Here is a 112352-nt window from a genome sequence, read left to right as displayed (position 1 = left end):
GGACGGCCAGCTGGTCGCCCATCGCCAGCAGGGGCGCGCGCCGGCACAGGGCCACGCTGGGCTCGCCGAGGAAATTGAGGGTGTGGTCGGCGAAGAAGTCGATCAGGTCGCGGCCGTCGATGCACACGTCATGGTCGGCCGGGAACGCCGTGGGCAGTTCATCGGGCAGCGGCATCCCGGCCTCGTCGACGAGCCGCCGGCGGGCGGTCGCCAGCGCCAGGCCGGGAACCTGCGCGAACGACTCCAGCAGGGTGGCGATGCAGTCCTCGTGCAGCACGTCGTCGTCGTGCAGGAACTTGATGTACTCACCCTCGGCCAGGCCGATCGCGCGCGCGGTGCTGCGCATTTCCCACAGCCGCTCGGGGTTGCGCGCGTAGCGCACCGGAAAGTCCGCGCGCGCGGCGAAGGCCTCCACCGCGGCCTGCACGTGGCCGGTTGCCGAATCGTCGCAGACCACGACCTCCAGCGGGCGATGGGTCTGCCGGCGCACGCTTTCCAGCGCCTGCGGCAGCCAGCGGGCCTTGTAGGCCGGTATCACCACGCTGACCAGCGGAGCAGTGGAAGGGGGTGGGTTCATGGGCATCAGGCGGGGTGGTTTGCGGCGACCGCGGCGTGGATCCGTTGCACCACGCGCCGCGAGTTGTCGGCGTCCAGGTGCTGGAAGAACAGGCGGCGGGCGGTGAGGTAGCGTTCGTCGGGGTGGTACTGCGGCTGCGCCAGCACGGCATCCAGCGCGGCCAGCAGCCCCGCGAAGGTCGTGGTCATCGGCCCGGGAAACGCCAGGTCAAGGTCATACAGCAGCCCATTCTGGCGGGTGCGGTAGTGCTCCAGGTCGTAGGCGAAGCCGAGTACCGGCAGGCCCAGGTAGAGCGCGTCGATGTAGACCGAGGAGTAGTCGGTGATGACCAGCGCGCTTTCGCGCAGCAGCGGCGCGATCTCCTGGAACTCCGCGTGGCCCAGGTCCAGCAGCACCTCGCCATCGAGGTGGCGCACCGGGTCCAGCGCCGCCGGGCCGTTGACCAGATAGTGGCTGCGCAGCCCCAACACCGCGCCATGGCGCTGCAGGACCTGGCGCAGCTGGACGACCTCGTCATCGCTGAAGCGGTAGCTGCGCTCGGCGGCGACGCTGGCATCGCGGTAGGTGGGGGCGTACAGCACCAGCCGGCGACGGCCGCGCAGCGCCCGCACGCGCGCGAGCTCGTCGCGCAGGCCGGCGGGGAGTGCGTCCTCGGCGATGCGCAGGAAATCGTTGCGCGGCAGCCCGGTAACCCAGACGTTGGTCGGGGGCAGCGGATGGAAGATCGCCGCCATCGCGTGCGCGTCGATGGTCGAGGACGCGACCAGCCCGGTGTAGAAGCGACGTTCGCGGCGCCGGTGCCGGTCGCGGTCGCCATGCTGGCGCTGGTCCGGGTTGGCCAGCGCGAACAGCCGCTTCAGCGGAATGCCATGCCAGAGGTTGACGGTGACGCGCCGCCGGAGCCACGGCCGTGGCGCGGCGTAGCCGCCGTTGCGCCAGGCCAGCGACATGTCCAGCGCGGTGGAATTGGTCAGCAGCAGCACGCCGCAGCGGGCGAGCGCCCACAGCCCCCGCGGCGAGTCCAGGCGGAGCACGCGCACGTGCGCGTGCTCGCTCACGTCCAGAGGCCGCTGGCCACCGCGCACGAACACCCGGCAGTGCACCCGCGGGTCGTCCTTTACCTGCTCGAAGACCGCGCGTGCGTTCTCGATGAACTGGCCCGGCTTGAGCGGATGGTCGAAGAACGCCCAATGGTCGCGGCGCTTGGGCACCAGCAGGTCCAGCAGCCGCCACGCCAGCAGCAGCGGCACCCCCAGCCACGCAGGCATCACGGCCGGCCTCGCATCACGCGGCGCGGACCCGTGCATGCGCGGTCAGCAGCTCGCAGATCCGGCCGACTTCGGCATCGGACAGGTCCGGGTGGATCGGCAGGCACAGCACCTGGCGGGCGGCGGCGTGCGCCACCGGCAGGTTGTCCGGCGCCGCGGACGCGAAGCCGCGGTACATCGGGAACTCGCTGATCAGCGGGTAGAAGTAGCGCCGCACCAGGATGTGTTCGGCGCGAAGCAGGTGGTAAAGCTCGTCGCGCTGCAACGGGTAGTCGTCGCCCACCAGCACCGGGAAGTAGGCGTGGTTGTGGCGCACGTCCGCGGGGCGTGCCAGGCACCGGATGCCGGCGATGCCCGCCAGGCGCTGGCGGTACAGCGCGTCGATCGCGGCGCGACGTTCCAGCGCACGGTCGATGTGCTTGAGCTGGAGCAGGCCGAACGCGGCGCTGACCTCGTTCATCTTGCCGTTGATGCCCGGCGCCACCACGGTGGTCTCGTTGACGAAGCCGAAGTTCTTCAGGTGGTCGATGCGCTGCTTGGTGCGCGCGTCCGGGCAGATGATGGCGCCGCCCTCGAAGGTGTTGAACACCTTGGTGGCATGGAAGCTGAGCACCGACAGGTCGCCGTGCCGCAGCACGCTGCCGCGGGTGTCGCCGACCGCGAAGGCATGCGCGGCGTCGTAGATCACCCGCAGGTTGTAGTTGTCGGCGATGCGGCCGATGGCGTCCACGTCGCAGGGCGTGCCATAGCAGTGCACCGGCATGATGGCCGTGGTCTGGGGCGTGATCGCGGCCTCGATCCGGGCCGGATCGAGGTTGAAGGTGACCGGGTCGACGTCCACGAACACCGGCTTGATGCCGTTCCACAGCAGCGAATGGGCGGTGGCCACGAACGAGTACGGCGTGGTGATCACCTCGCCGGTGATGCGCAGCGACTGCAGGGCGGTGACCAGCGCCAGCGTGCCATTGGCGAACAGCGCGATGTGCTCGACCCCGAGGTAGGCGCACAGCGCCTTCTCCAGCGCCTGGTGCATGCTGCCGCCGTTGGTCAGGATGCGGCTCTCCCAGATCCGCTCCAGATAGGGCACGAACTCTTCCAGCGGGGGCAGCAGCGGGCTGGTGACCGGGGTCGGCTTCTTGGGGATCATCGCGGGCGGGCCGGGGGCATGGCGTCGGCGGAATGCCGGCGTGCGGGAACATGCAACTCCCGTGCCGGGGCGCGGCGCCGGTCAGTTGACGGCCAGGCCCAGGCCGCCGGCCTCCGGCGAGAACATCAGGCTGCCCAGCGATGAGCGCAGCGGCAGCGAGGCGGGCCATCCGGGCGGGACCATCGCCGGACCGATGCGGTAGCGGCCGTGGATGCCGTCGCCGGTGCGATAGTGCAGGACCAGCCCGTACAGGCTGCCTGGCCTGCATTCGCGGCCCCGCAGGTCCAGCCGGTAGCGCCAGCGGTGCTCGCCGATCCGCCCTTCCGGCTGGAACTCCCAGCTGCCTTCGCCCTGGATCGAATGCAGCTCGAACCAGACCGCGCAGCCTTCCATGATGCGGTCATGAAGGTCCAGGGTCAGGTCCAGGCTGTCCTCGCCCAGGCAGATGTCGCGCAGGCGGAAGAAGCCGATGTTGGGGAACTCCAGGCGCATCGCGGCCCGCGGCAGCGGGACCTCCGGGTTGTCCAGGAACGGTTGCTTCCAGTAGCAGGCGCCGTCGATTTCCGCGATCCAGCCCCGTTCGCTGGTGATGCCGAGCAGGAAGCACAACCCTTCCACTTCGCCCCGCTTGATCAGTTCCAGGTAGAGGCAGCGACGCGCGCCGAGCGCTCGACAGTCCACGTCGCCGTACAAGGCGAGCAGTTCCTGCATGGACGTGATGAACACTTGCCTGAAGGCCGGGGAGGCAACGATTCCCGGTGCCGTGAACAGCGCACGCTGCAGATTGGCGACCGCAATCGCCCGGCGGTACTCATCGGCGTCGGGAAGGTCGCGGAACTGCTCCCACTCAATCGTGGCCGACCGCAGGCGGTCGCGGAAATTGTCCCCTTGTCTGGCACTCTGGGTTATGGACGGTTGGCCGCGCTCCTCGCGCACCCGCCATAGATAGACCAGGTCGGTAATGATCGCGGTGCACCTGCTGTGCCAATAGGCCGCATGCACGAAGGGGCGGTCGGCGTAGAGCAGGCCGGGCACCATTCCCAGTTGGTGCTCACGCAGGAATTCCGTGCGGAATACCTTGTTCCAGTAGAAGCCGTCGTGGTGGATGTCAATGAATTCGCGCACATCGGCGATGCAGCGGCGGCGATGCCAGACATGGGGCTCCTGGAGGAACAGGGTGCTCGATATGCCGCCGCTGGTGAGCCGCGCGGCGCGCCCGACCACGATGTCCGCATCACAGGCCAATGCCTCCGCCATGAGCGCACGGTAGCCGCCAGGTGTCACCACGTCGTCGGAGTCGACCAGTGCCACATAGCGCCCGCGCGCCAGTGATACGCCGAGGTTGCCTGAAACCGCGCCGCCTTCGTTCGGTTTGCTGATGCAGCGGAAGTTCGGGTGGCGCCGCTCGTAGTCGCGGCAGATCGCCAGGCTCTCGTCGGTGCTGGTATCATCGACGGCGATGATCTCGATGTTGCGGTAGTCCTGTTCCAGCAGCGAATCAAAGCACTCCGGCAGGAACGGGGCGGTGTTGTAGACCAGCACCACGATCGACAGCAGCGGTGCTTTGTCATCGCAGGACAATCGATCCGGAGTCATGCGCGTACGTCCCTGAGCTGTTCCACGGCATCCACATCGAACACCGGTATGCCGTGGACCGCGGCCACGTCGGCGCGCTCGCGGTAGGCGTCGTCAATGAAGATGGCCGCTTCGCCGGGCGGGATCACGGCGCTCTTGGGCGAACCGTCGCGCAGGTGCACGATCCGCTCGAACAGGTCCGCGCAGATGCGGTGCCGTGCGAGCGTCTGCTGCGGCTCGGTTGCATGTCGGGTCACCAGCACCACCGGGATTCCGTGCGTGTTCCATTGGTACAGCAGTGCCATCACCTGCGGCTCCGGGCTGCCGCGTACCAGCAGCGTGTCATCGAGGTCCAGGTAGACGCGCTCATAAGTCAGCTCCGCCCGCCAGCGGTTGCCCAGCGCCCGGTCCATGACCAGCGGATAGTGCTGGGGCATCACGGTGAAGGCCTTGCCCAGGTAGGCGTAGAGGCTCAGCAACGGATAATTGATGCCGCGCATGCGGTTCAGCGCCATGGAGCCGGCGATACGCGGGGCAACTTCCAGCAGCTTGGGCACACCATCGCGGTTACGCCGCGCCTGGAAGAACCATGCCCCTTTCAGGCATAGCTCGCCGGCGATGGCGTGCGCCATTGCTTCCAGCGCGGGGTCGCGGGGGGCCGGCTCGGTACGCACGCTGATTCCGGATTTGACTCGCCCGCGCACCCGCGCCGCCGCGTGCAGCAGGGTGCCGCTGCTGCTGGAAATGCAGTCCACGGTGTACTCGGTACCGGGCAGGTATTCGCTGAAAACGTACTCGATGCCACTGTCGAGCAACTGGCGATGGCGCTCGGGTGTATCCACCCGTTCGGCACCCTGGCTGCCCTGGCCGACGGCAGGCTTGGCGAAGATTGGGTAGAGCGCTACGCCGGGCGCAGGTGCGGTGTCCGGGGCGATGCCCAGGTGGCGCAGGCGGCCGTAAGTGAGATTCTTGTTGCGGCAGACCGCCGCGGTACCCGGGTCCGGCACCGCAGCGGGCGCATGCAGCCGCTCGCCGGCCTCGGCCAGCAGAGGAATCACGCTGTCATGCGCGGGTAGGACGATGTCGATCGCCCATTCGTCGATCAATGCGTCAAGCGTGTCGAGCAGGTTGCCCGACCCGGTGGAAGCATCGATCCGGCGGTAGCGCGCGTAGACGAACTCGCCGTGGTCGGACACCGACGAGGCACCATGCAGGCGCACGTCCTTGGCATGGTGCAGGGCGGCGTGGATTTCCAGGCCAATCTCCGAGCCGCAGGGGAAGACGAGGACGTTCATGACCATGCCAGGCTCCCGGTGCGTATTGCGGGCAGGAGCTTGCGCAGGAATATGCTCCCGTAGGCGGCATTCCCGTGGAAATCTCCAACCTGCCGGGTCTGGCCAAATTCGGCCTTGAGAAAGCCGCGCTCGGTGATGCCCGAAGGGGGCAGAACATGGCGGATGCCTTTGCGTTCAAGAATTCCGGCGAATGCATCGACATAGGCATCCCGTATTTCGAGGAGTTCCTCGTCCACGAACGGCGGGTGATTCGGCCCATCAAGATAGGTTCGTGGCAGCGGCGGCGCGGCCATGACGGAGAACTCCAGATCCAGCGCCATCATGGCGTCGTAGAAGGACAGAATGTGCCTGTTCATGTCGAGCACCATCTCGCGGAATGCCGCGCGACTGACATATTGCTTGCTCCGCACGGTGTCACCGACGGTCCAGTTGCGCCACATGTCCGAGTTGTAAAGCCTCACACCCTGGAAACCGAGCGAGACGATGTAGTGGCGGTCATCGCCGCGCCTGATTGCACCGCCCGAACCCGGCGAGAGCCGTTCGAGCGAGTCGCGCATGTCCTGCGAGGTGAAGTCGAGCTGGTTCCCGCTGACAGAATGGAATGGGCCGGCGAGGAATTGGTCACCGAACGCGAGCATGCCGATCGGCAGATGATCCGTGCCTGCCAGACCGAGCCGCTCTTCAGTGCCGAGCGCTTCCCATGCCTCCTTGAGCGCGACGACATGGGAGTCGCCGAGGATGATCGCGTTCATTCCCGCTGCTCCAGGAACATCTCTTCGCAGATCGCGTCCTCTGCATGGGGCACCAATCCGGCCTCTGGTCGTTCGTCCATGAAGGATTGGACGTCCTCTGCAAGATGCTCGGCGAAGAAGTGGGACATGACGTAGTCAACCCCGGACGGCTTCACCGAGCGCAGGTCCGCCTCGAAATGCCGGGTGCCGGACGGGAAGGCAGATGCAAGCTCGTACGAAGGGAAATAATCGATGCGTTCGCTCTCCTGGGACAACTGGCCGGCTACCGCACGAAGCACGGATTTCGAGTAAACCGTGGCAGACAGGACGTGCTGCCCGGATGCTGTGGCGACCAGCGGGACGGGAGAAACGGTCAACAGGAACCGGATGCCGGGGTTGACCTCGCGCAGCAGGTTCTCGAATTGGCGGAAGTCCGCGAGGATTTCCTGGTAGGTGAAGTTGTGGAAGGCATGCCTTTCCGGATTGAAGACTCCTCCCGCCTTCGTTCCCGGGCAGATCGGGAAAACGGCCCCGTCGCGGGCGTCGGTCCACGCCTCGGTAAGCCCCAGCGTGCAGATGAACAGGTCGGATTGTTCGAACACTTTCCGCACCGCTTCGAGGTGGGTTGTTCTCGACAGCTGGAAATCCGCTTCCGACGCGAACGGGACTGGCTCAACGGCTGGCCGGAATGGATCGTGGATGCCTGCTTTGCTCACCCACATGTCATCGACGGGCTTTCTCAACCCGTAGGCGCGCTCGAAGAGCTGAAGGAGCTGCCGGACGGTGTAGATGTTGCAATAGCGTGCCGAGTAGACCCCGTAGTTGAAGCTGCCGCGCAAGGCATCGGGGAACCACGTCGGTGCCGGTTCGTAGTCCATGAACGCGAAGCCCGAGGCAGCAAGGCGCCTGGCGATGTGCTGGGCAAAACAGCTTCCCGCCGTGACGATCCGGTCCTTTTTCGATATTTCGAACTTCTTCCGGTAGATGTCGGCGTACCGGTCAGGCGCGCGCTGCGCTACCGCGCGGCTCCAGCGTGAACGTTCCGACAGGTCATCATAGGGCGAGGTCATTGCATCGGCTCGATTGGACTTGCCAGCAGCACGGCCTCCCAGCCCTGTGGCAGCTGCACCCATTTGAAGTTGAAGCGGTAGGGGATGCCGAGCCCGGCGATGAAGCGGGGGATGGTCAGCACGTCGTCCCACTTGTGGTACAGGCACAGCGCCAGCTTGGGGCGGAAGCGGCGGATGGTCTGCACGGCCCCGTGCAGGGCCGGGATCTCCGACCCCTCGATGTCCATCTTGATCAGGTCCACCCGCTGCAGCCCGTGTCGGGCGACATAGTCGTCAAGGGTGATGGTTGGAATGCGCTCGCCCGGCCCGTCGCCGGGCTCGACCGACGTCGCGCCCTGCAGCCTGGCCTGCTTGATCACCAGCGAACCCTGGCTGTGGTCGGACAGGGCCAGCTTGTTGAGCACGACGCGGTCGCTGATACCGTTCAGCGCATTGTTGTAGCGGAACAGGGCGATGCTCTCGTCCAGCAGTTCGAATGCGTGCACCTGGCAGTCGCCGCCGGTCTTGGCGCAGAACAGTGCGGCGGTGTCGCCGATGAAGGCGCCGGCATCGATGATGACGTCGCCGGGCGCAACGCGGAAGCCCTCGGTCTGGTACTGGTCGAACAGCACGTCGTCGATGCTCAGCGCCCAGGCATAGGTGACCAGGCGGAAATCATGGCCCTGCGGGCGCATGTCCTGCAGCACGTAGTGGCCGCCGTCGATCTCGACCGGGGGCCGCTCCGCCTGCCGGATGCGCTCCACCTCGGCGTCGTAGAACGCCATCTCGGCCGGGTCGATGCGATCAATGCCGGCCCAGCGCTTGAGGAACCACACCAGGAAACGCTGTTGCTCGGCCGGTTGCAGGCGTTCGTAGAGCAGCGTTGAAATTGCATCCGAATCAGCCAGGTAGCGTTGGATCAGGCGTTGCAGGCGCGCGTCGTCGTCCGCCGCGCCACCGATGCCCAGCGCCACCAGGTCGGTCATGAAGCGGTTTGTCGCCGGGAACGGGCCGAAGAACGCATCGACCACGCGCGCGGCGGCCCTGCCGTCGTTGAGCGCGCAGAAACGCTGGCGGAACGCGGTATACCGTTCGGCGTGGGCGGCCTGGACCGCGGGCAGGTCGGCCAGCAGGGCGATCAGCGCGTCGGTGCTGCGCGCGATCGGGCCCGGCAGGTCCTGCTCCATGTCCAGGTAGAAGCCGCGGATCCGCTGCGCATACTGGTCGAGGTCGTAGCAGTAGAACAGGATCGGGCGGCCGCTGGTGGCGAAATCGAAGAAGATCGACGAATAGTCGGTCACCAGCACGTCGGCGATGACGCACAGGTCGGTCGCATCATCCACGTGCGACACATCGCGGACGTTGGCCGGCAGTGGCCGGTCCCCGAGGCCGCCGCTCACCAGGTGGTGCGCACGGACGAGCAGCATCTGGTCCGGCGCCAGTGCCGCGGCCACCCGGGCGACGTCCAGCCGCAGGTCGAGGTCGAACTGCCAGTGGCCGACCTGGCGGTCGTCGCGCCAGGTCGGGGCGTACAGCACGTAACGGCGATCGAGCGGGAGATCCAGGCGGCGGAGGACGTCCGTGCGTCCGCCGTCCGCGGCGGCCAGCGGGTCGGTCAGCGGATAGCCGGTTTCCAGCACGTCGCCCTCGTAGCGGAAGGCACGGCGCAGCACGGCGCTGGAGTAGTTGTTCGCGCTCAGCAGGTGGGTCCATGCGCGCGACTCGCGGTACAGGTTGTCGCGGGCGTCGACCTCGGGGCCGGCGACGTCGATGTCGTATCCCAGCCGCTTGAGCGGGGTGCCGTGCCAGGTCTGGAGGTAGCGGGTGTCCGGCTTGCGGCCATGCGCGGTGAACAGGATGTTGTTGACGCGGTACCTGGCCTGGGCAAGCAGCCGGTGGTAGGCGGCCGAGCCGCGGCGCACGCGCGCGGGATTGCCGGGGATGGGCGTGTCGCCGTTGTAGGCCCAGACGCAGCGCAGGTCCGGACGCATCCGCCGCAGCGCTTCATGGATATAGCGGGGATTGCCCGCGTATGCCTTGCCCAGGAAGCTCTCGAACAGGACCAGGTCCTCCTGCAGCGGCAGCTCCTCCAGCAGCATGGGGAACGCGGCACGCGTGTTCTCGGCGTCCACCGTGTAGGCGTGTTGCTGCGACGGCGCGGTGAACAGCGCCAGCGAACTGACGCTGTCGCTCAGGTAGGCCGATATCCCGTGCTCACCGATCGCCTGTTGAAAGAAGTGGCGGGGGATGGTCGTGCCGGTCGTGCCGATCAACGGCTCGAACACGCCGTTGCCGTCCAGCTCGACCTGGACATCCCAGCGCAGCGGGCGATCTTCCAGCAGCGGGGCGACCGGCAGCTCCGCCCGGACCGTGTCGCCCTCGCGGTGGAAATGCAGGGGCAGGATCCGAGCACCGTCACGCGAACGCAGGCGCAGCCCGCTCATCCGTGCCGGGCCGGGCTGCAGCGAAAGCAGGAGCCCATGCTCCGCGTCTCCGGCCGCGGGGCGGATGTCGAACACCGGGCGCATCAGCGCGCACCGCCCAGCAGCGGACTGCCGATCCGCGGCGCCCCGGCGACGGCCGCCTCAGCGGGGTCGCGGCGGATCCTGGCCTTCAGCGAGGAACTGGAGATGTCCTCGGTGCGGGGCAGGTAGCGGACCTCGCAGTGGCACGACAGGGCGTCGAAATGCCCGGTCCAGTCCGAGCCCATCACCAGGATCGCCGCGCCATGGCGGCGGATGTCGGCGGCCTTCTGTTCCCAGCTGTCCTCGGGAAACACGTCGTCGACGTAGCGGATGGCGCGAAGCACCGCCTCGCGGTCCGCATAGCATTGGGTGGCCGTCTTGTTCTTGATGGCGTTGAACCGGTCCGAGGACAGGCCGACCACGAGCCGGTCGCCCAACGCGCGGGCGCGACGCAGCAGATTGACGTGACCCACGTGCAGAAGGTCGAACGTGCCGTAGGTCAGAACAAGCGTCATGAGCGGGGAATCCAGGCAGCCATGGTCGGCCTGCATCAGGCAAGTTCCGTGCCGTTGCCGCTGCCGGCCCGCGCGGACGGCGGCCTCAGTCCGCCGCCTGATCGCGGTCGATCCCGTACTTGCGCAGTTTTTCCACCAGGGTGGTGCGGCGCAGGCCGAGCAGCTGCGCGGCGTGGGCGACCACGCCCTGGGTGCGCTCGAGGGCTTCGTTGATCAGCTTCAGCTCGATGCCGGCCATGTGGTCGCGCAGGTCCAGGCCATCGTCGGGCAGTTGCACCGGCACCGGGCTGCCCGCGGCGGCGGCCGGGGCGGGCGCCGCCGCGCTCGCCGACAGGCTGGCCAGCGGCCGCTCGTCATCCAGCGCCACCGGCGGCGGTGCCGCCTCGCTGCGGTAGCGCGCGGGCAGGTCCTGCACCCGCACCAGTCCGCCCGGGTGCAGCACCGCCAGGCGTTCGACCAGGTTGGTCAGTTCGCGCACGTTGCCCGGCCAGCGATAGGCGGCCAGCGCCTGCAGCGCTTCGGCGGCGAAGCGGACCTCGCCACGGCCGGTACGCGCCAGCTGCGCGGCGATGGTCTCCACCAGCGCCGGGATGTCGGCGATGCGTTCGCGCAGCGCCGGCACGTCGATCGGGAACACGTTGAGGCGGTAGAACAGGTCCTCGCGGAACTTGCCTTCGGCGATGCGCGTTTCCAGGTTGCGGTGGGTCGCGGCGATCACCCGCACGTTGCAGCGGATGGTCTGGTTGCCGCCGACGCGCTCGAAGCTGCGCTCCTGCAGCACGCGCAGCAGCTTGACCTGCATCGGCAGGCTCATGTCGCCGATCTCGTCCAGCAGCAGGGTGCCGCCCTCGGCCATCTCGAACCGGCCCTTGCGCGCGCTCAGCGCACCGGTGAAGGCGCCCTTTTCGTGGCCGAACAGCTCGCTTTCCAGCAGGTCCGGCGGAATCGCGCCGCAGTTGATGGCCACGAACGGGCCGTCGCGCCGCGGCGAGCGCTGGTGGATGGCGCGCGACACCACTTCCTTGCCGGTGCCCGATTCACCCAGCACCAGCACGGTGGTGTCGAACCCGGCCACCTGCTCGATCAGCTGGCGCAGCTCGGTCACCGCCGGGCTGGTGCCGGTGGGGCCGGTGTCCTCGCCGCCGCCGGCATGGTGCTCGGCGTCCAGCCGCCTGAGGCTGGCGCGGCGCAGCAGCGCCTCCATCTGCGCGTGGCGCATCGGCTGCTCCAGCGGCCAGACGTTGGCCTCGTGCAGGGCGTAGTGGCGCGCGAACGCCAGCGGGTCACCTTCGGCCAGCAGCACCGGCGGCATGCCGGTGCCGGCCAGCCAGTGGAAGAACGGCATGGCGCGCGCCGGGTCCTCGATGGTGCCCACCACCAGCGCCATCCAGTCGTTGACGCGGTGACGGCTGGTATCGATGTCGCCCACGTCGGTGACCCAGCGCGGGTTGAGGTCCATGAACTCCAGCAGCGCCACCGTGCGTTCGGCGCGGACGCCCTCGCTGTCGATCACGAGGATGCGCGATTCACTCATGGCCCTGTTCCTGCCTGACGTGCTCCAGGATCGGCATGACCTCCTGGATGTAGGACAGCTTGCTGACGAAGTTGTCGGCACCGGCACGCTGGGCGTGCTCGCGGTGCTCGGCGTCGTCGAAATGGCTGGCGATCACGATGTAGGGCGGCTCGTCCTGGGTCTTGATCAGGCGCGTGGCCTGCAGCCCGCCCATCTCCGGCATCGCCAGGTCCATCAGCACCACCCGCGGGCGCAGCGCCTCGGAGCGCTCGATCGCCTCCAGGCCATTGGCGGCGCTGCCGACCACCTGCAGCCAGTCGACCTTGCGGAAGTGGCGCATGGCCGCGTTGATGAAGCCTTCGTGGTCGTCGACCAGCAGAACGGTGAGCTTGCTCATGGAATTCCTCGGATCAGCCTGCGCGGGCCAGCAGCGGACGCGCATTGTGCCGCTTCCGCTCGCGCGCGGGGGCGATGTCGAGCTGTTCGCGGTATTTGGCCACGGTGCGGCGGGCGATGTTGACCCCCTGCCGCGCCAGCAGTTCGGCGATGGCCTCGTCGGCCAGCGGGCGCGCCGGCGGTTCGGATTCGATCAGCCGTCGCACCATTGCCTTGACCGCCTGCCCGGAGATGCTGGCGCCGTCCAGGCGCACGGCGAAGAAGTGTTTCAGCTCGAAGGTGCCGCGCGGGGTCTGCATGAACTTGCCCGAGGTGATGCGCGAAACGGTGGACTCGTGCATGCCGATGGCGTCGGCCACTTCCTTCAGCGTCAGCGGCGCCATGGCTTCCTCGCCCTCGGCCAGGAACGCGGCCTGGCGCTCGACGATGACCCGCGCGGTGCGCAGCAGGGTGTCGTAGCGCATGGACAGGCCGCGGGTGAACCAGCGCGCCTCCTGCAGCAGTTCGCGCATCGGCTGGGCGGCGCTGCCTTCGCTGGCGCCCAGGGCGCGCTCGTAGACCGGGTTGAGGCTCACCCGCGGCGTGGTGGCCGGGTTCAGCGCCACCCGCCACTGGCCATCGGCGCGCCAGGCCACCACTTCCGGGATGACCGCGTCGTCGGCCTGCGGCTGCAGCGTGTCGCCGGGGCGGGGCTGCAGCGACAGCACCAGCCGGAACGCCTCCAGCACGTCGGCGTATTCGGCGCCCAGGCCGGTGGCGATGGCGGCGTAGTCGTGGCTGGCGAGCAGGTTCAGGTCGCCGTCCAGCAGCCGCGCCGCCAGATGCCGGGCCGGCACCGTGCCGGGCAGGGCGGCCAGCTGCGCCTGCAGGCATTCGCGCAGGTCGCGCGCGGCCATGCCGGCCGGCTCGCCCTGCAGCAGGCGCTGGCGGATGCGCTCGACGTGCGCGCCGTCGCGGTCGAAGCGGGCGCTGGCCAGCAGGGTCAGCTGCGCCAGCGGCGCCTGCAGGTAGCCGGCGTCGTCGCAATGCTCCAGCCAGAACCCGGCGATCGCCAGGTCGCCCTCGTCCAGGTCCAGCGACAGCGCCTGCAGGATGCGCAGGTGCGGGTCGCTGGATTCGCCCATCGCCAGGCGCGCGGTGCGGTCCTCGTCGGCGTCGTTCCAGCTGGCGCCGGGCACGTCCCACATCGAACTCTCCGGCAGCTCGTCGAACGCCGCGGTCTCCAGCTGCGGGTCGCCGGCGCCGGCGGTTTCGGCGGCGCTGGCGGACGCCTCTTCCTCGATCTCCAGCAGCGGGTTGTTCTCCAGCACCTGGCGGATTTCCTGCTCCAGCTGCAGGCCGTTGAGCTGCAGCAGGCGGATGGACTGCAACAGGGCGGGCGTGAGGTGGAGTTGCTGCCCGAGCTGGGTGGCGAGCGTGGCTTTCATGGCGTCTGGTCCCCGTGGCCGCTGCGTGAAGCGACCGTGATGGAACACATCTTGCGTAGGGGGTGTCAGGGAATGAATAGGAGAAAACCCGGCGCCATCCGGGAGTCCCCTGAGGGGGTGTAGGGGTTTTTCCTACATTTCGCCATTAATCCGTCGCCGTGGCGGGGGCGGAGATTGGATTATCAATGACTTACGGAATTCTGACGCGCCACGCGACGGATTTCCGAATCTGTGACGCGCTGCCACCGCCGGTCCGCGGGCGAGGGCTCAGGCAAGCTCCTGCTGATGGCGCACCGCCAGCAGCAGCAGGTCGTTGGCGCGGCGGCAGCCCAGCGCTTCCATCATGCGCGCGCGATGGGTCTCGACGGTTTTCACGCTGATGCCCAGTTCGGCGGCGATTTCCTTGGTGGTGCGGCCGTTGCCGAGCTGGCGCAGGATCTGCCGCTGGCGCGGCGACAGCGCGGCGATGCCGGTGGGGCGTTCGCGCCCGAGCATCGGCGCCAGCATGCGGGTGGAGATCTGCGGGCTCAGGAACACCTGCCCGGAATGCGCCGCGCGCAGCGCGATCTCCAGCTCCTGCGGGGCGGCATCCTTGACCACGAACCCGACCGCGCCGCGGTCCAGCGCATCGCGCACGTGCGCGGTGTCGTCGTGCATGGACATCATCACCACGCGCGCCTGCGGCACCCGCCGGCGGATGTCGGACAATGCCTCCAGGCCGCTGCGGCCGGGCAGGGAAAGATCCATCAGCACCACTTCGGGGCGGTGCAGCACCGCCAGCTCCAGCGCCTGGTCGGCGTTGCTGGCTTCGCCGACCACCAGCACCCCGCCGAACGTCTGCAGCAGGCGGCACAGGCCGGCACGCACCAGCGTATGGTCATCGACGATCAGGACACGCACGGGCACGGGCATCGCTTGGGAATGGCCGCACCTTAGCCGAGCGCGCGCGCGCGCGCCAAGCGGCAAAGGTCATGCACCGGCCGCTTCAACGCGGGCGCCGGCTGTCGGCGATCTGGCGCCGGTGCAGGCGGAACAGGTGGCGTTCCAGCGCGGTGTCCAGCGCCTCGCCGGTACTCTGCAGGCGCAGCCACAGGTAGAGCCCGCCGTTGCCCGAGGCGGCTTCGCCCAGCACCTGCACCGGCAGTTCGATATGGTCGGGCAGCCAGTCGGCCGGCTGCAGGCGCACGATGCCGGCGCTGCCCTGGACCGCGCCGCTGCGCTGGCCCAGCTCGAGCCGCAGGCCCCGCCGCGACCAGCGCACCGGGCGCAGCGGCAGCGCCTGGGTGGACTGCCGCAGCAGGCGCCCCAGCAATACCAGGGCAAGGTCCATGCGTGCCTCCAGCCGTGCCAGCTGCTGGCTGCCGTCGGTGCCGCGCTCGTCACTGTCGTCGGCGCCGCGCGAGTCTTCCACCAGCGCCACGCTGCGCAACAGCATTTCCGCCGCGCCGGCGCGGATCGCGCCGCTGCCCGGCTCGAACACTGCCGGCAGCGAGACATCGCAGGTCAGCGTGTCCTCGAACAGCTCGACCTCCGCCGGGTGGTGCACGATGCTGGCGCCGGGCGTGTTCATGCCAGCGATTCGGCCTGCTGGTAAGCGTGCGCGGCGCGCACCGACTGGCGCCCGGCGCGCAGCCGCGCCGCGGCGATGTCGCGGCGTACCAGCATGTCGGCCATCAGCGACTGCTGCAGCGCCAGCAGGTTGCGCAGGCCGTTGGCCGCGGACTGCGCGCCGCAGGCCTCCACGAACTCGCGCAGGCGGCGGTCGTGGCCGCTGGCGATGCGCTCGGCCTGGGCGTGGTCTTCCTGTTCCACCGCCACGCGCAGCGCTTCCAGGTCGTCGTGCAGGGCCTTCAGGGTGTGATCGGGGTCCATCATGGTCCTCAGGCTCCGGTGACGGCGGGGCGTTGGCGCTGGTCGGGCGGGATCGCGTTCCAGGCCGATTCGATCTCGCCCATGAGCGACAGCGACTCCTGCAGCGCCGCCACGTCGTTGTTGAGGTTGGCCTCGGTCAGGCGCTGGATGACGTAGTCGTACAGCGCGGAGAGGTTGCCGGCGATTTCGCCGCCGGCCTCATGGTCGAGCGAGCCATTGAGGTGGCCGATGATGGCGCAGGCCTCGCCGATGGCCGTGCCCTTCATCGCCTGGTCGCCCTGGGCCAGGAACGCCTCGGCGCGACGGATGCGCTCGCCGGCCCCTTCGAACAGCAGGGCCACCAGCTTGTGCGGATCGGCATCCACAACCTTGGTGGACACGCCGACCTTGCGGTACTGCTCGGCGTAGTTGCGGCTGGAACCGTACATGGTGAGAGTCTCCTGGGACCTGTCCGGCGCGCGGTCCGGGCAGCGTCGGCAATGATGGGGTGGTATCCGTGTATCGGCCGTCATGGCCGTTTACTTGAATGTCGGACGGTTATTTCTGCAGTGCGGCAAGCTGCTGCGCCAGGTAGTTGCTGGTGCCCTGCATCTGCGCCACCAGCGAGTCCATGGCGGTGAACTGCCGGGTATAGCGTGCCGACACCTTCTCCATGCGCGCGTCGAGGTCGTCCAGGTCCTTTTCCAGCTTCTTGATCTGCTTGTTGAGCGCGTCGGTACGCAGGGTCAGGGTGCCGGTGCCGGTGTCCAGGTTGCTCTTGAGCAGCTTGGACAGGCCGTCGGACAGGGTGCCGTCCTTGCCCAGCAGGCGCGCGGCCGCGTTCGGGTTCTCGGCCAGGGTCTTGTCGAAGGTGCTGCTGTTCAGCGCCAGGGTGCCGTCGGTGTTGATGGTCAGCCCCAGCGCCTTCATGTCCACCACGTTGGCGCTGAGCTGGCCGCGCAGCTGCTGCTGCAGGCCGCGCACCAGCGAGTCGCCGGTCAGGGTGGAGGCGCGCTTGTTGGTGGCATCGTAGGCGCTGGAGTTCTTGAGCAGGTTGACCGAGGCGTTGTAGGCGCTGACGAAGGCCTGCAGGTTGATCTTCAGCGGCGCGTTGTCCTGGCTGACCGTCAGGGTCTTGGTGGTGCCTTCCTCGGCCTTGTTCAGGGTGAGGGTGATGCCCGGGATGAGGTCGCTGATGCTGTTGCTGCTGGATTCGCGCTCGAAACCGTCCACCCGCACCCGCGCGTTGCTGGCGGCCACGGTCTGGGTGAGGCCGCCGCCGGTGCCGTCCCAGGTCAGGGCGGAAAGCCCACCGTTGCCGCCGCTGGCCGAGACGGTCAGGGCGCCCTTGGTGCCGGCGTCCACGGCATTGAGCACCAGGTGCTGGCCGTCGCTGGCGGTGATGACGGTGGCGTTGACGCCCTTGCCGTTGGCGGTCTTGTTGATCGCCGCGGCGATCTCGGCCAGGGTGCTGCCCGGCTTGATCTCGACGTCGATGGATTTGTCGTCCCAGGCGATCTTCAGGCTGCCGTCACCGACCGCCGCATCGGCGGCGAACGCGCCGGAGCTGAGCTTCTGCGGCTGCGCCAGGCTCAGTACTTCCACGTTGTAGGTGCCGGCCACCGCCAGGGTCTTGCCGGTGGTGGCGTCGGTCACCACGGTCGCGCCGAAGCCGCTGCCTTCCGGCACCGAGGTCTTGTAGGCCTGGTTGCTGGCGCCCTTGACCAGCGCATCGAGCGATGACTGCAGGCCGCTCAGCGAGCTCTTGATGCTGCCCAGCGCCGAAAGTTTGGCGGTGACCGTCGATCCCTGGGTGTTGATGCGGTCGGCGGCCGGCTTGCGCTCGTTGGCGACCAGCTGCGAGACGAGGGTGGGGATGTCCAGGCCGGAGCCGACGACGGAAAGGGAGGACGAGGCCATCTGGATTCCTTGTGCGCAAATGGACGCCCTTGCAGGCATCCCGGATATCGGCACGTTCCCCGGCTTCTTTAGCCACGGGACCGCGCGGGTCACGCCTGGGGTGCAAGTCCCGTGCCGGGATCTCCGGCGCCGCCGGTGCCGGCGACGGCGGCCGCTTTGCATGGCCGCAAATGGATGAAGCCCCCGCCATTGCTGGCGGGGGCTCCGGGTCGTGGCCTGGTCGGGCTGACCCCGACGGATCAGCGCAGCAGGCTGAGCACGTTCTGGGTCGAGCTGTTGGCCTGGCTCAGCATCGCGGTACCGGCCTGCTGCAGGATCTGCGTGCGGGTCATTTCCGCCGTTTCCTTGGCGTAGTCGGCGTCGCGGATGCGGCTGCGCGAAGCGGACAGGTTTTCCGAGGTGGTGGCCAGGTTGGCGATGGTGGAGCTGAAGCGGTTCTGGATCGCACCCATGTCGGCGCGCGAGCTGTTGACCGCGGTCAGCGCCTTGTCCACCACTTCCAGGGCGCGCTGGGCGCCGACGAAGGAAGAGATGTCCATCTTGCCGGCGACGGTTTCCTGGGCCGGGGCGGTCACCGCGGCGGCGGTCTGCGCGGTGAAGGCGGTGGCGCCGGCGGTGATGCCGGTGGCCTGGCCGGTGACGGCGTCGGTGATGGTGCCGAAGGTGAAGCCGGTGGTGTACTGGTTGCCCTTGACCGCCTGCAGCTTGACCGCGCCGGCGCTGTCCAGGGTGGCGTAGACGCCGGTCTGGTCCATCTTGTCGTTGATGGCGGTGGCGACCTTCTGGTTGATGGTCTTCACGCTGTCGCCGGCGTTGAACTTGACGTCGTCGATGTTGATCGTCTGCGCCGCGCTGGCACCGACCTGCTGCACGCTGATCCTCACGCCCGAGATCTTGCCGGCGGCGGCGGCGACGCCCGAAGCGGTCGCGGCAACCACGTTGACGGCGGTGGTGTCGGAGGCGAAGTTCATCTTGCCCAGGTTGGCGGTGCGCGAATCAACGATGTTGTTGATGCCGATGGTCTGGCCGGCGTCGGCGCCGACCTGGAACAGCGCGCCGGTGAAGCTGCCGTCCAGCAGCTTGGTGCCGTTGAAGCTGGTCTGGTTGGCGACGCGGTCGATTTCCTTCAGCAGCTGGTTGACTTCGGCGTTCAGCGCGTCGCGGTCGGTGCCGGAGTTGGTGGCGTTGGCCGACTGCACGGCCAGTTCGCGGATACGCTGCAGGTTGTTGCCGATTTCGACCATCGCGCCTTCGGCGGTCTGCGCCAGCGAGATGCCGTCGTTGGCATTGCGGGTGGCCACGTCCAGGCCGCGGATCTGGGTGGTGAAGCGCTCGGAGATCGCCAGGCCGGCGGCGTCGTCCTTGGCGCTGTTGATGCGCATGCCCGAGGACAGGCGCTGGATGCTGGTCGCCAGGCTGGTGGCGCTGGTGTTCAGGTTGCGCTGGGCGTTCAGCGACATGATGTTGGTGTTGATGACTTGTGCCATGATTCGGATTCCTTTTTGGCGTTTGATCCGGCAGCTCAACCTGACCGGTACTGAGTGCAGTGGAGTGGCGTAGGGCGCCGCAGTACCGCTGCTGATACCAATAACGGCAGCATCCCGGGCAGCTTTAGGGCCGCCTGGAAAAACGGATCGCACGATCCGCCGATGCGTCCGGATGCATGGCGTCATATGGAAACGGCGCTGGAACCGCAGGGTTCCAGCGCCGTTGTTTTTTACATCGCCGCCGCGGCCGGCCGCCCCGCCAGGGGCGCGCGCCCCTGCAACGACAGAGCCCCGGGCAGGCCGGGGCTCTGGTTCCTGCCGCTTTCGGTGCCGGCTTACTTGAGCAGGTTGAGCACGTTCTGCGGGACCTGGTTGGCCTGCGCCAGCATCGCGGTACCGGCCTGCTGCAGGATCTGCGTGCGGGTCATTTCCGCCGTTTCCTTGGCGTAGTCGGCGTCGCGGATGCGGCTGCGCGAGGCCGACAGGTTTTCCGAGGTGGTCGACAGGTTGGCGATGGTCGAAGTGAAGCGGTTCTGGATCGCGCCCATCTCCGCACGCGAACCGCTCACCGCGGTCAGCGACTTGTCCACGATCTCCAGGGCGCGCTGGGCGCCGGCGAAATTGGAGATGTCCAGGTTCTCCAGGTGGTTGATGCCGCCGCCGGCCGCCGCGGTGCCGGCCGCGGCCAGCGACGCCGGCAGGTCGGCGGCCAGCGACAGGGTGATGCCGGTGCCGCCGCTGAGGGTGCCGTTGCTCACGCCCTCGAAGTCCTGGCCGGCCTTGAGCGAGGTCAGCTTGATGTTGCCGCCGCTGACCTCGGCGTACAGGCCGGTCTGGTCCAGCTTGTTGTTGAACGCCTGGGCGATCTTCTTCTGCACGGCCGCCGCGTCGTCGCCCACTTCGATCTTGACGTCGTCCAGGGTGATGGTGGTGAGGCCGGCGGCGCCGGCCGGCGCGCCGGCGGCGCGGATCGACACGGCGATGCCCTTGATCGCGCCCGAGGCGGTCGCCGCGGTGCCGCCGACGCCGGCGCCGCTGACGGTGTCGGCGAAGCCGGCGCGGCCCAGCTGGTCGATGTTGGCATCGACGATGCTGTTGACCGCGATGGTCTGGCCGGCGTCGGCGCCGACCTGGAACAGCGCGCCGGTGAAGCTGCCGTCCAGCAGCTTGGTGCCGTTGAAGCTGGTCTGGTTGGCGACGCGGTCGATCTCGCTCAGCAGCTGCTGCACTTCGGCGTTGAGCGCGTCACGGTCGCTGCCGGAGTTGGTGGCGTTGGCCGACTGCACCGCCAGTTCGCGGATGCGCTGCAGGTTGCTGCTGATCTCGACCATCGCGCCTTCGGCGGTCTGCGCCAGCGAGATGCCGTCGTTGGCGTTGCGGGTGGCCACGTCCAGGCCGCGGATCTGGGTGGTGAAGCGCTCGGAAATCGCCAGGCCCGCGGCGTCGTCCTTGGCGCTGTTGATGCGCAGGCCCGAGGACAGGCGCTGGATGCTGGTCGCCAGGCTGCTGCCGCTGGTGTTCAGGTTGCGCTGGGCGTTCAGCGACATGATGTTGGTGTTGATGACTTGTGCCATGGGACTTCTCCGTTGTGCTCGGGTCTTGCGTGATATGGGAAGGCGGTTTGCGTTTGTCTGGATCAGCGGATCATGTTGAACAGCGACATGGACTGCATTTGCGTGAACACGGTCTGTGCGGCCTGCAGGGCGGCGCCTTCGAGCTTGTACTGGCCGATGGCCTCGGCGTAATCGAGGTCACGCAGCTGCGAAAGCGAATCCTTCAGGGTGATGGCGTTGGCCTCGCGCAGCGAGGCGGCGTTGTCGATGGCGCTGAGCTGCGCGCCGCCGGATGCGCGCGAATCGATCATCTTCTCCGCGGCGCGGGCCACGTCGCGCAGGCTGGACTGCAGCAGGTTCTGCTGCGCGGTGCGGCCGGCGAGGGTGGAGGTGTCCATCTGCAGCGCCTGGGACAGGCGGTCGATGGTGGAGAACACATCGCGGTTGCCGGCCTGGCCGACCGTGAACTCGTCGCCGGCCGCCGGCACGCCGCTCATGCGCACGCGCAGGCCCTGGAAGACGAGGTCGTCGCCCTCGGCATAGGTGCCGCTGCCGACCGTGGCACCGCCACTGTCGAGGATGTCGTAGGCGCCGGGGCCGGTGAAGCGCACCGTGTAGCTGTCGCCGCTCCACGCCGCGCTGCCGTCGCGGCTGGCGCCGGTCAGCACTGCCTGGCCGGTGTTGCCGGCCGCGGCACTGCCGTCGACGGTGCCGTCGCCGGTGCGGATGCGCATGAAGATCTCGCTGCCGGGCAGGGCGTCCTGCACGAAGCTGCCGGGCGCGACCTCGACCTGGCGCTGGGTCTGGTCGCCGTTGTAGAGGATCGTGCCGTTGTTGGCCGCGAACGGCGCCACGCCATCGGCGGTGCCGCCGAACAGGAAGCGGCCGTTGCCATCGGTGCTGTTGGCCAGCGACAGCAGCGATTCGCGGATCGAGCGCAGCTCGGCCGAAACGCTCTTGCGGTCCTCGGCCGACAGCGCCGCGTTGTTGGCCTGGATGGTGAGGTCGGACACGCGCTGCAGCAGCTCACCGGCCTGCGCCAGCGCGTTTTCCTGCAGGCCCAGCCGGTTCTGCACGTTCGCCGCGTTGGCGCCCAGCTGGTCCAGTTCGGCCAGGATCCGGTCCATGCCCACGGCGGTGCCGGAGGCGACCGGATCGTCCTTGGCCGAGACCAGCTTCTGTCCGGTGGCCAGCTGGCGCTCCAGGTGGTTGAGCTTGCTCTGCTTGGCGAGCATCAGGTACACCGACTGGTCGTACATCATGCTGCTGGAGATGCGGTTGTTCATCAGCCCACCGCCCGCAGGATCGACTGGAACATGGTGTCGGCCGTGGAGATCAGCTGCGAGGCGGCCTGGTAGGCCTGCTGCAGGCGGAGCATGTCCGCCGCTTCCTCGTCCAGGTTCACCCCGGAGATCGAATCGCGGGTGGCCTGCGCGTTCTCGTTGATCACCTGCTGCGCCTGCAGCGAGTAGTCGGCCGCGCGCGCGGCCGCGCCGATCTGCGTGGTCAGCCCGCCCAGCGCGCCGTTGAGGGTGACGGTGCCGCCGTTGAAGGCTTTGGCGTCCTCGACCGCGGCCATGCGCGCGGCGTTGCCATTGTCGCTGGAGCCGGCCGGGGTGCGCGACACGGTGAAGGTGTCGCCCGCGGCCGGCTTGCCGTCGAGTACCAGGCTCCAGCCATTGGCGGCGATGGTCTGGCCGGGCGTGTACGGCAGCGGCGGGCCGCCATTGATGGTGTAGTTGTTGGCATCGATGAAGTCGATGCTGACCGGGTCGAGCAGGGCGCCGTTGGCGGCGTCGGTGATGTCGAGCTTGCCGGCCACGCCGGTACCGACGTTGCCCAGATCGGCCTTGGCCCGCACCGGGTTGGCCGCGGCGATGCGCGACGGGTCGGTGATCGCCACCGCCAGCCCGCCGGGGGCGGCCGCGGTGGGCTGCACCAGGAAGCGGTCGTTGAGCGCCGGGGTACCGCCGACCACCAGTTCGATGCCGTTGACCACGAACGGATCGGCGGCGCTGCCGCTGCCGCTCATCGGCACCTGCGCGCCGGTGTCGGTGCGCGTGGCCACCCAGGCGCTGCCGTTGAAGCGCAGCTGCAGGTTCTGCCCGTCGAGCGCGGCGACGTCGCCGTAGCTGGCGCTGACGGTGGCGGTGCTCGCGCTGCTGTTGCCGCTGTGCGCGGCGACCTTGGGCGGGGCGAGGCTGAAGAAGTCCACGCCCATGTCGCCATACAGGTCCATGCCTTCGCGGTGGCTTTCGTTGAACGCCTGCGCCAGGCCGACGGCGATGCGCCCGAGTTCGGCCTGTGCCGGGGTCAGCACGGTGTCGCGGAACTCCAGCAGGCCGCCGATGCTGCCGCCCAGCGCCTTGCCGTCCAGGACGATGGTCTGGCCCTGGGTCTTCAGTGCCAGCTGCAGGCGCTCGGGCTGGTACGGGTCGGCCACGGTGGTGACCTGCGAGGCGGTGCCGCCGACCACCAGCGCATGGCCGCCGGCCGAGTACACGTTCATGATGCCGCCGTCCTGGATCACGGCGGTGCCACCGGTATAGCCCACCAGCTGGGTGATCAGCTGGTCGCGGCGATCGAGCAGGTCCGGTGCGACGCCGGTAATGTCGGCGCCGATCGCGCTGTTGATCTGCGCGATTTCCCGGGCCAGGCGGTTGATCTCGCCGGTGCCGGCGATCAGGCCGTTGTTGACCTCGTTGCCAAGGGTGTCCAGGTTGCCGTTCAACTGCTTGAAGCGGTTGACCAGGTCGTTGGCGTTGTCGAGCATGCTGCGGCGGTCGGCGGTGCCGGCGGCGTTGGCCGACAGCCCGCTGACCGAGTCGAAGAAGTTGGACCAGATGCCGTTGAGGTTGGTCGCGCTGTCCGAGAACAGCGCATCCACCCGGTCGGCCAGCCCGGAAAGCTGCTTCAGCCGGGCCAGTTCGCCGCTGCTGTCGAGCAGGCGCGAGATCGCCAGCTGGTCGGCCACGCGGCGGATGTCGGTGATGCGGGTGCCGTTGCCGACATCGCCATAGCCCACGTCGGTGGGATTGCGCGTGGCGAAGTCGACCTTCTGCCGGCTGTAGCCGTCGGTCTTGATGTTGGCCACGTTGTGGCTGACGGTGGCCAGCGCCCGCTGGAAGGCGATGAGGGCGCTGCTACCGGTGGAGAGGACACTGGACATCGGGTTCTATCTCAACGGCGGGTGAGGCCGGACAGGCCGGCGGCGTGGGCGAAGGACTGGCCGAGGCGGGCGCCGGCCTGGCCGATGGCGGCCACCGCGCGGTCGATGGTCGGGCCGGCGGCGATGGCGGCGATCTTGGCGGCGTAGCCCGGATCGGTGGCATACCCGGCACGTTGCAAGCCCTGTGCAAAACCGCGCACGTCGCTGCCGGCCTTGAGCGCGGCCTGGTAGCGCGGGCTGTTCTTGAGCATGCGTACGTAGTCGCCGAAGCTCTCGGCCGGCGAGCCGTAGGCGCGGAAGCGCGCGGTCTGGCTCTGGCGCTGGCCGTCGACGTACTCATGGGTGGCGGCGCTGGCGCTTTCGCCCTTCCAGCCGCTGGCCTTGATGCCGAACAGGTTGTGGCTGCTGCCGCCGTTGTCGCGCTTGATGTGGCGGCGGCCCCAGCCGGTCTCCAGCGCGGCCTGCGCGACCAGCGCACGCGGATCGACGCCGAGTTCGCGCGCGGCCTTCTCGGCATGCGGCCAGATGCTGGCGACGAAGCCTTCCGGGGTGTGCTTGCCGAGCTGGTCGGCGGCGGCGTTGGCGGTGGCCATGTCCACGCCATCGGTACGCGGGGCGGCCGGGCCGACGCCGCTCCAGCGGTCGTTGGCCAGGGCCCAGTCGGTGGCTGCCGGCGCCGCGTCCGGTGCTGCGCCGCGGCCGCCGATGGACGCGTGCAGGCTGCCGCTGTCGCGGCCGGCGATCAGGTCCAGCATCTGTTCTTCCGGCATGGCCGGCACATTGCCGCTCAAGGCGTCGTGGCCGCCGGGCATGCCCGGCAGCGGGCTTTCCACCGCGCCGGCCGGCCGCCCCCCCCCGGCCGCTGCGCCAGGCAGGGCTTCACGGTAGGCCTGCGCGGCCTTCGCCGCCGGGACCAGCGCGGTGTCCAGCGGTGGGCTCGCCTGGCCGGCGCCGCCGAGCTGGCGCGCGATCATCGCCGACAGGCCCAGGCCGCGGCCCTGGGTCATGGCCTCGGCAATGCGCTGGTCGTACATCTCGCGGAACATCTGGCTTTCGCCGGGGAACAGCGAATCGCCGAAGCTGGCCGCGCGCATGCTCTTGATCAGCATCTGCGCGAACTGGCCTTCGAGCTGGCGCGCGACCTTGTCGATCTTCGCCGGGTCGTTGCCGGCGACCGGGTTGAGTTCCAGTGACGGGGCGGCGATGCGCATGCTCAGATCACCTCCAGCTCGGCGCTGAGCGCACCGGCCTGCTTGAGGGCTTCCAGGATCGCGATCAGGTCGCCGGGCGCGGCACCGACCTCGTTCACCGCGCGCACGATCTCGTCCAGCGTGGTGCCGCCCTCGAAGCGGAACATGCGGCTGCCTTCGTTGCTGGCGCTGATGGTGGACTGCGGCGCGGCCACGGTCTGGCCGCCGCCGAAGGCATTGGGCTGGCTGACCTGGGTGGCCTCGCTGACGGTCACCGTCAACGAGCCGTGCGCGATCGCCGCCGGGCTGACCCGGACCTGCGCGCCGATCACCACCGTGCCGGTGCGCGAGTTGACCACCACCCGCGCCGGCGCGGCGCCCGGCGACAGTTCGATGTTCTCGATGCGCGCCAGCAGGCCGATGCGCGCGCCCTGGTCGCTCGGCGCCTGCACCGCGACCGTGACCCCGTCGACCGCGCGCGCGGCACCTTCGCCGAACGCGTTGTTGAGTGCCGCGACCATGCGCGCGACCGTGGTGAAATCATTCTGATGCAGGTTCAGGGTGATCTCGCCGCTGGCGCCGAACACGTCGGGCAGGGCGCGTTCGACGGTCGCGCCGCCGGGGATGCGGCCGACGCTGGGCACGTTCACCGATACCCGCGAACCGTCCTTGCCCTGCACGCCGAAGCCACCGACCACCAGGTTGCCCTGGGCGATGGCGTAGACCTGGCCGTCGGCGCCCTTGAGCGGCGCCATCAGCAGCGAGCCGCCGCGCAGCGAGACCGCGTTGCCGATGGAGGACACGGTGATGTCGATGGTCTGCCCGGGCTTGGCGAACGGCGGCAGCTCGGCGTGGATCGCCACCGCGGCGACGTTCTTGAGCTGCGGGTTGACGTTCGGCGGGACATTGACGCCCAGTTCGCCGAGCATGTTCTTCAGGCTCTGCACGGTGAACGGCGCCTGGCTGGTACGGTCGCCGCTGCCGTCCAGACCGACCACCAGGCCATAGCCGACCAGCGCGTTGCCGCGCACGCCGCCGACCTGGGCCAGGTCCTTGATGCGTTCGGCGTGCGCCGGCAGCGCGAACGCGAACGCCAGCACCGCCAGCGCCCACAGGCCGGTGGCCCGCGGACGCGGAAGCGCGGCGGCGCGCGCGCGCAGGAAATAAGGCAGGCGCCAGCGCCTTTCCCTGGCCGCTGGCCCGTGGCCGCTGGCCGCCGTGGAGTAAGTACCGGTCATCGTTCTTCTCCTCAGTACGGCGCCAGGCGCGAGTTGAAGAACCGGCCCAGCCAGCCCATCGCGTTTGACTGGGCCACCGCGCCGCGGCCGCCATAGGCGATGCGCGCGTCGGCGACCTTGCTGGACGGGATGGTGTTGTCGGTGGCGATGTCGGCCGCGCGCACGATGCCCTGGATCTGCACCAGCTCGTCGCCCTGGTTCAGGCGCAGGTTCTTCTGCCCCTGTACCACCAGGTTGCCGTTGGGCAGGCGCTGGATCACGGTCACGGTCACGCTGCCCTGCAGGCGGTTGCTCTGCGCGCTGCTGCCCTTGCCGGTGAAGTCGCGCTCGCCGCTGGCGCTGGCGGCGAGCACGTCCTTGCCGCCCAGGGTGACCGGAGCGCCGAACAGGCTCGGCGAGCCGATGTCCATGCTCGACTTCTTGCCGATGGCGGTGTTGGCGCTGGTGGTGGCCGAGGTGCTCTCGACCAGGGTGATGGTCAGCAGGTCGCCGACGTCGCGGGCGCGGCGGTCGCCGTACAGGTTCAGGCCCGGACCGGCGGCGTAGATCGCGCCGGCCGTGGCCTCGGCCGCGGGCGCGACCACCGGCACCACCGGCGCCATGGCCGGGTAGGGGCGGATGTCGCCGGCGACCACGCAGCCGCCCAGCAGCACCAGGCTGGCCGCGGCGCAGGAAAGACGGAGGACGTTGGACAGGCAGGCCATGGCGGGTTCCGTAAGCGGCACGATCAGACGTTGTTGTTGAGGTAGCCGAGCATCGAATCGGTGGTGGAGATGGCCTTGGCGTTCATCTCGTAGGCGCGCTGGGTCTCGATCATCGCCACCAGCTCCTCGACCACGTTGACGTTGCTGCCTTCCAGCGCGCCCTGGACGATGCCGCCCAGGCCATTGAGGCCCGGGGTACCGTTCTGCGCGGGGCCCGATGCCGTGGTTTCCAGGTACAGGTTCTCGCCCTTGGCCTGCAGGCCGGCGGGGTTGATGAAGTCGGTCAGGGTCAGCGAGCCGATCTCGACCGAAGCCGCGTCACCGGCCATCTTCACGCTGACCGTGCCATCGGCACCGATGGTCAGCGACTGCGCCCCTTCCGGGATCTGGATGCCCGGCTGCACCGGGTAGCCGCTGTTGGTCACCAGCTCGCCCTGCGGGCTCATCTGGAAGCTGCCGTCGCGGGTGTAGGCCGAGCTGCCGTCGGGCAGCATCACTTCGAAGAAGCCGCGGCCGTTGACCATCACGTCCAGGGCGCGGCCGGTCTGCTGCTGGCCACCCTGCTGGAAATTCTTGGACGTGGCCACCACGCGCACGCCGGTGCCCAGCTGCAGGCCGGTCGGCAACTGCGTCTGCGCCGAGGACGAGCCGCCGGGCTGGCGCACCTGCTGGTACAGCAGGTCCTCGAAGCTGGCGCGGTCCTGCTTGAAGCCGGTGGTGTTGGTGTTGGCGAGGTTGTTGGAGACAACAGACATGCGCGTCTGCTGCGCATCCAGGCCGGTCTTGGCGACCCACAGTGCCTGATTCATGAGCGGTTCCTCTGCGACGGGTGCCGGCCCTCAGGGCCGTTGCAGGATGTAATGCATGGCCTGTGCCAGACCCGCGCGCCAATCGGCCGGCGCGGCGGCGTCAGCCGTTCAGGCGCAGCAGCGTGTTGGCGCTGCGCGCGTTCTCGTCGCCGTGCTTGATGACCTTGACCTGCATCTCGAACTGGCGCTGCAGCTGGATCATCTGCACCAGCGCGCCGGCCGCGTCGACGTTGCTGGACTCGAGCATGCCGCTGTCCAGCGCCTTGCCCTGGACCTGGGCGAACGGCTGCTGCGGGTTGCTGTTGCGCATCAGCCCGTCGAGGCCGCGCTGCAGTTGCGCGTCGGGCGCCTGCACCACGCGCAGCCGCCCGACCATGGCCATGGTCTGCGGGCCTTCGCCCAGCGGGATGATCGACAGGGTGCCGTCGTGGCCGATCTCCATGGCCTGGTGCGGCGGCACCGCCACCGGGTTGCCGTTCTCGTCGAGCACCGCATTGCCGTCGGCGGTGACCAGCTGGCCGTTGGGGGTGAGCGTCAACGCACCGGCGCGGGTATAGGCCTCGCTGCCGTCGCGCGACTGCACCGCCAGCCAGTTGCCCGGCTGCAGCGACAGGTCCAGCGCGTTGCCGGTGATCTGCTGTGCGCCGGTGCGGCGGTTGAAGCCGGCATCGACGTGCAGCGCGTCGATCCGCGAAGCGTAGCCCTGGCCCTGGACCGGGAACGCCTCGGTGTTGGCCAGGGCTTCCTTGAAACCGGGCGTGTCGGAATTGGCCAGGTTGTGGGAAACGGTGGCCTGCGCCTGCAGCGAGGCGCGGGCGCCGGTCATGGCGACGTAGAGGGCTTTGTCCATGGGCAAGGGGGACCGGGAAGCGGGAAGAAGGGAACGACGGAATGCCGGCGATGCAGGGCGAGGGGCCAGGCGCGGGGAACGGCGCGAGCAGTGCGCGCCGTGTCATTGCCCGCTCCGGTTTGCCCGGCGTGCTGCCTCAGCGGATGTTGATCACGGTCTGGGTGATCTGGTCCTGGGTCGAGAGCATCTGCGCGTTGGCCTGGAAGTTGCGCTGCGCGGTGATCATGTTCACCAGCTGCTGGGTCAGGTCGACGGTGGAGGCCTCCAGCGAACCGGCCTGGATCTGCCCCAGGTCGGAGCTGTCCGGCGCACCGGTGCGCGGCGTGCCCGAAGCATAGGTTTCCGACCACAGGTTGTTGCCTTCGCCCAGCAGTCCCTGCGGGTTGTTGAAGTTGCTCAGCGCGACCTGGCCCAGTGCGACGTCCACGCCGTTGGAGTAGCGCGCATACACCACGCCCTTTTCCGAGATGTTGATCTCGTTGAGCTTGCCCGAGGCATAGCCGTCCTGGCCGGTGTTGTGCTGGTTGAACTTCTCGCCGTACTGGGTGGAGCCGGACACGTCCAGGCTCATCGCCAGCTGGCCGGCGCCGGTGCTCGGGGTGAAGGTGCCCAGGGTGATCTTGCCGTCGGCCGGCGCGGTCAGTGCGCCGCTGTCGGAGAACTGCAGCAGGGTCGGGGTGCCGATGACCGCCGGTACCGGCGGGGTGGCGGTGGGATCACCGGGGACGCTGCCGTTGTTGACCGGCACGCCGTCGACGAAGTTGTACACCGCCCACTCATTGGGATTGGCGGTCTTGACGAAGTACGAGGTCTGGATGTGGCTGACGCCCAGCGAATCGAACACGGTGATGCCGCCGCTGGAGTGGCTGTAGCTGTTGCTCACCGCCGGATCGAACGGCGTGATCGTCGGTTCCTTGGCGTTGGCCGGCAGGGTGAAGGCCAGCTGCAGCTGGCTGGTCGGGCGCGGCGCGCTGTCGCCGGACAGCAGGCGCAGGTCGGTCAGGGCGCCGTCGAAGCGGGTGCCGTCGGCGCTCGGCGCGTAGACCTGCAGCCGCGCGCCCTGCGGGTTGACCACGTAGCCGTTCTTGTCGGCCTGGAAGTTGCCGGCGCGCGAATACACCCGCGAGCCGTTCATGTTCAGGGTGAAGAAGCCTTCGCCGGCGATCGCCAGGTCCAGGCTGCGGCCGGTCTGGTCGATGTTGCCCTGTGAGAACTGCTGGGCCACGTTGGTCAGGCGCGCGCCCGAGCCCATGGCGTTGTTCTGCAGGCCATAGCCGGTGGCGGTCAGGACGTTGGCGAATTCGGCGCGCGATTCCTTGAAGCCGACGGTGTTGACGTTGGCGATGTTGTTGGCGGTGACGCTCAGGTCGGCGTTGGCGGTGCTGATGCCGGACAGGGAGGCATTGAAGCCCATGGCGATACTCCTGGGAATGCGTGGAAGAGGGGGCTCAGCTGACGCGGAGCACGTAGTCGAGCGGGGCCGCGCCCAGCCCCTTGAGGTTCAGGTAGAGGCCGTCCGAACCGACCGTCACGCTCTCCACCTCGGCCTCGACGTAGGTGCTGAGCTTGGTCTGCTTGCCGCTGGCGTCGGTGTAGGTGGCGGCGATGGTGTAGGCGCCGGCCGGCATGCGCTTGCCATTGGCGTCGGTGCCGTCCCACTGGAACGGCACTTCGCCGGAGGCGTCGGCCGCGACGCTGATCTGGTCGACCTTGTTGCCGTTGGCGTCGGTGATGTCGACGACGATGGTGCCCGCGCCCGGTGCGGCCAAAGTGCCGCCGGTCGCCCCCTCGTCGCCGAGCATGAACTTGGTCGACGGCACCAGCACGTCGTGGCCGACCATGGCCGCGCCGCGCAGGATCTGGTCGCCGGCCATCGATTCCTGGAAGCCGGTGACGCTCTTGTTCAATTCGCTGATGCCCTGCACCGTGGACAGCTGCGCCATCTGCGCGACCATCTGGCTGTTGTCCATCGGCTTGAGCGGATCCTGGTGCTGCAGCTGGGTGGTCATCAGCCGCAGGAAATCGGCCTGGTCCAGCGCGTCCTTCTTCTTGGTGCTCTTCGCGGCCGGGGCGTTGAGCCCGAGCGCGCCGAACAGGTCGGTGTTGGTGTTGATGCTGCTCATGGCGGGATCCTGTGGCGGCCGGCTCAGCGGCCCATGGTCAGGGTGGCCAGGGTCAGTTCCTTGGCCGTGTTGAGCATTTCCACGCCGGCCTGGTAATTGCGCGAGGTGGAAATGAGATTGACCATCTGCGCCACCGGGTCGATGTCCGGCGAGTAGACATAGCCGTCGCCGTCGGCCAGCGGATGGTGGGGTTCGTAGCGCTTGATCGGCGGCGCCTCGCTCTGCGTGACCTGCTTGACCTCCACCCGGGTCAGGCGCGGATCCTCGCGGCTGGTGACCGCCTGGAAGATCGGCTCCAGCGGCTTGTAGGCGGCCTCGGCCGAGCCCGCCACGGAGTCGGCGTTGGACAGGTTGGAGGCGATGGTGCTCATGCGCACCGACTGCGCCTGCAGCGCCGAGCCGGCGATGTCGAAGATGGGCAGGTTGCTCATGGCGCTCCCCTTACTGGCCGGTGATGGCCGTGGTCAGGGTGCGTACCTTCGACTCGACGAAGCTCAGCGAGGCGCGGTACTCCAGCGCGGCGCGGCCATACGCGGCGCGTTCGGCATCCGGATCGACGGTGTTGCCGTCCAGGCTCGGCTGCACGCCGGGGCGCAGTACCTGGAACGGGTTCAGGCCGTCGCCGCCGATGCGGTAATGCTGTTCGGCCGTGGTGGCCAGCAGGCCGTTGCCGTCGGCGCCACTGGCGTTGCGCAGGGCCGCGTCGAAATCCAGGTCACGGGCCTTGTAGCCCGGGGTGTCGGCATTGGCCAGGTTGCCGGCGATCAGCTTCATGCGCTGTTCGCGCAACGGCATGGCCTGGGCGTGGATGCCCAGGTAATTGGAAATCAGGTTGGGCATGGCGCGCCTCCCGGGGGAACGATGCCCGGAAGGCTGCAAGCGGTGTGCCAGAACGCGGGGAACGCAGGGGAGACGCGGGGAACCCGGGAGCACGGGGGGGGGGGGGCGCCGGTCCCCCGGTGGCGGGCTTGCCGCATCGGGATCGGGGCGCCGGCGGGGCGGGCCGCCTCCCCGGCGGGGCGGCCCCCTTGCTTCAGCGCAAGGCGCCCGCCTCCACGCGCCCCGGGGTCAGGCCGCTTCGGCCACCTGGCGCAGGCGCTGCAGCACGAAATCGGCCAGTTCGTGGGCGCTGTACTTGGGCACGAAGGCGTTGGCGCCCACGCGCTCGACCATGGCGTTGTTGAACACGCCCGACAGCGAGGTGTGCAGCAGCACGAACAACCCGGCCAGCCCCGGGTGGCGGCGGATTTCCGTCGTCAGGGTGTAGCCATCCATCGCCGGCATCTCGATGTCGGAGATGACCATGGCATAGCGCTCGGCCGGGTTCTCCCCGGCCGCGTGGATCTGCAGCAGGTGGTCCAGCGCCTGCTTGCCGTCCGACAGCAGGGTGGCGGTGACCCCGAGCTGGTCGAGCACGCTGCGGATCTGCTGGCGGGCCACGCGCGAGTCGTCCACCACCAGCACCTGCATCGGCGGCGCGCCGGGCGGCAGGACCATCGACGGGTCCAGCACCGCATCCTTGCTGATCTGGGCGATGTCGGCCAGTACGCTCTCCACGTCGATCACCTGGATCAGCTCGCCCTGGAAGCGGGTGACCGCGGTCAGGTAGCTGGCCTCGGCGCCCAGTTCCGGCGGCGGCTGGATGTCCTCCACCGCGATGTTGACGATCCGTTCCACGCCGCTGACCAGGAATCCCTGCACCGAGCGGTTGAACTCGGTGACCACCAGGTAGCCGGGCGAGGTGTCGGCGTTGGGCTCGCGCTCCGGGTGGCCGATCGCCAGCCCCAGGTCCAGCACCGGTACCGAGCGGCCGCGCACGTCGGCCACCCCGGAGAACTGGGCGGGCAGGCCGGGCACCTGGAACAGGGGCGGGCGCCGCAGCACTTCCTGCACCTTGAAGACGTTGACGCCAAAAAGCTGACGGCCGCCGAGGCGGAACAGCAGCAGGGCCAGTCGGTTGTGGCCGGCCAGCCGGGTGCGCTGGTCGATGCGGTTGAGCAGGTCATGTGACATGCAGCCGGTATCGGCAGGGCGGGGGCGGGACTTGAGGGCCGGCGCGGGCGATGGCCGCACCGCGCGCCGTGCGTCGTCTCCGGACGCCGCCCGCGGCCGTTCCGGCACGCCGCTTGCAGGGCAATGGCCATTGTTTCCGTGGCGGAGTTCGCCCATGCGCCTGACGGCCCTGTTATGCCTGCTGCTGGCCCTTCCGGTCCAGGCCGCCGATTTCCAGTCGGTGGCCTCGATCCGCGCGGCCGCGCTGTCCACCCTGGACCCGGCCACCGAGGCCGAGGCCAGTGTCGATGCCGGCCTGCGCCTGCCGGCGTGCCCGGCGCCCCTGCAGGCCCGGGCCACCGGCAACCGGACCGTGGAAGTGGCATGTCCCGAGGCCGGCGGCTGGAAGCTGTTCGTGCCGGTGACGGTGCGGCGCGAGCAGGACGTGCTGGTCCTGGCCCGTGGCATCGCCGCTGGAGAAGTGCTGTCCGCCGCCGATATCGGCAGTGTGCGCCGTGACACCGCGCGCATCGCTGGTGCGGTATTGTCCGACCCGCAGGCGGCCATCGGCCGGGTGGCGCGGCGGGCAATGGGCGCCGGCACCCTGCTGTCGGCCAACGACCTGGTCGCCCCGCGGATCATCCGCCGCGGCGACAGTGTCGCGCTGGTGTCGCGGCGCGGCGGGGTCGAAGTGCGGGTGGCCGGCAAGGCGCTCGCCGATGCCGGCGAGGCCGACCGGGTGCCGGTCGAGAACCTGTCCTCGCGGCGGGTGGTGCAGGGCGTGGCCACGGCCAGCGGCGACGTGCTGGTTTCCCGTTAGATTCCACTAAAGATCAGTGCGCCGTTGCCGTTAACCCTTGTGTACCGAATCAGGACTTCCATCACATGAGCCAGAAAATCGACGGCGGGATCACGGCAAGCGCCCCGTTGCGCCCGGTCGCCACGCCCGCCAAGGCTACCCCCGCCGGCAGCGGCGAGGCACGTCCGGTCGAGGCCGCCGACAGCGTGCGCCTGACCGGCGAGGCCACCAGCCTGCAGGCCATGCAGCGGGAGCTGTCCGCCGCCCCGGCGATCGACAGCGCACGCGTGCAGGCCGTCCGCGAAGCGCTGGAGAACGGCAGCTACCGGATCAACCCGGACGCCATTGCCCAGCGCATGCTGGAGCTGGACGGACAGCTGCAGGCATGAAGCTGGGCGTGGCCGATCCCCTGCAGCAGTTGAGCGACGCGCTCGATGGCGAGCGCCAGGCGCTGGTCGAGCACGACGTGCAGGCGCTGGTGGCGGCCACGAGCCTGAAACTGGAAGCGCTGCGCATCCTCGAGGCGCGCCCGCCGCTGGAACACGCCGAACGCCTGCGCGAACTGGCCGAGCGCAACCGCGCCAACGGCGTGCTGCTGGCCCGCCGCCGCCGCGAGGTCAGCTGGGCGCTGCGCCAGTTGGGCCGCAGCGAGGCTTCGTCGGCCTACGACGCCAAGGGCCAGGCGCACCTGCTGCACACCCGCAAGCCGCTCGCCGTCGCCTGAGCGCAGCCCCCGCCGGGCGCTTGGCGCCTGCGCATCCGCGGTTATAGTGGGCGACCGTTCCACCGACCCGCAGCCCCGTGGCCGATACCGCCTCTCCCCCGTTCGCGACCTTTCCGTCTCCCGTCGTGCTGCGTGCGCTGAGCGACCGTATGGGCGACGGCATGCTGCTGTTCAACGACCGGGGCGAGGTTGCCCTGGCCAACGCGGTCGTGCGCGAGCTGTTCGGCGTGGCGCCTGGCGAGGTGGCCGGGCTCGCGCGGCGCCTGGCCGACCTGTTGCCCGCGGCGGCGCTGGGCCAGGCGCGCGAAACCGGTTGCTGGAGCGGCAGCCTGCCGCTGGGCGCGCGCGCGGTGATCGTCCACCTCTACCACCATGAGCACGCGGGCGAACACGCCTGCCTGGCGCTGTTCCGCCACATCGACGGGCAGGAGGATTACGAGCACGAGCTGCAGCGCCGCCATGCCGAGCTGCGCCAGGCCTACCTGCGGCTCAACGGCGCCCAGGAGAAGCTGCTGCAGTCGGAAAAGATGGCCTCGATCGGCCAGCTGGCGGCCGGCGTGGCCCACGAGATCAACAACCCGATCGGTTACGTGCATTCCAACCTGGGCAGCCTGCAGGAATACCTGCGCAGCCTGTTCACCGTGATCGAGGCCTACGAGCGCGCCCTGCGCGCGCCGGATCCGAAGGCATTGATCCCGGAGATCGACGATATCCGCGACCGCCTGGACATCGACTTCATCAGCCGCGACCTGCCGCAGCTGATGGCCGAGTCGCGCGAGGGCATCGAGCGGGTGACGCGCATCGTGCGCGACCTGAAGGATTTCTCGTACTCCGGGCGCGACGAGTCGTGGAAGCTGGCCGACCTGCACGCGGGGCTGGAATCGACCATCAACATCATCTGGAACGAGCTCAAGTACAAGGTCACCCTGGAGCGTCGCTACGGCGAGCTGCCGATGGTCGAGTGCCTGCCCTCGGAGTTGAACCAGGTGTACATGAACATGCTGCTCAACGCCGGCCATGCGATCGCCGACCGCGGCCATATCGTGGTCAGCACCGGAGTGGACGGCGACGAGGTCTGGATCGAGTTCCAGGACAACGGCTCGGGCATTTCCCCGGAACTGCGCCAGCGCATCTTCGACCCGTTCTTCACCACCAAGCCGGTGGGCAGCGGTACCGGGCTGGGGCTGTCGATCTCCTACGGCATCGTCAACAAGCACCACGGCCGCATCGACCTGGACAGCACGGTGGGCGAGGGCTCGCGCTTCCGCATCGTGCTGCCGATCCGCCAGCCGAAGGGCTGAGCGCCGGCCACCCCGCCGGCACCGCCGTGCCGGCGCGCCGACGGGCCTCACTCCAGGCCGTTGATCGCCCGGCCCTGGCTGCCGCCGCGCTTCTCGTCGTGGGTGCGGAACGCCTGGCGGATGTGCTCGCGCAGCTCGTCATCGTTCCACGGCTTGGTCAGGAAGCGGTAGATCGCGCCGCGGTTGATCGCGTCGGTGACCGTATTGAGGTCGGTGTAGCCGGACAGCACCAGCCGGATGGTATCCGGGTAGAGCATCTTCACCCGCCCCAGGAACTCGGTGCCGCTCATGTCGCTCATGCGCTGGTCGGACAGGATCACCTGCACGTCGTTGATCGCCAGCAGGTCGAAGGCATCGCGCACGTTGCCGGCGGCGAGGATGCGGTAGCCGTCGCGGCGGAACAGGCGCACCAGCGAGCGCAGCACGTTCTCCTCGTCGTCCAGCAGCAGCAGGGTGCGGTCCGGGCGGGTCTCGGCGAACGCCTCCGGGCGCAGGTAGCGACGGCGCAGGGTCATGCCGGCGGCTTCGGCCGACATCGGCTCGCCGAACAGATAGCCCTGGAACACGTCGCAGTCGTTGCGGCGCAGGAAGCCCAGCTGCGCCTGCGACTCGACCCCGTTGGCGATCACTGTCATGCCCAGCTGGTGGCCCATGGCGATGATCGCGCGGGAGATGGCCGCCTCGCGGTTGGCCGCCGGTGCGCTCTTGATGAAGCTGCGGTCGATCTTGAGCTTGTCCACCGGGTAGCGCACCAGCGCGCTGAGGCTGGAGTCGCCGGTGCCGAAATTGTCCAGGCTCAGGCTGATGCCTTCGTTGCGCAGGTTGGCCAGGGTCTCGTAGACGAAGTTGACGTTGTTGGTCAGCGCGCTTTCGTTGATTTCCAGGGTCAGCATGCGCGCCGGCACCCCGGTGGACTGCAGCATCGCCATGGTCTCGGCGAAGAAGCTCGGCCGCAGCAGCTGCAGCGTGGACACGTTGACCGCGATGTTGAAATCGTCGAAGCCCTGGTCGCGCCAGATGCGTGCCTGGCGCAGGGTCATCTCCAGCACCCAGGCGCCGATCTGGACGATGATGCCGAGCCGTTCAGCGGTACGCATGAAGCGTTCCGGCACCAGCATGCCCAGCGTCGGCGACTGCCAGCGCAACAGCGCCTCCATGCCCACGACATGGCCGTCGCGGGCACTGACCAGCGGCTGGTAGCGCAGGCGCAGCTCGCCATTGTCGATGGCGTCCACCAGTTGCCGGGAAATGATGCTCTCGCTGTGCGCGCTGAGCGGCTTGTGCAGCATGTGCACCTGTACGACGTTGCCGCCCTCGCGGCCGGCCTGGTGCAGCGCATCCTCGGCCAGGTCGAGCAGCCGGCTCGGGTCGGTGGCGTGCTCCGGGCTCAGCGACACCCCGATCTTGGCGGTCAGGAACAGGGTGTAGGGCAGCACCGAAAGCGGCAGCTCCATCTGCTGGCGCAGCTGTTCGGCCATGTCCTCCGGCAACGGCACCCCGTCCGCGCGCGGGATCGCCAGCACGAACTCGTCGCTGCCGTGCCGCCACAGCCGGCCGCGGCCGCGCAGGTGGTCGGCCAGGCGCTGCGCGACCAGCACCAGTGCCTGGTCGCCGACCTCCGCGCTCATGTTCTCGTTGACCGACGCGAAGTGGTCGATGTCCAGGTGCAGCAGCATCAGCGGCGTGCCACCGGCGGCGGCCTCGGCGACCATCGCCGCCAGTTCCGGGTTGCCGGCGCCCAGGCGCGGCGGGGCGGGCATCGCGGCGGCCGCCGGCGGGGCGGGGTTCCACATCCTCAGGCTCCCTGGCAGGCGCTCGCCTGCGGCATGCGGTAGGGCAGGTGCAGCTCGACCTGGGTGCCTTCACCCGGCGCGGTATGGATGCGCAGCCAGCCGCCGGCGCTCTGCGCGCGCTCGCGCATCACCACCAGCCCGAGGCCGCGCGGGCCATCGGGGTCGAAGCCTTCGCCGTCGTCGCTCACGCGCAACCGCAGCCGGCCATCGCCAGCGTCCTCCAGGCACAGCCGGACCTGGCTGGCCAGCGCATGCCGCAGGGCATTGGTCAGGCTCTCCTGGGCGATGCGGAAACAGGCCTGCTCGACGTCGTTGTCCGGGCGCTGCGGCAGCTCTTCGACCTCCATCCGCAACTCCACCGCCGAGGAGCGGAACAGCTGCCCGGCCTGCCAGCGCAGCGCCGCCTCGAGCCCGAGCGCATCGAGCTGCGGCGGGCGCAGCAGCATCGACAGATTGCGCAGCCGCACCACGGTGCTGTCGACCAGCTCCACGATCTGCCCCAGGTCCTCGCGGCGGCGCCGGGCATCGTCCTCGTCCATCGCCGCATGCGCGGCCAGCTTGATCGCGGTGACCGCCTGGCCGATATCGTCATGCAGGTCGCGGGAAATCGCCCGGCGCTCGTCCTCCTGCACCGAGAACAGGCGTCCGGCCAGGGCCTGCAGTTCGCGGTTGCCGGTCTCCAGCGCCTTGCGGCTGGCCTCCAGCTCAGCCACGTCGCGCGCGGCCAGGCGCCGCACCCGGGCCAGCCGCGGCAGCAGCAGGAGCAGGGCGATACCCACATAGGCGGCCACCAGGATGACGGAGGTCACACTCCAGGCCAGCGCATGGGCCGGGATCGCCGTCCAGGCCCAGGGCAGCAGGCCGCACAGCAGGATCAGGCCGCCGCCTGCCACCACCACACCATAGGTAGTGCGTTGCAGGCTGGCCATTGCCGACTTGGTGGGGGCCGGGTGCGGCGAAGGGGGGGAGCCGTTGTGCATGTGCCGTGGCGGGGGGCCGTGTTCGATCCGTGGACATCTTAACGGGCCATCGCAAACCGTGATGACGCAGTACTCAATTTCCGTGAAGGCCGGCCGTTATCCATAGAGTTCCCGGACCTCGGGTGTTTGACTGGAGCGGTAGCGCGTGGATCAGGGCGTCATTGCGAGCATGATGGGCCACCCGCTGGAGGGGGCGATCGTGCTGCTCGATCCGGAGGGCCAGCCGCTGGCCGCCAATGCCACGGCCCGTACCCTCGACCTGCCGCGCGGCCTGCAGGCGCACCGCCAGGCGCTGCAGGGAGTGCGCGACCGGGTTGCCGGCCAGGGGCAGGGGCTGCTGCCATGCTCGGTGCCCACCGGGGAGCAGCGCGTGGACGGCTTTCTGAGCGCCGCGCGCACCCGGGACGGCGCCGTCTGCGCCTATATCTACAGCGCCACCCCGGCCGCGCCACTGGCGGACGGGCGCTGGCCGCGGCTGCTGCACGACGCCGGGCACGAGGTCTGGGAGTGGGACGTGCCGGCACACCTGCTGGCGCAGTCTGGGCCGAGCGCAGGCGGGACCACCAGCGGCAGCGTGCAGGCATGGCTGGGGCACACCCATCCCGATGACCGCGCCGCGCAGCAGGCCGCCCTGCGCGCGCACCTGGGCGATGCCACCAGCGCCTATGACTGCCGGCTGCGCGTGCGCCGCGCCGATGGCGGATGGCAGACGGTGCACGATCATGGCCAGGTGGTGGCGCGGACGGCCGACGGCCAGCCGCTGCGCATGGCCGGCATCCGCATCGCCACCGCCGCGGCGGACGCCGCCGATACCGAAGCGCAGGAACAACAGGCGCAGCTGCGCCACCTGCAGCGCATCGCCGGGCTGGGAACCTGGTCGTGGGAACGCGACGGCGGCTTTTCCTGGTCCGACGAACTGCACGCCGCCATCGGCCTGCCCGCGGGCAGCCTGCCGCCGGGCCGGCGCTGGCTGGACCGGCTCGACGCCGACGCCCGCGCCCAGGTACTGGCGGCATGGCGGCGGCTGCACCGCGAAGGCCAGCCGCATGCATTCGAGCTGGTGCTCGCGGCCGGACCGATGGACGCCCCCGGCATCCACGTGCGGGTCTGGATGCATCCCCGGCACGATGCCAGCGGGCGCGTACGGCGCGTGGCCGGGCAACTGCAGAACGTGACCGAGCAGCGCCAGACCGACGCATTGATCCGCTGGCGCACCGAACTGCTCAACCGGGTCTCGGCGCTCGGCCGCATCGGCGGCTGCGAGATCGAGGTGGCCACCCGCGGCATGCTGTGGACCGACGAGTGCTACCGCATCCACGGCCTGCGCAAGGAACCGGTGACGCTGGAACAGGCGCTGGCGCTGTACACCCCCGATTCGCGCGACGGCTTCGAGGCCGCGCTCACCCGCATCGCCGAAGGCGGCCTGCCGGAACAGCTGGACCTGTGTTTCTACCGGCATTCCGGGCAGCGGGTGTGGGTGCAGGTACAGGTCGAACTGGACCGCCGTGAAGGCCTGCCGGAACGCTTCGTGGTGCTGTTCCGCGACATCACCCGCGAGCGCGAGGCCAACGAGCGCATCGAGCTGCTGGCCCATTACGACCTGCTGACCGGGCTGCCCAACCGCATCCTGCTGCGCGAACAGACCGAGGACGCCCTGGCCGAGTCGCGCCGCAACGGCAAGATCCTGGCGATGCTGTTCGTCGACCTGGACGGTTTCAAGTCGATCAACGACACCTTCGGCCACGCCACCGGCGACATGCTGCTCAAGGCCGCCGCGGCGCGGCTGCACCAGAACCTGCGCAACGCCGACCTGTTCGGCCGCTTCAACGGCGACGAGTTCGTGGTGGTGCTGCGCGACCTCGCCGACCCGGCCGATGCCGGCCATGTCGCGCGCAAGCTGATCGCTTCGCTGGCCTCGCCGCTGCACCGCGGCGACACCACCTTGAAGGTGGGGGCGAGTGTCGGCATCGCGCTGGCCGACGACAGCCATCGCGATTTCGACACCCTGCTGCGCGCGGCCGACGCCGCCATGCACGCGGCCAAGGAAGCCGGGCGCAACACATACCAGTACTACAGCCAGGACGTACTGGCCGGCATCCAGCGGCGCCTGCAGATCGAGCACGCGCTGCACGGCGCGCTCGAACGCGAGGAGTTCCAGCTGGTCTACCAGCCGCTGGTCAATGTCGACGCGACCCGGCCGCCGGCGATCGAGGCCCTGCTGCGCTGGACCTGCCCGGAGCTCGGGCCCTGCAGCCCGGCCGAGTTCATCCCGGTGGCGGAGAAATGCGGCGAGATCGCGCGCATCGGCGAGTGGGTGCTGAACGAGGCCTGCCGCCAGGCGGCCGCCTGGCATGCCGCGGGGCTGATGTTCGAGCGGGTGGCGGTCAACGTGTCGGCCATGCAGTTGCGCGAGCGTGGCTTCGCCGAACAGGTGATCGCCATCTGCGAACGCCACCGCTGGCCACCGCAACGGCTGGAGCTGGAGCTGACCGAATCGGCCCTGATCCGCGACAGCGACGCGCTGCGGCAGTGCTTCGACACCTTCGAGCGCAACGGCGTGCTGCTGGCCGTTGACGATTTCGGCACCGGCTTCTCCAACCTGCATTACCTCAACCGCTTCCCGGTGCAGCGGCTGAAGATCGACCGCAGCTTCGTCCAGCGCATGCTGCACGACGCCGGCACCGCCGAGGTCACCCAGGCCATCGTCCACCTCGGCCATGCGCTGGGGATGCAGGTGGTGGCCGAAGGCGTGGAGACGCGCCAGGAAGAGGCGATGCTGTTGCGCCAGGGCTGCGACGAAATCCAGGGCTATCTTTACTCGCGGCCGCTGCCGTCGCGGGACATGGCGCAGTGGCTGCGCCGCTGCGACGAACGCGGCGGCCCCGGCGCGCCGGCCGCTGCCGCCACGGACATCCCCGCCGCGGTCACCTGAGCCCCGGCGCCCTCCACGCGCGTCGCTCCTGCTCGTCTGCGGCGCGACCGCCGCGCGCCGGCCCGCGGATCGCCGGCACCGGGCGCGCGCTTCACGCCTCCTCGCCCCCACACCTGAACCCCGCGCCCGCCTGTCGACGGCGACCGTCGGCGACGGGCGCAGTGGCTGCCGCCGATGGCGCGTCCTTCGGCCCTCCGGTACCGGAGGCCAGAATCCCGCCGTCGGTGCCGCCGCAATGGCGCCGGGCGTAAACCGATACGAAGTTTGTCAGCGCCGCGGGCCGCAGGGCGCGCTGCCCGCGCAGCGGCACGCCATCGTCATCGCCATCGCCCGGCGGGCAGGGCAGTCCGGCCCGTGCGGGCTGCGGAATGCGCTGAAATGCCAGCGGTGGCGCATGCCTCCGCGGCCGCTTCCGGCCGCTGTCGCCGGCACCGTTACCCGCCTATCGCGCGCGCCGCCGCGCCGGGTTGGCGTTGCGGTCGGCATGGCCCGCCGCCCATCGCCGGTACCCGCTGGCCGGGCGTCAGCGGCGCCGGCAGAAGGCCAGGTCCCAGGCCACCAGGATCGCCGCCGGATCATCGTGCGCGGTCAGGTCCGGCATCGGCAGCGGCGGGGTGCGTGCCAGTTCCTGCTGCGCCAGCGCCTCTAGCGCCGCCAGGCGGTCGCGGACGTGCGGGCTGCCGGGCGCCGGCTCCGCGGCCTGCGGGCCCACCATTGCGGCGGCCTCGGCCCAGCCGGCCGGCAACGACAAAACCCCGGCCGTGGCCGGGGTCGTTGTCGCCTCGTGGCGGGAATCAGAACAGCTCAACCGTTCCCGCGCCCATGCTCTGCTGCGCCACCGGCTTGTGCGGCGGGCGCTCCCACTCGCTGCGCATCTCGCGCAGGCGGCTGCCGGTACGCTGCAGCGCCAGCACCAGTTCGCCGTCAAGCGCGCCGCCACTGCGGTGCAGCAGTTCCTGCAGCGCCACCGCCTCGCGGTTGATCGCGGTCAGGCGGTCCAGGTGGGTGTGCACGCCGCCCAGGGCCTGGGTGGCGATGTCTTCGAACTGCAGGGCGCGCACGGCTTCGGCGACGCTGCTGTCGATCGCGCGGCCGCACTCGGAGATCTCGCGCATGCCTTCGCCCAGCGAGTTGTTGATCGCCGCCACGTTCTCGAGCATGGCGGCCGCTTCGTGGCGCGCCTCGCGGGAGCGGTCCATGTCGCGCGAGGCCATGTGCGAGACGGTCTCGCGGACCTTGGCGATGGCATCCTTGGAGCTGTGCGCGAGCTTGCGGATCTGCTCGTTGAAGGTGGTGGAGCGCTCGGACAGGTTGCGCACCTCGTCGGCGACCACCGCGAAGCCGCGACCGGCCTCGCCGGCACGGGCGGCCTCGATGGCGGCGTTGAGCGCCAGCAGGTTGGTCTGGTCGGCGATCGACTTGACGTCTTCCAGCAGGGCGAAGATGCCGTCCAGGTGCTGCGCCATCTGGTCGATGTGCTGCACGGTGTTGCTGCTCTGGCCGCTGACCTGCTCCAGCGCCTCGACCAGCTGCTCCATCTGGTGGCTGGCATGCTGGGCGAACCGCGCCACGTCCACGCCGCCACCGCCATCCTCGCCGGCACGGTCGACGATGCGGGCCAGGGCCTGGCTCTGCTGGCGCGACTTGCGGTTCATCGCATCGAAGCTGCTGCCCAGCCCGGCGACCGCCTGGCGGATCAGTTCGCGGGCGCGTTCGATCTCGCCACGCGAGCCATCGATCTCGTTGCTGACGAAGCTGCGCAGCTCGTTGAGCAGCTGGTCCTGCTCCTTGAGCACGCGGGCGTGTTCTGGCGAACGCTGCGACTGGCTGTACGCGCTCCAGTAGGCGAACACCAGCCAGCTCAGCGCCATCGTGGTCAGGATCGCCCATACCACGGCCGCGGGCCAGGCGAACGCCAGCGCCAATGCCAGCAGGAAGGTCAGGGCCAGCGGGGCGGCCAGGCGGATTGCAATGCGTGAATACATGGACGTTCTCGGGAGAGTCACGATTGCAGTATCGGCCGTGCCGGTCCGGTCTTTAGCCGCCGCCGCGCAACCTGCGCGAGATCGCTTCGAGCATGGCCCGGCGCGAGAACAGGAAGTCCCAGTAACTGCCGCCGAGCTGGCGCCACAGCACCGCCGAGCGCACCGCCGCCAGCAGCAGCGCACGGATCTCGGCGACCACTCCGGCCTGTCCCAGGTAGTGCGGGTTGCCCTGGACCATGATCCGCGGCTTGAGCTGGCTGATGGTGTCCGCGTACAGGCCGCCCATCGCGCCCAGCACCTCCGGATGTGCCGGGTCGCCCAGCTCGCGGGCCTGGGCGGCGGCACGCGCGATGCCGGCCTGGACCTTGTCCACGGTGGCGCGTTCGCGCACGAAGCGGCGTTCCAGCTGCATCACCGACAGCGCCAGGCGCGGCAGCAGCTCGTCCTTGCCCTGGTTGCCGAAATAGTCGCGCAGCAGGCGCAGCCCCGGTTCCAGCTGGTGGCTGTCGCCGTACACCGCGGCGGGGGAGGGAGCGTCGATGCGCATCACGCTGTCCATCGCGGTGCGGACCACGGCGCCGTCGGAATGGCCGGTTTCGGCGATGCGCCGCACCTGCTGCAGGGCCTGGGCGATGCCGGCCAGCGCCAGGACACGGTCGTCGAAGGAAAAACTCATGCTTGCCTCTCAGGGAAAACGGGCCAGGGCGCACGCTGCTCCAGCGGCGCGTCGGTGGCGGCGATCACCGCACCACCCAGGCATTCGGGGCCGTCATACAGCACCAGCGACTGCCCGGGCGTGACCGCCCGCTGCGGGCGCTCGAAGCGTACCTGCACGGTGCCGTCGTCGCCCACGCGCACCTGGCAGGGCTCGTCCGGCTGCCGGTAGCGGGTCTGCGCGGTACAGCTGAAGGCGCTGGCGGGTGCGCTGCCGGCGATCCAGTGCATGGCTTCGGTGAGCAGGTGCCGGGACTGCAGCCACGGGCTGTCGTGGCCCTGGTCGACATACAGGATGTTGGCCGCCACGTCCTTGCCGACCACGTACCAGGGCGCCGCCGGCCGGCCGCGCACGCCGCCGATGTTCAGCCCCTCGCGCTGGCCCAGGGTGAAATAGAACACGCCGGGATGGCGGCCGATGGGCTGCCCGTGCGGATCGCGGATCTCGCCTTCGCGGGCGGGCAGGTACTGGCCCAGGAACTGGCGGAAATCGCGTTCGCCGATGAAGCAGATGCCGGTCGAATCCTTCTTGGCATGGGTCGGCAGCGCCGCTTCCTGGGCGATGCGGCGCAGCTGGCTCTTTTCCAGGTGGCCGATCGGGAACACGGTGGCGGCCAGCTGCGCCTGGCCCAGCTGGTGCAGGAAGTAACTCTGGTCCTTGCCGCGGTCGGCGCCGCGCAGCAGCCGCCAGCGCCCGCCCGCCTGCTCCACCCGCGCATAGTGGCCGGTGGCGATGCGCCCGGCGCCCAGCTCGCGGGCGGCGTCCAGGAAGTGCTTGAACTTGACCTCGCGGTTGCACAGCACGTCCGGGTTCGGGGTACGCCCGGCCGCGTACTCGGCCAGGAAGTGCTCGAACACGCCCTGCCAGTACTCGGCGGAGAAATCGCGGAAATGGAACGGGATGCCCAGGCGGCCGCAGACGGCCACGGCGTCGCGGCGATCCTCCTCGGCGCGGCAATGACCTTTGGCCGCTTTCGGCATCCCGCCTTCAGCGGCACTCGCGCTGTCCTGCGCATCGCCATCGTCGGCCCAGTTCTGCATGAACAGGCCGGCGACATCCAGCCCCTGCCGCACCAGCAGCAGCGCCGCGACGGACGAGTCCACGCCGCCGGACACGCCCACCACCACGTCCGGGCGGCTCATGGCACCTGCCTCAGGATCGACAGCGGGTGGCGCTGCCCCGCCAGCCAGTCCGACACCGTCTGCCAGACCAGCGGGCTGCGCAGCCGGGCCATGTCCGCCTGCAACGCGGCCGGGGTCAGCCACAGCGACTGCACGATGCCGCTGTCCAGTGCCTGGTCCGGGTGATGCCGCAGCGGCTCGGCGGCGAAAGCGAAGCGCAGGAACGGGGTGCCGTCGGGCGCGTTCCACTGGTAGGCGCCGATGAACGCGGTCGGCCGCACCTCCCAGCCGGTTTCCTCGCGGGTTTCGCGCACGGCCGCCTCGACCAGGCTCTCGCCGGGGTCGAGGTGGCCGGCCGGCTGGTTCAGCACCCGCCGTCCGTCCTTCTCCTCTTCCACCAGCAGCACCTGCCCGGCGCGGCACACCACGGTGGCCACGGTGACGTGGGGTGCCCAGCGCCGGGAGCTCAATGCATCCACCCTCAGTACTCGTCCTTCGCGGTCAGTTCCAGTTCCATCGCGTCGGCACTCTTGATCGCCGCGTCGATGGCGTCGCTGAGCACGTCGGCCTTGGCGTTCGCATCGATCTTGACCACGAACATGGCCATGTCGCCCTGCTTGACCCAGCCGCCGAGCTTGGAGTCGTTGGCATCCTCGAGCAGGCGGTTGGCGACCAGCGCCGGCAACTGCGGGCCCGGGGCCTTGTAGCCGGGCGACCAGATCTCGCGGACGCGATGCGCGCCGTAGGTCTCCACCGTCGAGCGCACGAACACCAGCTGGGTGCGGTCATCGTCCATGTCGAACACCAGGCGGTAATCGCCGTCTTCGTCGATCTCATACTTGTATTCGAGCGAATCGAGCAGCCGGCCGACCGCCGCATCGGGCTCGCCGGCCCGCGCATTGCCAGCCATGCCGACCCACAGGCCCGCCACCATCATTGCCGCCACGTACTTCTTCATGCGTTCCCTGCGGGGAGTGGTTGAACAGGTGCAAATTGTGCGGCGGCGGGGGTGTTCACGTCCAATTCGGCGCAGCGGCGCCGGGCCAGCCGCTATAATTCCGGGCATGCCCCGCAAGCTCCAACACGACAACGACCATGGCCTGCTGGTGGAACCCGGCAAGCCCGAGATCGCGCCGCCGCCGCTGTACCAGGTGATGCTGCTGAACGACGACTACACCCCGATGGATTTCGTGGTGGCCGTGCTGCAGAACTTCTTCGCCATGGACCTGGACAAGGCCACCCAGGTGATGCTGCATGTCCATACCCGCGGCCGCGGCATCTGCGGGGTCTACAGCCGCGAAGTCGCCGAGACCAAGGTCGCCCAGGTCAACGAGTACTCGCGCATGAACCAGCACCCGCTGCTGTGCACGATGGAGCGGGCCTGATCCACGCCGCGCCGGCGCGTCCGGCACCGCGCGCCGGTCGCGCCACCGGCGGCCCGCACTGTTCCGGGCATGGCGATGTCGGCCGTATTGGCTGGCGCCCACCGCGCATCCATTGTTTGCAATGGTCGCCCCGGCGGCTGGCATCCACCCCGGTGGCTGCCGCTTTCCGGCGTGGCAACCGGCCGCTGCCGCCCCCGTCCGGCCACTGCTAACGCCGTCTGAACACCGGCATCCGGTAGGGTGATGGAAAACGTGCAGTCAGGCCGCATATTGTCTCCAACCGCAGTCGGAGTCCCCCATGTTCAGCAAAGACCTCGAACAGACGATTGGCCAGTGCTACAAGCGCGCCCGCGAGGCACGTCATGAGTTCATGACGGTCGAACACCTGCTGCTCGCCCTGCTCGAAAACCCCTCCGCCCAGGCCGTGCTCAAGGCCTGTGGCGCCGACCTGGACCGCCTGCGCCGGGACCTGGAACAGGCCGTGGAGACCTCGGTCTCGCGGCTGGCCGACGATGATGGCCGCGACACCCAGCCCACCCTGGGTTTCCAGCGCGTGCTGCAGCGCGCCGTCTACCACGTGCAGTCCTCCGGCAAGAAAGAGGTCACCGGCGCCAACGTGCTGGTGGCGATCTTCGGCGAGAAGGATTCGCACGCGGTCTACTACCTCAACCAGCAGGACGTGACCCGGCTGGACATCGTCAACTACCTGTCCCACGGCATCGCCAAGTCCGGCGAAGAGGGCGACGCCTCGCCGTCGATCGACGGCGAGGGCCGCGCCGAGGGCGGCGAGGGCGAGGCCAGGAGCGACGCGCTGGCCGAGTACGCCAGCAATCTCAACGAACAGGCGCGTGCCGGCCGCATCGACCCGCTGGTGGGCCGCCGCGACGAGATCGAGCGCACCATCCAGGTGCTGTGCCGCCGCCGCAAGAACAACCCGCTGTACGTGGGCGAGGCCGGGGTCGGCAAGACCGCGATCGCCGAGGGCCTGGCCAAGCGCATCGTCGACGGCGAGGTGCCGGAGGTGCTGGCCGATGCGGTCATCTATTCGCTCGACCTCGGTGCGCTGGTCGCCGGCACCAAGTACCGCGGTGACTTCGAGAAGCGCCTGAAGGGCGTGATCGGCGCGTTGAAGAAGGTGCCCAACGCGGTGCTGTTCATCGACGAGATCCACACCATCATCGGTGCCGGTTCCGCCTCCGGCGGCACCATGGACGCCAGCAACCTGATCAAGCCGGCCTTGGCGTCCGGCGAGCTGCGCTGCATCGGCTCGACCACGTTCCAGGAATACCGCGGCATCTTCGAGAAGGACCGGGCGCTGGCGCGGCGCTTCCAGAAGATCGACATCGTCGAGCCCACCGTGGGCGAAGCCTACGAGATCCTCAAGGGCCTGCGCCCGAAGTACGAGGCGCACCACAGCGTCACCTACGCCGACGACGCACTGCAGGCGGCGGTGGACCTGTCGGTGAAGCACATCGGCGACCGCCTGCTGCCGGACAAGGCCATCGACGTCATCGACGAGGCCGGCGCGCGCCAGCGGCTGCTGCCCGAGGGCCAGCGCAAGGCGACCATCGACGTCGAGGAGGTCGAGGCCATCGTCGCCAAGATGGCGCGCATTCCCGCCAAGCAGGTCACCGCCACCGACAAGGACGTGCTGCGGCACCTGGAGCGCAACCTGAAGATGGTGATCTTCGGCCAGGACCCGGCGATCGAATCGCTGGCTTCGGCGATCAAGCTGTCGCGTTCGGGGCTGGGCAACCCGGAGAAGCCGATCGGCAACTTCCTGTTCGCCGGGCCCACCGGCGTCGGCAAGACCGAGGTCACGCGCCAGCTGGCGCTGCAGCTGGGCATCGAGCTGGTGCGCTTTGACATGAGCGAGTACATGGAGCCGCATTCGGTCAGCCGCCTGATCGGCGCGCCCCCGGGCTACGTCGGTTTCGACCAGGGCGGGCTGTTGACCGAGAAGATCGTCAAGACGCCGCACTGCGTGCTGCTGCTGGACGAAGTCGAAAAGGCGCACCCGGACATCTTCAACATCCTGCTGCAGGTCATGGACCGCGGCATCCTGACCGACACCAACGGCCGCGAAGCCAATTTCAAGAACGTGATCCTGGTGATGACCACCAACGCCGGCGCGGCGCAGGCGTCGCGGCGCTCGATCGGCTTCACCCGCCAGGACCATGCCACCGACGCGATGGAAGTGATCCGCAAGAGCTTCACCCCGGAGTTCCGCAACCGCCTCGACGCGGTGGTGCAGTTCCAGGCGCTGGGGCTGGACCACATCCTGCGGGTGGTGGACAAGTTCCTGATCGAACTGGAAATGCTGCTGCAGGACAAGCACGTCTCGCTGTCGGCGACCCCGGCCGCACGCGACTGGCTGGCCCGCCACGGCTTCGACCCGCAGATGGGCGCGCGGCCGATGGCACGCGTCATCCAGGACCAGATCAAGCGCCCGCTGGCCGACGAACTGCTGTTCGGCAAGCTGGTGGGCGGCGGCAGGGTCAGCATCGACGTGCGCGACGGCGAACTGGTGGTCGAGACCGAGGCCGAGCCGGAGCACCTGTTGCCGGCCACGGTCTGAGGCGGCGACGGCCAGGCGCGGGCAGGCGTGCGGAAGGCGGGCACAGGGCGGGCAGGGCATGGAGCCGCTCCGCCAGGAGGCGGCGGGGTCGCGCCCGCCGCCGGTCACGGGTGCGCTCCGCTTCCCCGATACCACTGTCACGGACACGCAAAAAAGCCAGCCCAGGGCTGGCTTTCGGGGTGCCCGGCTACCGCGCTTACTTCATGCGGTAGGTGATGCGGCCCTTGGTCAGGTCGTACGGCGTCATTTCAACCTTGACGCGGTCGCCGGTAAGGATGCGGATGTAGTTCTTGCGCATGCGGCCGGAAATGTGGGCGATGATCTCATGCCCGTTTTCCAGTCGAACGCGGAAAGTGGTGTTCGGCAGCGTCTCGCTGACGGTGCCCTCGAACTCGATGGAGTCGTCTTTCGACATGTAATCCTGTGCGGTTCTGCGGATGGCCTTTTCAGGCCCGGAAGCCAAGCATTTTACCCCGCGCCGCGGAATCATGCAAAGTTTGCGTTAAGCCGCGCCCGTGCTGCCCAGCCGGGCGGCCGGCCAGTGGCCGAAACGGCGGGTCCAGCTTCCCGGCGGCGGGTCACCGGGCTCCCGCACCAGCGCCCGCACCTGGGCCAGGAACAGGGCGCGTGGCAGCTGCACGGCACCCATGCGCAGCAGGTGGGGGTTCTCGACCTGGGCATCAATCAGCGGCCAGCCCCAGCCGTGCAGGACGTGCGCCAGTGCCGCCAGCGCGACCTTGGAACCACCGCTGCGCCCGCTGAACATGCTTTCGCCGAAGAACATGCGGCCGATGGCCACGCCATAGATGCCGCCGACCAGGTGCGGCCCGTCGAACACCTCCACCGAATGCGCATGCCCGAGCCGGTGCAGTTCCACGTAAGCGCGGAGCATCCCGGCGGTGATCCAGGTGCCATCCTGGCCCGGCCGCGGCGCGCTGGCGCAGGCCTGCATCACCTCGGCGAATGCGGTGTCAGCGGTGACCGTCCAGGGGCTGGAGCGCAGTGCCCGGCGGAAGCGCGAGGACAGATGCACGCCATCGGTGCGGAACACCATGCGCGGGTCCGGTGACCACCACAGGATCGGCTGGCCTTCGGAGAACCACGGGAAGATGCCGCCGGCATAGGCGTTGAGCAGGCGCACCGGCGACAGATCGCCGCCGACGGCCAGCAGGCCATCGGGCTCGGCCAGCGCAAGCTCCGCCGGCGGGAACGCCGCGTCCGCTGACTCGGCAAGCAGAAACGGATGCGCTGCGCGGCTCATGTGCCGTCGCCGTCAAGGAATCGGGGATGCTGCCGCGGCACCGGCCGGCAGCGCCTGGAGCGCAGCGCCATACGCGGGTACGGCAGCAACGCCGTGCACGGGACCTTTGCGGCTAGCACGACACGGTTCACCGGATGATCGCGGCAGGGCCGGGGCGACCCTGTCCGGCCCGCTGATCGGGATGACCCCGCAGCGGCCGTCGCTGCAGGGCCAGGCGAAGCCGCCGCCTGCGTGGCAGACGCCGGACACGAAGTAGGGGGAGTGCGCATCCTGAGTAGGTTGACCTGTGCCTGTTCGCAATCCCGGGCACGCAGTCGCCCCGGTGCGGATCGGCATCATAAATGGCTTTCCGGCGTGCTGCGGCATGCCGATGCCCGATTGGACGGTTGGCGCCGGTACACGGCGATGGACACATCGTCCCAAGCCGGCAGCCGATCGGCCCGGAACGCGTCCGCTCATGCCTTGCCGGCCATCTTCCATCCGCGCGTCGGGCCGGCCTGGGCCTGCGGCGCCAGCCTGCCGATGCCGGCCGGCGTTTGAGCGATGCCCGGGCATCATCGAACAGCGCGCACCCTCCGGCCGGTGGACGATGCGCGCCGCAGGTCGCCTGCTCGACGCGACGGCCGGTCGTGTCCGGGAATGAAGCCGGACGCCCGCGGCCCGGGCCCTGCCACCTGCGTGCCGCGTCCGGCGATCCGCCGGCCCGGAGGACGCCCGGAAGGCGTGATGCCGGGGCACTATTCCGCTCCAGGGCCGGGTCCGGCGTCCGCGTTCACTGTGCGGGCGATGCGCGCGACGCCGACAGCCAAGCGGTCGGCGAGACCCCGGCATGCCGCGCGGCGAAGGCGCGCGCGAACGCCGATGCGCTTGCATAGCCGATCTCCAGCGCCACCTGTTTTGGCGGCTGCCCCCGCTTGAGCAGCGTCTTCGCCACGCTCAGCCGCCACTCGGCCAGGTACTCGCCCGGCGGCATGCCCACGACATGGTGGAAGTGCGCGGCGAACCGCGCGCGCGACATGCCGCTGACCCGCGCCAGGCCGTCCAGGCTCCAGGCCTCGCCCGGGGCGCCATGCAGCGCGTTGAGGGCCTTGGCCAGGCGCGGGTCGGCGAGGCCCGCGAGCACACCCTGCGCGACCACGCCTGCGGTCATGCAGTGGCGCAGCAGTTGCAGGATCATCAGTTCGCTGAGCCGGTCCAGCGCCGCCTGTCGTCCGCAGTGTTCGGCGAACGCCTCCTCGAACAGCAGCGTCAGCGTGCCGTGCAGCAGCGGGTGGTCGCGCAGCGGCAGCACCAGCCGCGCCGGCAGACTGCGGGTCAGTGGATTGCCGGCATCGGCGCCGAGTTCGATCGACGAGCAGACCAGCTCCGCGCCCCTCGCCCCCTCGCCACGGATCCAGTGCGGCGCCGGTCGCGGATAGAAGATCAGGCTGGGCGCGTCGACCACGGTTTCGCCGGCGACCGCATCGCCGATCCGCAGCGCCCCCCCGCGCAGCACGTGCAGGTGGCCGACGCCGTCGCGGGCGTCGAAATCGGCGGTGTCGCACAGGCTGCCGGTGTGGAAGACCCGGGCCCGCAGGCGGAAGCAATCGAGCAGTGCGCTGAGTCGGTCCTGCATGTCGAGACGATCCGTGCGTTATTCTGGACGAAATGATACCAATCGTATCGGCCGGGCGGGCACAGTGGCGACTCCCAACCACGGCTTCCAAGGAGCCCACCATGTCTGCCGCATCCCCCCGCATCGCCCCCCTCGACCCGGCCTCGGCCACCCCGGCCGTCGCCGCGACGCTCGCCGCGGTCAAGGCCAAGCTCGGCGTGGTCCCCAACCTGATCCGCACCTTCGCCCGGGCGCCGGTCGCGCTCGACGGCTACCTGGCCTTGTCCGATGCCCTCGCCAATGGCGGCCTGAGCGCCGGCCAGCGCGAAATCGTCGCGCTGTCGGTCGGGCAGGCCAATCAGTGCGGCTATTGCCTGGCCGCGCACACCTTGATCGGCAAGGGCGCCGGCCTGTCCGAAGCGGATATCCGTGCGGCGCGCACCGGCGGCGGCGCCGACCCGCGCGACGCCGCGCTGGCGGACTTCGCGCGGCGCCTGACCGAACAGCGCGGGGTTGTCGGCGACGACGACCTGGCGGCATTCCGCCGCGCCGGCTTCGATGACGCCGCCGCGCTGGAAGTGGTGGCGCTGGTCGCGCTCAACACGCTGACCAACTACACCAACCACCTGGCCGGGACGGCGGTTGACTTCCCGTCGGTGCCGCTGGAAATCGCGGGCTGAGCGAGGCCCGCCGCGGTACTGCGGGGCGCGCCTGCAGGCGCGTCCCGCGTCTGCGCCCGGTGGTCGTTCGGCCCGGCCCAGGCGCATGCCGGAACAGAAGCCCGAGGCCGCGCAGGCGGCTGCGCCGCTCGCATCGTCGCAGGCGGGAAATCCTGGCCATCACGCGCGGCCAGCGTGGGTTCGGCGTGCAGCGCGAGCCGTTGGCACGATGCGTGGCGGATGCCTGCCGCAGGTCGCTGGCGTGGCGTAGCGGCCAACGCAACGCCACGCTCCGCCGGTGTGCCCGCGTCGTGTGCGCGGCGACAGGCCGCCACCAATGGCCGCCCGGCCAGCGCCGGTTACGCCGGCGGGAATGCCGCGCAAAGCGGCGCGGGACGCACAAACGCAGGCGCTGCCCGGCTCATGTGCCGTCGCCGTCGCCGTCGCGGAACGGGGAGTGCCGCCGCAGCGCCTGCGCGTACCGTGCGACATCGCGCTCCTCGCGTGCGCACCACTCGCGCAGCGCCTGGCGGAACTGCGCATCGGCGACCCAGTGCCGGCTGCGCACGAGGGTCGGCAGGAACCCGCGCGCGAGCTTGTGTTCACCCTGCGCCCCCGGCTCGAAGCGCTGCAGCCCCTCGCGCAGGCAATAGTCGATGCCCTGGTAGTAGCAGGTTTCGAAATGCAGGCCGGGCAGGGCGGCGCCGCCCCAGTAACGACCGTACAACGTGTCGCCACCGCGCAGGCACAGCGCGCCGGCGATCGGCTGGCCATCCTGTTCGGCCAGGAAGATCACCAGGTGCCGCGGCATGGCGGTGGCCAGATGCCGCAGGAAGGGCAGGGTCAGCGCCGGCGCATTGCCGTACCCGGCGAAGGTCTGCAGGTAGAAGCCATGCATCGCGTCCAGGTCGGCCGCGCTTGCCTCGTCACCGTGGACCACGCGGAAGCCGATGCCGCTGCGCGCCACCCGCGCGCGCTCCTGGCGGATGTTCTTGCGGCGCTTGTGGTCCATCGACGCGAGGAAGCCGTCGAAATCCTGCCAGCCGGGCCGGCGCTGCCACTGGAACTGCACGTCCGCGCGCCGCAGCCAGTCCGTATCGAAAGCCGTGTCCTCGGCCGCGGCATGGAAATTGACATGGGCCGAGGACAGCCCCTGCGCGCGCACATGCGCGACGATCGCCTCCAGCAGCAGGCGCCGGTCGGCGGCGTCGCGGGCCAGCAGGCGCGGGCCGGTGACCGGCGAGTAGGGCACCGCGCCGAGCCACTTGGGAAAGTAAGCCAGCCCATGCCGTGCATACGCATTGGCCCAGGCATGGTCGAACACGAACTCGCCGTGCGAGTTGTGCTTCAGGTAGCCCGGCACCGCGGCGGCCAGTTCATCGCCGCGCCACAGGGTGATGTGGCAGGGCTGCCAGCCCCATTCCGGGCGCAGGCAGCCGTGCTGCTCCAGGCCGGCAAGGAACGCGTGGCTGACGAACGGGTTGCGCCGGTCGTGCAGGGCATCCCACTGTGCCGCCCCTACCTGGGCCAGGGACGGCAGCACGCGCAGTTGCAGGGAAGACGTCATGGCCGCAGTTGCAGCACGTCGATGGTCGGCGGGTTGAACAGGCGCAGGGGCAGGCCGACTTCGCCCACGCCGCGGGTGGTGAACACCCGCACCGGACCGGCCGCCGCCGCCGCCACCTGTTCCCCGCGGTCGAACCCATGGGCGCTGGGGATGACCTTGCGGTACAGCCAGGGAATGCGGATCTGCCCGCCGTGGGTATGCCCGGCCAGGACGATGGCGGCATCGCCCGGCAGCAGGTCCATGGCGCTGTCGGGGTTGTGCGCGACGACGATCGCCGGCGCGCGACCGGGCGGCCGATGCAGGAAGCCCGGAGCGTCCTTGCCGGCCCAGCGGTCGCCCAGGCCGGCCCAGCGGATGCCGGCGGCATCGACCAGGCGCATGCCTTCGATGATGCGCACGCCATTGGCGCGCAAAGCCGCACGCAGCGCGGCATCGATGTCCGGGCCCGGCGCCTGCTGGTCGTGGTTGCCGAGCACGGCGTAGACCGGCACCCGCAGCGCCGACAGCGGCGAGAACGCTTCGGACAGCACCAGCCGCTGCGGTTCGTAGGTCAGGTCGCCGGCAATGACCACCGCATCCACCGGCAGCGCATCCAGCCGTGCCACCAGCCGCTCGAGGAAGCGGCGGTCCTTGTAGACCCCGAGGTGGATGTCGCTGACCAGGGCGATGCGCACGTGCATGCCGGTACCGCGCAGCTCGGTATGGGCCACGCGGATCCACTGCGGCTCGATGAAGCGGGCCCACGCGAACAGGCCGCAGCCGAGCAGCAGGATCGCGAGCACGGCGCGGTATCGGCGGCGGCGCCATTGCCACAGCAGCCAGACGATGGCCGGGAACACCAGCCAGCTGCCGTGGAACAGCAGTTGCTTGGCGAACACCTTGTCCATGCCCGGCTGCCGGGACGGCCGGGCTCAGTGGCCCTGGGCGTCGAGGAAACGCTCGGCGTCGAGTGCGGCCATGCAGCCGAAGCCGGCCGAGGTGATGGCCTGGCGGTAATGCTGGTCGGCCACGTCGCCGGCGGCGAACACGCCCTCCACCGAGGTCTGAGTGGCATTGCCGCCCAGGCCCGAGCGGATTTCCAGGTAACCGTTGTTCATCGCCAGCTGGCCCTCGAACAGGGTGGTGTTCGGGTGGTGGCCGATGGCCACGAAGAAGCCATGCGCGGCGATGTCGCGGGTGCTGCCGTCCTGGGTGGACTTCACCCGCACCCCGGTCACGCCCATCTCGTTGCCCAGCACTTCGTCGACCTGGTGGTGCCACACGGTTTCGATCTTGCCCGCCGCGACCTTGGCGAACAGCTTGTCCTGCATGATTTTTTCCGCCTTGAGCGTGTCGCGGCGGTGCACCAGGTAGACCTTGCGGGCGATGTTGGACAGGTACAGCGCCTCTTCCACGGCGGTGTTGCCGCCACCGACCACGACCACGTCCTGGTCCTTGTAGAAGAAGCCGTCGCAGGTGGCGCAGGCCGACACGCCACGGCCCTTGAACGCCTCCTCGGACGGGATGCCCAGGTACTTGGCGGTGGCGCCGGTGGCGATGATCAGCGCGTCGCAGGTGTACTGCGCGCTGTCGCCGGTGAGCGTGAACGGACGCTGCGACAGGTCGGCGGTGTGGATATGGTCGAACACCACCTCGGTATCGAAGCGCTCGGCGTGGGCCTGCATGCGCGCCATCAGGTCCGGCCCCATCAGGCCATGGGCGTCGCCTGGCCAGTTGTCCACTTCGGTGGTGGTCATCAGCTGACCGCCCTGCTGCAGGCCGGTGATCACCACCGGCTTGAGGTTGGCGCGCGCGGCATACACCGCGGCGGTCCAGCCGGCGGGGCCGGAGCCCAGGATGACGAGCTTGTGGTGGCGGGTGGGCAGGGACGGGGCGCTGGAAGTGCTCATGTATACTCGCGGGAAGTCGGGATTGGCGGCGCGATCGCGCTGCATGGCGACCGTCCGGACCGCTCATAGAGTGGAGACCGGGCTCCGGTGAATCAAGGCGCAGTGATGGAACTGCGCGGCCCACCGGACCGCCCACACCCACGGTCGCCCCCGTCGCCGACGCTCCGCATGCGTGCCGATGTCCTTTCGCTGCCGTGCCCGTCACCCGCTGCATCGGGCGGATGAAACGGGGCCGCGTGTCGTTTAATATCAATCACTAACCCTGCATTTCTAAGGTCTGGTCCAAGGTGGCGAAACAGGTCCCGGAACGTGACAAGGGCGCTGGCCCGAGCGGCAACGCGCGCAAGCAGGCGGCCGCCGCGGACAATCCACGTCGCAACAGGCTGTGGCGTGACCTGGCGCTGATCGCGATCGCGCCGGCACTGCTGTACCTGCTGGCCAGCCTGTTCACCTATTCGCCGGCGGACCCGGGCTGGTCGCAGGCCGGCTCGGTGGTCGCCCCGATCCACAACATGGGCGGCCGGGTGGGGGCGTGGATCGCCGACGTGCTGCGGCAGTTGTTCGGCTACGTGGCCTACCTGATTCCGCTGATGCTGGCGGCGGTGGCCTGGATCGCCATGTTCGGGCTCAACCGCGAGGACCGCGGCAACAACGACGACCTCGGCCCGGCATTGCGGCTGGTTGGCATCGTCGGCTTCCTGATCGGCGCCACCGGCTTCCTTTACCTGCGCCTGCCGCCGGGCGATGTCGCCCGCGCCGGTGGTGGCCTCGGCGTGCTGGTGGGCAAGTCGCTGCAGAGCGGCTTCGGCCCGGTCGGCAGCAACCTGTTCCTGCTGGTGCTGCTGTTGACCTCGATCACCCTGGCTACCGGCCTGTCGTGGTTCTGGGTGATGGAGAAGATCGGCAAGTGGGTGCTGGCGCTGGGCCCGCTGCTGGACCGCAAGAAGGAGCAGGCCAGCGCCTGGCAGCAGACCCGGGCGCTGCGCGAGGAACGCGAGGAAGTGCGCAAGGTCGATGCCGAAGTGCGCGCCAGGCGCGAGCCGGTGAAGATCGAGCCGCGCCCGGTGCCGGTCATCGAGAAGAGCGAGCGCGCCAAGCGCGAGACCCAGATCCCGATGTTCCAGGGCGTCAATGGCGACGGCTCGGACCTGCCGCCACTGGCCCTGCTGGACGACCCCAAGCCGCAGCCCAAGGGCTACGACGAGCAGACCCTGGAAACGCTGTCGCGGCAGATCGAGTTCAAGCTCAAGGACTTCCGCATCGACGCCCAGGTGGTGGGCGCCTACCCGGGCCCGGTGATCACCCGTTTCGAGATCGAACCGGCGCCGGGCATCAAGGTCAGCCAGATCAGTTCGCTGGACAAGGACATCGCCCGCGGGCTGTCGGTGAAATCGGTGCGCGTGGTCGACGTGATCCCGGGCAAGTCGGTGATCGGCCTGGAAATCCCCAACGTCACCCGCGAGATGATCTTCCTGTCCGAGCTGTTGCGCTCGAAGGAATACGACAAGTCGGCCAGCGTGCTGACCCTGGCGCTGGGCAAGGACATCGCCGGCCGCCCGACCGTGGCCGACCTGGCGCGCATGCCGCACCTGCTGGTGGCCGGCACCACCGGCTCGGGCAAGTCGGTGGCGGTCAACGCCATGGTCCTGAGCCTGCTGTACAAGGCCAGCCCGAAAGACCTGCGCATGCTCATGATCGACCCGAAGATGCTGGAGCTCAGCGTCTACCAGGGCATCCCGCACCTGCTGGCGCCGGTGGTCACCGACATGAAGGAGGCCGCCAACGGCCTGCGCTGGTGCGTGGCCGAAATGGAGCGCCGCTACAAGCTGATGAGCGCGGTGGGCGTGCGCAACCTGGCCGGCTTCAACAAGAAGATCAAGGACGCCATCGACGCCGGCCAGCCGCTGATGGACCCGCTGTTCAAGCCCAACCCGGAAATGGGCGAGGCGCCGCGCCCGCTGGAGCCGCTGCCGTTCATCGTCATCTTCATCGACGAATTCGCCGACATGATGATGATCGTCGGCAAGAAGGTCGAGGAACTGATCGCGCGCCTGGCGCAGAAGGCGCGCGCCGCCGGCATCCACCTGATCCTGGCCACCCAGCGCCCGTCGGTGGACGTGATCACCGGCCTGATCAAGGCCAACATCCCGACCCGCATCGCGTTCCAGGTCAGCTCCAAGATCGACTCGCGCACCATCCTCGACCAGTCCGGCGCCGAAGCGCTGCTGGGCAACGGCGACATGCTGTACCTGCCGCCGGGCACGGCGATGCCGGACCGCGTGCACGGCGCGTTCGTCTCCGACGAGGAAGTACACCGGGTGGTCGAGCACCTCAAGGCAAGCGGCCCGGCCGACTACATCGAGGGCGTGCTGGACGAGGTCCAGACCATGGGCGACGGGGTGGTGGTCGGCGCCACCGGCCTGCCGGAATCCAGCGGCGGTGGCGACGAATCCGACCCGCTGTACGACGAGGCGCTGCGCATCGTCACCGAGACCCGGCGCGCCTCGATCTCCGGCGTGCAGCGGCGGCTGAAGATCGGCTACAACCGCGCCGCGCGCCTGATCGAGGCGATGGAAGCGGCCGGCGTGGTCAGCGCGCCGGAGCACAACGGCGACCGCAGCGTGCTGGCACCGCCGCCGCCCAAGTGAGTGCCGCGGCGGCATTCGATCGCGATTGCCGCCCATTCAGTTTATGCCGGGCAGACTCTGCCCATTCCCCCGTCCATCGATGACTACCGCCATGAACGTCTTCCTGCGTCCCACGTTGATTGCCGTCGCCCTGGCCGCGGCCGGTCTCGCCGCCGACGCCCAGGCCGGCGCACGCGATGACCTGAAGTCCTTCACCAACGGCCTGCGCGGCCTGGACGGGCATTTCAGCCAGCAGGTGTTCGACGCCCGCGGCAAGCTCAAGGAGTCGTCCAGCGGCCGCGTCGCGCTGTCCGCGCCGCGCCTGTTCCGCTGGGAATACACCCGCCCGCATCCGCAGCTGATCGTCGCCGACGGCAGCAAGGTGTGGGTCTACGAACCCGACCTGGAGCAGGCCACCGTGCGCAGCCAGGGCGAGGAGGAGCAGAACAGCCCGTTGACCGCGCTGATCAACCCGGCGCAGCTGGAACGCCAGTACGACGTCAGCGAAGAGGCGGCTCCGCGCGATGGCCTGCAGTGGCTGTCGCTGAGCCCCAAACGCGAAACCGATGCCAGCTTCCAGTACGCCGCACTCGGCTTCGGCCAGGGCGGGCTGAGCCGCATGGAAGTGGTCGATGCGGTCGGCCAGCGCACGGTGATCGACTTCAGCGGCTGGAAGAAGAATCCGGGCTTCGCCGCCGGCACCTTCCGCTTCACCCCGGCCAGCAACGTGGACGTCATCGGCGAGCGTTGAACGCAGCCGGCCCGTCCCGGTAGTGCGGCGCAATGACGGTCGCCGTCACCTGCGGCCACGCTAGAATGCCGGCGTGGCCAGATCCAGAAACACGTTCTCCGACCCTCCTGCCGACCTGTTGAGCGCGGACCGGGAGGGCATGCGCCCGCTCGCCGAACGCATGCGCCCGCGCACGCTCGACGAAATGGTCGGGCAGAAGCGCCTGCTGGCGCCCAATACCGCGCTGCGCCGGGCCATCGAGTCAGGCCGGGTGCACTCCATGGTGCTGTGGGGGCCGCCGGGGTGCGGCAAGACCACCTTGGCGCTGCTGCTGGCACGCTATGCCGATGCCGAGTTCCGCGCGATCTCGGCGGTCCTGTCGGGCCTGCCCGACGTGCGCCAGGTGCTGGCCGAGGCCGCGCAGCGGTTTGCCGAAGGCCGGCGCACGGTGTTGTTCGTCGACGAGGTGCACCGCTTCAACAAGTCGCAGCAGGATGCCTTCCTGCCGCACATCGAGCGCGGCACCATCATTTTCGTTGGCGCCACCACCGAGAACCCGTCGTTCGAGCTCAACTCCGCGCTGCTCTCGCGCTGCCGGGTGCACGTGCTCGAGGCGGTGTCGCCCGAGGACGTGGCCGAAGCGCTGCAGCGCGCCCTGGACGATGGCGAGCGCGGGCTCGGCGGCGAGGTCATCCAGGTCTCCCGCGAATCGCTGCTGGAGATCGCCCGCGCCGCCGACGGCGACGTGCGGCGTGCACTGACCCTGCTGGAAATCGCCGCCGAGCTGGCGGCGGGCGAGGGCGGGCGGATCACCCCCGACACCCTGCTGCAGGTGCTGGCCGACCGCACCCGCCGCTTCGACAAGGGTGGCGAGCAGTTCTATGACCAGATCTCGGCGCTGCACAAGTCGGTGCGCAGCTCCAACCCGGACGGCGCGATCTACTGGCTGGCGCGCATGCTCGATGGCGGCTGCGACCCCTCCTACCTGCTGCGGCGCCTGACCATCATGGCGGTGGAGGACATCGGGCTGGCCGACCCGCGCGCCCTGGAAATGGCGATCAACGTCTGGAACGCCTACGACCGCATCGGCGCGCCGGAGGGCGATATCGCCCTGTCCAACCTGGTGGTCTATCTGGCCAGCACCGCCAAGTCCAACGCCGCCTATGCGGCACTGAACGCCGCCCGCGCCGACGTCGGTGAACTGGGGTCGCTGCCGGTACCGCTGCACCTGCGCAACGCGCCGACGCGGCTGATGAAGACCCTCGGCTACGGCAAGGGCTACCAGTACGACCACGACGTCGCCGGCGGCATCGCCCTGGACCAGACCGCGTTCCCCGACGGGATGGGCGAGCGCGTGTACTACCGGCCGGTCGAGCGCGGGCTGGAAATCAAGCTCAAGGAAAAGCTCGACCGGCTGCGCGCGACACGCGAACAGGCCAGGGGTGGCGACTCGACAAAGGACTGAGCGGCGCCCCGTGCCGCGCCCGGCAACCTTGCGTGGCGTTCCATGACAGCAACAGGAGACATTAGCCGATGTGGCTTTCCTTTGTGGCGATAGGCGTCGGAGCGGCCATCGGGGCATGGCTGCGGTTCGGCCTGAGCGTATGGCTCAATCCGCTCCATTCCACCGTTCCGCTGGGCACGCTGGCCGCCAATCTGCTCGGCGGCTACGCCATCGGCCTGGCGCTGGCATGGTTCGCGGTACGCCCGGACATCGCGCCGCAGTGGCGCCTGTTCGTGGTGACCGGCCTGCTCGGCGGTCTGACCACGTTCTCCACCTTCTCCGCCGAGGTGGTGCAGTTGTTCCTGCGCCAGCAGCTGGGCTGGGCGCTGGCGACCATGGGCCTGCACCTGGCCGGCTCGCTGTCGATGACCGCGTTGGGCTGGGCCACCTGGCGACTGTTGCGCCCCTTGGCGTGAACCGGCTTTCCAACGCATGATCCGCTTTCCATCTGTAGCGATCGAAAGACGACATGCCGGTAGAGCAGGGTAGAGTGAGCGAGCCGGTACCGGCAACGACCATCATCGGTGCCGATGTCGGCGGAACCTACGCCCGGCTGGGCTGGGCCACCGTGCGACCAGGCGAGCCGATCCGCATCAACGGTTTCCGCCGCTACGCCTGTGCCGAACATCCAAGCCTGGCGGCGATCCTGCAGGATTACGCCAGTGGCCTGCGCGCCGATCCCGCGCTGCCGCCGGTTGGCCGCGTGGTGGTGGCCATCGCCGGGCTGCTGGAGGGTGACCGCCTGCTCAACACCAACCTGGCGTGGCCGGTTTCGCTGGCCGCCACCCGGCGTGAGTCGGGGCTGGGCGAACTGGAGCTGATCAACGACTTCGTGGCGGTGGCCCAGGCCATCCCCCACGTCGCGCGGAATGCGCTGCACCCGTTGTCCGGCGACCCCGCCCATGGCCACGGTAGCCCGGCCCTGGTGCTTGGCCCCGGCACCGGGCTGGGTGTGGCGCTGCGCCTTGAGAACAGCCAGCCGCCGGTGCTGGCCAGCGAAGGCGGGCACGCCGCGCTGAGCGCCGGCAACGCGCTGGAGCTGGACGTGCTGCGCATGCTGCTGCAGCGCCATGGGCATGTGGACTGCGAACGCATCCTGTCCGGCCCCGGGCTGATGACGCTTCACGCCTGCCTGTGCGAGCGCGCAGGCGTGGCACCGCGCTGGCAGACGCCGGCCGAGCTGGTGCAGGCGGCGCGTTCCGCCGATGACCCGCTCGCACTGGCCAGCATCCGCGCGTTCTGCGCGTGGCTGGGCAGCGTCACCGGCGACCTCGCGCTCACCTTCGGCGCCCGCTCGGTCTACCTCACCGGCGGCATCACCGGGCATCTCGCCCCGTGGCTGCACGAAGGCGGGTTCCAGCAGCGCTTCCTGGCCAAGGGCGCATTGTCGTCCGCGCTGCAGCGGGTGCCGGTGTGGCGCATCGACGACGGCGAACTCGGCGTGCTCGGCGCGCTGGCCTGGCATGCGGACACCAGCGGCCGCAGCCGCATTCCCACGGGAGAGACGTTATGAGCAACCGCAGGCAGTTCCTGCAGACCTCGCTGCTGTTGGCCACCGCCGGCGCCGCGCCACGCATGCTGGCATCGCCCACGGCCGCCAATGGCGCGCGCGTGGTCTCCACCTGGGACTTCGGCGTCGGCGCCAACCAGGCCGCGTGGAAGGTATTGGCGGCCGGCGGCAGCGCGTTGGATGCGGTGGAGGCGGGCGCCCGCTGGGCCGAAAGCGACCTGTGCAACCCCACCGTGGGCCGCTGCGGCAACCCGGACCGCGATGGCGTGCTGACGCTGGATGCCAGCATCATGGCCGGCGATGGCCGTTGCGGATCGGTCGCGGCGCTGAGCGACATCCTGCACCCGGTATCGGTCGCGCGCCGGGTGATGGAACAGACCCCGCACGTGATGCTGGTGGGCGAGGGCGCGCAGCAGTTCGCCGTGCAGCAGGGCTTCGAGCGGCGCAGGCTGCTCACCCCGGAAGCCGAACACGCCTGGCGCGAATGGCTGAAGACCGAACACTACGCGCCGCAGATCAACGCCGAGCGTCGCGGGCGCCCGGGCGACAAGGACAACCACGACACCCTCGGCATCCTCGCCATCGATGGCAACGGCCACATGGCCGGTGCCTGCACCACCAGTGGCATGGCCTTCAAGATGCACGGCCGCGTCGGTGACAGCCCGGTCATCGGTGCCGGGCTGTACGTCGACAACGACGTCGGCGCGGCTACGGCGTCAGGCATGGGCGAGGAAATGATCCGCAACGCGGCCTCCTTCCTGGTAGTGGAACTGATGCGCCAGGGACGCTCGCCGGCCGACGCCTGCCGCGAAGCCATCGAGCGGGTAGTGCACAAGCGCCCCGAAGCCAGCCGTACCCTGCAGGTGTGCTTCCTTGCCATGGACAGGAACGGCGACGTCGGTGCCTACGCCCTGCATCGCGGCTTCGTGTACGCGGTCTGCGATGCGCGCAGGCAGGACACGCTGCTGGATTCCCGTTCGGTCTACACCAGCGAGCAGACATGAGCGGGCGCCGCCTGCTGGAGATCGCCAGCAACTCGGTCGCCTCGGCGCTGGCCGCGCAGGCCGGCGGCGCCGACCGCATCGAACTGTTCGACAACCTGGCGCAGGGCGGCACCACGCCGTCGCGCGGCAGTGTCGCCGTGGCCCGCGACCGCCTGCGGATTCCGCTGTTCGTCCTGATCCGGCCGCGACCGGGCGATTTCCATTACGACACCCAGGAAGCCGAGATCATGCTGCGCGACATCGAAAGCTGCCGGCAACTGGGCTGCGATGGCGTGGTGATCGGCGCGCTCACCGTTGACGGCGACGTCGACGTCGCGCTGTGCCGGGAACTGGTCGCGGCGGCCGGCCCGCTGGGCACCACGTTCCACCGTGCCTTCGACGCGGCCCGTGATCTGCCGGCGGCCCTGGAAGCGATCATCGGCCTGGGCTGCCAGCGCGTCCTCAGCTCCGGCGGCGCCGCCAGCGCCATGGCCGGCCGCCACGTGCTGCGGCAACTGGTCACCCAGGCCGGTGGGCGCATCGGGCTGATGGCCGGCGCCGGACTGGATGCGCAGAACATCGCGACGATCGCCGGACACAGCGGCTGCACCGAACTCCATGCCTCGGCGAAGGCGCTACGCAGCTCGACCATGCGCCACCACAACCCGGCGCTCATCGGCCTGGAAAGCGACTGGATCCAATCCGATGCGGAAAAGGTGAGTGCATTGCGGCGGGCATTGGACGAGCTGTTGTGAGCATGCGGGCTGGCCTGCTTCGCTGATTAGATTTTTACATAATATACATTATGCGAAATTGCCAGGGCGTCGCTGCTGCGCCGGCTACGCTGGATTTGGTGACGAATGTTCACCGCAGATGATTGATGCGGAGGAAATGCCCCATCTGCAGCGGACATCCGCCCCATCTACTGAGGAAACCCGCCCCAGATTTGACGGAACTTCGGATAAGTTGCCCCGCTTTTGGCAAAACTGAGCAAATGCTGCCCCATGTTCCACCGTCGTTGTTCGTAAGCAGATAATTCTGCCCCGTTGAAGTAGAGATTCTGGTTCGTGGTTGCCGCGAGCCACTGCTGAGAATTCTGGATGCTAGTCGCCTGGCTGCACAAGTTTCCGCTTCCAGGATCCTGATTGAGGAAGCGCCTTCGTCCGCTGAAGCCAAGACGGCCATGTCAGCAAGGTTGAGCCCAGCTGCCGCCGTCGCAAATGCGCACCAATTTGGTGTCTATAAATCTCACATTTTGGACATATGCGGGCGACTTGTTATGACGCAGCCCGTGCTACCACTTTACCCAGTCGTGGCGCTATTCTGAGAAGGACAGGTCGAACAGGAGCCGTTCAATGCTCGGTACTTTAGGGGTAGTCGCACTGGCAGTTGTCATCGGTGCATTGGGTTTGTGGATGGATCACGCCAACCGAAAATCGATGAAGTCGCATGACAACGAACAGGACAAAAAAACCAAGTAATGTCGGCAGAATGTGTCTGAAGGGTCAGCCCTTCGGAGCCTTTTTCCTTGATTTGGCTGACCCCTGCCTGTCCTTCGCGCGGAACGCCTCCTCGATCACTTTCGGAATTCTGGCTAGTTGTTCCTCTAAGACCTCGGATTTCACACGTTGCCTGTCGGCTTCTTTGACCGCCGCACGCACTGCATCTTGGGCAGCACTCAAAGCTTCTCGAAGTGATTGTTCGGTTGCAGCGTGGAGCTTTTCTGCAGAAGCCAACTTGGTCTGTAGATCTTTGGCATGCTGACGAGCTTGGTCGATCTCGCGTGCTGCGCGATCTTCGACAGAGTTGGCGTGTTCCATCAGACTCTCGCGCTCAGATCTGGCCAGTTCCTGCAGCTCCTGTGAACGGGCTTCCACAACCCGCCTCGCAGACTCCGCTTGTTCAAGGCGCTGATCCGTAGAAGCATGTTGCCGCGCCGATTCTGCCAGCTGCGCCTGAAGCTGGTCGATGAGTTGCCGCAACTCCGCCACCTGGGTCAGTGCCAAGCGCTCTGATTGGGCTGAGGCTGTCGCTTTGGCGTGGAGTGCGGAGCCTTCATCTGCAAAGTTCTGCTGCTGCATCCGCAGTTCTTCATATTCGACCGCAAGTGACTGCCTGGCGTTGGCAAGCTCTTCCAAAGCCGACTCGCGAGCATGCTGCAACGCCAGCGCCCACCATTGTCCGGCCAACTCGGCCAGGACCGCCGGCGCGTCCTTCAAATCTGGACGTTTCGGCTGCAGTCGAATGCCCAGATTTTTCCACCAGGTGTCCAGCCAGCGCGTGACCGTGTTGGGTGATCCGGTCCCCAGGTGGGCGCGGATGCGTTCGACAGTCGGGCGGTCGCCGTTGGCGACCAGCTCGTCGGCGGCGGTGTGCACATCGGATTCGGTGATACCGCGGGCCATGCTGACGTCTCCTGGATCGGCGCCCTACTCTGTTGATTGCGTACTCGCGATAAGTGATGATTATCGTGGGTATATGTTCTATTTCGTAGTATACATTACATAGTATGAAAGATAATTCTACGATTCCCGTGCTCGCCGCGACGGCTGCGAGCCTGGTCCTGCCGGAACAGCTCGCCCAACAGGCCGCTGATGCGGTGCGCGAGCTGCTGGCCGAAGCCGCCGCCGAGAACACCACCCGCAGCTACACCAGCGCCCTGCGCTACTGGGCTGGCTGGCATGCAGCGCGCTACGGCATCGAGCTGGCCTTGCCGGTACCGGAAGCTACGGTGCTGCAGTTCGTGGTCGACCACGTGCAGCGCCGTTCGGCCGAGGGCGATCTGGTGTGGGAACTTCCATTGGCCGTGGATCAAGCGTTGGTGGCCGCTGGTCTGAAAGCCAAGCCCGGTCCGTGGACCTTGGCCACCGTGCGTCACCGCGTTGCCGTCCTGTCCACGGCGCACCGACTCAAACAAGTCACCAATCCCTGCGAGCAGCCCGCGATCCGCACCGTGCTCAGTCGCGCCGCGCGGGCCGCGGTCAAGCGCGGCGAGCGCCCGCGCAAGAAGACCGCCATCACCTTGGCCGAACTGGAAGTCCTGCTGGCCACCTGTGACGACAGCCTGGAAGGCATTCGTGACCGTGCCCTGCTCTGCTTCGGGTTTGCCAGCGGTGGCCGTCGACGCAGCGAGATCGCTGCCGCCGACCTGCGCGACCTGCGGCAGATCGGCGAGGCGGGCTACATCTACCGGCTGGAGCACAGCAAGACCCAGCAGGCCGGCGTCACCGCCACCTCGACCCCGGACAAGCCGGTACTGGATCGGGCCGCCCTCGCCCTGCAGGAGTGGCTGGAGGCGTCCGGGATCACCGAGGGGGCGATCTTCCGGCGGCTATGGAAACAGCGCGTTGGCCCTGCCCTGTCCCCCGCCGCGGTAGGCGAGATCGTGCAGCGGCGGGCGCGCCTGGCGGGTCTGGAGGGAGATTTTGGCGGACACAGCCTGCGGTCGGGGTTCGTGACCGAGGCTAGCCGCCAAGGCGTGGCGTTGCCGGCGATCATGCAGCTCACTGAGCATCGATCGGTATCAAGCGTGTTGGGGTACTTCCAGACCGGCGGGGCCACGGTGAATCCCGCTGCTCGCTTGCTGGAAGACTGACTGCCGACGGTGAGCCGTGAGCTACGCCATACCTGCCACCCAGGGCTTTCTTGTTCGATCCCAAAAAAAAGGGGGGTCTGTCATATAAGCCGGCGGCAGAGTAATTTTTGCCTCACGTCTGCTTCTCACGGACGATGCATCAGAATGGACGCGAACAGCGAGGCGGAGGCCATGTTTGACAACTAACGATCTTCAGTTTCCAACACCGAGCGAAGGGCAGTTTGAGGAGCTGGTTCTCAATCTGGTTGAGGCAATTTATAAGCCAGCATTGCCGGCACAGCTCGTGGGCCGCCGAGGGCAGCAGCAGAAAGGGATCGACGTAATTGTCCAGAGTCAGGACGGTCGATGGATCGGTGTTCAATGCAAGCGCTACCTGAAGAAGAAGCTGACTGGAAAGATCATTGCAGACGATCTTGAGAGCGCGCATGACGTAAAGCCCCCACTTTCACTGTTCATTGTTGCAACTAGAGCTGATCGCGACGGCTCTCTGCAGGAAGAAGTTCGACAAATGGCCCTGCATGGAAAGCAGGGTGCCGTGCACGTGTGGTCATGGCCTGATTTGGTCGCACTATTGGACCAACACGACTTGGCTCACCTCCTCCTTGCTAGTGTCGCGCCAAAGCATCTGCTGCGCGCCTATGAGCAGCAGGTGGGGCCTGTACTATTGGGGGCATCTGCATCACTATCAGTTTCGCCCTCAGCGGACGATCCGTCTTGGCTGGCTGGCATTGGCAAGCTGCTCGCACGGTTCAAGCCATACACGGCACTTGAACAACTAGATGCAATCTCTCCAAAGGTCGGCGAACAAGTCGCGCATACACTCGCAAAGATCCGCTGCCTTGTTGGCGCTGCTGCTTTCGACGAGGCGGTGCAGCTTGTCGATGAGCTGGCGGCCCCCACGGCTGCTCAACTTGCGTTTGGCGCGCTTGCTGCTGCCCGCACCGGTGATCACTCAAAGGCCAGAAAGTGGATTGAGCGTGCCAAAGCATCTACGAGCGACAAGGATCGTAAGCAGGTTTGGTCACTTTTTGTTTCGGTAGTAATGATCGTTGGCGATAGGCCCTACGAAGATGTAATTGAGAGCATTCCGGACGCATTACTCGATGCTCGCGAAGTGGCACAAGCAATGGGCGACCTAGCAAGCAGCCAAGATCGAGACGAAGAGGCGATCAAGTGGTTTGAGAAGGCCGAAGCACAAGACCCAGGCGGGTCAGTTCCCCGTCAAGTGAAGCTGGCCTCCGCGAAAGTATCCTTGGCATTCGCGCGCGCGCCCTTCGGCTCGCTCAGAGTGAAGCACCCTAATGACATCAGCTTGGCTGAGGCCGGGAGATCGACACTAGCATCCATCGCGAATGACTTGGCCCAGATCGAGGACCCGCAGGCTCGTGTCGCTCTGCTGAACAACCTGTCGCTTGCCGAATTACTACTCGGTGATGGAATTGGTGCAATCAAGCATGCCGAGGCGGCACTGCGGGAAGACCTGTCAAACATCGAGATGTGGCAGCGCTACACGTCGATGGCACTAAGGACTCGGCAAGAACTTAATGAAGAGCTGCTTCTGGCAGTTCCTAAGGATGCTGAGCTCCTGTTCAGAGTTTCAGTACTCTACAGGGTAGCGGGAAAGCACGACCTTGCTCTTGCGAGCTTACAAGGCGCGCAGGAGCTTGGGTTTGAAGACGAGGGATTGGAGGCTGAACTTTTCCGCTCGCAACACAAAAGCCCCCTGAGCGGTGAGGCTGCCGAGATCCTAATGGAACGGCTCCGCGGCGCCCCGGCAGTACCCTCGGTAACCTTGGTTCTTGAGCACATTGACGACCCAGCTATGGCACCCGTACGCGAGGAGGCGTTAGGCATCATTCGTCAGATGGCTGACCGAAATGAGCTTTCCGTGGAAGCTAGGGTTCTTGTTGCAGCTATGCTTCGCGACGGGGGGCATGATACGGAGGCCGCTGCTTTCGTCCCCGTTGCCGAACAGATGTTGAGCCGCCAGGGGCGTCTCGACCCAACAACTGCAGACCTTCTAGTCTCACTCCTCCTAACTCAATGGCGCCACCATCGTGCCGACGCAGTGACTGAAGAATGGGTTGCGGCCTATCCGAACGACATCAACGCGATTGTTGCTCGGGCGAACGTGCTTACTTCAAGAGGACGGTACGGGGAGTTCTGGGATTTTATCGACTCAGTCCTAGAGCGCGCCGTATCTACACCAGCTGTTCTGGAGAATTATGCGCGCGCCTCCATTCTCACTGGGCGTCTGCGCCGCGGCGCGCGACGCGTGCGAAATGTTGAGTTACCTCCAACCAGCACGGCAACTGCGTTCAGACGAGTGTTCTTCGCTCTGAGTGTATTCAGAGATCCCAGGCTTCGGGATCTCCTCACAGAAGGCCTTGCCCCGGGGCGAGTTGATGCATCTAACGCGACGGCTCTGCTAGGCCTCGGCCTGCGGCGATTTCGCGGCTCGCCAAGTCGAAACGCGGGCATTAATACACTAGTGACACTTTCGGCGCCGAATAGATCTCAGCGAACAATTTGGATTGGCTCAACGCAGAGCCCTGTATCTGGTGTTGTCCAGCTCGATCCGAGAGGATCTTGGGCATCGTCGCTCATTGGGCTAAGCGTGGGAGATCACGTCATTCCTTCCAGTGGCCCGCTCGCCGGACTCGATGTGTCGGTTGTGGATGTGGCAGACACCGTACAGCTCTTTATGAAAGCATCTCGAGACGTTGCGGTTGGCGTTGGAGTGGCGGAAGGCGGGGCCGATGAGATTTCTGCGCCTTCCACCACTGACATGCTGAATCAGATGAAGGCGATGATCTCAGCGCACGATGCGCGGAGGAATCGCATGCTGAGCATCGCGCATCAACATGGCCTCCCTGCAACCGTAATGGCGTCGCTCTTCAAGAAGCCCGCGCGTACTTTTATTCAGAAGGTCAATGGCTGGCGACCGAGCGTTCATAGTGGCTCTGAAAGCGATCAGCAATACGACGATCGCGTCATCCGAAGCGCCGAAAGATTCGTCGTCGACCCCGTCGCCATCATGACTATCGTCCAATGTGAGTGCGAGGAGATAGTTCGAAGCTTTGGTGCACCCGTGATTACACCTCAGACCCTAATCACGCTTCGGCAGTTCTATTTTCAAGAACGCGAGAGTTTGCAGGCCGTGGCTCAGGCCCACGTGGCACCGGGCGGCAGGCTGCAGTTTGTGGAGGTTGGAGCCAAGGAACGCGTGGAGCATGTCAAATACTGGAGGAAAGTCGCTAGATTCGTTGGCGGTTGTGAGACGATTGAGTGCGGGAGCGATGAGCGTCTTTCTGCAGTGGGGCACTACGAGAATGTTGTTGACGCCGGGCTTGCCTCTTCTTTCGCTCTCGCAAGCGAACGGGACTGGACCATCCTTTCCGAGGAAAAGGGTGTTCGCGACCTAGCCGCCGAAGCGGGAGTAGCTAATCGTGCAAGCCTTCAACGGTTGATCGCGGTTTCGGCTGACTTGCGTCCAAATTCACTCCTAGCCTCGACAAAGGCTCTCGCTACGCTCGCGTCGCTCGGCGGCCACTTTACGGCTATCCCGATGAGCGTTCTGTTCGCGGCTCTTGAGCTCCCAGCCTCCCAAAGACAAGCTGCATTCAAAGCGCTTCTAGGGTCGTGCAGAGAAGCGACGATCCAATCAACTTTTCCAATCCTTGCTGCGCTGTACGCTCATAACAAGGAACGCTCTAGGGTAGATCGAAAAAAATCCTTAAGCTCATCATGGCTGCTAAAGGAGATCACCCGCGCTCTGCCTCGTGTCCCGCCTACGCTAGCTGGACCGCTTAGTGGGTTCATGCTCGAAACATTTCCGGGGCGGGCCAATCGGAAGTTCCGTAGGGCGATGTTGAGATGGATAGGCGAAGGAAGTTAGGGGCTACTTCCTTCTCTAGATAGTTGGGCGCATGCCCGGCCTCTCGGGGTCTTGGCTCCTTGCGTTCTCCCGCCTGGCATAGCCGGGCGAGACGCACATTACTTAGGGCCGTCGACCTGGCCGAATCGGATCGTGGAAGAGCTGCCCTGCCCCGGCATCGCGCCGACTTGCTCGACGACAGCGAAGACGCACGCCCCGGGGGGCTTCGGGATCAGCTCGCGCAGACGGGCGGCGGCCGTCGCCGGGCTCCCGCGACGTGCTTCCAAATCACACGTTCCACGAATGCCTGCCAACCCATCCCCATTACTCGTTCCGTCTAGGCCTGCGGAACTACCATCGCCAACAGTAGCTTCCAGTTCCAAAGTGCAGTGGCAATTGCCAAATTGCTAAGGGCAACCACCCATAGCGCAGTAAAGAACATTCGACGCCGAGGCCTGATCACCTCATCAAGCACTCGCTTGACCTCTTCCCCAGGAAGGCTGATGCGCGTAAGAATCCACCAGTTGCGCAGCTCACGGGTGGTCAGAGCTAGATCTCTCCAATGCGTGACAATCTGCAATGTCGCCGAAAGCACGAAGTAGCCAGCTAGCACGCAAAAGAAGACGTTGACCGCCTTTGCGTTGATCAGCTGCCCCAATGCTTCCGAATTTATCTTGCCCAACAGGCCGAATCCTACAAGCAGAAGCGCTGCCACCAGGTCACGCAAGAATGTAGAAGTTAGGTCTCGTACCTTTGCCGCATAGGCATCGGCTTGGGCGCGGACATCCTTCATAATTTCGCGCGTCTCTTTCGTCGCTGCGTCCTTTTTCTCCAGTACCACCAATCTATATCGATCACGCGCGTCCTGCAGCGCGGCCTTTAGGTTGCCCCGCAGATACGTGATGAACGAAGCGTCCTCCTTGCCGTCAAGGGCTAAGCGGTCGATCAATAGCGCGTGTCGCGCGTCGCGATGCTCTGCAAAGCACCACGTTGCCGAAGATTGCAGCAGTTCTACCTCTTGCATAGTCGGCGCAATGGCGGGCTCATCCAGGACCATTGAGACCCGCCTTGCTCCACGTAGCGTCACTTGGAAACGAGGCGAACGATAGGCCACCTCATCGCACAGGACGCGAGCCGCGTCGCGCTCGGCCCACCGACGCAAGCACGCAAATTCAGCCTGTTCCAGGTTGCCTCGAGTGATGAACGATTGCCCTATTTGCCGGTTAGAGGCCTCCGGCGCTATCTGCACCAGAGCCGACACCACCTTGGGCTCTATGGTGGCGGCTTGGGTGTCGAAGGCGGGCAGGTCCTGTTCCAAGTTGCCACACCGCAATTTAGGCCCGGCGACATGCCCGGACAGGCTATCCACTAGGATCGTCAGTCGGTCTGTCCAGCGAAAGCCTTCTTTCAAGGCGGTCTGCCGGCACGCCCATCGTTCAAATGCGGCCGGCGAAAAAAAGAGTACGACCGCCTCGTTTGAGGCGGGCGTAAATCCAAACGCGGTGATCAGGGACGCCTTGGCTGCCGTCAGCGTCCATTGATCGCCCTGGGACACCTCATCAAGCTCCACCGGGCTGTTATCCAGCAGGATACGAGGCCGCACGCCGTCGGCGGTCAAGGCGGCCACAGTTTGGCTCAGCTGCCCCACGTCCCCGTCGCGGGAACGAAGCGTGAGCGTGTCTGTAGCATCGTCCACAGCCTCACATTGCGAGAGCAATGCTCGCAACGTCGTCAGTAGGGAAGAATTCCAGCTCACTACGCGCCTGACTCTGTAAGGCGCCTGGCGCGTATGACGATTTTCTTAGCGCCAGGGCCATGCTCTGGATCATCGAGCACCTCGACCCGATGGGTCTCCCGATCACCTTCGAAGATAATCTGCACGCCTACGTCGGTGACAATCTTCGTGCGACGCTCTGCTACTGCTACCGATTGCGCCCGTGTCGGAAACTCTTGGCCCTCCACCCCTTTCTCGCGCAATTGCTCACGAAGGGCGTTCTTGACTCGTTCTCGACGGCTCTCGTCGCTGTCGCGCACGACCGTACTGACGAATTCGTCAGTATCGAAGTTGGCATGGTCGAGCATGTACTGAACGGCACGTTCCTTGTAACGCCCCCAGCCCTCGCCTTCGGGCATATCGTTTTCTGTCAGCGATTTGGCCCAATGGGTCACTGTGCTGATGGCCCGCCGCGTCAGAACACTGGCGTCCTCGCGAGGTTCCACACTCAGAAATGCCCGGAAGAAGTTGCGCAGTTCGGGCGCAGCGCCTTCATTGCGCTCGGCGGCCAGCACGTCCCACGCAAAGTGATCGGACACATCCACCAGAGCGCTTCGCTGCACCGCGGCCTTGTCCTCGACCAATGCATCCAGCACATGCTGAATCTGTGCACTGACATCGCCCACGCTCTGCGTGAGCCGATAAGTCAACACGGGTCTATGGTCTAGCTTCAGGATGAAGACAAGCGGCAATACGCCAGCCGAAGTGGTGACGCTGGCCAGTGCCACGATAATCACGCCCGCGGCCATCTGACGGCCGCGATGGTGAGAGCTGAACGCTGCGGCCAGTTCCTTGGACACCTGGACGAAGTCTTCTTGCCGTTGGGTTAGATTGCGGCATAGCTCATAGGTCGGCCGATGCTCGCCGGCAAATACGAATTGAGTTCCGCGAGAAGCCGCCCGAAGACGATCCTCGAAGAACGGACCGTAGGTACCCGACCCCACAGGCACTTCCACATCCAGCAGAGTGAGCACCGGATCTTGGATGGGATTCCATACGTGAAAGATCACCCGAGTCAGACGAAGTGTGTCCAGCTCGGCGCTCGATAGATGGCTTTCCTTGGGCGGCATGACAGTGTCCTTGGGTATGGCAGCCTAAGCGTGGCCGGTCGCACCGGATGATACGGTGACCGGCCTCCTTGCGGAGGGTATTGGGATTCTGCCACGCCGTTAAGCTTTGGGACGAATTGGCTTCTCCGGGCGTTGGGGGATGGCTATCGCAGCCGCCCGCTGGCGTGCCGCTCATGGCTTAGGCGGGGCTGACCTCTGCTCGGGCAGGGCCTCTTGGACTTCCAATTCAATGTTCTGCGTCATCAAGGCTTCGCTGGCCGCGCAGTCAAAGCCTGCTTTCACAGTTGCTGCGCCAAACGTCCGACCGTCTCCGTCTCGCCGAGCAGCACAAGCTAGTCACCCTCGACGACAAGCCCCACCCCTTCGCCGGCGGGACTGTGGACCTCGATTGGCTGGTGCGTACAGAGATGCGCCGGAGCTCTCTCCATAAGCCTCGAGACTACGATTCGATAGCTATTGACGACTGGTTCTTCAGTGTCACCGGCTATGGAAGTGTCTTCTCGCCGGGATATTGCGCCCAAAGTTCGCGAAGCAGTTGAAGCAACGTTCGGGTCTATGTACTTGGGTGCGCCCGGTAAAGCCCTTACCACCTCATCCGCGGAAATGTCGTAGGGGCGGACTCAAGCGCAGCTCATTGTGAGTCCCAAGCGGCCTTCCCTACCCCCGATAAATCTCCCTAATCCCCTCCCCTACCAGTATCTGCTTATGGCCGCGACTCTACGAGGCGCGGGGCGTAAGCCCGCGAGCCCGGCGGCACCTGCACCGGATACCATGTGCCCTTCGTTGCTCCTAGAATGTGTAAAGGGGCCATGGGTAAGACATCGATCTACCGATCAATTGTCGATCCGTCAACCGCGAACAACAGGGGAAATAGAAGTGATTCATACGGAAAGTGACGTGACGCGGCAGGGAGAGGTTTCGGAGGGAGCACCGCCTTACCTAGGCTGCTCGGATAACAGCGTCTTTGGTCGATTTCTGCCGTCGGTGCTGCACATTCGTGCAAACAGTTTCGCCGATCTCGAGCCAGAGCATGACGACTCAGGACCTCGTGCGATCTCCACGCATGCGCATGAATATGTGCACTACCTGCACAGCATCGGAACGACGGCGGGCCAGCTCTATCTGCTGTCCCATCTCATCCTCCTCCGTTATGCTGCCTCCGGCACGAATGAAAATGGCCATTTCCTCGGCCTTGAAGCACTGGATGAGCCCAATCGCGGCCGGTTGATCGGCATCCTTCGTTGCATGCAGGAGCTTCGCGGCCAGAAGAAAATTGCCTTTGGCACAATCATTGGACGACTGGAGTTCGACCCGCCGCGGCGAATTCAGCCTGCTGACTCGGCCATCATCGAGGTTGAACGGCTCGCCGTTGTCGCTCGCGGAATACGATCTGACGGGACGGTAGTCACGGACGAGATGGAGATTGCCTATAGCTTTGTTACAGAGGGTGTCGCCTATGCAGTGGATCGCGAGATACGGCGTCTGCAGGGCAAAGAGCTCCCGCACCAGCTTGACGCACAGGTACCTCTCTATCCGTACCGTGCCTACGGTGAGCTCATCGATGCCTGGGTCGGTCGCGAAACTTCAGTGCTCGAGCGGATTTTGATCGGCAACGCCGCTCTGGGTCATCGTGCGGTTGGTGTTACGTTGCAGAGGGCCTGCGAGGCAGTTCGCCAATCCGAGCGGCCTGCCGAAGAAGTGCTTGCCCCCATCATCGTCGAGGGATTGGAGGAATCGAAGGCCGTCATCGAAAAGCTGGGGGAAGTCATGTCAACCACCGCAGCCGATCCAATGATAGCGGCGGGACTTTCCGCCTATCTGCAGCTTGTCGATCGCGCAAGCTTCTGCCGGCGGCGCCTGCTTGCCCCGGAACGCCTATTGATCGAGAAGCCACTCGATGTCGAAGGTTTCAGGCGGGTAGTAGGCAATCTGGTTGACGCGATGGTGCTTCAGGAGAAACCGAAGGCAAAAGAGGACAGGGAAGTAGAACTGACGATCGATTGGATTGGCCCAGGCCACGTTGCCAACGATGAGTACCAAGTTTCAGGGCTGGCTGCACTTCAATCGGCGTTTCATTTCAATAGTCTGCATCATGGCGATGACGGGACTATGGCGCCGACCAGCTCCATCGCAGCCAATGTGTGCCCCTACAAGGGAGCATGCGAGGTGAAGGTGAGCGAGGATCAGGCCGAGCTGTGCGTGTCAGCCCCATGGATGATGTTTGTCGACAGCAAGCCGGGGACGTCGGTTTGCTGGTATGCCGCTGGCGTGAAAACGGCGCGTCATGCTGAGCTGGGCGCCACTTCGCCTACGACGCCCAACCGTTGATGCACGGTGCGCAGTTCACTCGATCCAAGCGAGAAGAGGCGGGAAGCGTGCCACATGAATGCCAACGATATCTATCTCAATGACTTTGCCACCCGCTCCTTCCGTGACATCGCCGACCAGGACTACATCATGGCGCGGGCCGCATACCGGACGACGCTGTATCCGCAGTTCCTGTGGTCGGGGCTGCAGGCGATCGAAAAGTACCTCAAGGCCATCTTGCTCTACAACCGCATCCCGCAGCCGAAGGGCAAGGAGTCGCTGAGACACGATCTGGCCCGGGCGCTGGAGTTGACCAAACAAGCCCGGTTCGAGATGTCCTTGTCCGCAACGTCAATGCAGATCATCGAGCACTTGGATACTTATGGCCGCTTCCGCTATCTGGAAAGCTCATACCATCTGGACGGCCAGGAACTGCTCATGCTCGACCGAGCGGTATGGGAGGTCCGGCTGTACTGCCGTGTCCTCGACCATACGATCACGACCGGCGCGGGCAAGGTCATCGACATGCTACCCAAGTACCTGAGAACGATCGAACTTGAACTGCACAAGCCAGCGCGCCGGTTTCTCATTCCGGGCGGCGTCCTAGAGAAGATATTGGCGAAGCGGGACCACCCCGCTCGCCCGTCCCTGGTCTGGAAGAATCTGCTCTTCAACCAGCACCATCGTAAATCCCTGCAATGGCGCCACCGCCGACATCTGGTCAACTCGCCACTGGCCCTACGGCCAGAACTGCTCGATGAGGTGAATAAGTACGTGTGGATTCCGGGTGAGGCCATCAAGGCGTACCGTGAGGAGATCGAAGCGCGTCGGTCAGACCGATAATGGTATGGCTGCCAATGAGTCTCTTGAGCTCGGGCGTCTTTGGATCAATGTTTGCGGTGAATATCGGAACAGCTTAGGTATCCCCTAAGACGTAACGCGAAACAAGCCTCTCACACTGCTGAGTGCAACTATGCGCCTACCAGACCTCTGAAACCGGAGGTGCGTTCAAGGTCAACTTGTGGATTTCACCAAGATCATTCAAAAGGCTTAGGTCATCGAGCTTCTTGGGGTATTTCTTGAACCAGCGATTGGCAGCCTTCAGAAGATCCGTCTGGGAGGGGCGATCCAAGAGGGCTTGGACAAGCTCGTTGGTCAGTTCTATGCTCGGGATCGTGAGTTAGTCGCCGGGTTTGCCTAGCTGCTCGATAGACTGGGCCTCCGCTGATAGTGGTCGTTGAAACATCCTGCGCGGCACAGTGTGATCATAGCCCTTGCCCCTGATGGACTCGTTGAAGATGGTCGAACGCCAAGGCGACGCGATCAGCAAGCCTTGCATACTATCGTTGCGACATTCCCCCATCTTCCGGCGAGGCTCCGGATGAATAACCTACTGAGAGATCACAGCTAGATGGCAGACATTGGTCATTGAAACTCGAACGACGGCAACGGGACGGCAGGTGCTCTTCCCTACCCCCGATAAACATCCCTAATCACCCGCCCAGCCAACGCCCACTCTCGCACAGAAACGGGCGTTGCCCTCGCAGAACCAAGAACTTATGGCGTCAAGCGAAGCCACTCTTTGGCTGCCGTGAACGCATCCTGCTCATCGCGTACGACGCTTTCCGGCACTATGCCCTGGGGGTACTCGGTGCCCTCACGGTCGGCCATTGCTGACGTCGTCAGGAAAAGGGCTCCGCCATCAGGTAGCGGAAAGGTCGTGTTGGACGTCGCAAGGCCTGCGGTCGGCTGGCCTAAGAAGCGGGTTCCCGGGCGTGCCCTGAAGGCAATAGCCACTCCCTCACCGGAACTCGCCGTCCCGGGGCCTACCAGCACGGCCACCCGGCTGCGAGAGAGATAGACACGGCATTCCGGGGTGGCTCGTGATCGCCATGTCCTCGTCTTTCCATCTGGAGTCCGCCGAGTCAGCGGGATCAGCCACATTTCACTCCTTCCGAAAGGTCAATCCCAGGTAAGTCATCACCTCACCTCCCGCATCCGTACCGAACGACACCGCATCGCCCGTCATGCTCGGGCCCAGCCCACCGGTCCGGGCCTCGTCCGCGGCGACCGGCACCAATGGATAGGTGAACGTGCCCGTGTTGTAGCTGACCTGCAGCACCGGCAGGCCATCGTCCTGCAGGCGTACCTCGGCCTCGGCGATCTTCTCGAATCCCGGCATCGTGTAGCCGAACGGCCGGTAGCGGCCCAGCCGCTGCTTCCACAGGGTACCGGGCGCGTCGTCCGCGATGCGGTAGCCCAGCTGGCGCTCGCCCTGCCCCCGGCGCCAGAACAGCACGTGGTACGGCCCGATATCGCGGAAGTAGTAGAGATCGCCGTCCGCCTCGCCGGCGCCCTGCACGGTGAACACGCCAGGGGATGTCTCGATCGCCCGGTAGGTTTCCGCGTCGCGCCGGATGGTCAGCCCTGTCTCGGTCTCCTCCACCTTCGCGTAGCCGTTCTTCTGCGCGTAGTAGCCCGCATGTCGTGAACGGGGAATGCTGGAAGATATGGGCAGTGCCGCGGGTTGCGGGACGATATCCTTCACCGAAAGGCCATGGGCTTCCAGCCAGCGGAAAGCGAACTGCTCGCAGATCGCATCGCTCCCCACCGTGTTGGCCAGGATGACCGCGGCCGTCCGCTGTTCCGGGATCAACAGCACTGCGGCATTGGAATAGAACGTGCTGCCGGCATGGTAGGCGGCGAAGCCGCTGTCGTTGTGGAACAGGAACCACCCCAGTCCCTTCTTGTTGGTGTCGATCGGAATGTCGCTGCGCTGGGTGAACATCGACCGGACCGTGGCTTCCCTGGCCAGAGGAGAGTGCTCGCCGCGATAGGCGGCCATCAAGGCTGCCGCATAGATGGCCAGGTCTTCCGCCGTGGAATAGATGCCGCCGGAGGCGATGTCGCGCAGTTCGAAGGCCGCGGCCTCGGCACCGTCCGGCCCGTAGGCCTTGCGGCGACCGGTCGCATGCGGGTCGTCGGCGAAACCGGTGTTGTTCATGCCCAATGGCATGAAGATCCGCTGTTTCAGGTAGTCCGGGTAATCGATCGCGCTGGCTTTGGCCAGCGCGTGCCCCAACAGGTTGTAGCCAGCGTTCGAATACAGGCCTACGGTGCCGGGCGCATGCGCCAGTGCGGTCCGGTTGAGCAGCGTCACCACATCGGTATAGCGGGCCTGATCGCGCCGCATGTCGCGGAAAACATCGGTCGGCACGCCGGAACTGTGGGTGATCAGGCGCCTGAGCGTCACCTGGTTGCGGTCTTCGCCATGGGTGCGGATACGGAACTCGGGCAGGTAGCGGGACAACGGCTGGTCGATATCGACCACGCCCTGCTCCTGCAGCTGCATGGCCGCCAACGCGGTGAAGGTCTTGGTCACCGAGCCGATACCGACCTGGGTGACCGGGGTCATGGCAATGCCGGCGTTCTTGTCCGCATAGCCGAAGCCCTGTTTCCACACGATCTTTCCATCCACGACCAACGCGGCCGACACACCCACCACGCCGCTGTCCCGCTGGCGCTGCGCCAGCCATCGGCTGAGCTCCGCGATATCCGCGGACGTCTGCGGCCTGGCGGCCCAGGCCACCGCCGGCAGGATCGACCACAGCACGGTCAGGAAGATGCCGATGTTCTTTGCTTTCATGGCGTGGCTTGGACTCCGTAAATGGGCTTTAAGGCGTGATGCAGCTGAGGCCTACTGGCTTCGCGAAGTGCAAGCTCCCCCCTCTCCTACTGCTAGTTCCGGGTCGGGAGCTACGGCTGCACGCGCCCATACGTAGCATTCGAGTCCCCGTCAGCTTCGCGATCTGGATGAAGTGCGACAGCCCCCCGAAGTACGCGTCCCCACGCATCGCTGGCCGGCGCAGCGACACAGGGCTTCCACCGTCTCCCGTACGCCAGTCAGCGCAGCTGTTCTGGCGTTGTTGGTGGCGGAGACAAATGCCAATGCAGATGGGTGAGGAGTCGGTCGCAAGCGGGAGGATCGCGGTTGCTCAGGCACACCATGGTCATGTCGTTGGAAGGATAGACCGACAAAGCCGTGCTGTTGCCGGCCGCTCCGCCACCATGGCCCCAGTGAGGAAACTCCTCGGGCCCGGATGAAACGAAGCCATAGCCATACCATGCAGTCTGCTGCTTGATGGCCTGGTTCAACAGGGACGGCGGGATCAGCCTGCCACTCTTGAGGGCATCCACGAAGCGTACCTGGTCGTTGGCGGTGGAAATCCCGCCACCCGCAGGCGTCCCCCTCCATGGCAGCAGACTGGCGCTGGAGACCAGCTTTCCATCGGCGCCCCGGGTGTAGCCGTTGGCGACACCGGACATGTGCGCAATGTCCGGGAAGCCAGTCGCAGTCATGCCGGCGGCACCAAAGACATGCTCTGCGAGGTAAGCGTAATAGCTCTGGCCGCTGACCTTTTCCACCAGTGCACCGAGCAGCACGAAGCCGTAGTTCGAATAGTCGAATGCCGATCCCGGGGGAAAAGAGGGGCCACGATCGCCGTTGAGCGTGATGAGATCGTCGATTGTGCGGACCCAGGCCCGATTGCCCGCCTCTTCCGGCTGCAACACGCCGATATCGCCGGTTCCGCCCTGATGTGAAAGCAACTGCCGCACGGTGACTTTCGCCATCTCCCTGTTCGGGTAGTCGGTCAAATACGTTCCGACAGGATCATCGAAGTTGATCTTGCCCGCATGGATCAACTGCAGTACTGCGACGGCCGTGAACATCTTGCCCTGGGAGGCGAACAGGAACGGGGTATCGAGCTGGACCGGCACGTTGTTCTCGCGATCGGCCAGCCCGAATGCCCTGCCGTACAGCCGCCTTCCGTTCTGTTCGACAACCAGCACGCCGGAGAAGCGGTCGGTGTCCGCAAGACGTTCCGCGAAGGCATCCAGTGCTTCCAGCGCCCTGTCCTGCGGCAGCGGCTGCGGATCCTGCCTGACTTCCTTCAGCAACGCGTCCCCGGCCTTGCCGAAGGTGACCGTGATCCGCCGGTAAGCCGGAAAGCTGCGCTCCTGCGCCATTGCCACGAAGACCGTCGGCTCGTTGCGCTCGATCCTGATCACGTCCAGCCCGCCGGTCTCTTCGCGGCTATCGAGGAGATAGTCGAGGTTGTGATCCGGGTCGGCGAAGCGACGTTCATTGAACTCGCGGAGCGTGGCCCGGTCGCCGCTGTTGAACGCCGCCAGCCATTCGTCGAATGCCCCTTCGGCAGGCAACGTGGCAGCGGCGTTCGAGGCGATGAGAAGGAGAGCGGCCGCCACGCCGATGCGATGGATCGAAAGATGCCTTGCCGTACCTGCCATGCGCTTTCAATCCGTTTCTCGTCTTGCCCAATACTGGGTGAGAAGTCCGTTGCCATCAACCTGCCGGCCCCTGCGCCCATGACGGGCTCGCCCACCCTGCTCGACATCGGCTGGGGGCCGCACCCGCAGGCCGGCACGGCGGTCAAATGATCCGCCCTGAACGATGCCATGGCGTAGTGCTGGCGCCTGGTAACGGGGCGGCCGGCGCGGCCGATCGTCTTCCACTCCATCGCTGCTTGCGATCGCGGACCTGTTCGCTGCGGATGGCTGCGCTGCGGAGGCACCAGGTCGTGAGACCGCCCCGCCCCATGCCATGGATGCCGAGATCCACCACGCCGGCCACCGCATCAGACAACCAGCCCATACCGCCGGACGAGCACGCGGCCCCCTCATATCTCGACACACCTGTCGCCTGCCTGCCGTTTCAATCCGGTCCGCGCCGGTGGCCCCGCAGACGCGGCAGGGGCGCAATCGCGCTTGCCCGACGGTATGCTGCGCGGCCGGATGCGAACGGGAGCGCAGCGCGGCTGCACGGGAGTGGCATGGAAAATCGTTACGGAAGGCTCGCGTCATGGGTCTACAACCTGGACAAGCCGGTCGGCCGGTCGTTCGGTGATGTGGAGTACTACCAGCAGTTGCTTGGCGAGTGCGCAGGCCCGGTGCTGGAACCTGCGGTTGGCAACGGGCGGATTCTGGTACCGCTGCTCAAGGCCGGACTCGCGGTCGAAGGGTTCGACACCTCCGAGGAAATGCTGGGCTACTGCCGCGCGGCATGCCGGACGCATGGCGTACCCGCGAACCTGACGCGTCGCGGTTTCGAGGACTTCGCCTATGACAGGAAGTTCGCCGCGATCATCATCCCGGCCGGCTCCCTGCAGCTGATCACGGACGCCGCGGCGGCCTGCGCCGTGCTCAGGCGGTTCCATCAGCATCTGCTGCCGGGTGGCAAGCTGGTCCTCGACCTCGACGCGATCGACGGCTTCCTGGGCCCGTCCGGCACATTGCGCAGCTGGACCACCGGGGAAGGTGAACTGTTGACGCTGACGGATCATCGGGTCGAGACCGACTACATCGCGCAGACGACCCTGTCCCACCTGCGCTATGAGCACTGGCGCAACGGCAACCTGGCAGCGACCGAGCTCGACCTGTTCAAGCTGCGCTGGTGGGGAGTCGAGGAATTCGCTCTGGCCTTGTACGCGGCCGGCTTCACGGACGTGGTCGTTTCAGGCAATTACCAGCGCGGTCGCCGCCCCCGGAAGGGCGACCAGGTCGTCACCTTTGAAGCGACGCGCCCGGCAGGCGGAACGGCCTGAGCCCGACCTCCGCGATGGCCCACATGCCCTGTCGTGCCACGGCCTCCCTGCAGGGCATGGCCCCTCCGCCGTGACCGCAGCGGCACGGTGCGCAACCGGGATGCGGCCATGCGGGCCGCATCCCGGGCACAGCGCGCAGCCCGTCCTCAGAACGCGGTGGACAGGCGTGTCATCCAGTCCGGCAGGTGGTCCAGGGCGAAGGCTTCGATCCGGCGGTCCGCACCGCTGAGGATCAGCCCGCCGACGAGCAGCAGCAGGACGCCCAGCAGCTGTTTGCCGCGGCTGCCGGCGCCCATCAGCCGGCCACGCCAGCGGTCCAGGGCGCCGCGTGCGGCGAAGGCGATGACCAGCAGCACGCTGGCGATGCCCAGGCCGAACGCCGCCATCACCAGCAAGGCCGCGCCCAGGCTCTGGCCTGCCGCCGCCAGCGCGATGGCGGCCCCCAGCGTCGGCCCGACGCAGGGGGCCCACACCACGCCCAGCAGCATCCCGACCAGGGCCTGGCCCCACAGCCCTCCCCGCGCGTCGACGGCGAGCTGGGTGCGGCCCGCCCAGCTCGCCAGCGGCGTGGCCACGCGGGTCAGCAGGCGCTGCAGCGGCGGCAACAGCAGTACCAGCCCGGCCAGGCACAGGATCACCGCGCCCGCGGCGCGTACCGCCAGGGTGTCGATGCCCAGTGACTGGCCGAACGCCGCCACCACGAAACCGGTGGCGGTGAACGCCAGCACCAGGCCCGCCGACAGCGCCAGCGGCGCCAGGCGGTGGCGCTGCGCCGCCGACGACAGCACGATCGGCACCAGTGGCAGCACGCACGGTGACAGGATGGTCAGGGCACCGGCCACGTAGGCCAGTGCCGGATTCAAACCCAGGCTCATGCAGCGCCGGCCTCAGCTGCCGGACAGGGTCGAACGCAGCACGGGCGCGACCCGCGCCACATCGCTCTCGTGCGCCACCCGGCCGGTTTCACGCTTGCCATGGAACCCGATCAGGGTCGATTGCATGGTCGCGCCGAACTTCTGCCACAGCGGCTTCTGGGTATCGAAATCGATGCGCAGCACCAGCAGGTCGCGGTAGGCGGGATCGGCGGTGATCTGCTTGATCGCCTTTTCCTGTTCGCGGCACACCGGGCACCACGGCGCGTGCACCCACACCAGGATCGGCTTGTTGGCCGCCTGCGCCTGGTCGAATGCCATCTGGTCATAGGCGCGGATCGCCACGCTGGGCGTCATCGCCATGGCCATGGCCGGCGCGGCGGCCGGCGGGTCGGCGGCCAGCGCGCTGGTGGCGGGCACGCCGGCAGCGGCGAGGACGGCAACGGCAAGCAGGGAACGGAAGCAATGCATGGGAATCTCCAGTGGGTGGGTGGATATCCATTCGCGCGATGCGGGCCGGCGGTTACACGCCACCGCAACCGCGTGCTGCTGCATTCATGCGCAGTGCGCCGGCGGCCGGCGCCGCTCCAGCATCCGGCCGTTCCGCCCTGGCGACGGGCGGAACCGGCGCGCGCCGCGGCATCCGCCGGGCCAATGCGCTGCCGCCATCGAGGTGGGGCCGGCGCCGCCCCGGGGGCGGCTCACCAGCGCAGCAGGCGCGGCCCCAGCAGTGCGCCGGCGGCGGTGGGCAGCGACAGTCCCAGCACGTACCACACCGCCCAGAACGGCACGTCCATCTCCGGGCAATGCAGGCTGTAGACCACGGCGGCGGCGGCGGCCGACAGCAGCCCGGCTGCGGCACCGGCCAGCCGCAGGCGCGTCGGCGCCAGTCCACGCAGCGCCCAGAAGGTCGTTGCCATCAAGGGCAGCGAGAGGCCGGCGATGCTGAAGGCACAGCTGCGCCAGCTGCGCCCCAGCAGCATCGCCACGCGCTCGTCGCCCGGTGCCAACCACAGCGCGGCCGCGGCGGCGGCCCACAGCAGCAACAGCGGAATGCCCGGTCCCGACCAGGCCGCCGCCACCGTCCGGCCCGGGCGCGACAGCCGCGCGGTCACCCACAGTGCCCCGCACAACATCGCCAGCGCGAACCCGGCCTTGGCCCAGAACAGCGGCTGGACCGAGACCTCGGCCAGGTCGGGCCGCAGCCCATAGCCGGCCAGCATCAGGCCCAGCGACAGCAGCGCTCCCGCCGGCAGCGCCAAGCCGAACCGGCGCGCGGCCGCGTGCCGCTGCACCGGCACCGGGTCGCTGGCCAGCAGGTCGATCAGATCATGGGTTTTCATGCCGCACTCCGTATTTTCAATGCCAGTGCCTTCAGGCCGCGGTGGATGCCCACTTTCACCGCCGATTCGGACATGCCGGTGAGCCGCGCGGTTTCGCTGACGGACAGGCCGCCAAGCTTGACGTGCAGGATCGGCAGGCGATGGCGGTCGGGCAGCGCCTGCAGCAGTTGTCCGAGGTCATGCCGGGCCTGGGCCGATTCGGTGTCGGTGGCGGCGAACACGTCCTGCGCTGCCTCCAGCGGCAGGTTCAGCGCCTCGCGCCGGTGGTGGCTGCGATGGAAGTCCATCAGTTTGTAGCGGGCGATGGCATAGACCCACGCGGTCAGGGGTTCGCCGCTGCGGTAGGTATGGCGGCTGTTGTGGATGGCCAGCAGGGTCTCCTGCAGGATGTCCTCGACGTCATCCGGCGCCGCACCCAGCCGCCGCCGCAGGAACGCACGCAGGCGTGCGCTCAACGCGTCCAGGAAGCGCCGGTACGCCGCCGTGTCGCCGCCCAGCCCGGCCTCGAACTGCGCACGCAGCACGGTCTCGATCGGGTCGGCGGGTGGCGGCGCCGCGGACGCCGGCATGGACACCGGGCCGCTCACCGGCCGCCCTTCCCTGCCCCCGGGCCCGGACAGGCGCGCCACCCCCCCATTCCCGCGACGCAGCGCCAGCGCAGCGCGCACGGGGCTGGCGGGAGGGACACGGGCGTGTTTGGCGAAAAGTCGGTCATCCAAAGGGTTTCGCTGCGCGGGGCATTCCGGTTACAGCCAGCGCCATGATCGTTGGACGCCGGTCATCGGTACTGCGCGGCGGGCGTCCCCGGCACCGCCACGGTGCCGATCCCGTGCGCCCTTGCCCCCGCGCCGCGGCCGCCCGCGATCCGACACCCGGCGCGCCCTCCGTCATGGGGCGCTGGCGCGAGCCCGGGCCTGCCCGGCACCGCCACCAGCCGATGCCTGCTGCTGCGGCCGAACGTACCACCTTCCCCGGCGGGGTGCGGCGGGAGGCGCATGCCGCCCCGCGCCCGGGAGCGGAAGCCGGCCCTGCCCCGGTTTCCGTCGGACGCGGTGGAAGCCCGGTTCTTTTCGCGCCCGTAACAGTCGCAGGCGCAGCGTGATGCCGGCCTTCCGGAGGATCGACCATGAACCCGCTGACCGCCGCACTGGAACCGCTCTTCGCGCAACTGCAGCCACGCCTCGTGGAGATCTACCAGGACCTGCACCAGCACCCGGAACTGTCGATGCAGGAACAGCGCACCGCCGGCATCGCCGCCGACCACCTGCAACGGCTCGGCTATGTCGTGACCCGCGGCGTCGGGGGCACCGGCGTGGTCGGGCTGCTGCGCAACGGCGACGGGCCCACGGTCATGCTGCGCGCGGATATGGATGCACTGCCCATGGCCGAGCAGACCGGCCTGCCCTACGCCAGCACCGCGACCGCCACCGACGGCGACGGCGACGGGCGCACGGTGGGCGTCGCCCATTCCTGCGGCCACGACCTGCACGTGACCTGGTTGATGGGGGCCGCCCAGGTGCTCGCCGCGGCGCGTGGCGCATGGCGTGGCACGCTGATGGTGGTGTTCCAGCCCGGCGAGGAAACCGCCCAGGGGGCCAACGCGATGATCGCCGACTGGGAGCGCCTGGGCCTGCCGCGTGCCGGGGTGGTGCTGGGCCAGCATGTGATGGTCGGCGCGGCCGGCACAGTGAGCTATCGGCCCGGGGTGATCCTGTCGGCGGCCGACAGCCTCAAGGTCACGCTGTTCGGGCGCGGGTCGCATGGCTCGCAGCCGCAGACCGCGGTGGATCCGGTGGTGATGGCCGCGGCCACCGTCATGCGCCTGCAGACCATCGTCTCGCGCGAAGTGGCACCGCTGGACAGCGCGGTGCTCACCATCGGCGCGCTGCAGGCCGGCACCAAGGAGAACATCATTCCCGACGATGCCACCCTGAAGCTCAACATGCGCACCTATGACGAGGCGGTGCGCACGCACATGCTGCAGGCGGTCAGGCGCATCTGCTGCGCCGAGTGCGACGCCTCGGGCGCGCCGCGGCCGCCGGAGTTCACCACGCTCAGCAGCTACCCGATGACCGACAACGACCACGACGCCACCGCACGCGTGGCGGCGGCGTTCCATGCCCAGTTCGGCGACAACGCGCTGCAGAGCAAGCCGATGTCCGCCAGCGAGGACTTCAGCGTGTTCGGCCGCACCTGGGGCGTGCCCTACGTGTTCTGGTTCGTCGGCGGCACCGATCCGCGGGCGTACGCCAAGGCCCGGGCCGAAGGCACCCTCAATACGCTGCCGAGCAACCACTCGCCGCGCTTCGCACCGGTGCTCGAGCCGACGCTGAAGACCGGGCTGCAGGCGATGCTCAGCGCGGCCGCGGCCTGGTTGTGCGCGCCGCCCGAAGGCCCCCGGGACGGGAACGCATGAACGCCGCCACGCGCACCGCGGGTACCGCATTCCACGGCATCGACCGCCTGCTGTACGGCATGATCCTGGGCGTGGTCACGTTCTGGTTGTTCGCGCAGACCACGCTCGACATCGCCCGGCGGATCCAGGACGAGCTGGCCATGCGCGAAGCAGCAATCGTGGCGCTGGGGTTCAACCGGTTGATGGTGGTCGGCGCCATCGCCTCGATCCTGCTGACCATTCCGCCCGGCAAGCGCACCCGCTGAGGCGCAGGGCGGGCAACGCCCGCCCGGGGTGCCGGCGCGCTGCGCCCCGGCACCCCGGGTTCCCCCGGCTTCAGTCGGCCAGGGTGGCGTTATCGATGACGAAACGGTACTTCACGTCGCCAGCCAGCATGCGCTCGTAAGCGTCGTTGATCTGCCCGGCGGAGATCAGCTCGATATCGGCGACGATGCCGTGCTCGGCGCAGAAATCGAGCATTTCCTGGGTCTCGGGAATGCCGCCGATCATCGAGCCGGCCAGGGTGCGGCGCTGGGTGATCAGGTTGAACACGTTCGGCGACGGGTGCGGCGTGGCCGGCGCACCGACCAGCACCATGGCGCCGTCGCGACGCAGCAGCGCCAGGAAGGCGTCGAGGTCGTGCGGTGCGGCCACGGTGTTGACGATCAGGTCGAAGCTGCCGGCATGGGCCGCCATTGCCGCGCGGTCGCGCGAGACCACTACTTCGTCGGCGCCCAGTGCCAGTGCCGCCTCGCGCTTGGATTCGGACGTGGTGAAGGCGACCACCCGCGCGCCCAGCGCGTGGGCCAGCTTGATGCCCATGTGGCCCAGGCCACCGATGCCGACCACGCCGACCTTGCGCCCGGGGCCGGCATGCCAGTGGCGCAGCGGCGACCAGGTGGTGATGCCGGCGCATAGCAGCGGCGCCACCGCGGCCAGCTGTGCCTCGGGGTGGCGGATGCGCAGCACGTAGCGCTGGTGGACCACGATGCGCTGCGAGTAGCCGCCCAGCGTCCAGCCCGGGGCGTCGGCGGTCTTGCCGTTGTAGGTGCCGACCATGCCGTGGCAGTAGTTTTCCAGCCCTTCGGCGCAGTCGTCACAGTGGCGGCAGCTGTCGACGATGCAGCCCACGCCGACCAGATCGCCCGGCGCGAAGCCGGTCACCTCGGCGCCGACCGCCGAGACGCGGCCGACGATTTCATGCCCGGGCACGCAGGGGAAGTGGGTGCCCTGCCACTCGGCGCGCACCTGGTGCAGGTCGGAGTGGCAGATGCCGCAATAGGCGATCTCGATCTGCACGTCGTGCGCGCCAGGCGCGCGGCGGGTGATGTCCAGCGGCTCCAGGGGGCGGTCGCCGGCGTGGGCGCCATAGGCTTTGACGGTCTGGTTCATATCGACAGCATCCGGTGGAAGGTGATGCATTCTGCACCGTCTGGATGCCGATGATCAGCCGGGCGGCGCCCTCGCGCACCATTGAATTTTCCAATCGATCCGGCGCGTCACGCTGGCATCGTGTACGCCGCCGGCACGACGGGATGCGGGCGTGCCGGACGGCGCATCCGCCCATCGCGCGACCAGTTCGCGTGCCGCCCGCTTCCATGGGAATGGCCTGCATACGTCAACAGGAACAGCGCCAGGTCAGCCAACGACAGCGAATTGGCGTACAGCGTTTTCCATACACCGCCCCTGCGCACCGGCCACGGCGGGGTGCCGGGCGCGATGTCTTGCACCTCGGCGGCCGGCTCCAGCTTGCGCGACTCGGCCGAACCACGCTGACGCAGCCCGACGGTCAGCAGCATATACATGCCCATCTGCAGGAACTCGCTTTCCCAGTTCTCGAACGTGGCCGACAGGAAGTGGCCGCTGTGCAGGTAGTGGGCCAGCGTCACCGGGGCTGCACCCTGGTCGGCGCGTTCGTCATTGAATGCGCGCAACCCGGTCCATACCTGCCCGGCCAGCGAGACGGCAAACAAGGCCAGCAGCACCAGCGAGAGTCCGTTGCGGTAGATGAAGGATGTCTGCTTGCTTGTCATGGGTGTTCCTCCCTTCGGTGCGGGCAGCACGTTGGTCGGCGCCAGCGAACGTCGACGTCAACGATCGCCCTGCCACGCGCCCGGCCGGCTCACATCGATGAACATCCGGCCAGCGCCATGCATCACCCATGCAGCCGCTTCACGCCGGCAGCAAACCACCCCGACAACAATCGGCGCTCCAGCACATCTCCCCAGCGAGGGCCATGCGATGAACCGAGACCGGAAAGACCCGCCCGATCCGGGCGAAGACCGCGACTGCACCGAAACCCAGCAGGAGCGCCGCGAACGCAAACGGCACGAGAGCGACAACCACGACGAGGCGCTGGAAGAGACGTTCCCGGCCAGCGATCCGGTGTCCCCGTTCGTACCGGCCAAGACCCCGGAGTGAACGCCGCCGTGGCGGGTGCGGCGCTACTGCGCCGCCCTGCCCCGCGTGGCCACGGTGTCACTTCTGCTAGAACCAGTGCTGGCGGCGGCCGAGCGCAAACGCGCCCAGCGCCATCGCCAGCAGCCCGGCGATCACCCCATAGAAGCCGGCGTCGCCGCTGTCGAACAGGCCTGCGCCGAAGTTCATGCCGAGCGCGCCGACGATGGTCGCCATCAACCCGGTCACCACGGTGACGAAGGTCAGCACCCGCATCGCCTCGTTGGTGCGCAACGCGGTCTGGTTGCTGAACAGTTCGAAACTCCCCAGTACCTGGTCGCGCGCATTCTCGACCATGTCCAGGGCGCGTTCGAAGCGCATGTTCAGGGCGATGAAGTGGCGGTCCGCCTCGCGTCCTTCGTCCGGGCGGAAATCCGGGCGCGACATGGCACCGAACACGACCCGGTGCGGCGCCAGCATGCGCCGCAGGCGCGACGCCCAGCGGCGCAGACGCTGCAGTTCCTTGAGCGCATCGCATGCGCCCTTGCCCAGGATGCTGACCTCGAGCCGCTCGATCGCCAGTTCGTGTTCGTCGATGGCCTTGAAGTAGCTGCCCAGCAGCCGGTCGAGCACGGTGGCCACGAAGCTCTCCGCGCCCAGCACGCCGACCCTGCCGGGCTGCTGCACGCGCATGTCCTGCAGGAACGCGACCTGCTCGCGGCGGAAGGTGATCACCCGGTCGGCGCCCGCCACGCACACCAGCACCACGCCGTTGATCCGGTCCTTGTCGCCGCCGCCGGCAACCACCGCGCGCACCCAGAAGAACGCCTCGCTCTGCCCGACCTCCGGCACGGTGCCGCCGTCCAGGAAAAGACGCGCGGCGGGCGGCAACTGCCACGACGCCCACACCGCGTCGATGTCCGCGTCGGACGGGTCGCACAGGTCCACCCACGCCAGGGTGTCGCGCGCCGGCTGGCAGGCGCCCAGCGCGCACCGGCTGACCACCTGCGACTGGCCACGGGCGTCGAACAAGCGGCAGAAGAACGCGGCCCCGATGCCGGTCGCGTCCTCCGCCGCGCCGTCGTTGCCGGCTTCCATCGTTACAGGTAGTCCTGCCGGGCCTTTTCCGCGCGCGCCGCGCCGATGGCGGTCTGCACGTCCTTCTGCTCTTCCGGCGGCGGCAGCACCGCGGGCATGCCCAGGCGTTGGATCCACAGCTCCCGCGCCCATCCGCGGGTGTGGTACAGGTGATGGTCCTCCTGGGTCTCCACCGCGGCATGCGCCTGCGCCAGCACCTCGGCATGCGGCCCGCCCTGCTCTGCGACCTGGCCGATCAACTCCCAGTTCATGTGGTCCTTGGTCTCGGCCAGCACCACGCATTCGGCCGCGACCAGCTCGGCGTCGGCCGGCTTGGCGTTGGCCATGGCCATCTCGATCGCCGCCACCAGCGATGCACCCTGGTGGGCCACCACCTCACGGCTAGGGCTGGACATCTCGGTATCCAGGCCCATCGCCTCGAACACGCGGGTCAGGATCCGCTCGTGGTTGCGCGTCTCCTCGAGGTAGCCCTCCCACTCGTGCTTCAGGTCCTTGTTGCAGGCCGCGCGGATCGCCGCGCCGTACACCTGGATGCCACCGCGTTCGGTTTCCAGTGCCTGCAGCAGCAGTTCGCGGACATGCGCGGCGTTGGGCTTCGAGGTCATGGACAGTGCTCCTGGTGGGATGAGGGTCCACCGGTATAGGCAGGCAATCGAAACGAGCGCGTGATCGGGTGTGAAGCGCACGTATCGGCGCGTGGCCGGCGCGGCAGGCCTCCCGCGCGGGGAGGCCTGCCGCGCACATCAGCCGACCACCAGGGACCAGGGAATCTCCGAGCCAGTGAACTTGTAGCGGAATCCTTCGCAGTCGACCTGCCGGGCAAGGTTGCCCTGGTCGTCCGCCAGCGTGCTGACCTCGATCAGTGTGTTGGCGGCCGCAGGCGCGCTCCTGATGGGAATGCCCATGGTCTTGATGTCGGCCAGCTCCGTGGCGATGCGCCTGACCGGGCGACGCTCTTGTCCCGGTCCCACCAGATAGAGTTGAACACCTTTCACAGCAAGATTTCCTCATGGTTATTCCCGCCCCGGCATGCCTGCTTTAGCGCGCGCGGGGTGAAGCCGTTGCCTGCATCATGCGGACGCGGCGTGAAACCATGAAGTGGATCACGCCGATGCCGGTGCCTGCGCCCGCAGCGCGCATGGCTCGGGTGCAGCGCGGCGCCGCATCACGTACCGCGCGCGGTGATCGCCGTGTACGTGGTCGTCACCGGCCTGCTGCACGCTCTTAATTCCCGGCCGGCGAGGATGACCCCCGGAGCACTTCCGCTCCGCGTGGAGAATCGACATGGACACCAGCAAGATGAAGCATCTCCTGCTCCTGGGCATCGTCGCGACCGCCTGCGCGGGTGCCCTCGCCACCGGCCCTGCCAGCGCACAGGCGCACGGCACCCAGGGGCATGAGTCGGCGCAGCCCGGCAGCGACACCTGGATCACCACCAAGGTCAAGGCGGACCTGCTCGCCAGCAAGGACATCCCCGGCATGGCGATCAAGGTGGAGACCGTCAACGGCGTGGTGTCGTTGAGCGGCGACGTCGACAGCCAGGCCGAGGCGGACAAGGCCGTGGCCGTCGCCAAGGGCATCAAGGGCGTGAGCCGCGTGGATAACCGGCTGATGGTCCGCGGCGCCAGGTAACCGCACCGGGCGGCCGCTCGGCCCACGGGGCAGGCGGCCGCCTTTGCGCGCTGCAGGGTGGCCCGCGCGCCCGCGCCGCAGGCCGCCTGCAACCAATGCGGTTGGCGGCCTTGCCCATGTGATCGACGCACGGGCGACGCCCGGCATGGCATGCGCGGGATACCCGGCGCCCGCCGGCTCAGCGCCTGCGACCGCGCGGGCTGCGCCCGGCCAGCTGTGCGGTGACCTGGCCCAGGTCCTGGTGGATGCGCTCGATGTCGCCCCACGGGTGACCTTTCAACCGCTTCATCCGGCGTGGCGCCGACACGATGTCGTAGGCGTCGCCACGCCGCACCCTGGACAATTCCTCCCAGCGCAGCGGCATCGCCACCGGTGCACCGGGCCGGGCACGCAACGAGAACGAGGCGATGCTGGTCGCGCCACGGCCGTTGCGCAGGTAGTCGACGAATATGCGGTCCTTGCGCACGCGCTTGCTGGCCGTGGCCACGTAGGCCAGCGGGTCGGACGCGGCCATGGATTCGGCGAACGCGCGCGCGAACGCCTTCACCCGCGGCCACGGACAGGCCGGTCGCAGCGGTACCACCACGTGCAATCCCTTGCCGCCGGAGGTGCGGACGAAGGATGCCAGGCCGAGCTCGTCCAGGCGGTCGCGCACCCAGCGTGCCGCGGCCACCACCCGTGTCCAGGCCACGCCCGCGCCCGGGTCGAGATCGAACACGATACGGTCGGCGCTGTCCGGGGTTTCGGCGTGCGCGCCCCACGGGTGGAACTCGAGTGCGTTGAACTGCACCAGTTCCAGCAGCGCGGCGCCGTCGCGCACCACGATGTAATCGGCGCGGGTGCCGTCCTCCTCCTCGATCGCAACCGCATCGACATGCTCCATGCCGGCCGGCAGGTGTTTCTGGAAGAAGCACGGGCGCGCGATGCCATGCGGGCAACGGACCACGGACAACGGCCGGCCGGCGATCTCCGGCAGCAGCCAAGGCAGCATCGCGTCGTAGTACGCATATACGTCCTGCTTGCGGATGCCCGCATCCGGGTACACGACCCGGGTCGGACTGCTCAGCACCACCGCGGCGGCGCTGGCGCGGGGGGCGGATGGGGCGGGCGTATGCGGCACGGGGACCTCCGGTGGCGGGGCCGACCCGGCCGCGCGCAGGTCGGCGACCGTCTTGTCGGCACGAATGGCCTTGAACGACGCCTGCCGCAGCAGGCCCAGGTTGCCGGTGCCGTGGTGGAACACCTCGACCACCATGGCCGGCTTCACCCACTGCACCTGCCCCAGGCCGGTGACCGCCACGCCGGTCGCCACCGTGGGCGTATCGCGGGCCAGCGGCCGCAGGCGCCGTACCAGGTCGGCGAGCGTGTGCTGGTCGAAACCGCTGCCGACGCGCCCGGCATAACGCCAGCCGCGGCGTCCCTGCGGTGCCGCCAGCAGCAGTGCGCCCAGGCCGCTGCGGCTGCCGTTGGGCGCGGTGTAACCCACTACCGCGAACTCGTCCGAAGCGCGCTGCTTGATCTTGCGCCAGTCGTCGCCCCGGCCGCCGCGGTACGGTGCCGCGGCCCGCTTGGAGATGATGCCTTCCAGCCCGCGTTCCACCGCCATGGCCAGGGCGCGCTCGCCGTCCCCGCTCACGTGCGAGCTGTACACCAGCGGCGGCTCCGGCTGCCCCAGGAGCGCGGCCAGGACGCTCTTGCGCGCCTCCTGGCGGCAACCGCACAGGTCGACGTCGCCCAGCTGCAGGATGTCGAACAGTACATAGGACAGCGGTGCGGCGCGTTGGCCTGACAAGGTGGCCTGCAGCAGGCCGAAGTCCTGCTGGCGGCCTGCGCCGGCGACCAGCTCGCCATCCAGCACCGCCTCGACGCCGAGTGCCTGCAGCGCCTGCACGATCGCCGGCAGGCGTGCGGTCCATTCCAGCGCGTTGCGCGACCACAGGCGCACCTTGCCGCCGCCGAGCTGGGCGAGCAACCGGTAGCCGTCCCATTTCGCCTCGTGCAGCCAGCCCTCGCCGGCCGGAACCGCCGTTGCCAGCGTGGCCAGCTGCGGCGCATGGAACGCCGGCGCGCGGCGGGTGCGGCGGGCGCCGGGCAGCGTCGCGACGCTGTCGAGCAGGCGCCGGATCCGCGCGGTCGCCGCGGCCGGCCGCCGCCGCTTGCCCGCGGCGTGCTGCGCCGCCGGCGCGGGCTGGTCCAGCAGGTCGTCGGCTTCCTGCTTCGCGGCGTAGCGGTCGCGCGCCTTGAACAGCAGCCATTGCGGCTTGCGCCCGCGGCCACCGGAGCGCACCAGGTGCCAGCCGCCCTTCAGCTTGCCGCCGAACAGTTCGAAACGCAGGTGGCCCTTGGCCAGCTGTTCTTCCGGGTCACCCTCGCTGCTCCACACGCCGTGGTCGAAAATGGCGACATGGCCGGCGCCATACTGCCCTGCGGGGATGTCGCCCTCGAACCGCGCGTAATCAAGCGGGTGGTCCTCCACCTCGGCCGCCAGCCGTTTCACCGTGGGATCGAGGCTGGGTCCCTTGGGCACCGCCCAGCTGCGCAGCACAGGGCCCACCTGCAGGCGGAAATCGTAATGGCGGTGGCTGGCGTGGTGCAGCTGCACCACGAAGATCGGCTGCGCGGCCGGTGCGCGGCGGACCTTGGCGGATGGCTCCGGGGTGCGTTCGAACTGCCGTTTGCGGCGGTACTCGTGCAGGCTCATGCGTGCTCCTGGACCGGGCAGGCGGGCGCTGCCACCAGGCGGTTGCGTGCATGCCATGCGCGCAGGCCGGGAACATCGTCGTCCGGCGGCCGCGCATCCAGCAGCACCTGCGCATCCATCGCATCGCGCAGCTGCCGCAGTGGCGTGCTGCCGTCGGCGGCCGGCCAGTCCCCGGCAGGACCGAAGCGGTCGAGCAGCGCCTGCACGTCGTGGTGCCACCGCTCATGTGCCTGGATCAGGCGCTGACGCACCCAGCCACGCAGTGGAGCGTGCGCCACGAATCCCCGCGCCACCTGCCCGTCGCGCCAGGCGGCGAGCAGCGCGCCCGCTCCACGCAGCCATTCGGTATGGCCGCCGGCACGCGCCGGCACCAGCAGCGGCGGCGGCGCGGCATGGGCGCGCAACTGCCGCTTCAACGCGGTCTCCCAACCCCGCGCCTCGGCTTCGCTGCCCGCCTCCAGCAGCCAGCCTGCATCGAGGTCGAAGAACTCGAAGTAACGCGACGAGAACGCCTGCATCCGCGTCATCGGGTCACCGGCGATGCCCAGCTTCACGTGGTCCTCGTTGGCGCAGGGCAGCACGTAGAGGCAGGTGTGGCCCCGCATGCTGCGGCCCATGCTGCCCACGGGAACGATGCGTCGACCGCCGGCCATCGTCAGGACGCGCCCGTGCGCCGCGTGCTCTTGCGGGGCTTCTTCGCCGACGTCTTGCGTGCGGCGGTCTTCCTGGCCGGCGCACGTTTGCCGGCGGGCGTGCGCTTGTTCTCGTCCAGGCTCTTCTGCAGCAGGGCCATGAAGTCGACCACGTTGGTGGCGGCGTCCTCCGGCTCGGCATGCTCGTCGACGATCCGGGTGGTGGCACCCTTGGCTTTCAGGCGCTTGCGGATGATGGCCTCGAGCCGGCCGCGGAACTCGTCCTGGTAATCGTCCGCGCGCCAGGCCACCGACATCGACTCGATCAGGCTGGCGGCCATCTCCGCTTCTCGCCTGGAAATGCGGTAGTCGGCGGGCTTGCCCTCCGGCAGCCGGTACTCGGCAGGGTCCACCAGCTCCTGCGGGTAGCGCAGCATCAGCAGCAGCAGCGCATCGCCCTCGGGCACCACCGCGCACAGGTACTCGCGGGTGCGGATGACCACCCGCGCGATGCCGACCCGGCCGGTGTCGCGCAGGGTCTCGCGCAGCAGCACGTAGCCCTTCTCCGCCTTTTTCCCGGGCACGATCACATAGGGCTTTTCGTAGAAGCGCAGGCTGATCTCGCCGCGCTCGACAAACGCTTCGACGTCGATGGAATCATGGGTCTGCGGCGCGGCCGAGGCGATGTCCTCCTTGTCCACCACCACATAGCTGCCCTTGTCGTACTCGAAGGCCTTCACGATGTCCTTCCACGGCACTTCCTCGCCGGTCTCGGCATTGACCCGCTCGAAGCGGATCGGCTTGCGGTCGCGCGAATCAAGCATGCGGAAGCTGATGTCCACTCGGCGTTCGCCGCTCATCAGCGACACCGGGACATTCAGCAGGCCGAAAGACAGGGTTCCCGTCCAGATCGGACGCGCCATGGCGTGCCTCCCGTGGTGAATTGCCGGCAACGCTCGCCAATCACGGCTAAAGCAGGCGTGAAGAACCGCCCCGGCGCGTTCACGGCTGCGCCGGGAACACCCCGCGCACGTCGCGCGAGCGCACCACCGGCACCAGCAGCGACTGCGCGACCAGCGCCAGCGCATCGCGTTTGCGCCGCGGGCTGATGGCGGCCACGCAGTCGGCCGGCACCCACAGCCCGAACTCGTGCATCTTGGCGTCCTGCGCGGTCGCCAGGATGCACGAATCGGCGGCCACCCCGGTCAACACCAGCCGCCGCACGCCCAACTTGTGCAGCAGGATCGCCAGTGGCGTGGCGTGGAACGCCGAATGCTTCGGCTTGAGCACGTGATAATCATGCCGGCGCGGTGACAACCGCCTCACCGTGGCCGCGGCATCGCCGCCGGCCGCGAGGCAGGCGTCCACCAGGTCGCTGAACTGGCCCTGCCAGCGGGCGAAGTTGTCGTTGACGTGGATCACCGGCTGCGCCGCCGCGTCGAAGCGCTGGCGCAGGCGCGCGATGGGGGCGCAGATCGCCACTGCCCGCGCACCGAGCGCGTCGCCTCCCTCGAAGTCGAACAGGTTGACCATGTCCAGGATGATCAACGCGGTCGCGTTTGCCTTGCGCGATGCCATGCCCGCGGTGCCGGACTCAACCCCGGGGGCCGCCCATCACCGGCAGGATCACGCCGCTGATGTAACTGGCGCTGACCGGCGAGGCCAGGAACACATACGCCGGTGACAGCTCCTCCGGCTGCGCCGGCCGGCCCATGTCGCTGTCGTTGCCGAACGTGGCCACGTCCGCAGCCGCCTTGTCCGCCGGGTTCAACGGCGTCCACACCGGCCCCGGCGCGACGCAGTTGACGCGGATGCCGCGGGGCAACAGCTGCGCCGCCAAGGACAGGGTGAAGGCATGGATCGCGCCCTTGGTGGCCGCATAGTCGACCAGCGACGGACTGCCGAACAGGGCCGTCTCCGAGCCGGTGTTGATGATGCTGGCACCCTGGCCGAGATGCGGCAGCACCGCCCGCGCCATGTGCACATAACCGGCGATGTTGGTCTGCAGGGTTTCCTGCAGGTGCGCGTCCTGTAGGTCCTCAAGGCGATGGCAATGCAGCTGGAAGGCCGCGTTGTTGACCAGGATGTCGATGCCGCCCAGCGCCTCACGCACCTGCCGTGCCGCCTGGTCGCAGAAGACCGGGTCGCGTACGTCGCCGCTGATGGCGAGGCAGCGCCTGCCCTCCGCCTCCACCGCCGCCCGAGTCACCTGCGCATCCTCATGCTCGTCCAGATACAGAATCGCCACGTCGGCCCCTTCGCGCGCGAACAGGACGGCCACCGCGCGACCGATGCCGGAGTCGCCGCCGGTCACCAGGGCACGCATGCCCTGCAGCTTGCCGCTGCCACGGTAGTCCGGCGCCTGGTAGCGCGGCGGGAGCTGCAGTTCATACTCGTTGCCCGGCTTGTCCAGATGCTGCGCCGGCATCTTTGCCGGCTGCCGCCGCGCGCCGGCCTGTACACCGCCGCGCTTGGCTTCGGGCTTCTTCGTCTTGCGCCCGCCGGCCTGGGCCTGCAGGTCGCGCTGGCGCTCGGCGGTGCGTTCCGCCTGCCGTCCCGCCGCCTGGCCACGGGACGTTGCGCCAGGCGTGGTGGCACGCGGCGGCGCCTTCCTGGATGTCGTCTTTCTGCTGGTTGCCATCGGTCATGCCTCCGCGCGGGTCTGCGTGCCGGTCATCGCCTCACCCCCGCGCATGGCGTGCGCAGTGCTCGCAGCAGTACACCACGCCGCCGCGCTCAGCGCCGTGGCCGATGACCGCACACTGGCAGTGCGCGCAACGGGGGGCCATGGCGTGGATCGCGCATTCGAAGGAATCGAAGGTGCCGGTTACCGCGCCCTGGGTGACCGTGAAGCTGTTCCGGTATGCATTGCCGCAGACATCGCAGGTTGCCATGACGGACTCCTTGCTCGTGGTTGCCGGGTGATGCACGGATTGTTGGATGCCCCCATGCGGGTCAACCGTGAAAGAACGTGGACGCGATGTGCACGGCGCCGCAGCAGCGGCCATGGCGTGCGGTCAGCGGTGGCAGGAACGCAACAGCCGCAGCGCCGCCGCTTCCATCTGGCGGATGCCGCGCAGCGCCACCAGCGGCTGCAGCCGTCCGGCGCGCCAGGCGTCGAACACACACGGGTCGATGTACGACCTGCGGCATACCGCCGGGGTGTTGCCGAGCATGGCGGCCACCGCGCCGATGACCTCGTTCTGCAGCGCCTGGCACCGGGCCGGACTGGCGTCATCGGGCACCGGCAACCGTGCCAGCGCCATCAACGCGGTCAGCGTCGCGCCCCAGGTGCGGAAATCCTTGGCACTGAAATCGTCGCCGGCGGCCTGCCGCAGGTAGTGGTTGACGTCGCCCGAATCGATGGGCCGCACCTGCCCGTCGTCATCCTGGTACTGGAACAGCATTTTCCCGGGCAGGTCGTGGCAGCGCCGGATCAACGCCACCAACCGGGGATCGTCTATGTGCAGCACCTGCAGGCGGCCGGACTTTCCAGCGAACCGTATCTGCGCGGCGCGCTTGCCCGGCAGGCTCACGTGCCGCGCGCGCAGGGTGGTCAGGCCGTAGGAATGATTGCTGCGGGCATACGCCGCGTTGCCTACCCGCGCATAGGTGCGGCCCATGACCGAAATAACCAGCGCCAGGACCTTGTCGCGCGGCATGCCGGGTAGCGCCAGGTGCCGGCGCACCTGCCTGCGCAATGCCGGCAATGCCTTTCCGAAGGCCAGGATGCGGTCGAACTTGTCGGTGCCGCGCTGCCGCATCCAGTCCGGGTGATAGCGGTACTGCTTGCGGCCCCGCGCGTCGCGGCCGGTCGCCTGCAGGTGCCCCTCCGGGCTGGCACAGATCCAGACGTCGGTATATGCCGGCGGGACCGCCAGCTGGCGTATCCGCCGCAGCACCGCGGGATCCCGTACGGGCCTGCCATCCGCGTCGACGTAGCGGAAGCCCTTGCCCACGCGCAACCGGGCGATGCCCGGCTGCCGGTCGTGGACGTGGCGCAGCCCTGCCTCAGCCATCGCCGCGCCGGACCATCGGCGGACGCCGCGACACCGCTCCCGGCCAACGCGGCTGCCGCATGCCGATCACCACGGCGGGATGACGAGCACCAGCACCAGCGCCAGCACGACGGCGCCTATGAGCAACATCCAGTGGCTTCGTTTCATTGTTGGATCACCTCGACATGACATTGGTCAACGGATACGGGGCTCGCGCCGGCGACAGCGCGACGCACGGCCTTCGGCGTTCGGCGGCACGCGATGTGGATGTGCCCGCCTCCGGGAATCGGACAGACCTGCGACAGACCCGGCGCGCTGCACACCGCTGCGCGCGGCCTCCGCAGTACCGGCGTGCGCCGTCGAAGCCGCAGGCGTGGTGCGCGACGCCGGCGTTGCGCCAAGGTCTGCCACACGCACGTCGCAGGCACCGGGCGCTGCATGCACCGTTGACCACACCCGATGCCGGCGGCGGCACCGCCATTGCGGCAGCGTGGCCGGGCGCGGGTGCAGCTCGCCGGCAACCGTGGCTGGGTACCCACGTCGACCACGCAATGATGGCGCCGGCAGGCAGGCGGCAAGCCACGCGGATCTGCGGCCAATGGCGCAGTACGGTGATCCACACTCCATCGTGACGCGTACGCTGCTCAATACGCCGCCACGGTACTGGACCAGATCGACTGCGCCATGATCGCCGCAAGCGCGCCGAGCGACATGTAGACAACGGCTGAAAAGCTGCGCGAGAGCAAGCGCTTCATCACCCTTCTCCTGCGGTACGGCGGGAGCACTGTCATAGCGCCCGCGACGTGACCGGCGCGGGAAGATCGGTGCAGGTGCCGTGAATGCTCCGCTTGACCACCGCTGCCAGCATCCAGTCCATGGCATTCCCGCCACGAAACACCGGCGCCCAACCTGGCGTGGCGGCGCCACGCGGGCGGTGGTTGCGCCCGCCACGGCACGCATGGCGTCGTTTGCGCGGAACGCACCCGCGCTGCGCCTGTGCACACGACTGAGCGCCCCTTTCACGGGCCGCGGCCTGCCCCACATCCGGCGCGGGCCGCATGCCACGCCGCCCGCGCCTTCCCCCCGCCGCCGGCATCGTGGCGCCCTGGCTCTCCCCTGCGCTTCCTGCCGGGGCGCGCGCACCGCCACGTGCAGGCGCCTGCAGGCAGCACCGGTGGCCGGGCTGCAGTACCGGCCTTGCCAGGCGGACCTACCAGCAGGCCTCGTGGACCTTGTTGTCCCATTCACTGGAAAGCGCGAACCCACGCTTCAGCCCGGCTTTGCGGAAGGCCGCTTCCCGCTGCCGCCTGGCTTTGGCGCATGCGCTCTCCACCGCGCGGGCGTTGCGCCGCGCCGGAGCCAGGCGGCGCGATCGCGGCTCGCCCCTCGCCGCTGGCGGCACCACCACGGATGGCGCTGCCGGCGGCAGGCGCAGGACGGTCCATGCCTTGGCAGGCGGTCCTGCGCACGGCAACGACTGGTACGACACCTGGCCGTCGTCGAGACACTTGAACACCTGCATCGGCACTGCCCGGGGTGGCCCGGCCGCCGCCAGCAGGAACAGGATGCCCATGGGGATTCCAAGGGTCGCCATCGCCGACTCCGTTCAGCCATTTCCGGGGCCATGGTGAGGCAGGCAACGCGGCGGAAACATCGCCTTCCGGCCTCGCCTCGCGTCGCCGCGATACCCGGTTCGAGGTCAGGCAACCCGCCGATGCGCGCATGCAATTTTTTTTTACAAATGGCTTGCTCGGCCCGAAAAGCCGGGCTATCATTTCGTTCTCGGCAACAACGCAACAACGGGGCCATAGCTCAGCTGGGAGAGCGCCTGCATGGCATGCAGGAGGTCAGCGGTTCGATCCCGCTTGGCTCCACCAAATCCGGACATTAGGCCGTTCGGAAGCCGAAACAATTTGATGAAGTTTACGCGTCCCCATCGTCTAGAGGCCTAGGACATCACCCTTTCACGGTGGCGACCGGGGTTCGAATCCCCGTGGGGACGCCATTCATCGAAAAACAAAGACCCAGGCAGTCACAGGGTCTTTTTTGTTGGAGTCATTGCCCTGCCCAACAGGCAATAAGGAAGAAAAAGCTTCCACTCCAACGAAGAGTCCGGTAGTATTCCGCGCTCGAAAATTTGGATACGGGGCCATAGCTCAGCTGGGAGAGCGCCTGCATGGCATGCAGGAGGTCAGCGGTTCGATCCCGCTTGGCTCCACCAAATCCGGACATTAGGCCGTCCGGGTTGAATGAAAACGAAGCATACGCGTCCCCATCGTCTAGAGGCCTAGGACATCACCCTTTCACGGTGGCGACCGGGGTTCGAATCCCCGTGGGGACGCCAATTCAAGGAAGCTCTGCCCAGGCAGGGCTTTTTTGTTGCCTCGGGAAAAGACGTGCGCGCCGCTGCCGGCCTGCCGGGCGGCTCACTGCGGTCGCACGGCCCTGTGCAGGGCCTGACGCAGGTCGCTTCCGGCATAGGGCTTGATCAGCTTCACGCCCGCATCGAATATCCGCGGCAACCGTGCCGCATCCATGCCGGTGGCGACCAGAAAGGGAATGCCGCGCGCCGCGAGCACCTCGGCAACCGGCGTACTGTCCTCGTCGTCTGCCAGGCAGAAATCGAGGAACGCCACCTGCGGCTGCAGTGCGTCGATCATGGCCAGCGCCGATTGCACGGTCGCGGCCACGCCGACCACGCGCATGCCCTCGCGCTCGAGCTGCAGTTGCAGCAGGGTCGCGTTCAAATCGTCGTTCTCCACGATCATCACACGCATGGAGTGCAGCGGATCCATCGCCATCCCTTGGTCTCGGATGCGGGAAGTATAGCCAGCGCCACCCGCGCCCACTTTGCGAAAACAGCCGCCCGGACCTGCCCAACCCGAAGGCCCTCCGTTATACTTGCGCCCCTGCCAGCCGAAGTGGCGGAATCGGTAGACGCAGCGGACTCAAAATCCGCCGCCCTTAAAAGCGTGTGGGTTCGAGTCCCACCTTCGGCACCAGCACAGCAAAAAGCCAGGCAGCGATGCCTGGCTTTTTTGCGTTCCTGGCCCTGGCGCGGGTGCATGGCGGAAGGCCGGGCGACAGGCCCTCCGCCATGAGCGCGATCAGCGCCGCATCAACCGCGACGCGCGCGCGCGAACGCCTCGGCCAATGCGTTGTTGGCCGGAGGCGCGGCACTGCCGGGACGCGCGCCCCGCGCGGGCGCACCACGCCCCCCCTCGCGGCGCCCGGCCGTGCCCTGCCCCGCCCCCTGGTCCGCGCCCCTGTCCGGGCGCCGGGCCGGGCCCGGGCTGTCGTCCAGGCGCCGGGTCAATGCGATGCGCTTGCGGGCGACATCGACCTCCAGCACCTTCACCTTGACGATATCGCCGGCCTTGACCACGTCGCGCGGATCCTTGACGAAAGTGTCCGACAGCGCGGAGATGTGGATCAGCCCGTCCTGGTGCACGCCGATGTCGACGAACGCGCCGAAGGCGGCCACGTTGCTGACCACGCCCTCCAGCACCATGCCCTCGCGCAGGTCCTTGATGTCTTCCACGCCGTCGGCGAAACGCGCCGCCTTGAACTCGGGGCGCGGGTCGCGGCCGGGCTTCTCCAGTTCCTTCAGGATGTCGCGCACGGTCGGCACGCCGAAGGTCTCGTCGGTGAACTGCTCGGCCTTGAGCCCGCGCAGGAAGCTGCCGTCGCCGAGCAGCGCCTTGATCGGCCGCTGCGCCGCGGCGACGATGCGCTCGACCACCGGGTAGGCCTCGGGATGCACGGCCGAGGCGTCCAGCGGCTCGTCGCCATCGGCGATGCGCAGGAAGCCGGCGCACTGTTCGAAGGTCTTGTCGCCCAGGCGCGGCACCTTCAGCAGGTCGCGACGGCGCCGGAACGGGCCGTTCTCGTCGCGATGGCGGACGATGTTCTCGGCCACCGTCGACGACAACCCCGACACCCGCGACAACAGCGCGGCCGAGGCGGTGTTGACGAACACGCCCACGGCGTTGACGCAGTCCTCGACGCGCGCGTCCAGCGCCCGGGCCAGGCGGAACTGGTCCACGTCATGCTGGTACTGGCCGACGCCGATCGCCTTGGGCTCGATCTTGACCAGTTCGGCCAGCGGATCCTGCAGCCGCCGCGCGATCGACACCGCGCCGCGCAGCGACACGTCGAGATCGGGAAACTCGCGCGCGGCGAACTCGGAGGCCGAGTACACCGAAGCGCCGGCCTCGCTGACCACCACCTTCTGCAGCTTCGGGTTGTCGCAGGCCTTGATGACCTCGCCGGCGAGCTTGTCGGTCTCGCGGCTGGCGGTACCGTTGCCGATGGCGATCAGCTCGACGTTGTACTTGGCGCACAGGTGGCGGAGCGTCTGCAGCGACTGCTCCCACTGGCGCCGGGGTTCGTGCGGATAGATGGTTTCGGTGGCGAGCAGCTTGCCGGTGGCGTCGACCACGGCGACCTTGCAGCCGGTGCGGATGCCCGGGTCCAGCCCCAGCACGGTTTTCGGGCCGGCCGGCGCGGCCAGCAGCAGGTCCTTGAGGTTGTCGCCGAATACGGCGATGGCCTCGGCCTCGGCCTTTTCGCGGGCCTGGTTGAACAGGTCCAGCAACAGGTGCATGTGCAGCTTGGCGCGCCAGGTCAGGCGGCACGCATCCAGCAGCCAGCGGTCCGCGGCACGGCCCTGGTCGGCGACGCCGGCACTGCGCGCCACCCGGCCCTCGGCGTACTGGTGGCCGGCGTCGGCGTCGCTGCCCGGGTCCAGTTCCAGGAACAGGATTTCCTCGCGGCGCGCGCGGAACAGCGCCAGCAGCCGGTGCGAGGGAATCTTCGCCAACGGTTCGGCATGCTCGAAGTAATCGCGGTACTTGGCGCCTTCGGTTTCCTTGCCTTCGGCGACGCGGGCGCGGATCACCCCGACCTCGCCCAGCCACTGCCGCAGCTCACCCACCAGTGCCGCGTCCTCGCCCCAGCGCTCCATCAGGATCGCGCGGGCGCCTTCCAGCGCGGCCTTGGCATCGGCCACGCCCTTTCCGGCATCCACGAAGCCGGCGGCAAAGGCCTGGGGATCGCGGGTCGGGTCGGCGAGCAGGCCGTCGGCCAGCGGTTCCAGCCCGGCCTCGCGGGCGATCTGCGCGCGGGTGCGGCGCTTGGGCTTGTACGGCAGGTACAGGTCCTCCAGCCGCGACTTGGTGTCGGCGGCCAGGATCTCGTTGCGCAGTTCGTCGCTCAGCTTGCCCTGTTCCGCGATGCTGGCCAGCACCGCGGCGCGGCGGTCTTCCAGCTCGCGCAGGTAGGTCAGGCGCACTTCCAGGTTGCGCAGCTGGGTGTCGTCCAGGCCGCCGGTGACTTCCTTGCGGTAGCGGGCGATGAACGGAACGCTGGCACCTTCGTCGAGCAGCGCGATGGCGGCCTTGGCCTGCGCGGGCTGGGCGCCGATCTCGTCGGCGATGGTCTGCGCGATCTGCTGCGCGAGCTTGCTGTCTTGCATGGATTCCAGGGGGCTACCGCTACTGGGGAAGCCCGCATTCTGGCAGCGCGTCCCGGGAGGGGAAAGCCATTGACAGCCCGGCCCGGGATTGCTTCGCGGCGCGGCGACCGGCGGCTAGCCGAGGTGCCGGCTCAGGCGCTGGAACGCGATATCGTCGCGCAGGCTTTCCAGCACCATCACCCGCATGCGGCCTCGGCCGCTGACGTCCATCACCCGTTCCACGTAGATCTCGGGGCCTGCCTCGGTATCCCTGCGGGTCTTGCTGAAGCCATAGGGCACCACGCCCTTCTCGCCATCCTTGCTGCCACCGATATAAAGAACGACTGCCATGGTGACCGGTACTCCTGTTGCGTCTGTAACGGGCCCACTCTAGGTGGGCGGGCGTTACCAGGATGTACAAAAAAAGTTGATGCGCCATGACGCGCCGGTTGCATGCCGAAGACAGGCGCCGGCCACCGCTCATCGCAGGCGCGGCCACCAGCCGCGCCCCTGCAGCGCATAGCGGTCGGCGGCGCGTTCGAACGGGTTGCGCACGCTGACCCCGCCGCAGGCCAGGTAGACCGGCAGGAACAGCGGCCCCAGCACCATGTACTGGAACACATGCGCGCGCTCATGGTCGCCGAGCCGCACCGGCGGATGTAGGCAGCGGCCCGCGCGGTGTTCGTAGGTCGCGCAGGCCACGTCCAGGCTGTCGCCGGTGTGCAGGATCACCATGCCCAGCGTGATCGCGCCGCCCGGGCCCCACGGCCAGCGGTGGAATACCAGCGCGCAGTCGCGGCGGTTCCAGCGCGGCCGCGCTCCGGCCGGCATGCCTGCCAGTCCCGCCACCAGCCCGAACAGGGTGTTGGGCGCCGTCCACAGCGCGCCCAGCGCGCATGCCAGGCGCAGGGCCCATGCCGCCACGCGCCCGTGCCTGCCCGCGGCCGCGCCGCCTGGAAGATGCATTGGAACCGTCAACCGCCGCGCAGCCGCAGCAACTGCTGCCGGAACCAGGGCGCGGCGTCCTGCTCGGCGTGGCCGGGACAGGCCACCCGGTAGGGCTTGCCACTGAGGCTGCTGCGGCTGGCGGCACGCTCGATGAACTGCTCGGCGGTGTCGGCCAGGCCACGCTTGAGCAGGTAATCGTACTTGCGCTGCAGGTGGCTGCGCGCCTCGCCGGCATCGTGCCAGCTACCATTGCGCTGGAAGCGGCATCCGGAACTGGCCAGCGCCTGCATCAGCCCGTCGATCTCATGCCGGGCGGTGGCGTCCGGCGCGGCCGGCAGGGCGGCGGGAACCGCCGCCAGTCCCAGCCCCAGCAACACCGCCAGCAGCGGGCCATGGCTCATGTCCGCGCGCTCAGCCAGTCGTGGATGGCGGCGGGCACCTCGCGCTGCGCCCGCGCCGACACGTAGATGCCGATATGGCCACCCCGGAAGCCCACTTCGGTGTAGTCGCTGCTGCCGGTGCGTCCGCGCAGCGCCCGCGACGCTGCCGGCGGCACCAGGTGGTCCTGTTCGGCGTAGATGTTGAGTACCGGCATCCGCAGCTTTTCCAGGTCCACCGCCTCGGCGCCGATGCGGATGCCACCATGCATCAGGCCATTGCCCTGGTAGAACTGCTTGACGAACTCGCGGAACGCCTCGCCGGCCAGGTCGGGCGAGTCGAAGATCCATTTCTCCATGCGCAGGAAATCCTCCAGCGCCTGCCGGTCGTCCAGGATGTCCACCAGCCCCACGTACTTCTGCACGTTGAGCCGGAACGGCTTGAGCATCAGGTAGCTGGCGTTCATCAGGTCGGCCGGGATGTTGCCCAGCGTATCGACGAACAGGTCCACGTCGACGTGCCGCGCCCAGTGCGAGAGCATGTTGTCGGGCGTGTGGAAATCCACCGGGGTGACCATGGTGACCAGGTTGCGCACCTTGTGCGGACGCAGCGCGGCGTAGCACAGCGAGAACACCCCGCCCTGGCAGATGCCCAGCAGGTTGGGCGGGCCGCCGTGCTGCGCCTGCAGGTGGTCGACGGCGCCATCGAGGAAACGCAGCAGGTAGTCCTCCAGGGTGAGGAACCGCTCGGAACGGTCGGGGTAGCCCCAGTCCAGCACGTACACATCCTGGCCGGCGGCGAGCAGTTTCTGCACCAGCGAGCGGCCATCCTGCAGGTCCACCATGTACGGCCGGTTGACCAGCGCGTAGACGATCAGCAGTGGCGGCCGCTGCCCGGACGGCGCCGCGCCACCGACAAAGCGGTACAGCGTGACCTTGCCGTCGCGCCACACCGGCTGGCGTTCGGTGACGCCATAGTCGACGTCCTCCACGCCCGGCAACAGCTTCAGCCCGTCGGCCAGCTTCTGCTGCAGCTGCAGCGTTTCCTGCAGCAGGTCGTCCATGCCGAACCCGAGCGGCCCCTTCATGGCGCGCCTCCACGCCGCGCCCTGGCCGGGCGGGACGCACTACTGGGTGCGCCGGCACTGCCGGGTGCGGCCGCCTTGCTGGCTTTCCTGGCCTTGGTTGCCGCGGGCCGGTCCTGCGGCGCGGTGCCGGCGCTGCGCGCGGACTTCGCCCTGACCCGGGGCGTCGCGGGTGCGGGCGCCGGCGGCGGGGCGGCCGCGGCATTGCCGGCAGCCATGCGCCGCATCCAGCGCTCCAGTTCGGCGATGCGGCGATGGGCCGCATCCATCTCGGTACGCGTGGGTACCCCCATCAGCTCGCACGCGCGCTCCAGCTCGTGCTGGGTGGCGGCGCGCAGGCGCATCTGGGTGTTGGCCAGATCGGCATAGATGCGCTGGAAATCCTCGGACATGGCAACCGTGGCGTAGGCCTCTTCGGCGGCGTCGATCCACAGGTCGAACATCGCGCGGGCGCTGGTGAGCTGGCTGCCCGGCGCCTCGTGTTCGGCCAGCTTGGCCTCGAAGCGGTGGAAGGCGTCGTCCAGCACCCCGCGGATGGAGCCGACATAGGCCTGCATGCGGGCCTGGTGTTCCTGCTGCGCACGCAGCAGGGCCTGCCAGCGCGCCTGGTGTTCGCGCGCGGGACCGAACGCCGGGGCGTTCAGCCAGCCGTCCTCGCCATGACCGGCCTGCAGCGCGTGGACGAAATCGCGTATCCAGGGCTGGTCGCCCAGCGCGTTGCCACCGCGGGCCGCATCGAGCATCCAGCGGATCATGGCGTCGCCCTGGCCCTCCACGGCGTCGCGCCAGGCGCCAGCGACTTCGGCGGCGCTGCTGTCGCGGCCGGCGAAACGCGCCGCGACCTGCTGCATCGTGCCCAGCCAGTCGCCGGCCTGCTGCTGGAAGCGCGCGCCGAGTTCATGCACCTGTGGCGTGGCGCCGGTGCCGACCAGCCGCGCCCACTGCGCGATGCCCTCCTGCCAGGGAAAGGCATCGGCGGCGCCCGCGCCGCCCTGGCCCACTGCCTGCTGCCATGCCTCCCAGGCGCGCTTCAGGCCGGCGTCGAACCCCGTGCTGTCGTTGTCGTCGGCCACTGCCCTTGCCCTGCTCCGCCGTTGTCGCGGCGATGATAGCAACGCGGCCGCGTCGCCGCGGTCAGGGTTTGGGAATATGCAGGGTCTTGCTGATCATCAGCGAGCCCGACAGTGCGAACAGCAGGACCAGCGGATGCAGCTGCCACGGTCCCAGCTGCCAGACGCCGCCCCACAGGTTGGCGCCGATCGCGCCGGAATGCGCCGCCACTGCCAGCAGGATCACCAGCGCCAGGCTGGTGGGAATGGGGGTTCCCTCGAAGTACGGGACCTTGTCCGAGTCGCCGGCGATTTCCTCGGCGGTGACGTTGTAGCGCGCCAGCCGGCTGACGCCGCAGCAGACGAAGTAGCTCAGCACCAGCCAGTCCCAGCCGCCCTGCATGCCGCAGGCGTAGGCCAGCGCGGCGGGTGCGACGCCGAAGGAGATCACGTCGGCCAGCGAATCCAGTTCGCGCCCTAGGGTGGAGGACGATTGCCGCCAGCGGGCGATGCGGCCGTCGAGCGCGTCGAACACGAACGCCAGCGGGATCAGCGCCATGCCGAACAGCAGGAAACCGCGCTGGCCGTCCTGCAGGAAGCGCATCGCCGCGAACACCGCGCCGGTGCCGCAGAAGGCGTTGCCCAGGGTGAACCAGTCCGCGAGCCGGAACTCGCGCAGCATCGAGAAATGGCGTTTCATGTCGGGTTTCCGGATCATGGCGGCGTCAGCCTAGCGCGATTGCCGTGAATACGGCCATGTCGGATGCGCACGGCGCCGGTGCGGCCAGGTGAGCCCAGGTGAGCGGCGGCGGCTTACAGCCGCGTATAGCTCCACGACTGCATGCGCCCGTCGCGATACGGCATCACTCCATGGAACGGCCGCGGATCGGCGTCGAACACCAGCGGCAGGAAATGGCGGTCACCTTCCCACAGCGGCAGCGATTCGAGCTGGTCCACCGGCACCCACTCCAGCGTGCCTTCGGGGTTGGACTGCAACGGGGTACCGGTCCAGTCATCGATCACGAACACGAAGGCGAACCAGTCCTCGCCCTGCTTGCCGAAGCCCGGCCAGCTGAGCGTGCCGCGCAGGCGGGTGGTGCCGCATTCGATCCCGGCTTCCTCGCGGATCTCGCGGTGCATGCAGGCCAGCGCGTCCTCCTGCGGCTCCATCTTGCCGCCCAGTCCGTTGTACTTGCCCAGGTGCATGTCGCCGGGACGGGTGTTGCGATGGATCATGAGGGCCTGGGTGCCGTCCTTGGACAACACGTAACCCAAGGTGGCGAGAATCGGGGTATAAGGCATCGGACTCGGAGCGCGCGGCGAAAACCCGCAGTATGACCGATCGCCCCGCGGCGCGACGGCCGCGCCGGTCCTAGACCAGCACGCCGGCCTCGTCGAGACGGCGCAGCGTGGCCACGCCATGCCCGCGTTCCGCCAGGTACTCCAGCCACTTGCCGAGGAATGTGTTCATGCGCAGGCGGTGGCTGACCAGTTCGTCCGCGGGCGGGTACATGCCCATGACGTCCTGCCAGCGCCGGCCGACATAGCAGTGCGTGGTCTCCACCTGCCGCGCATCCCGGTACAGGCGCACATAGGCAGATGGATCGGGCTCGCCGGTCAGCGGGTCGAGGATGCCGTAGGTCATGCGCAGTTCGACCGTGTAGCGGTGGCACTCGATCACGTCCAGGTACAGGTCCAGGCCGTCGCCGATGGACGAGGCGTACCGCCCCGGGTGCAGGCGGTCCGGCGCGAACAGCCGCATCAGGTGCTGGTAGTTTTCCGCGTACAGCCCCATCAGCCAGCCGAGGCGGCCCAGCCGGGGAATGCGATCGACGCGGGAAAGAGCCTGGTTCATGCGCCGATCCTACACGGCACTCCCGGCCGCGGCATGCGCCCCGGGTTCAGAACATCTCCCGCTGCAGCCCCAGCGTGCCCAGCACCTTGCTGGAGATCTCCTCGATCGAGGTATGGGTGGTGCTCAGGGTCGGGATGCGTTCCATCCTGAACATGGTTTCGGCCGCGGCCACCTCGCGCCGGCAGACCTCGGCACTGGCATAGCGGGAGTTGGGCCGCCGTTCCTGGCGGATCTGCTGCAGCCGCTCGGGGTCGATGGTCAGCCCGAACAGCTTGTTGCGGTAGGGCCGCAGGCGCGGCGGCAGGCGGTCGCTTTCCAGGTCCTCCTCGGTCAACGGATAGTTGGCCGCGCGGATGCCATAGTGCAGCGCCAGATAGATGCAGGTCGGCGTCTTGCCCGCGCGCGACACGGCCACCAGCACCACGTCGGCCTCGTCGTAGTTCACCGCGATGCCGTCGTCATGGCTCAGCGCGAAGTTCATCGCATTGATACGGCGGTGGTAGGTGTCGAAATCCACCATGCCGTGGGCCTGGCCGATCCTGGAGTGCCGGGTCGACTCCAGCTCCTGCTCCAGGGGGCCGATGAACGGCGCGAACACGTCCAGCACCAGCGCCCCGCTCTCCTCCAGGATCCGCCCCAGCGCCGAGTCCACGCAGGAGCTGACCACGATCGGGCGCACCTGGTAACGCTCGCCGGCGGCACGGATGCGGCGCGCGGCCTCGTGCGCCTTGTCCACATCGTCGACGAACGACATGCGATCGGTCACGAAACTGAAGCCGGAGAACTGGGTCAACAGGCTGTGGCCCACGGTTTCGGCGGTGATGCCGGTACCGTCCGAGACATAGAACACCGGCCGGATCGCCGTCATGCAGGACTCCTTTGGAGGGGGGATGGCACGGGGGGCGGCGGATGACCCGCCGCTGTCCCGGGAAAGACAAGCACAAGACAAAGTAATGTCACAAGCTTGTGCCGCTTAGGTGTGCACTGCATCATATTGGCTTCTTCCTACGGACGTGGCCATACCAGCCCGCCTCGGGCGATGGCCTCAACGGAGCATCGCGCTTGAACGAGAACATCCTGTGGTTGCATGAACTGCGCCTGGCCGACCTGGCCCGCGTGGGGGGCAAGAATTCCTCGCTCGGCGAGATGATCGGCAACCTTGCCGGCCTGGGAGTCTCGGTGCCGGGCGGCTATGCCACCACGGCCGAGGCGTTCAAGGATTTCATCGCCCACAACGACCTGTCCAAGCGCATTTTCGACCGCCTGGCCACGCTCGACGTCGAGGACGTGAACGCCCTGACCGCCGCTGGCGGCGAGATCCGCGGCTGGGTGATCGACGCCCCGCTGCAGCCGGCGCTGGACAAGGACATCCGCGACGCCTACGCCCGCCTGTGCGCCGACAATGGCGGCGGCGAGGTGGCCGTGGCAGTGCGCTCGTCGGCCACCGCCGAAGACCTGCCCGATGCCTCCTTCGCCGGCCAGCAGGAAACCTTCCTCAACGTCACCGGCGCCGACGACGTCGTGCGCAAGGTCAAGGAAGTGTTCGCCTCGCTGTACAACGACCGCGCCATCGCCTACCGCGTGCACCACGGCTTCAAGCACGAGGACGTGTTCCTGTCCGCCGGCGTGCAGCTGATGGTGCGCTCGGGCGTGGGTTCCTCCGGCGTGCTGTTCACCCTGGACACCGAGTCCGGCTTCCGCGACGTGGTGTTCGTCACCTCCTCGTTCGGCCTGGGCGAGATGGTCGTGCAGGGTGCGGTCAACCCCGACGAGTTCTACGTCTACAAG

At 68.0% G+C, this 112352-nt stretch carries 101 protein-coding genes, 5 tRNA genes and 4 pseudogenes (2 of these 110 cut by a window edge); 30 read left to right on the top strand and 80 right to left on the bottom strand.

The annotated features are described in order from the left end of the window. From ACJ7VY_RS08590 to ACJ7VY_RS08440, 31 genes are all read right to left on the bottom strand, one after another. On the bottom strand, positions 1 to 577 hold the 5' end (the start) of the coding sequence (locus ACJ7VY_RS08590; protein WP_409475430.1) for a glycosyltransferase. The gene continues 2936 nt to the left of window position 1, outside the view; the window shows 577 of its 3513 coding nt (coding positions 1–577); the start codon lies at positions 575 to 577; its stop codon lies off the left edge, out of view. 5 nt (positions 578 to 582) lie between these two features. Next, positions 583 to 1845 (bottom strand): CDP-glycerol glycerophosphotransferase family protein, encoded by a 1263-nt coding sequence (locus ACJ7VY_RS08585; RefSeq protein WP_202626405.1) that lies wholly within the window; start codon positions 1843 to 1845, stop codon positions 583 to 585. Between the two features lie 16 nt (positions 1846 to 1861). Beyond that, positions 1862 to 2992, bottom strand: coding sequence for a DegT/DnrJ/EryC1/StrS family aminotransferase (locus ACJ7VY_RS08580; RefSeq protein WP_161614450.1), 1131 nt, complete (start codon positions 2990 to 2992; stop codon positions 1862 to 1864). 81 nt (positions 2993 to 3073) lie between these two features. After that, the gene (locus ACJ7VY_RS08575) at positions 3074 to 4537 is read right to left on the bottom strand and encodes a glycosyltransferase (RefSeq protein ID WP_409475429.1); all 1464 of its coding nucleotides are present in this window, start codon (positions 4535 to 4537) and stop codon (positions 3074 to 3076) included. Between the two features lie 47 nt (positions 4538 to 4584). Further along, the gene (locus ACJ7VY_RS08570) at positions 4585 to 5862 is read right to left on the bottom strand and encodes an ATP-grasp domain-containing protein (RefSeq protein WP_161614448.1); all 1278 of its coding nucleotides are present in this window, start codon (positions 5860 to 5862) and stop codon (positions 4585 to 4587) included. Next, complete coding sequence (locus ACJ7VY_RS08565) at positions 5859 to 6614, bottom strand: hypothetical protein (RefSeq protein WP_161614447.1); 756 nt, start codon at positions 6612 to 6614, stop codon at positions 5859 to 5861. Before ACJ7VY_RS08565 ends, ACJ7VY_RS08570 begins: the two co-directional genes overlap by 4 nt. Then, positions 6611 to 7663: a GSCFA domain-containing protein gene (locus ACJ7VY_RS08560; RefSeq protein WP_161614446.1), complete on the bottom strand. Its 1053-nt coding sequence runs from the start codon at positions 7661 to 7663 to the stop codon at positions 6611 to 6613. Before ACJ7VY_RS08560 ends, ACJ7VY_RS08565 begins: the two co-directional genes overlap by 4 nt. Next, positions 7660 to 10170: an FkbM family methyltransferase gene (locus tag ACJ7VY_RS08555; protein WP_409475428.1), complete on the bottom strand. Its 2511-nt coding sequence runs from the start codon at positions 10168 to 10170 to the stop codon at positions 7660 to 7662. The genes ACJ7VY_RS08560 and ACJ7VY_RS08555 overlap by 4 nt, the downstream gene beginning before the upstream one ends. Further along, positions 10170 to 10658, bottom strand: a complete 489-nt coding sequence (locus tag ACJ7VY_RS08550) for an adenylyltransferase/cytidyltransferase family protein (RefSeq protein WP_337778402.1) — start codon at positions 10656 to 10658, stop codon at positions 10170 to 10172. Before ACJ7VY_RS08550 ends, ACJ7VY_RS08555 begins: the two co-directional genes overlap by 1 nt. Positions 10659 to 10707: 49 nt before the next feature. Continuing rightward, positions 10708 to 12156 (bottom strand): sigma-54 dependent transcriptional regulator, encoded by a 1449-nt coding sequence (locus ACJ7VY_RS08545; RefSeq protein ID WP_409475427.1) that lies wholly within the window; start codon positions 12154 to 12156, stop codon positions 10708 to 10710. Continuing rightward, positions 12149 to 12532 (bottom strand): response regulator transcription factor, encoded by a 384-nt coding sequence (locus ACJ7VY_RS08540; RefSeq protein WP_409475426.1) that lies wholly within the window; start codon positions 12530 to 12532, stop codon positions 12149 to 12151. The genes ACJ7VY_RS08545 and ACJ7VY_RS08540 overlap by 8 nt, the downstream gene beginning before the upstream one ends. Before the next feature lie 13 nt (positions 12533 to 12545). Continuing rightward, entirely contained in the window at positions 12546 to 13958 is a 1413-nt protein-coding gene (gene rpoN / locus ACJ7VY_RS08535; protein ID WP_409475425.1) for an RNA polymerase factor sigma-54, read from the bottom strand. 267 nt (positions 13959 to 14225) lie between these two features. Then, positions 14226 to 14858 carry a response regulator transcription factor gene (locus tag ACJ7VY_RS08530; RefSeq protein ID WP_104940194.1) on the bottom strand — a complete coding sequence of 211 codons (633 nt, stop codon included), beginning with the start codon at positions 14856 to 14858 and terminating at the stop codon, positions 14226 to 14228. 85 nt (positions 14859 to 14943) lie between these two features. Beyond that, the gene (locus tag ACJ7VY_RS08525) at positions 14944 to 15528 is read right to left on the bottom strand and encodes a PilZ domain-containing protein (RefSeq protein WP_409475424.1); all 585 of its coding nucleotides are present in this window, start codon (positions 15526 to 15528) and stop codon (positions 14944 to 14946) included. Further along, positions 15525 to 15833, bottom strand: coding sequence for a hypothetical protein (locus ACJ7VY_RS08520; RefSeq protein ID WP_104938840.1), 309 nt, complete (start codon positions 15831 to 15833; stop codon positions 15525 to 15527). Before ACJ7VY_RS08520 ends, ACJ7VY_RS08525 begins: the two co-directional genes overlap by 4 nt. 5 nt (positions 15834 to 15838) lie before the next feature. Beyond that, complete coding sequence (gene fliS / locus ACJ7VY_RS08515) at positions 15839 to 16258, bottom strand: flagellar export chaperone FliS (protein ID WP_409475423.1); 420 nt, start codon at positions 16256 to 16258, stop codon at positions 15839 to 15841. Between the two features lie 109 nt (positions 16259 to 16367). After that, positions 16368 to 17729 carry a flagellar filament capping protein FliD gene (gene fliD / locus ACJ7VY_RS08510; protein WP_240212786.1) on the bottom strand — a complete coding sequence of 454 codons (1362 nt, stop codon included), beginning with the start codon at positions 17727 to 17729 and terminating at the stop codon, positions 16368 to 16370. A gap of 239 nt (positions 17730 to 17968) precedes the next feature. After that, on the bottom strand, positions 17969 to 19216 hold the full coding sequence (locus ACJ7VY_RS08505) for a flagellin (RefSeq protein ID WP_409475422.1): 1248 nt from the start codon (positions 19214 to 19216) through the stop codon (positions 17969 to 17971). Between the two features lie 335 nt (positions 19217 to 19551). Next, positions 19552 to 20790: a flagellin gene (locus ACJ7VY_RS08500; protein WP_104938836.1), complete on the bottom strand. Its 1239-nt coding sequence runs from the start codon at positions 20788 to 20790 to the stop codon at positions 19552 to 19554. Positions 20791 to 20852: 62 nt separating this feature from the next. Next, complete coding sequence (gene flgL / locus ACJ7VY_RS08495; protein ID WP_161614438.1) at positions 20853 to 22055, bottom strand: flagellar hook-associated protein FlgL; 1203 nt, start codon at positions 22053 to 22055, stop codon at positions 20853 to 20855. Next, complete coding sequence (gene flgK, locus ACJ7VY_RS08490) at positions 22055 to 23938, bottom strand: flagellar hook-associated protein FlgK (protein WP_293758227.1); 1884 nt, start codon at positions 23936 to 23938, stop codon at positions 22055 to 22057. The genes flgL and flgK overlap by 1 nt, the downstream gene beginning before the upstream one ends. 11 nt (positions 23939 to 23949) lie before the next feature. Then, positions 23950 to 25149 (bottom strand): flagellar assembly peptidoglycan hydrolase FlgJ, encoded by a 1200-nt coding sequence (gene flgJ, locus ACJ7VY_RS08485; RefSeq protein ID WP_409475421.1) that lies wholly within the window; start codon positions 25147 to 25149, stop codon positions 23950 to 23952. A 2-nt stretch (positions 25150 to 25151) separates the two neighbouring features. Continuing rightward, the gene (locus ACJ7VY_RS08480; protein ID WP_313249478.1) at positions 25152 to 26366 is read right to left on the bottom strand and encodes a flagellar basal body P-ring protein FlgI; all 1215 of its coding nucleotides are present in this window, start codon (positions 26364 to 26366) and stop codon (positions 25152 to 25154) included. Between the two features lie 11 nt (positions 26367 to 26377). Beyond that, entirely contained in the window at positions 26378 to 27070 is a 693-nt protein-coding gene (flgH, locus tag ACJ7VY_RS08475) for a flagellar basal body L-ring protein FlgH (protein ID WP_313249480.1), read from the bottom strand. 23 nt (positions 27071 to 27093) lie between these two features. After that, entirely contained in the window at positions 27094 to 27879 is a 786-nt protein-coding gene (gene flgG / locus ACJ7VY_RS08470) for a flagellar basal-body rod protein FlgG (protein WP_104938831.1), read from the bottom strand. Between the two features lie 100 nt (positions 27880 to 27979). After that, positions 27980 to 28729, bottom strand: a complete 750-nt coding sequence (locus tag ACJ7VY_RS08465; protein ID WP_104938830.1) for a flagellar basal body rod protein FlgF — start codon at positions 28727 to 28729, stop codon at positions 27980 to 27982. A 136-nt stretch (positions 28730 to 28865) separates the two neighbouring features. Next, a complete protein-coding gene (flgE, locus tag ACJ7VY_RS08460) occupies positions 28866 to 30143 on the bottom strand; it encodes a flagellar hook protein FlgE (RefSeq protein WP_161614432.1) in 1278 nt (425 codons plus the stop codon). Between the two features lie 34 nt (positions 30144 to 30177). Then, the gene (locus tag ACJ7VY_RS08455; RefSeq protein ID WP_104938828.1) at positions 30178 to 30852 is read right to left on the bottom strand and encodes a flagellar hook capping FlgD N-terminal domain-containing protein; all 675 of its coding nucleotides are present in this window, start codon (positions 30850 to 30852) and stop codon (positions 30178 to 30180) included. Between the two features lie 23 nt (positions 30853 to 30875). Next, positions 30876 to 31283, bottom strand: a complete 408-nt coding sequence (flgC, locus tag ACJ7VY_RS08450) for a flagellar basal body rod protein FlgC (protein ID WP_104938827.1) — start codon at positions 31281 to 31283, stop codon at positions 30876 to 30878. 10 nt (positions 31284 to 31293) lie between these two features. Beyond that, positions 31294 to 31692: a flagellar basal body rod protein FlgB gene (gene flgB, locus ACJ7VY_RS08445; RefSeq protein WP_161614430.1), complete on the bottom strand. Its 399-nt coding sequence runs from the start codon at positions 31690 to 31692 to the stop codon at positions 31294 to 31296. A 228-nt stretch (positions 31693 to 31920) separates the two neighbouring features. Then, complete coding sequence (locus ACJ7VY_RS08440; protein WP_240212779.1) at positions 31921 to 32865, bottom strand: chemotaxis protein; 945 nt, start codon at positions 32863 to 32865, stop codon at positions 31921 to 31923. A 154-nt stretch (positions 32866 to 33019) separates the two neighbouring features. On the opposite strand from ACJ7VY_RS08440, the gene flgA reads away from it, so the two are divergent. From flgA to ACJ7VY_RS08420, 4 genes are all read left to right on the top strand, one after another. Further along, positions 33020 to 33664, top strand: a complete 645-nt coding sequence (gene flgA / locus ACJ7VY_RS08435; RefSeq protein ID WP_313249482.1) for a flagellar basal body P-ring formation chaperone FlgA — start codon at positions 33020 to 33022, stop codon at positions 33662 to 33664. Between the two features lie 65 nt (positions 33665 to 33729). Next, positions 33730 to 34032 (top strand): flagellar biosynthesis anti-sigma factor FlgM, encoded by a 303-nt coding sequence (gene flgM, locus ACJ7VY_RS08430; protein WP_161614429.1) that lies wholly within the window; start codon positions 33730 to 33732, stop codon positions 34030 to 34032. A 2-nt stretch (positions 34033 to 34034) separates the two neighbouring features. After that, positions 34035 to 34367 carry a flagellar protein FlgN gene (locus ACJ7VY_RS08425; protein ID WP_199776821.1) on the top strand — a complete coding sequence of 111 codons (333 nt, stop codon included), beginning with the start codon at positions 34035 to 34037 and terminating at the stop codon, positions 34365 to 34367. A gap of 149 nt (positions 34368 to 34516) precedes the next feature. Further along, positions 34517 to 35668, top strand: coding sequence for an ATP-binding protein (locus tag ACJ7VY_RS08420; RefSeq protein ID WP_104940192.1), 1152 nt, complete (start codon positions 34517 to 34519; stop codon positions 35666 to 35668). 47 nt (positions 35669 to 35715) lie between these two features. Here the strand turns inward: ACJ7VY_RS08420 and ACJ7VY_RS08415 are convergent, their stop codons facing one another. Continuing rightward, on the bottom strand, positions 35716 to 37461 hold the full coding sequence (locus ACJ7VY_RS08415) for an EAL domain-containing protein (RefSeq protein ID WP_104938822.1): 1746 nt from the start codon (positions 37459 to 37461) through the stop codon (positions 35716 to 35718). 2 nt (positions 37462 to 37463) lie between these two features. Continuing rightward, positions 37464 to 38189, bottom strand: a pseudogene (locus tag ACJ7VY_RS08410) (sensor histidine kinase); the annotation flags it as partial. A 397-nt stretch (positions 38190 to 38586) separates the two neighbouring features. On the opposite strand from ACJ7VY_RS08410, the gene ACJ7VY_RS08405 reads away from it, so the two are divergent. Next, a complete protein-coding gene (locus ACJ7VY_RS08405; protein WP_409475420.1) occupies positions 38587 to 41373 on the top strand; it encodes an EAL domain-containing protein in 2787 nt (928 codons plus the stop codon). 523 nt (positions 41374 to 41896) lie between these two features. On the opposite strand, the gene ACJ7VY_RS08400 is transcribed toward ACJ7VY_RS08405, so the two are convergent. The 6 genes from ACJ7VY_RS08400 to ACJ7VY_RS08375 are packed head-to-tail and all read right to left on the bottom strand — an operon-like array spanning position 41897 to position 46152. Next, a complete protein-coding gene (locus ACJ7VY_RS08400; RefSeq protein ID WP_409475419.1) occupies positions 41897 to 42124 on the bottom strand; it encodes a hypothetical protein in 228 nt (75 codons plus the stop codon). Between the two features lie 43 nt (positions 42125 to 42167). After that, complete coding sequence (locus tag ACJ7VY_RS08395) at positions 42168 to 43358, bottom strand: methyl-accepting chemotaxis protein (RefSeq protein ID WP_104938818.1); 1191 nt, start codon at positions 43356 to 43358, stop codon at positions 42168 to 42170. A gap of 52 nt (positions 43359 to 43410) precedes the next feature. Beyond that, on the bottom strand, positions 43411 to 44034 hold the full coding sequence (gene hflD, locus ACJ7VY_RS08390) for a high frequency lysogenization protein HflD (RefSeq protein ID WP_104938817.1): 624 nt from the start codon (positions 44032 to 44034) through the stop codon (positions 43411 to 43413). Then, the gene (gene mnmA / locus ACJ7VY_RS08385) at positions 44031 to 45215 is read right to left on the bottom strand and encodes a tRNA 2-thiouridine(34) synthase MnmA (protein ID WP_409475418.1); all 1185 of its coding nucleotides are present in this window, start codon (positions 45213 to 45215) and stop codon (positions 44031 to 44033) included. The genes hflD and mnmA overlap by 4 nt, the downstream gene beginning before the upstream one ends. Further along, positions 45212 to 45664 (bottom strand): NUDIX hydrolase, encoded by a 453-nt coding sequence (locus ACJ7VY_RS08380; RefSeq protein WP_409475417.1) that lies wholly within the window; start codon positions 45662 to 45664, stop codon positions 45212 to 45214. The genes mnmA and ACJ7VY_RS08380 overlap by 4 nt, the downstream gene beginning before the upstream one ends. An 11-nt stretch (positions 45665 to 45675) precedes the next feature. Further along, the gene (locus tag ACJ7VY_RS08375; RefSeq protein WP_409476772.1) at positions 45676 to 46152 is read right to left on the bottom strand and encodes a hypothetical protein; all 477 of its coding nucleotides are present in this window, start codon (positions 46150 to 46152) and stop codon (positions 45676 to 45678) included. 106 nt (positions 46153 to 46258) lie between these two features. On the opposite strand from ACJ7VY_RS08375, the gene clpS reads away from it, so the two are divergent. Together clpS and clpA are read left to right on the top strand one after the other, a co-directional pair. After that, positions 46259 to 46579 (top strand): ATP-dependent Clp protease adapter ClpS, encoded by a 321-nt coding sequence (clpS, locus tag ACJ7VY_RS08370; RefSeq protein WP_161614421.1) that lies wholly within the window; start codon positions 46259 to 46261, stop codon positions 46577 to 46579. A 298-nt stretch (positions 46580 to 46877) separates the two neighbouring features. After that, entirely contained in the window at positions 46878 to 49157 is a 2280-nt protein-coding gene (clpA, locus tag ACJ7VY_RS08365; RefSeq protein ID WP_409476771.1) for an ATP-dependent Clp protease ATP-binding subunit ClpA, read from the top strand. A gap of 196 nt (positions 49158 to 49353) precedes the next feature. Here the strand turns inward: clpA and infA are convergent, their stop codons facing one another. The 3 genes from infA to ACJ7VY_RS08350 all read right to left on the bottom strand — a co-directional run bounded on the left by infA (position 49354) and on the right by ACJ7VY_RS08350 (position 52033). Further along, on the bottom strand, positions 49354 to 49572 hold the full coding sequence (gene infA, locus ACJ7VY_RS08360; RefSeq protein WP_005409596.1) for a translation initiation factor IF-1: 219 nt from the start codon (positions 49570 to 49572) through the stop codon (positions 49354 to 49356). An 87-nt stretch (positions 49573 to 49659) separates the two neighbouring features. Then, positions 49660 to 50418 carry a leucyl/phenylalanyl-tRNA--protein transferase gene (aat, locus tag ACJ7VY_RS08355; protein ID WP_409476770.1) on the bottom strand — a complete coding sequence of 253 codons (759 nt, stop codon included), beginning with the start codon at positions 50416 to 50418 and terminating at the stop codon, positions 49660 to 49662. Positions 50419 to 51190: 772 nt separating this feature from the next. After that, a complete protein-coding gene (locus tag ACJ7VY_RS08350; RefSeq protein ID WP_313231920.1) occupies positions 51191 to 52033 on the bottom strand; it encodes an AraC family transcriptional regulator in 843 nt (280 codons plus the stop codon). A 101-nt stretch (positions 52034 to 52134) separates the two neighbouring features. Here ACJ7VY_RS08350 and ACJ7VY_RS08345 point away from each other — a divergent pair, with 101 nt between their 5' ends. After that, positions 52135 to 52692, top strand: coding sequence for a carboxymuconolactone decarboxylase family protein (locus tag ACJ7VY_RS08345; protein WP_409476769.1), 558 nt, complete (start codon positions 52135 to 52137; stop codon positions 52690 to 52692). Between the two features lie 400 nt (positions 52693 to 53092). Here ACJ7VY_RS08345 and ACJ7VY_RS08340 read toward each other — a convergent pair whose 3' ends face one another. From ACJ7VY_RS08340 to trxB, 3 genes are read right to left on the bottom strand one after another with little or no spacing between them, the layout of a single operon-like run. After that, complete coding sequence (locus tag ACJ7VY_RS08340) at positions 53093 to 54238, bottom strand: GNAT family N-acetyltransferase (RefSeq protein ID WP_409476768.1); 1146 nt, start codon at positions 54236 to 54238, stop codon at positions 53093 to 53095. Continuing rightward, complete coding sequence (locus ACJ7VY_RS08335) at positions 54235 to 55125, bottom strand: metallophosphoesterase (RefSeq protein ID WP_409476767.1); 891 nt, start codon at positions 55123 to 55125, stop codon at positions 54235 to 54237. Before ACJ7VY_RS08335 ends, ACJ7VY_RS08340 begins: the two co-directional genes overlap by 4 nt. A gap of 24 nt (positions 55126 to 55149) precedes the next feature. Further along, a complete protein-coding gene (trxB, locus tag ACJ7VY_RS08330) occupies positions 55150 to 56127 on the bottom strand; it encodes a thioredoxin-disulfide reductase (RefSeq protein WP_104938807.1) in 978 nt (325 codons plus the stop codon). A 287-nt stretch (positions 56128 to 56414) separates the two neighbouring features. Between trxB and ACJ7VY_RS08325 the strand changes: the two genes are divergently transcribed. The 7 genes from ACJ7VY_RS08325 to ACJ7VY_RS08295 all read left to right on the top strand — a co-directional run bounded on the left by ACJ7VY_RS08325 (position 56415) and on the right by ACJ7VY_RS08295 (position 64236). Beyond that, positions 56415 to 58775, top strand: coding sequence for a DNA translocase FtsK (locus tag ACJ7VY_RS08325; RefSeq protein ID WP_104938806.1), 2361 nt, complete (start codon positions 56415 to 56417; stop codon positions 58773 to 58775). A 91-nt stretch (positions 58776 to 58866) separates the two neighbouring features. Next, positions 58867 to 59505, top strand: a complete 639-nt coding sequence (gene lolA, locus ACJ7VY_RS08320) for an outer membrane lipoprotein chaperone LolA (RefSeq protein WP_409476766.1) — start codon at positions 58867 to 58869, stop codon at positions 59503 to 59505. A 139-nt stretch (positions 59506 to 59644) separates the two neighbouring features. Continuing rightward, complete coding sequence (locus ACJ7VY_RS08315; RefSeq protein ID WP_409476798.1) at positions 59645 to 60949, top strand: replication-associated recombination protein A; 1305 nt, start codon at positions 59645 to 59647, stop codon at positions 60947 to 60949. 68 nt (positions 60950 to 61017) lie between these two features. Further along, complete coding sequence (crcB, locus tag ACJ7VY_RS08310) at positions 61018 to 61404, top strand: fluoride efflux transporter CrcB (protein WP_161614414.1); 387 nt, start codon at positions 61018 to 61020, stop codon at positions 61402 to 61404. A gap of 74 nt (positions 61405 to 61478) precedes the next feature. Continuing rightward, positions 61479 to 62501, top strand: a complete 1023-nt coding sequence (locus ACJ7VY_RS08305; RefSeq protein WP_409476765.1) for a glucokinase — start codon at positions 61479 to 61481, stop codon at positions 62499 to 62501. Then, complete coding sequence (locus ACJ7VY_RS08300) at positions 62498 to 63502, top strand: N(4)-(beta-N-acetylglucosaminyl)-L-asparaginase (RefSeq protein WP_240212762.1); 1005 nt, start codon at positions 62498 to 62500, stop codon at positions 63500 to 63502. Before ACJ7VY_RS08305 ends, ACJ7VY_RS08300 begins: the two co-directional genes overlap by 4 nt. After that, positions 63499 to 64236, top strand: a complete 738-nt coding sequence (locus ACJ7VY_RS08295) for a copper homeostasis protein CutC (RefSeq protein WP_409476764.1) — start codon at positions 63499 to 63501, stop codon at positions 64234 to 64236. Before ACJ7VY_RS08300 ends, ACJ7VY_RS08295 begins: the two co-directional genes overlap by 4 nt. 750 nt (positions 64237 to 64986) lie before the next feature. Here the strand turns inward: ACJ7VY_RS08295 and ACJ7VY_RS08290 are convergent. Continuing rightward, positions 64987 to 65886, bottom strand: coding sequence for a DNA-binding protein (locus ACJ7VY_RS08290; RefSeq protein WP_161614410.1), 900 nt, complete (start codon positions 65884 to 65886; stop codon positions 64987 to 64989). Between the two features lie 104 nt (positions 65887 to 65990). Here ACJ7VY_RS08290 and ACJ7VY_RS08285 point away from each other — a divergent pair, with 104 nt between their 5' ends. Then, positions 65991 to 67076, top strand: coding sequence for a site-specific integrase (locus ACJ7VY_RS08285; protein WP_409476763.1), 1086 nt, complete (start codon positions 65991 to 65993; stop codon positions 67074 to 67076). A 175-nt stretch (positions 67077 to 67251) separates the two neighbouring features. Then, positions 67252 to 70974 carry a hypothetical protein gene (locus ACJ7VY_RS08280; RefSeq protein ID WP_409476762.1) on the top strand — a complete coding sequence of 1241 codons (3723 nt, stop codon included), beginning with the start codon at positions 67252 to 67254 and terminating at the stop codon, positions 70972 to 70974. A gap of 316 nt (positions 70975 to 71290) precedes the next feature. Here the strand turns inward: ACJ7VY_RS08280 and ACJ7VY_RS08275 are convergent, their stop codons facing one another. Beyond that, positions 71291 to 72709: a hypothetical protein gene (locus ACJ7VY_RS08275; protein ID WP_161615085.1), complete on the bottom strand. Its 1419-nt coding sequence runs from the start codon at positions 72707 to 72709 to the stop codon at positions 71291 to 71293. Next, positions 72709 to 73797, bottom strand: coding sequence for a nucleoid-associated protein (locus ACJ7VY_RS08270; RefSeq protein WP_161615086.1), 1089 nt, complete (start codon positions 73795 to 73797; stop codon positions 72709 to 72711). The genes ACJ7VY_RS08275 and ACJ7VY_RS08270 overlap by 1 nt, the downstream gene beginning before the upstream one ends. A gap of 897 nt (positions 73798 to 74694) precedes the next feature. On the opposite strand from ACJ7VY_RS08270, the gene ACJ7VY_RS08265 reads away from it, so the two are divergent. Then, on the top strand, positions 74695 to 76125 hold the full coding sequence (locus ACJ7VY_RS08265) for a hypothetical protein (RefSeq protein ID WP_409476761.1): 1431 nt from the start codon (positions 74695 to 74697) through the stop codon (positions 76123 to 76125). A 54-nt stretch (positions 76126 to 76179) separates the two neighbouring features. After that, on the top strand, positions 76180 to 76947 hold the full coding sequence (locus ACJ7VY_RS08260) for a HEPN domain-containing protein (protein WP_409476760.1): 768 nt from the start codon (positions 76180 to 76182) through the stop codon (positions 76945 to 76947). Positions 76948 to 77083: 136 nt separating this feature from the next. On the opposite strand, the pseudogene ACJ7VY_RS08255 reads toward ACJ7VY_RS08260, so the two are convergent. The 4 genes and pseudogenes from ACJ7VY_RS08255 to ACJ7VY_RS08240 form a co-directional block, all read right to left on the bottom strand. Continuing rightward, positions 77084 to 77350: pseudogene (locus ACJ7VY_RS08255) on the bottom strand (DUF2026 family protein). A gap of 311 nt (positions 77351 to 77661) precedes the next feature. Then, positions 77662 to 78048, bottom strand: a complete 387-nt coding sequence (locus ACJ7VY_RS08250; protein WP_409476759.1) for a S41 family peptidase — start codon at positions 78046 to 78048, stop codon at positions 77662 to 77664. A 1-nt stretch (position 78049) separates the two neighbouring features. Beyond that, positions 78050 to 79717: a serine hydrolase domain-containing protein gene (locus ACJ7VY_RS08245; RefSeq protein ID WP_409476758.1), complete on the bottom strand. Its 1668-nt coding sequence runs from the start codon at positions 79715 to 79717 to the stop codon at positions 78050 to 78052. Positions 79718 to 80007: 290 nt separating this feature from the next. Beyond that, the gene (locus ACJ7VY_RS08240; RefSeq protein WP_409476757.1) at positions 80008 to 81414 is read right to left on the bottom strand and encodes a serine hydrolase domain-containing protein; all 1407 of its coding nucleotides are present in this window, start codon (positions 81412 to 81414) and stop codon (positions 80008 to 80010) included. Between the two features lie 542 nt (positions 81415 to 81956). Between ACJ7VY_RS08240 and ACJ7VY_RS08235 the strand changes: the two genes are divergently transcribed. Further along, the gene (locus ACJ7VY_RS08235; protein ID WP_409476756.1) at positions 81957 to 82727 is read left to right on the top strand and encodes a methyltransferase domain-containing protein; all 771 of its coding nucleotides are present in this window, start codon (positions 81957 to 81959) and stop codon (positions 82725 to 82727) included. A gap of 146 nt (positions 82728 to 82873) precedes the next feature. Here ACJ7VY_RS08235 and ACJ7VY_RS08230 read toward each other — a convergent pair whose 3' ends face one another. The 4 genes from ACJ7VY_RS08230 to ACJ7VY_RS08215 form a co-directional block, all read right to left on the bottom strand. Beyond that, a complete protein-coding gene (locus ACJ7VY_RS08230) occupies positions 82874 to 83602 on the bottom strand; it encodes a cytochrome c biogenesis CcdA family protein (protein WP_104938785.1) in 729 nt (242 codons plus the stop codon). A 12-nt stretch (positions 83603 to 83614) separates the two neighbouring features. Further along, positions 83615 to 84070, bottom strand: coding sequence for a thioredoxin family protein (locus ACJ7VY_RS08225; protein WP_202626484.1), 456 nt, complete (start codon positions 84068 to 84070; stop codon positions 83615 to 83617). A 230-nt stretch (positions 84071 to 84300) separates the two neighbouring features. Beyond that, positions 84301 to 84942: a DUF1109 domain-containing protein gene (locus ACJ7VY_RS08220; RefSeq protein ID WP_161615092.1), complete on the bottom strand. Its 642-nt coding sequence runs from the start codon at positions 84940 to 84942 to the stop codon at positions 84301 to 84303. Next, on the bottom strand, positions 84939 to 85529 hold the full coding sequence (locus ACJ7VY_RS08215; RefSeq protein ID WP_293758164.1) for a sigma-70 family RNA polymerase sigma factor: 591 nt from the start codon (positions 85527 to 85529) through the stop codon (positions 84939 to 84941). Before ACJ7VY_RS08215 ends, ACJ7VY_RS08220 begins: the two co-directional genes overlap by 4 nt. Before the next feature lie 539 nt (positions 85530 to 86068). On the opposite strand from ACJ7VY_RS08215, the gene ACJ7VY_RS08210 reads away from it, so the two are divergent. Both ACJ7VY_RS08210 and ACJ7VY_RS08205 read left to right on the top strand, forming a co-directional pair. Then, complete coding sequence (locus ACJ7VY_RS08210; RefSeq protein WP_409476755.1) at positions 86069 to 87358, top strand: amidohydrolase; 1290 nt, start codon at positions 86069 to 86071, stop codon at positions 87356 to 87358. Beyond that, positions 87355 to 87603 carry a hypothetical protein gene (locus ACJ7VY_RS08205; RefSeq protein WP_409476754.1) on the top strand — a complete coding sequence of 83 codons (249 nt, stop codon included), beginning with the start codon at positions 87355 to 87357 and terminating at the stop codon, positions 87601 to 87603. Before ACJ7VY_RS08210 ends, ACJ7VY_RS08205 begins: the two co-directional genes overlap by 4 nt. A gap of 70 nt (positions 87604 to 87673) precedes the next feature. On the opposite strand, the gene ACJ7VY_RS08200 is transcribed toward ACJ7VY_RS08205, so the two are convergent. Both ACJ7VY_RS08200 and ACJ7VY_RS08195 read right to left on the bottom strand, forming a co-directional pair. Further along, positions 87674 to 88729: an NAD(P)-dependent alcohol dehydrogenase gene (locus ACJ7VY_RS08200; protein ID WP_409476753.1), complete on the bottom strand. Its 1056-nt coding sequence runs from the start codon at positions 88727 to 88729 to the stop codon at positions 87674 to 87676. A gap of 194 nt (positions 88730 to 88923) precedes the next feature. Next, positions 88924 to 89370 (bottom strand): annotated as a pseudogene (locus tag ACJ7VY_RS08195) (DUF6766 family protein); the annotation flags it as partial. A 208-nt stretch (positions 89371 to 89578) separates the two neighbouring features. On the opposite strand from ACJ7VY_RS08195, the gene ACJ7VY_RS08190 reads away from it, so the two are divergent. After that, positions 89579 to 89758: a hypothetical protein gene (locus ACJ7VY_RS08190; protein WP_409476752.1), complete on the top strand. Its 180-nt coding sequence runs from the start codon at positions 89579 to 89581 to the stop codon at positions 89756 to 89758. A 66-nt stretch (positions 89759 to 89824) separates the two neighbouring features. On the opposite strand, the gene ACJ7VY_RS08185 is transcribed toward ACJ7VY_RS08190, so the two are convergent. From ACJ7VY_RS08185 to ACJ7VY_RS08175, 3 genes are all read right to left on the bottom strand, one after another. Then, complete coding sequence (locus ACJ7VY_RS08185; RefSeq protein ID WP_409476751.1) at positions 89825 to 90832, bottom strand: magnesium transporter CorA family protein; 1008 nt, start codon at positions 90830 to 90832, stop codon at positions 89825 to 89827. A gap of 2 nt (positions 90833 to 90834) precedes the next feature. Next, a complete protein-coding gene (locus tag ACJ7VY_RS08180) occupies positions 90835 to 91437 on the bottom strand; it encodes a hypothetical protein (protein ID WP_409476750.1) in 603 nt (200 codons plus the stop codon). Positions 91438 to 91575: 138 nt separating this feature from the next. Beyond that, positions 91576 to 91827 carry a hypothetical protein gene (locus tag ACJ7VY_RS08175; RefSeq protein ID WP_161615100.1) on the bottom strand — a complete coding sequence of 84 codons (252 nt, stop codon included), beginning with the start codon at positions 91825 to 91827 and terminating at the stop codon, positions 91576 to 91578. A 289-nt stretch (positions 91828 to 92116) separates the two neighbouring features. Here ACJ7VY_RS08175 and ACJ7VY_RS08170 point away from each other — a divergent pair, with 289 nt between their 5' ends. Continuing rightward, positions 92117 to 92464, top strand: a complete 348-nt coding sequence (locus ACJ7VY_RS08170; protein ID WP_312346690.1) for a BON domain-containing protein — start codon at positions 92117 to 92119, stop codon at positions 92462 to 92464. 178 nt (positions 92465 to 92642) lie between these two features. Here ACJ7VY_RS08170 and ligD read toward each other — a convergent pair whose 3' ends face one another. The 8 genes and pseudogenes from ligD to ACJ7VY_RS08130 form a co-directional block, all read right to left on the bottom strand. Beyond that, positions 92643 to 95165 carry a DNA ligase D gene (ligD, locus tag ACJ7VY_RS08165; protein WP_409476749.1) on the bottom strand — a complete coding sequence of 841 codons (2523 nt, stop codon included), beginning with the start codon at positions 95163 to 95165 and terminating at the stop codon, positions 92643 to 92645. Further along, a complete protein-coding gene (locus tag ACJ7VY_RS08160) occupies positions 95162 to 95770 on the bottom strand; it encodes a hypothetical protein (RefSeq protein ID WP_409476748.1) in 609 nt (202 codons plus the stop codon). The genes ligD and ACJ7VY_RS08160 overlap by 4 nt, the downstream gene beginning before the upstream one ends. 50 nt (positions 95771 to 95820) lie before the next feature. Next, positions 95821 to 96720 (bottom strand): Ku protein, encoded by a 900-nt coding sequence (locus tag ACJ7VY_RS08155; protein ID WP_409476747.1) that lies wholly within the window; start codon positions 96718 to 96720, stop codon positions 95821 to 95823. 79 nt (positions 96721 to 96799) lie between these two features. Continuing rightward, positions 96800 to 97375 (bottom strand): isochorismatase family cysteine hydrolase, encoded by a 576-nt coding sequence (locus ACJ7VY_RS08150; protein ID WP_409476746.1) that lies wholly within the window; start codon positions 97373 to 97375, stop codon positions 96800 to 96802. 16 nt (positions 97376 to 97391) lie between these two features. Beyond that, on the bottom strand, positions 97392 to 98438 hold the full coding sequence (locus ACJ7VY_RS08145; protein WP_409476745.1) for an SDR family oxidoreductase: 1047 nt from the start codon (positions 98436 to 98438) through the stop codon (positions 97392 to 97394). A 40-nt stretch (positions 98439 to 98478) separates the two neighbouring features. Next, positions 98479 to 98691 carry a hypothetical protein gene (locus ACJ7VY_RS08140; protein ID WP_240212742.1) on the bottom strand — a complete coding sequence of 71 codons (213 nt, stop codon included), beginning with the start codon at positions 98689 to 98691 and terminating at the stop codon, positions 98479 to 98481. A gap of 123 nt (positions 98692 to 98814) precedes the next feature. Further along, positions 98815 to 99863: pseudogene (locus ACJ7VY_RS08135) on the bottom strand (DNA topoisomerase IB). A gap of 1142 nt (positions 99864 to 101005) precedes the next feature. Continuing rightward, positions 101006 to 101368: a hypothetical protein gene (locus tag ACJ7VY_RS08130; RefSeq protein WP_104938759.1), complete on the bottom strand. Its 363-nt coding sequence runs from the start codon at positions 101366 to 101368 to the stop codon at positions 101006 to 101008. 228 nt (positions 101369 to 101596) lie between these two features. Here ACJ7VY_RS08130 and ACJ7VY_RS08125 point away from each other — a divergent pair. From ACJ7VY_RS08125 to ACJ7VY_RS08110, 4 genes are all read left to right on the top strand, one after another. Next, a tRNA-Ala gene (locus ACJ7VY_RS08125) sits at positions 101597 to 101672 on the top strand. A gap of 52 nt (positions 101673 to 101724) precedes the next feature. Further along, positions 101725 to 101800, top strand: a tRNA-Glu gene (locus tag ACJ7VY_RS08120). A 140-nt stretch (positions 101801 to 101940) separates the two neighbouring features. Beyond that, positions 101941 to 102016: transfer RNA gene (locus ACJ7VY_RS08115), tRNA-Ala, on the top strand. Between the two features lie 47 nt (positions 102017 to 102063). Beyond that, positions 102064 to 102139, top strand: a tRNA-Glu gene (locus ACJ7VY_RS08110). Positions 102140 to 102221: 82 nt separating this feature from the next. Here ACJ7VY_RS08110 and ACJ7VY_RS08105 read toward each other — a convergent pair. Beyond that, entirely contained in the window at positions 102222 to 102590 is a 369-nt protein-coding gene (locus ACJ7VY_RS08105; protein WP_409476744.1) for a response regulator, read from the bottom strand. Positions 102591 to 102710: 120 nt separating this feature from the next. Between ACJ7VY_RS08105 and ACJ7VY_RS08100 the strand changes: the two genes are divergently transcribed. After that, positions 102711 to 102797 (top strand) — tRNA-Leu (locus tag ACJ7VY_RS08100). Between the two features lie 116 nt (positions 102798 to 102913). Here the strand turns inward: ACJ7VY_RS08100 and ACJ7VY_RS08095 are convergent. The 10 genes from ACJ7VY_RS08095 to ACJ7VY_RS08050 all read right to left on the bottom strand — a co-directional run bounded on the left by ACJ7VY_RS08095 (position 102914) and on the right by ACJ7VY_RS08050 (position 111432). Continuing rightward, positions 102914 to 105271, bottom strand: a complete 2358-nt coding sequence (locus tag ACJ7VY_RS08095) for a Tex family protein (protein WP_409476743.1) — start codon at positions 105269 to 105271, stop codon at positions 102914 to 102916. Between the two features lie 114 nt (positions 105272 to 105385). Further along, entirely contained in the window at positions 105386 to 105601 is a 216-nt protein-coding gene (locus ACJ7VY_RS08090) for a hypothetical protein (protein ID WP_104938758.1), read from the bottom strand. A 129-nt stretch (positions 105602 to 105730) separates the two neighbouring features. After that, positions 105731 to 106216, bottom strand: a complete 486-nt coding sequence (locus ACJ7VY_RS08085) for a hypothetical protein (protein WP_161615111.1) — start codon at positions 106214 to 106216, stop codon at positions 105731 to 105733. Between the two features lie 8 nt (positions 106217 to 106224). Then, on the bottom strand, positions 106225 to 106599 hold the full coding sequence (locus ACJ7VY_RS08080; RefSeq protein WP_409476742.1) for a DUF5329 domain-containing protein: 375 nt from the start codon (positions 106597 to 106599) through the stop codon (positions 106225 to 106227). Continuing rightward, entirely contained in the window at positions 106596 to 107663 is a 1068-nt protein-coding gene (gene phaC, locus ACJ7VY_RS08075; protein WP_161615113.1) for a class III poly(R)-hydroxyalkanoic acid synthase subunit PhaC, read from the bottom strand. The genes ACJ7VY_RS08080 and phaC overlap by 4 nt, the downstream gene beginning before the upstream one ends. Further along, the gene (gene phaE / locus ACJ7VY_RS08070; protein ID WP_409476741.1) at positions 107660 to 108733 is read right to left on the bottom strand and encodes a class III poly(R)-hydroxyalkanoic acid synthase subunit PhaE; all 1074 of its coding nucleotides are present in this window, start codon (positions 108731 to 108733) and stop codon (positions 107660 to 107662) included. The genes phaC and phaE overlap by 4 nt, the downstream gene beginning before the upstream one ends. A gap of 61 nt (positions 108734 to 108794) precedes the next feature. Beyond that, positions 108795 to 109409 carry a CDP-alcohol phosphatidyltransferase family protein gene (locus ACJ7VY_RS08065; RefSeq protein WP_409476740.1) on the bottom strand — a complete coding sequence of 205 codons (615 nt, stop codon included), beginning with the start codon at positions 109407 to 109409 and terminating at the stop codon, positions 108795 to 108797. A gap of 113 nt (positions 109410 to 109522) precedes the next feature. Beyond that, positions 109523 to 110011, bottom strand: coding sequence for an NUDIX hydrolase (locus ACJ7VY_RS08060; protein WP_104938754.1), 489 nt, complete (start codon positions 110009 to 110011; stop codon positions 109523 to 109525). Between the two features lie 70 nt (positions 110012 to 110081). Next, positions 110082 to 110564 carry a DUF1249 domain-containing protein gene (locus tag ACJ7VY_RS08055; RefSeq protein ID WP_104938753.1) on the bottom strand — a complete coding sequence of 161 codons (483 nt, stop codon included), beginning with the start codon at positions 110562 to 110564 and terminating at the stop codon, positions 110082 to 110084. Between the two features lie 46 nt (positions 110565 to 110610). Beyond that, positions 110611 to 111432 (bottom strand): pyruvate, water dikinase regulatory protein, encoded by an 822-nt coding sequence (locus ACJ7VY_RS08050; protein ID WP_104938752.1) that lies wholly within the window; start codon positions 111430 to 111432, stop codon positions 110611 to 110613. A gap of 194 nt (positions 111433 to 111626) precedes the next feature. Between ACJ7VY_RS08050 and ppsA the strand changes: the two genes are divergently transcribed. Continuing rightward, on the top strand, positions 111627 to 112352 hold the start of the coding sequence (gene ppsA, locus ACJ7VY_RS08045; RefSeq protein WP_409476739.1) for a phosphoenolpyruvate synthase. It continues 1653 nt past the right edge of the window; only the first 726 of its 2379 coding nucleotides appear in the window; the start codon lies at positions 111627 to 111629; its stop codon lies off the right edge, out of view.

Origin of the sequence: Stenotrophomonas sp. Y-13 (assembly GCF_046267925.1) — a bacterium.
Taxonomy (GTDB): Bacteria; Pseudomonadota; Gammaproteobacteria; order Xanthomonadales; family Xanthomonadaceae; genus Stenotrophomonas; species Stenotrophomonas acidaminiphila_A.
This window is presented reverse-complemented; position numbering and strand designations above follow the sequence as displayed.

Bases quoted from the DNA above. Each gene is read 5' to 3' on its own strand.
- ACJ7VY_RS08585 (WP_202626405.1), bottom strand. From the start codon at position 1,845: ATGCCTGCGTGGCTGGGGGTGCCGCTGCTGCTGGCGTGGCGGCTGCTG.
- ACJ7VY_RS08580 (WP_161614450.1), bottom strand. From the start codon at position 2,992: ATGATCCCCAAGAAGCCGACCCCGGTCACCAGCCCGCTGCTGCCCCCG.
- ACJ7VY_RS08570 (WP_161614448.1), bottom strand. From the start codon at position 5,862: ATGAACGTCCTCGTCTTCCCCTGCGGCTCGGAGATTGGCCTGGAAATC.
- ACJ7VY_RS08565 (WP_161614447.1), bottom strand. From the start codon at position 6,614: ATGAACGCGATCATCCTCGGCGACTCCCATGTCGTCGCGCTCAAGGAG.
- ACJ7VY_RS08560 (WP_161614446.1), bottom strand. From the start codon at position 7,663: ATGACCTCGCCCTATGATGACCTGTCGGAACGTTCACGCTGGAGCCGC.
- ACJ7VY_RS08555 (WP_409475428.1), bottom strand. From the start codon at position 10,170: ATGCGCCCGGTGTTCGACATCCGCCCCGCGGCCGGAGACGCGGAGCAT.
- ACJ7VY_RS08550 (WP_337778402.1), bottom strand. From the start codon at position 10,658: ATGCAGGCCGACCATGGCTGCCTGGATTCCCCGCTCATGACGCTTGTT.
- ACJ7VY_RS08545 (WP_409475427.1), bottom strand. From the start codon at position 12,156: ATGAGTGAATCGCGCATCCTCGTGATCGACAGCGAGGGCGTCCGCGCC.
- ACJ7VY_RS08540 (WP_409475426.1), bottom strand. From the start codon at position 12,532: ATGAGCAAGCTCACCGTTCTGCTGGTCGACGACCACGAAGGCTTCATC.
- rpoN (WP_409475425.1), bottom strand. From the start codon at position 13,958: ATGAAAGCCACGCTCGCCACCCAGCTCGGGCAGCAACTCCACCTCACG.
- ACJ7VY_RS08525 (WP_409475424.1), bottom strand. From the start codon at position 15,528: ATGAACACGCCCGGCGCCAGCATCGTGCACCACCCGGCGGAGGTCGAG.
- ACJ7VY_RS08520 (WP_104938840.1), bottom strand. From the start codon at position 15,833: ATGATGGACCCCGATCACACCCTGAAGGCCCTGCACGACGACCTGGAA.
- fliS (WP_409475423.1), bottom strand. From the start codon at position 16,258: ATGTACGGTTCCAGCCGCAACTACGCCGAGCAGTACCGCAAGGTCGGC.
- fliD (WP_240212786.1), bottom strand. From the start codon at position 17,729: ATGGCCTCGTCCTCCCTTTCCGTCGTCGGCTCCGGCCTGGACATCCCC.
- ACJ7VY_RS08505 (WP_409475422.1), bottom strand. From the start codon at position 19,216: ATGGCACAAGTCATCAACACCAACATCATGTCGCTGAACGCCCAGCGC.
- ACJ7VY_RS08500 (WP_104938836.1), bottom strand. From the start codon at position 20,790: ATGGCACAAGTCATCAACACCAACATCATGTCGCTGAACGCCCAGCGC.
- flgL (WP_161614438.1), bottom strand. From the start codon at position 22,055: ATGAACAACCGCATCTCCAGCAGCATGATGTACGACCAGTCGGTGTAC.
- flgK (WP_293758227.1), bottom strand. From the start codon at position 23,938: ATGTCCAGTGTCCTCTCCACCGGTAGCAGCGCCCTCATCGCCTTCCAG.
- flgJ (WP_409475421.1), bottom strand. From the start codon at position 25,149: ATGCGCATCGCCGCCCCGTCACTGGAACTCAACCCGGTCGCCGGCAAC.
- ACJ7VY_RS08480 (WP_313249478.1), bottom strand. From the start codon at position 26,366: ATGACCGGTACTTACTCCACGGCGGCCAGCGGCCACGGGCCAGCGGCC.
- flgH (WP_313249480.1), bottom strand. From the start codon at position 27,070: ATGGCCTGCCTGTCCAACGTCCTCCGTCTTTCCTGCGCCGCGGCCAGC.
- flgG (WP_104938831.1), bottom strand. From the start codon at position 27,879: ATGAATCAGGCACTGTGGGTCGCCAAGACCGGCCTGGATGCGCAGCAG.
- ACJ7VY_RS08465 (WP_104938830.1), bottom strand. From the start codon at position 28,729: ATGGACAAAGCCCTCTACGTCGCCATGACCGGCGCCCGCGCCTCGCTG.
- flgE (WP_161614432.1), bottom strand. From the start codon at position 30,143: ATGGGCTTCAATGCCTCCCTGTCCGGCATCAGCACCGCCAACGCCGAC.
- ACJ7VY_RS08455 (WP_104938828.1), bottom strand. From the start codon at position 30,852: ATGAGCAGCATCAACACCAACACCGACCTGTTCGGCGCGCTCGGGCTC.
- flgC (WP_104938827.1), bottom strand. From the start codon at position 31,283: ATGAGCAACCTGCCCATCTTCGACATCGCCGGCTCGGCGCTGCAGGCG.
- flgB (WP_161614430.1), bottom strand. From the start codon at position 31,692: ATGCCCAACCTGATTTCCAATTACCTGGGCATCCACGCCCAGGCCATG.
- ACJ7VY_RS08440 (WP_240212779.1), bottom strand. From the start codon at position 32,865: ATGTCACATGACCTGCTCAACCGCATCGACCAGCGCACCCGGCTGGCC.
- flgA (WP_313249482.1), top strand. From the start codon at position 33,020: ATGCGCCTGACGGCCCTGTTATGCCTGCTGCTGGCCCTTCCGGTCCAG.
- flgM (WP_161614429.1), top strand. From the start codon at position 33,730: ATGAGCCAGAAAATCGACGGCGGGATCACGGCAAGCGCCCCGTTGCGC.
- ACJ7VY_RS08420 (WP_104940192.1), top strand. From the start codon at position 34,517: ATGGGCGACGGCATGCTGCTGTTCAACGACCGGGGCGAGGTTGCCCTG.
- ACJ7VY_RS08415 (WP_104938822.1), bottom strand. From the start codon at position 37,461: ATGTGGAACCCCGCCCCGCCGGCGGCCGCCGCGATGCCCGCCCCGCCG.
- ACJ7VY_RS08395 (WP_104938818.1), bottom strand. From the start codon at position 43,358: ATGTATTCACGCATTGCAATCCGCCTGGCCGCCCCGCTGGCCCTGACC.
- hflD (WP_104938817.1), bottom strand. From the start codon at position 44,034: ATGAGTTTTTCCTTCGACGACCGTGTCCTGGCGCTGGCCGGCATCGCC.
- mnmA (WP_409475418.1), bottom strand. From the start codon at position 45,215: ATGAGCCGCCCGGACGTGGTGGTGGGCGTGTCCGGCGGCGTGGACTCG.
- ACJ7VY_RS08375 (WP_409476772.1), bottom strand. From the start codon at position 46,152: ATGAAGAAGTACGTGGCGGCAATGATGGTGGCGGGCCTGTGGGTCGGC.
- clpS (WP_161614421.1), top strand. From the start codon at position 46,259: ATGCCCCGCAAGCTCCAACACGACAACGACCATGGCCTGCTGGTGGAA.
- clpA (WP_409476771.1), top strand. From the start codon at position 46,878: ATGTTCAGCAAAGACCTCGAACAGACGATTGGCCAGTGCTACAAGCGC.
- infA (WP_005409596.1), bottom strand. From the start codon at position 49,572: ATGTCGAAAGACGACTCCATCGAGTTCGAGGGCACCGTCAGCGAGACG.
- aat (WP_409476770.1), bottom strand. From the start codon at position 50,418: ATGAGCCGCGCAGCGCATCCGTTTCTGCTTGCCGAGTCAGCGGACGCG.
- ACJ7VY_RS08350 (WP_313231920.1), bottom strand. From the start codon at position 52,033: ATGCAGGACCGACTCAGCGCACTGCTCGATTGCTTCCGCCTGCGGGCC.
- ACJ7VY_RS08345 (WP_409476769.1), top strand. From the start codon at position 52,135: ATGTCTGCCGCATCCCCCCGCATCGCCCCCCTCGACCCGGCCTCGGCC.
- ACJ7VY_RS08340 (WP_409476768.1), bottom strand. From the start codon at position 54,238: ATGACGTCTTCCCTGCAACTGCGCGTGCTGCCGTCCCTGGCCCAGGTA.
- ACJ7VY_RS08335 (WP_409476767.1), bottom strand. From the start codon at position 55,125: ATGGACAAGGTGTTCGCCAAGCAACTGCTGTTCCACGGCAGCTGGCTG.
- trxB (WP_104938807.1), bottom strand. From the start codon at position 56,127: ATGAGCACTTCCAGCGCCCCGTCCCTGCCCACCCGCCACCACAAGCTC.
- lolA (WP_409476766.1), top strand. From the start codon at position 58,867: ATGAACGTCTTCCTGCGTCCCACGTTGATTGCCGTCGCCCTGGCCGCG.
- ACJ7VY_RS08315 (WP_409476798.1), top strand. From the start codon at position 59,645: ATGCGCCCGCTCGCCGAACGCATGCGCCCGCGCACGCTCGACGAAATG.
- crcB (WP_161614414.1), top strand. From the start codon at position 61,018: ATGTGGCTTTCCTTTGTGGCGATAGGCGTCGGAGCGGCCATCGGGGCA.
- ACJ7VY_RS08300 (WP_240212762.1), top strand. From the start codon at position 62,498: ATGAGCAACCGCAGGCAGTTCCTGCAGACCTCGCTGCTGTTGGCCACC.
- ACJ7VY_RS08295 (WP_409476764.1), top strand. From the start codon at position 63,499: ATGAGCGGGCGCCGCCTGCTGGAGATCGCCAGCAACTCGGTCGCCTCG.
- ACJ7VY_RS08290 (WP_161614410.1), bottom strand. From the start codon at position 65,886: ATGGCCCGCGGTATCACCGAATCCGATGTGCACACCGCCGCCGACGAG.
- ACJ7VY_RS08285 (WP_409476763.1), top strand. From the start codon at position 65,991: ATGAAAGATAATTCTACGATTCCCGTGCTCGCCGCGACGGCTGCGAGC.
- ACJ7VY_RS08270 (WP_161615086.1), bottom strand. From the start codon at position 73,797: ATGCCGCCCAAGGAAAGCCATCTATCGAGCGCCGAGCTGGACACACTT.
- ACJ7VY_RS08260 (WP_409476760.1), top strand. From the start codon at position 76,180: ATGAATGCCAACGATATCTATCTCAATGACTTTGCCACCCGCTCCTTC.
- ACJ7VY_RS08250 (WP_409476759.1), bottom strand. From the start codon at position 78,048: ATGTGGCTGATCCCGCTGACTCGGCGGACTCCAGATGGAAAGACGAGG.
- ACJ7VY_RS08240 (WP_409476757.1), bottom strand. From the start codon at position 81,414: ATGGCAGGTACGGCAAGGCATCTTTCGATCCATCGCATCGGCGTGGCG.
- ACJ7VY_RS08235 (WP_409476756.1), top strand. From the start codon at position 81,957: ATGGAAAATCGTTACGGAAGGCTCGCGTCATGGGTCTACAACCTGGAC.
- ACJ7VY_RS08230 (WP_104938785.1), bottom strand. From the start codon at position 83,602: ATGAGCCTGGGTTTGAATCCGGCACTGGCCTACGTGGCCGGTGCCCTG.
- ACJ7VY_RS08225 (WP_202626484.1), bottom strand. From the start codon at position 84,070: ATGCATTGCTTCCGTTCCCTGCTTGCCGTTGCCGTCCTCGCCGCTGCC.
- ACJ7VY_RS08220 (WP_161615092.1), bottom strand. From the start codon at position 84,942: ATGAAAACCCATGATCTGATCGACCTGCTGGCCAGCGACCCGGTGCCG.
- ACJ7VY_RS08210 (WP_409476755.1), top strand. From the start codon at position 86,069: ATGAACCCGCTGACCGCCGCACTGGAACCGCTCTTCGCGCAACTGCAG.
- ACJ7VY_RS08205 (WP_409476754.1), top strand. From the start codon at position 87,355: ATGAACGCCGCCACGCGCACCGCGGGTACCGCATTCCACGGCATCGAC.
- ACJ7VY_RS08200 (WP_409476753.1), bottom strand. From the start codon at position 88,729: ATGAACCAGACCGTCAAAGCCTATGGCGCCCACGCCGGCGACCGCCCC.
- ACJ7VY_RS08190 (WP_409476752.1), top strand. From the start codon at position 89,579: ATGAACCGAGACCGGAAAGACCCGCCCGATCCGGGCGAAGACCGCGAC.
- ACJ7VY_RS08185 (WP_409476751.1), bottom strand. From the start codon at position 90,832: ATGGAAGCCGGCAACGACGGCGCGGCGGAGGACGCGACCGGCATCGGG.
- ACJ7VY_RS08180 (WP_409476750.1), bottom strand. From the start codon at position 91,437: ATGACCTCGAAGCCCAACGCCGCGCATGTCCGCGAACTGCTGCTGCAG.
- ACJ7VY_RS08170 (WP_312346690.1), top strand. From the start codon at position 92,117: ATGGACACCAGCAAGATGAAGCATCTCCTGCTCCTGGGCATCGTCGCG.
- ligD (WP_409476749.1), bottom strand. From the start codon at position 95,165: ATGAGCCTGCACGAGTACCGCCGCAAACGGCAGTTCGAACGCACCCCG.
- ACJ7VY_RS08160 (WP_409476748.1), bottom strand. From the start codon at position 95,770: ATGCGGGGCCACACCTGCCTCTACGTGCTGCCCTGCGCCAACGAGGAC.
- ACJ7VY_RS08155 (WP_409476747.1), bottom strand. From the start codon at position 96,720: ATGGCGCGTCCGATCTGGACGGGAACCCTGTCTTTCGGCCTGCTGAAT.
- ACJ7VY_RS08150 (WP_409476746.1), bottom strand. From the start codon at position 97,375: ATGGCATCGCGCAAGGCAAACGCGACCGCGTTGATCATCCTGGACATG.
- ACJ7VY_RS08145 (WP_409476745.1), bottom strand. From the start codon at position 98,438: ATGGCAACCAGCAGAAAGACGACATCCAGGAAGGCGCCGCCGCGTGCC.
- ACJ7VY_RS08140 (WP_240212742.1), bottom strand. From the start codon at position 98,691: ATGGCAACCTGCGATGTCTGCGGCAATGCATACCGGAACAGCTTCACG.
- ACJ7VY_RS08130 (WP_104938759.1), bottom strand. From the start codon at position 101,368: ATGGGCATCCTGTTCCTGCTGGCGGCGGCCGGGCCACCCCGGGCAGTG.
- ACJ7VY_RS08105 (WP_409476744.1), bottom strand. From the start codon at position 102,590: ATGGATCCGCTGCACTCCATGCGTGTGATGATCGTGGAGAACGACGAT.
- ACJ7VY_RS08095 (WP_409476743.1), bottom strand. From the start codon at position 105,271: ATGCAAGACAGCAAGCTCGCGCAGCAGATCGCGCAGACCATCGCCGAC.
- ACJ7VY_RS08090 (WP_104938758.1), bottom strand. From the start codon at position 105,601: ATGGCAGTCGTTCTTTATATCGGTGGCAGCAAGGATGGCGAGAAGGGC.
- ACJ7VY_RS08085 (WP_161615111.1), bottom strand. From the start codon at position 106,216: ATGCATCTTCCAGGCGGCGCGGCCGCGGGCAGGCACGGGCGCGTGGCG.
- ACJ7VY_RS08080 (WP_409476742.1), bottom strand. From the start codon at position 106,599: ATGAGCCATGGCCCGCTGCTGGCGGTGTTGCTGGGGCTGGGACTGGCG.
- phaC (WP_161615113.1), bottom strand. From the start codon at position 107,663: ATGAAGGGGCCGCTCGGGTTCGGCATGGACGACCTGCTGCAGGAAACG.
- ACJ7VY_RS08065 (WP_409476740.1), bottom strand. From the start codon at position 109,409: ATGAAACGCCATTTCTCGATGCTGCGCGAGTTCCGGCTCGCGGACTGG.
- ACJ7VY_RS08060 (WP_104938754.1), bottom strand. From the start codon at position 110,011: ATGCCTTATACCCCGATTCTCGCCACCTTGGGTTACGTGTTGTCCAAG.
- ACJ7VY_RS08055 (WP_104938753.1), bottom strand. From the start codon at position 110,564: ATGAACCAGGCTCTTTCCCGCGTCGATCGCATTCCCCGGCTGGGCCGC.
- ACJ7VY_RS08050 (WP_104938752.1), bottom strand. From the start codon at position 111,432: ATGACGGCGATCCGGCCGGTGTTCTATGTCTCGGACGGTACCGGCATC.